This is a genomic window from Pseudomonas sp. NPDC089547 (assembly GCF_050280665.1).
Lineage (GTDB): Bacteria > Pseudomonadota > Gammaproteobacteria > Pseudomonadales > Pseudomonadaceae > Aquipseudomonas.
The window spans coordinates 114,403-229,399 of the sequence record NZ_JBNNVS010000004.1; the positions used below are offsets into that span (position 1 = coordinate 114,403).

General features: G+C 63.6%; 95 protein-coding genes and 1 pseudogene (1 of these 96 cut by a window edge). 63 read left to right on the top strand and 33 right to left on the bottom strand.

Going from position 1 to position 114,997, the window contains the following annotated elements; all coding sequences use genetic code 11:
- On the bottom strand, positions 1-987 hold the 5' portion of the coding sequence (gene glcE, locus ACQKPZ_RS04335; RefSeq protein ID WP_427535761.1) for a glycolate oxidase subunit GlcE. Its footprint begins 66 nt before the window's first position; 987 of the gene's 1,053 nt are visible here — the first part of the coding sequence; its start codon is at positions 985-987; its stop codon lies beyond the left edge, outside the window.
- Entirely contained in the window at positions 987-2,486 is a 1,500-nt protein-coding gene (glcD, locus tag ACQKPZ_RS04340) for a glycolate oxidase subunit GlcD (protein WP_427535763.1), read from the bottom strand. The genes glcE and glcD overlap by 1 nt, the downstream gene beginning before the upstream one ends.
- A 194-nt stretch (positions 2,487-2,680) precedes the next feature.
- On the opposite strand from glcD, the gene glcC reads away from it, so the two are divergent.
- Entirely contained in the window at positions 2,681-3,445 is a 765-nt protein-coding gene (gene glcC, locus ACQKPZ_RS04345) for a transcriptional regulator GlcC (RefSeq protein ID WP_427535764.1), read from the top strand.
- A 121-nt stretch (positions 3,446-3,566) separates the two neighbouring features.
- On the opposite strand, the gene ACQKPZ_RS04350 is transcribed toward glcC, so the two are convergent.
- The 3 genes and pseudogenes from ACQKPZ_RS04350 to ACQKPZ_RS04360 all read right to left on the bottom strand — a co-directional run bounded on the left by ACQKPZ_RS04350 (position 3,567) and on the right by ACQKPZ_RS04360 (position 6,565).
- Entirely contained in the window at positions 3,567-3,884 is a 318-nt protein-coding gene (locus ACQKPZ_RS04350; protein ID WP_391129888.1) for a DUF2388 domain-containing protein, read from the bottom strand.
- A gap of 105 nt (positions 3,885-3,989) precedes the next feature.
- Positions 3,990-5,030, bottom strand: a pseudogene (locus tag ACQKPZ_RS04355) (aldehyde dehydrogenase family protein); the annotation flags it as partial.
- Between the two features lie 164 nt (positions 5,031-5,194).
- Positions 5,195-6,565, bottom strand: coding sequence for an MFS transporter (locus ACQKPZ_RS04360; protein ID WP_427535765.1), 1,371 nt, complete (start codon positions 6,563-6,565; stop codon positions 5,195-5,197).
- A 239-nt stretch (positions 6,566-6,804) separates the two neighbouring features.
- Between ACQKPZ_RS04360 and ACQKPZ_RS04365 the strand changes: the two genes are divergently transcribed.
- Complete coding sequence (locus ACQKPZ_RS04365; protein ID WP_427535766.1) at positions 6,805-8,283, top strand: FAD-dependent oxidoreductase; 1,479 nt, start codon at positions 6,805-6,807, stop codon at positions 8,281-8,283.
- 42 nt (positions 8,284-8,325) lie between these two features.
- On the opposite strand, the gene ACQKPZ_RS04370 is transcribed toward ACQKPZ_RS04365, so the two are convergent.
- The 3 genes from ACQKPZ_RS04370 to ACQKPZ_RS04380 all read right to left on the bottom strand — a co-directional run bounded on the left by ACQKPZ_RS04370 (position 8,326) and on the right by ACQKPZ_RS04380 (position 11,694).
- The gene (locus ACQKPZ_RS04370; protein WP_427535767.1) at positions 8,326-9,108 is read right to left on the bottom strand and encodes an NAD(P)-binding domain-containing protein; all 783 of its coding nucleotides are present in this window, start codon (positions 9,106-9,108) and stop codon (positions 8,326-8,328) included.
- A gap of 12 nt (positions 9,109-9,120) precedes the next feature.
- Positions 9,121-10,440: an NAD(P)/FAD-dependent oxidoreductase gene (locus ACQKPZ_RS04375; protein ID WP_427535768.1), complete on the bottom strand. Its 1,320-nt coding sequence runs from the start codon at positions 10,438-10,440 to the stop codon at positions 9,121-9,123.
- A 225-nt stretch (positions 10,441-10,665) separates the two neighbouring features.
- Complete coding sequence (locus tag ACQKPZ_RS04380) at positions 10,666-11,694, bottom strand: GlxA family transcriptional regulator (protein ID WP_427535770.1); 1,029 nt, start codon at positions 11,692-11,694, stop codon at positions 10,666-10,668.
- 225 nt (positions 11,695-11,919) lie between these two features.
- Here ACQKPZ_RS04380 and ACQKPZ_RS04385 point away from each other — a divergent pair, with 225 nt between their 5' ends.
- The 6 genes from ACQKPZ_RS04385 to ACQKPZ_RS04410 all read left to right on the top strand — a co-directional run bounded on the left by ACQKPZ_RS04385 (position 11,920) and on the right by ACQKPZ_RS04410 (position 16,690).
- The gene (locus ACQKPZ_RS04385) at positions 11,920-12,723 is read left to right on the top strand and encodes an amino acid ABC transporter ATP-binding protein (RefSeq protein ID WP_427535772.1); all 804 of its coding nucleotides are present in this window, start codon (positions 11,920-11,922) and stop codon (positions 12,721-12,723) included.
- An 8-nt stretch (positions 12,724-12,731) separates the two neighbouring features.
- Positions 12,732-13,364, top strand: a complete 633-nt coding sequence (locus tag ACQKPZ_RS04390) for an amino acid ABC transporter permease (RefSeq protein ID WP_427535775.1) — start codon at positions 12,732-12,734, stop codon at positions 13,362-13,364.
- A complete protein-coding gene (locus tag ACQKPZ_RS04395; protein ID WP_427535777.1) occupies positions 13,361-14,017 on the top strand; it encodes an amino acid ABC transporter permease in 657 nt (218 codons plus the stop codon). Before ACQKPZ_RS04390 ends, ACQKPZ_RS04395 begins: the two co-directional genes overlap by 4 nt.
- 25 nt (positions 14,018-14,042) lie before the next feature.
- Positions 14,043-14,867 carry a substrate-binding periplasmic protein gene (locus ACQKPZ_RS04400; RefSeq protein ID WP_427535779.1) on the top strand — a complete coding sequence of 275 codons (825 nt, stop codon included), beginning with the start codon at positions 14,043-14,045 and terminating at the stop codon, positions 14,865-14,867.
- A 37-nt stretch (positions 14,868-14,904) separates the two neighbouring features.
- Entirely contained in the window at positions 14,905-15,906 is a 1,002-nt protein-coding gene (locus ACQKPZ_RS04405; protein ID WP_427535780.1) for a 4-hydroxyproline epimerase, read from the top strand.
- A 157-nt stretch (positions 15,907-16,063) separates the two neighbouring features.
- Positions 16,064-16,690 (top strand): glutathione S-transferase family protein, encoded by a 627-nt coding sequence (locus tag ACQKPZ_RS04410; RefSeq protein WP_427535781.1) that lies wholly within the window; start codon positions 16,064-16,066, stop codon positions 16,688-16,690.
- Positions 16,691-16,801: 111 nt separating this feature from the next.
- Here the strand turns inward: ACQKPZ_RS04410 and sfnR are convergent, their stop codons facing one another.
- The 4 genes from sfnR to ACQKPZ_RS04430 all read right to left on the bottom strand — a co-directional run bounded on the left by sfnR (position 16,802) and on the right by ACQKPZ_RS04430 (position 20,512).
- Entirely contained in the window at positions 16,802-17,902 is a 1,101-nt protein-coding gene (sfnR, locus tag ACQKPZ_RS04415) for a sigma54-dependent transcriptional activator SfnR (RefSeq protein WP_427535783.1), read from the bottom strand.
- Between the two features lie 9 nt (positions 17,903-17,911).
- Positions 17,912-19,099: an acyl-CoA dehydrogenase family protein gene (locus ACQKPZ_RS04420; RefSeq protein WP_427535785.1), complete on the bottom strand. Its 1,188-nt coding sequence runs from the start codon at positions 19,097-19,099 to the stop codon at positions 17,912-17,914.
- 9 nt (positions 19,100-19,108) lie between these two features.
- Positions 19,109-19,669, bottom strand: a complete 561-nt coding sequence (gene msuE, locus ACQKPZ_RS04425; RefSeq protein WP_016711107.1) for an FMN reductase — start codon at positions 19,667-19,669, stop codon at positions 19,109-19,111.
- Between the two features lie 252 nt (positions 19,670-19,921).
- A complete protein-coding gene (locus ACQKPZ_RS04430; protein ID WP_427535786.1) occupies positions 19,922-20,512 on the bottom strand; it encodes a TetR/AcrR family transcriptional regulator in 591 nt (196 codons plus the stop codon).
- A gap of 84 nt (positions 20,513-20,596) precedes the next feature.
- Between ACQKPZ_RS04430 and ACQKPZ_RS04435 the strand changes: the two genes are divergently transcribed.
- From ACQKPZ_RS04435 to ACQKPZ_RS04475, 9 genes are all read left to right on the top strand, one after another.
- Positions 20,597-21,346 carry an SDR family NAD(P)-dependent oxidoreductase gene (locus ACQKPZ_RS04435; RefSeq protein WP_427535788.1) on the top strand — a complete coding sequence of 250 codons (750 nt, stop codon included), beginning with the start codon at positions 20,597-20,599 and terminating at the stop codon, positions 21,344-21,346.
- Positions 21,339-22,091: an SDR family oxidoreductase gene (locus ACQKPZ_RS04440; protein ID WP_427535790.1), complete on the top strand. Its 753-nt coding sequence runs from the start codon at positions 21,339-21,341 to the stop codon at positions 22,089-22,091. The genes ACQKPZ_RS04435 and ACQKPZ_RS04440 overlap by 8 nt, the downstream gene beginning before the upstream one ends.
- A gap of 261 nt (positions 22,092-22,352) precedes the next feature.
- On the top strand, positions 22,353-24,428 hold the full coding sequence (locus ACQKPZ_RS04445; protein WP_427535792.1) for a hydantoinase/oxoprolinase family protein: 2,076 nt from the start codon (positions 22,353-22,355) through the stop codon (positions 24,426-24,428).
- Between the two features lie 24 nt (positions 24,429-24,452).
- Positions 24,453-26,117, top strand: a complete 1,665-nt coding sequence (locus ACQKPZ_RS04450) for a hydantoinase B/oxoprolinase family protein (protein WP_427535794.1) — start codon at positions 24,453-24,455, stop codon at positions 26,115-26,117.
- A 3-nt stretch (positions 26,118-26,120) separates the two neighbouring features.
- On the top strand, positions 26,121-27,323 hold the full coding sequence (locus ACQKPZ_RS04455) for a pyridoxal phosphate-dependent aminotransferase (RefSeq protein ID WP_427535795.1): 1,203 nt from the start codon (positions 26,121-26,123) through the stop codon (positions 27,321-27,323).
- A 26-nt stretch (positions 27,324-27,349) separates the two neighbouring features.
- Positions 27,350-28,162 carry an NAD-dependent epimerase/dehydratase family protein gene (locus tag ACQKPZ_RS04460; protein WP_427535796.1) on the top strand — a complete coding sequence of 271 codons (813 nt, stop codon included), beginning with the start codon at positions 27,350-27,352 and terminating at the stop codon, positions 28,160-28,162.
- Between the two features lie 158 nt (positions 28,163-28,320).
- Positions 28,321-29,517 (top strand): NAD(P)/FAD-dependent oxidoreductase, encoded by a 1,197-nt coding sequence (locus ACQKPZ_RS04465; RefSeq protein WP_427535797.1) that lies wholly within the window; start codon positions 28,321-28,323, stop codon positions 29,515-29,517.
- A gap of 24 nt (positions 29,518-29,541) precedes the next feature.
- Positions 29,542-31,227 carry a thiamine pyrophosphate-binding protein gene (locus ACQKPZ_RS04470; protein ID WP_427535798.1) on the top strand — a complete coding sequence of 562 codons (1,686 nt, stop codon included), beginning with the start codon at positions 29,542-29,544 and terminating at the stop codon, positions 31,225-31,227.
- Positions 31,228-31,292: 65 nt separating this feature from the next.
- The gene (locus ACQKPZ_RS04475; protein WP_427535799.1) at positions 31,293-32,741 is read left to right on the top strand and encodes an NAD-dependent succinate-semialdehyde dehydrogenase; all 1,449 of its coding nucleotides are present in this window, start codon (positions 31,293-31,295) and stop codon (positions 32,739-32,741) included.
- 124 nt (positions 32,742-32,865) lie between these two features.
- Here ACQKPZ_RS04475 and ACQKPZ_RS04480 read toward each other — a convergent pair whose 3' ends face one another.
- Positions 32,866-33,591, bottom strand: a complete 726-nt coding sequence (locus ACQKPZ_RS04480) for a FadR/GntR family transcriptional regulator (RefSeq protein ID WP_391129847.1) — start codon at positions 33,589-33,591, stop codon at positions 32,866-32,868.
- A 324-nt stretch (positions 33,592-33,915) separates the two neighbouring features.
- Between ACQKPZ_RS04480 and ACQKPZ_RS04485 the strand changes: the two genes are divergently transcribed.
- The 7 genes from ACQKPZ_RS04485 (at position 33,916) to ACQKPZ_RS04515 (ending at position 40,786) form a co-directional block, all read left to right on the top strand.
- Positions 33,916-35,064 (top strand): branched-chain amino acid ABC transporter substrate-binding protein, encoded by a 1,149-nt coding sequence (locus tag ACQKPZ_RS04485; RefSeq protein WP_391129844.1) that lies wholly within the window; start codon positions 33,916-33,918, stop codon positions 35,062-35,064.
- A gap of 130 nt (positions 35,065-35,194) precedes the next feature.
- The gene (locus ACQKPZ_RS04490) at positions 35,195-36,133 is read left to right on the top strand and encodes a branched-chain amino acid ABC transporter permease (RefSeq protein WP_201205212.1); all 939 of its coding nucleotides are present in this window, start codon (positions 35,195-35,197) and stop codon (positions 36,131-36,133) included.
- 10 nt (positions 36,134-36,143) lie between these two features.
- A complete protein-coding gene (locus tag ACQKPZ_RS04495) occupies positions 36,144-37,391 on the top strand; it encodes an ABC transporter permease subunit (protein ID WP_427535800.1) in 1,248 nt (415 codons plus the stop codon).
- A complete protein-coding gene (locus tag ACQKPZ_RS04500; RefSeq protein WP_391129837.1) occupies positions 37,388-38,161 on the top strand; it encodes an ABC transporter ATP-binding protein in 774 nt (257 codons plus the stop codon). Before ACQKPZ_RS04495 ends, ACQKPZ_RS04500 begins: the two co-directional genes overlap by 4 nt.
- On the top strand, positions 38,158-38,874 hold the full coding sequence (locus tag ACQKPZ_RS04505; protein WP_427535801.1) for an ABC transporter ATP-binding protein: 717 nt from the start codon (positions 38,158-38,160) through the stop codon (positions 38,872-38,874). Before ACQKPZ_RS04500 ends, ACQKPZ_RS04505 begins: the two co-directional genes overlap by 4 nt.
- Positions 38,875-38,924: 50 nt before the next feature.
- Positions 38,925-39,272: a RidA family protein gene (locus tag ACQKPZ_RS04510; RefSeq protein WP_300022126.1), complete on the top strand. Its 348-nt coding sequence runs from the start codon at positions 38,925-38,927 to the stop codon at positions 39,270-39,272.
- 122 nt (positions 39,273-39,394) lie between these two features.
- On the top strand, positions 39,395-40,786 hold the full coding sequence (locus ACQKPZ_RS04515; protein WP_427535802.1) for an amino acid permease: 1,392 nt from the start codon (positions 39,395-39,397) through the stop codon (positions 40,784-40,786).
- 114 nt (positions 40,787-40,900) lie between these two features.
- Here the strand turns inward: ACQKPZ_RS04515 and mrdA are convergent, their stop codons facing one another.
- The gene (mrdA, locus tag ACQKPZ_RS04520) at positions 40,901-42,796 is read right to left on the bottom strand and encodes a penicillin-binding protein 2 (RefSeq protein ID WP_427535803.1); all 1,896 of its coding nucleotides are present in this window, start codon (positions 42,794-42,796) and stop codon (positions 40,901-40,903) included.
- Positions 42,797-43,367: 571 nt separating this feature from the next.
- On the opposite strand from mrdA, the gene ACQKPZ_RS04525 reads away from it, so the two are divergent.
- From ACQKPZ_RS04525 to ACQKPZ_RS04535, 3 genes are all read left to right on the top strand, one after another.
- On the top strand, positions 43,368-44,708 hold the full coding sequence (locus ACQKPZ_RS04525; RefSeq protein ID WP_427535804.1) for an MFS transporter: 1,341 nt from the start codon (positions 43,368-43,370) through the stop codon (positions 44,706-44,708).
- A 103-nt stretch (positions 44,709-44,811) separates the two neighbouring features.
- On the top strand, positions 44,812-46,065 hold the full coding sequence (locus ACQKPZ_RS04530; protein ID WP_427535805.1) for an OprD family porin: 1,254 nt from the start codon (positions 44,812-44,814) through the stop codon (positions 46,063-46,065).
- Between the two features lie 190 nt (positions 46,066-46,255).
- Positions 46,256-46,969: a GntR family transcriptional regulator gene (locus ACQKPZ_RS04535; RefSeq protein ID WP_427535806.1), complete on the top strand. Its 714-nt coding sequence runs from the start codon at positions 46,256-46,258 to the stop codon at positions 46,967-46,969.
- 6 nt (positions 46,970-46,975) lie between these two features.
- On the opposite strand, the gene ACQKPZ_RS04540 is transcribed toward ACQKPZ_RS04535, so the two are convergent.
- Both ACQKPZ_RS04540 and ACQKPZ_RS04545 read right to left on the bottom strand, forming a co-directional pair.
- Positions 46,976-47,926, bottom strand: a complete 951-nt coding sequence (locus ACQKPZ_RS04540) for a PDR/VanB family oxidoreductase (RefSeq protein WP_427535807.1) — start codon at positions 47,924-47,926, stop codon at positions 46,976-46,978.
- A 12-nt stretch (positions 47,927-47,938) separates the two neighbouring features.
- Complete coding sequence (locus ACQKPZ_RS04545) at positions 47,939-49,006, bottom strand: Rieske 2Fe-2S domain-containing protein (RefSeq protein ID WP_391129815.1); 1,068 nt, start codon at positions 49,004-49,006, stop codon at positions 47,939-47,941.
- A 227-nt stretch (positions 49,007-49,233) separates the two neighbouring features.
- Here ACQKPZ_RS04545 and ACQKPZ_RS04550 point away from each other — a divergent pair, with 227 nt between their 5' ends.
- The 3 genes from ACQKPZ_RS04550 to ACQKPZ_RS04560 are packed head-to-tail and all read left to right on the top strand — an operon-like array spanning position 49,234 to position 53,388.
- Positions 49,234-49,899 (top strand): ABC transporter ATP-binding protein, encoded by a 666-nt coding sequence (locus tag ACQKPZ_RS04550; RefSeq protein ID WP_427535808.1) that lies wholly within the window; start codon positions 49,234-49,236, stop codon positions 49,897-49,899.
- Positions 49,899-52,343, top strand: coding sequence for an FtsX-like permease family protein (locus tag ACQKPZ_RS04555; protein ID WP_427535809.1), 2,445 nt, complete (start codon positions 49,899-49,901; stop codon positions 52,341-52,343). Before ACQKPZ_RS04550 ends, ACQKPZ_RS04555 begins: the two co-directional genes overlap by 1 nt.
- On the top strand, positions 52,333-53,388 hold the full coding sequence (locus ACQKPZ_RS04560) for a lipocalin-like domain-containing protein (RefSeq protein WP_427535810.1): 1,056 nt from the start codon (positions 52,333-52,335) through the stop codon (positions 53,386-53,388). The genes ACQKPZ_RS04555 and ACQKPZ_RS04560 overlap by 11 nt, the downstream gene beginning before the upstream one ends.
- 454 nt (positions 53,389-53,842) lie before the next feature.
- On the opposite strand, the gene ACQKPZ_RS04565 is transcribed toward ACQKPZ_RS04560, so the two are convergent.
- A complete protein-coding gene (locus ACQKPZ_RS04565; RefSeq protein WP_427535811.1) occupies positions 53,843-54,589 on the bottom strand; it encodes an enoyl-CoA hydratase-related protein in 747 nt (248 codons plus the stop codon).
- Positions 54,590-54,686: 97 nt separating this feature from the next.
- Between ACQKPZ_RS04565 and ACQKPZ_RS04570 the strand changes: the two genes are divergently transcribed.
- The 15 genes from ACQKPZ_RS04570 (at position 54,687) to ACQKPZ_RS04640 (ending at position 73,810) form a co-directional block, all read left to right on the top strand.
- Positions 54,687-55,331 (top strand): TetR family transcriptional regulator C-terminal domain-containing protein, encoded by a 645-nt coding sequence (locus tag ACQKPZ_RS04570; protein WP_391129797.1) that lies wholly within the window; start codon positions 54,687-54,689, stop codon positions 55,329-55,331.
- A 73-nt stretch (positions 55,332-55,404) separates the two neighbouring features.
- The gene (locus tag ACQKPZ_RS04575; RefSeq protein WP_391129794.1) at positions 55,405-56,121 is read left to right on the top strand and encodes a response regulator; all 717 of its coding nucleotides are present in this window, start codon (positions 55,405-55,407) and stop codon (positions 56,119-56,121) included.
- The gene (locus tag ACQKPZ_RS04580) at positions 56,118-56,894 is read left to right on the top strand and encodes a substrate-binding periplasmic protein (protein ID WP_427535812.1); all 777 of its coding nucleotides are present in this window, start codon (positions 56,118-56,120) and stop codon (positions 56,892-56,894) included. Before ACQKPZ_RS04575 ends, ACQKPZ_RS04580 begins: the two co-directional genes overlap by 4 nt.
- Positions 56,891-59,143 (top strand): ATP-binding protein, encoded by a 2,253-nt coding sequence (locus ACQKPZ_RS04585; protein ID WP_427535813.1) that lies wholly within the window; start codon positions 56,891-56,893, stop codon positions 59,141-59,143. The genes ACQKPZ_RS04580 and ACQKPZ_RS04585 overlap by 4 nt, the downstream gene beginning before the upstream one ends.
- A 196-nt stretch (positions 59,144-59,339) precedes the next feature.
- Positions 59,340-60,746: an amino acid permease gene (locus ACQKPZ_RS04590; RefSeq protein ID WP_427535814.1), complete on the top strand. Its 1,407-nt coding sequence runs from the start codon at positions 59,340-59,342 to the stop codon at positions 60,744-60,746.
- 342 nt (positions 60,747-61,088) lie between these two features.
- Positions 61,089-61,883, top strand: a complete 795-nt coding sequence (locus ACQKPZ_RS04595; RefSeq protein ID WP_427535815.1) for an enoyl-CoA hydratase/isomerase family protein — start codon at positions 61,089-61,091, stop codon at positions 61,881-61,883.
- 32 nt (positions 61,884-61,915) lie between these two features.
- Positions 61,916-63,076, top strand: a complete 1,161-nt coding sequence (locus ACQKPZ_RS04600) for an acyl-CoA dehydrogenase family protein (protein ID WP_427535816.1) — start codon at positions 61,916-61,918, stop codon at positions 63,074-63,076.
- 26 nt (positions 63,077-63,102) lie between these two features.
- Positions 63,103-65,211 carry an acetate--CoA ligase family protein gene (locus ACQKPZ_RS04605; protein WP_427535864.1) on the top strand — a complete coding sequence of 703 codons (2,109 nt, stop codon included), beginning with the start codon at positions 63,103-63,105 and terminating at the stop codon, positions 65,209-65,211.
- Positions 65,204-66,811: a 5-guanidino-2-oxopentanoate decarboxylase gene (locus ACQKPZ_RS04610; protein ID WP_427535817.1), complete on the top strand. Its 1,608-nt coding sequence runs from the start codon at positions 65,204-65,206 to the stop codon at positions 66,809-66,811. The genes ACQKPZ_RS04605 and ACQKPZ_RS04610 overlap by 8 nt, the downstream gene beginning before the upstream one ends.
- Before the next feature lie 33 nt (positions 66,812-66,844).
- Positions 66,845-68,074, top strand: coding sequence for an alanine racemase (gene alr / locus ACQKPZ_RS04615; protein WP_427535818.1), 1,230 nt, complete (start codon positions 66,845-66,847; stop codon positions 68,072-68,074).
- A 24-nt stretch (positions 68,075-68,098) separates the two neighbouring features.
- Complete coding sequence (locus ACQKPZ_RS04620) at positions 68,099-69,277, top strand: pyridoxal phosphate-dependent aminotransferase (RefSeq protein WP_427535819.1); 1,179 nt, start codon at positions 68,099-68,101, stop codon at positions 69,275-69,277.
- A 43-nt stretch (positions 69,278-69,320) separates the two neighbouring features.
- A complete protein-coding gene (locus tag ACQKPZ_RS04625; protein WP_427535820.1) occupies positions 69,321-70,022 on the top strand; it encodes an NAD(P)H-dependent oxidoreductase in 702 nt (233 codons plus the stop codon).
- 344 nt (positions 70,023-70,366) lie between these two features.
- Entirely contained in the window at positions 70,367-71,470 is a 1,104-nt protein-coding gene (locus tag ACQKPZ_RS04630) for a polyamine ABC transporter substrate-binding protein (protein ID WP_427535821.1), read from the top strand.
- A 34-nt stretch (positions 71,471-71,504) separates the two neighbouring features.
- Positions 71,505-72,917 carry an aminotransferase gene (locus tag ACQKPZ_RS04635; protein ID WP_427535822.1) on the top strand — a complete coding sequence of 471 codons (1,413 nt, stop codon included), beginning with the start codon at positions 71,505-71,507 and terminating at the stop codon, positions 72,915-72,917.
- 53 nt (positions 72,918-72,970) lie between these two features.
- On the top strand, positions 72,971-73,810 hold the full coding sequence (locus ACQKPZ_RS04640; protein ID WP_427535823.1) for a helix-turn-helix transcriptional regulator: 840 nt from the start codon (positions 72,971-72,973) through the stop codon (positions 73,808-73,810).
- Between the two features lie 139 nt (positions 73,811-73,949).
- On the opposite strand, the gene ACQKPZ_RS04645 is transcribed toward ACQKPZ_RS04640, so the two are convergent.
- The 5 genes from ACQKPZ_RS04645 to ACQKPZ_RS04665 all read right to left on the bottom strand — a co-directional run bounded on the left by ACQKPZ_RS04645 (position 73,950) and on the right by ACQKPZ_RS04665 (position 80,420).
- Positions 73,950-75,029 carry a PAS domain-containing protein gene (locus ACQKPZ_RS04645; protein WP_427535824.1) on the bottom strand — a complete coding sequence of 360 codons (1,080 nt, stop codon included), beginning with the start codon at positions 75,027-75,029 and terminating at the stop codon, positions 73,950-73,952.
- 215 nt (positions 75,030-75,244) lie between these two features.
- Positions 75,245-76,216 (bottom strand): PDR/VanB family oxidoreductase, encoded by a 972-nt coding sequence (locus tag ACQKPZ_RS04650; protein ID WP_427535825.1) that lies wholly within the window; start codon positions 76,214-76,216, stop codon positions 75,245-75,247.
- Between the two features lie 78 nt (positions 76,217-76,294).
- Entirely contained in the window at positions 76,295-77,416 is a 1,122-nt protein-coding gene (locus ACQKPZ_RS04655; protein ID WP_427535826.1) for an aromatic ring-hydroxylating oxygenase subunit alpha, read from the bottom strand.
- A gap of 120 nt (positions 77,417-77,536) precedes the next feature.
- Positions 77,537-79,135, bottom strand: a complete 1,599-nt coding sequence (locus ACQKPZ_RS04660; protein ID WP_427535827.1) for a BCCT family transporter — start codon at positions 79,133-79,135, stop codon at positions 77,537-77,539.
- A 193-nt stretch (positions 79,136-79,328) separates the two neighbouring features.
- A complete protein-coding gene (locus ACQKPZ_RS04665; RefSeq protein WP_427535828.1) occupies positions 79,329-80,420 on the bottom strand; it encodes a tartrate dehydrogenase in 1,092 nt (363 codons plus the stop codon).
- 98 nt (positions 80,421-80,518) lie between these two features.
- On the opposite strand from ACQKPZ_RS04665, the gene ACQKPZ_RS04670 reads away from it, so the two are divergent.
- Complete coding sequence (locus ACQKPZ_RS04670) at positions 80,519-81,427, top strand: LysR substrate-binding domain-containing protein (RefSeq protein ID WP_427535829.1); 909 nt, start codon at positions 80,519-80,521, stop codon at positions 81,425-81,427.
- Positions 81,428-81,588: 161 nt separating this feature from the next.
- On the opposite strand, the gene ACQKPZ_RS04675 is transcribed toward ACQKPZ_RS04670, so the two are convergent.
- Positions 81,589-82,071 (bottom strand): Lrp/AsnC family transcriptional regulator, encoded by a 483-nt coding sequence (locus ACQKPZ_RS04675; RefSeq protein WP_427535830.1) that lies wholly within the window; start codon positions 82,069-82,071, stop codon positions 81,589-81,591.
- Positions 82,072-82,194: 123 nt separating this feature from the next.
- Between ACQKPZ_RS04675 and ACQKPZ_RS04680 the strand changes: the two genes are divergently transcribed.
- The 4 genes from ACQKPZ_RS04680 to ACQKPZ_RS04695 all read left to right on the top strand — a co-directional run bounded on the left by ACQKPZ_RS04680 (position 82,195) and on the right by ACQKPZ_RS04695 (position 87,140).
- Entirely contained in the window at positions 82,195-83,226 is a 1,032-nt protein-coding gene (locus tag ACQKPZ_RS04680) for a histone deacetylase family protein (RefSeq protein ID WP_427535831.1), read from the top strand.
- An 87-nt stretch (positions 83,227-83,313) separates the two neighbouring features.
- On the top strand, positions 83,314-84,720 hold the full coding sequence (locus ACQKPZ_RS04685) for an amino acid permease (RefSeq protein WP_427535832.1): 1,407 nt from the start codon (positions 83,314-83,316) through the stop codon (positions 84,718-84,720).
- Positions 84,721-84,993: 273 nt separating this feature from the next.
- Positions 84,994-86,226: an ethanolamine utilization protein EutH gene (eutH, locus tag ACQKPZ_RS04690; RefSeq protein WP_427535833.1), complete on the top strand. Its 1,233-nt coding sequence runs from the start codon at positions 84,994-84,996 to the stop codon at positions 86,224-86,226.
- Between the two features lie 116 nt (positions 86,227-86,342).
- A complete protein-coding gene (locus ACQKPZ_RS04695) occupies positions 86,343-87,140 on the top strand; it encodes a helix-turn-helix domain-containing protein (protein WP_427535834.1) in 798 nt (265 codons plus the stop codon).
- Between the two features lie 159 nt (positions 87,141-87,299).
- On the opposite strand, the gene ACQKPZ_RS04700 is transcribed toward ACQKPZ_RS04695, so the two are convergent.
- From ACQKPZ_RS04700 to ACQKPZ_RS04710, 3 genes are all read right to left on the bottom strand, one after another.
- Entirely contained in the window at positions 87,300-88,571 is a 1,272-nt protein-coding gene (locus ACQKPZ_RS04700; protein ID WP_427535835.1) for a D-arabinono-1,4-lactone oxidase, read from the bottom strand.
- A 30-nt stretch (positions 88,572-88,601) separates the two neighbouring features.
- Positions 88,602-89,369: an SDR family NAD(P)-dependent oxidoreductase gene (locus ACQKPZ_RS04705; protein WP_427535836.1), complete on the bottom strand. Its 768-nt coding sequence runs from the start codon at positions 89,367-89,369 to the stop codon at positions 88,602-88,604.
- A gap of 121 nt (positions 89,370-89,490) precedes the next feature.
- Complete coding sequence (locus ACQKPZ_RS04710; RefSeq protein WP_427535837.1) at positions 89,491-90,363, bottom strand: LysR family transcriptional regulator; 873 nt, start codon at positions 90,361-90,363, stop codon at positions 89,491-89,493.
- A gap of 135 nt (positions 90,364-90,498) precedes the next feature.
- On the opposite strand from ACQKPZ_RS04710, the gene ACQKPZ_RS04715 reads away from it, so the two are divergent.
- The 5 genes from ACQKPZ_RS04715 (at position 90,499) to ACQKPZ_RS04735 (ending at position 95,779) form a co-directional block, all read left to right on the top strand.
- The gene (locus ACQKPZ_RS04715) at positions 90,499-91,620 is read left to right on the top strand and encodes a muconate cycloisomerase family protein (protein ID WP_060497110.1); all 1,122 of its coding nucleotides are present in this window, start codon (positions 90,499-90,501) and stop codon (positions 91,618-91,620) included.
- Between the two features lie 21 nt (positions 91,621-91,641).
- Positions 91,642-91,932 (top strand): muconolactone Delta-isomerase, encoded by a 291-nt coding sequence (gene catC / locus ACQKPZ_RS04720; protein WP_403196763.1) that lies wholly within the window; start codon positions 91,642-91,644, stop codon positions 91,930-91,932.
- A gap of 43 nt (positions 91,933-91,975) precedes the next feature.
- The gene (gene catA, locus ACQKPZ_RS04725; protein WP_427535838.1) at positions 91,976-92,911 is read left to right on the top strand and encodes a catechol 1,2-dioxygenase; all 936 of its coding nucleotides are present in this window, start codon (positions 91,976-91,978) and stop codon (positions 92,909-92,911) included.
- Positions 92,912-93,026: 115 nt separating this feature from the next.
- Positions 93,027-93,521 carry a GNAT family N-acetyltransferase gene (locus ACQKPZ_RS04730; RefSeq protein ID WP_427535839.1) on the top strand — a complete coding sequence of 165 codons (495 nt, stop codon included), beginning with the start codon at positions 93,027-93,029 and terminating at the stop codon, positions 93,519-93,521.
- Positions 93,522-93,682: 161 nt separating this feature from the next.
- Positions 93,683-95,779 carry a putative bifunctional diguanylate cyclase/phosphodiesterase gene (locus ACQKPZ_RS04735; protein WP_427535840.1) on the top strand — a complete coding sequence of 699 codons (2,097 nt, stop codon included), beginning with the start codon at positions 93,683-93,685 and terminating at the stop codon, positions 95,777-95,779.
- 154 nt (positions 95,780-95,933) lie between these two features.
- Here the strand turns inward: ACQKPZ_RS04735 and ACQKPZ_RS04740 are convergent, their stop codons facing one another.
- Positions 95,934-96,758 carry an aldo/keto reductase gene (locus tag ACQKPZ_RS04740; RefSeq protein ID WP_427535841.1) on the bottom strand — a complete coding sequence of 275 codons (825 nt, stop codon included), beginning with the start codon at positions 96,756-96,758 and terminating at the stop codon, positions 95,934-95,936.
- A 247-nt stretch (positions 96,759-97,005) separates the two neighbouring features.
- Here ACQKPZ_RS04740 and ACQKPZ_RS04745 point away from each other — a divergent pair, with 247 nt between their 5' ends.
- Positions 97,006-97,884, top strand: a complete 879-nt coding sequence (locus ACQKPZ_RS04745; protein WP_427535842.1) for a DMT family transporter — start codon at positions 97,006-97,008, stop codon at positions 97,882-97,884.
- Between the two features lie 41 nt (positions 97,885-97,925).
- On the opposite strand, the gene ACQKPZ_RS04750 is transcribed toward ACQKPZ_RS04745, so the two are convergent.
- Entirely contained in the window at positions 97,926-98,525 is a 600-nt protein-coding gene (locus tag ACQKPZ_RS04750) for a hypothetical protein (protein ID WP_427535843.1), read from the bottom strand.
- A 102-nt stretch (positions 98,526-98,627) separates the two neighbouring features.
- Complete coding sequence (locus ACQKPZ_RS04755; protein ID WP_427535844.1) at positions 98,628-99,533, bottom strand: LysR substrate-binding domain-containing protein; 906 nt, start codon at positions 99,531-99,533, stop codon at positions 98,628-98,630.
- A gap of 448 nt (positions 99,534-99,981) precedes the next feature.
- Here ACQKPZ_RS04755 and katG point away from each other — a divergent pair, with 448 nt between their 5' ends.
- From katG to ACQKPZ_RS04770, 3 genes are all read left to right on the top strand, one after another.
- Positions 99,982-102,237, top strand: coding sequence for a catalase/peroxidase HPI (katG, locus tag ACQKPZ_RS04760; protein ID WP_427535845.1), 2,256 nt, complete (start codon positions 99,982-99,984; stop codon positions 102,235-102,237).
- 261 nt (positions 102,238-102,498) lie between these two features.
- Positions 102,499-103,710: a M24 family metallopeptidase gene (locus tag ACQKPZ_RS04765; RefSeq protein WP_427535846.1), complete on the top strand. Its 1,212-nt coding sequence runs from the start codon at positions 102,499-102,501 to the stop codon at positions 103,708-103,710.
- 162 nt (positions 103,711-103,872) lie between these two features.
- Positions 103,873-105,207 carry an MFS transporter gene (locus tag ACQKPZ_RS04770; protein ID WP_427535847.1) on the top strand — a complete coding sequence of 445 codons (1,335 nt, stop codon included), beginning with the start codon at positions 103,873-103,875 and terminating at the stop codon, positions 105,205-105,207.
- A gap of 130 nt (positions 105,208-105,337) precedes the next feature.
- Here ACQKPZ_RS04770 and ACQKPZ_RS04775 read toward each other — a convergent pair whose 3' ends face one another.
- A complete protein-coding gene (locus tag ACQKPZ_RS04775) occupies positions 105,338-106,345 on the bottom strand; it encodes a GlxA family transcriptional regulator (protein WP_391129679.1) in 1,008 nt (335 codons plus the stop codon).
- A gap of 180 nt (positions 106,346-106,525) precedes the next feature.
- On the opposite strand from ACQKPZ_RS04775, the gene pssA reads away from it, so the two are divergent.
- Complete coding sequence (gene pssA, locus ACQKPZ_RS04780) at positions 106,526-107,854, top strand: CDP-diacylglycerol--serine O-phosphatidyltransferase (protein WP_427535848.1); 1,329 nt, start codon at positions 106,526-106,528, stop codon at positions 107,852-107,854.
- Between the two features lie 83 nt (positions 107,855-107,937).
- Here pssA and ACQKPZ_RS04785 read toward each other — a convergent pair whose 3' ends face one another.
- Entirely contained in the window at positions 107,938-108,924 is a 987-nt protein-coding gene (locus ACQKPZ_RS04785; protein ID WP_427535849.1) for a DMT family transporter, read from the bottom strand.
- A gap of 101 nt (positions 108,925-109,025) precedes the next feature.
- Between ACQKPZ_RS04785 and ACQKPZ_RS04790 the strand changes: the two genes are divergently transcribed.
- The gene (locus ACQKPZ_RS04790) at positions 109,026-109,949 is read left to right on the top strand and encodes a LysR substrate-binding domain-containing protein (protein ID WP_391129670.1); all 924 of its coding nucleotides are present in this window, start codon (positions 109,026-109,028) and stop codon (positions 109,947-109,949) included.
- A 198-nt stretch (positions 109,950-110,147) separates the two neighbouring features.
- On the top strand, positions 110,148-111,293 hold the full coding sequence (locus ACQKPZ_RS04795) for a GGDEF domain-containing protein (RefSeq protein WP_427535850.1): 1,146 nt from the start codon (positions 110,148-110,150) through the stop codon (positions 111,291-111,293).
- Between the two features lie 45 nt (positions 111,294-111,338).
- Here the strand turns inward: ACQKPZ_RS04795 and ppnN are convergent, their stop codons facing one another.
- Positions 111,339-112,712: a nucleotide 5'-monophosphate nucleosidase PpnN gene (ppnN, locus tag ACQKPZ_RS04800; protein ID WP_427535851.1), complete on the bottom strand. Its 1,374-nt coding sequence runs from the start codon at positions 112,710-112,712 to the stop codon at positions 111,339-111,341.
- Between the two features lie 210 nt (positions 112,713-112,922).
- The gene (locus tag ACQKPZ_RS04805; RefSeq protein ID WP_427535852.1) at positions 112,923-113,984 is read right to left on the bottom strand and encodes a YeiH family protein; all 1,062 of its coding nucleotides are present in this window, start codon (positions 113,982-113,984) and stop codon (positions 112,923-112,925) included.
- 111 nt (positions 113,985-114,095) lie between these two features.
- Here ACQKPZ_RS04805 and ACQKPZ_RS04810 point away from each other — a divergent pair, with 111 nt between their 5' ends.
- On the top strand, positions 114,096-114,983 hold the full coding sequence (locus ACQKPZ_RS04810; protein ID WP_427535853.1) for a LysR family transcriptional regulator: 888 nt from the start codon (positions 114,096-114,098) through the stop codon (positions 114,981-114,983).
- Positions 114,984-114,997 lie beyond the last annotated feature (14 nt).

The window sequence follows — 114,997 nt, forward strand, 5'->3', positions numbered from 1 at the left end:
GCGGTGGTAGCGCATCAGTGCTTCCGCCAGCGGCGGGCGACTGGCCGAACCAGGGGCGTAGCAGGTGGCGTGGCCCCCCACCTTGGCGACCTGGTCACGAATGGCCTGTGCCGGTGCTTCTGACTTGAGCCAGCGCTGCGCACCGCCCCAGTCGATCAGTTGCTGGCCGGGCAGGTCCAGCTCGCCGGTGGCGTTGGGCAGTGACAGGCGCCACAGCGGTGCAGGGGCGTCGAAGAACGCCAGGCGCTGCTCGCGCAGGTCGCTCCAGAAGCCGCTGTCGAGGGTTTCACCCCCCAGGCGCTGGCGTGCAGACTGCACCGAGCCTTCGCCGCCTTCCAGGCGCAGGTACAGCGCGTCGTCGCCATGGCAGGCTGCGCTGATTGGCAGGGGCTGCTGGCCCCATTCGGCCAGCTCGGCCAGCGCTTGGTGACGGCCCATCGGCAGGCACAGGCTCAGGCATTGACGTGGCCGCGGCAGCACTTTCAATGACACCTCGGTCAGCACCCCAAGGCATCCGAAACTGCCCGTCATCAGGCGTGATACGTCGTAACCGGCCACGTTCTTCATCACCTCGCCACCAAAACGCAGCAGCTTGCCGTGGCCAGTGATTACCCGCGTGCCCAGCACGTAGTCACGCACCGATCCGGCCCATGGTCGCCGTGGGCCCGACAACCCGGCGGCAACCATGCCGCCCAGGGTGGCTTCGGGGCCCAGGTGCGGTGGCTCGCAGGGCAGCATCTGGCCAGCTTCGTGCAGGGCCGCTTCGATCTCGCGCAGTGGCGTGCCTGCGCGGGCGGTAAGCACCAGTTCGGTCGGGTCGTAGCTGACGATGCCGCGGTGGCTGCGGGTGTCGAGCACTTCGCCGGCAACCGGGTTGCCGAGCATGGCCTTGCTGTTGCTGCCCTGGATACGCAGCGGCGTGCCTTGCTCCAGCGCCTGGCTGACCTGCTCCAGCAGGGCCTGGCTGTTGTCGCGGTCCATGCTCATCAGAAGCGCTCCAGCTCGGGGAAGGGCAGTTGCCCATGGTGCACATGCAGCGCGCCGAACTCGGCGCAGCGGTGCAGGGTGGGGATGTTCTTGCCGGGGTTGAGCAGGCCCTGCGGATCGAAGGCAGCCTTGACCGCGTGGAACAGGGTGATTTCGTCGCTGTTGAACTGTGCGCACATCTGGTTGATCTTCTCGCGGCCTACGCCGTGTTCGCCGGTGATGCTGCCGCCCACCGCCACGCACAGTTCGAGGATCTTGCCGCCGATGGCTTCGGCACGTTCCAGTTCGCCAGGCAGGTTGGCGTCGAACAGGATCAGGGGGTGCATGTTGCCGTCGCCGGCATGGAACACATTGGCCACGCGCAGTCCATATTCCGTAGACAGGTCACTGATGCCTTTGAGTACCCGTGGCAGTTCGCGACGCGGGATGGTGCCGTCCATGCAGTAGTAGTCCGGGGAGATGCGCCCTACGGCCGGGAAGGCGTTCTTGCGCCCGGCCCAGAAACGCACGCGCTCGGCTTCGTCGCAGGCCAACCGCACTTCGCGTGCGCCGGCTTGTGTCAGCACGGCGGCTACCCGTTCGCAGTCGTCATGCACATCGGCCTCCACGCCGTCCAGCTCGCATAACAGAATGGCCGCTGCGTCCACCGGGTAGCCGGCGTGGATGAAGTCTTCGGCGGCGCGGATGGCCAGGTTGTCCATCATCTCCAGGCCACCGGGAATGATGCCGGCGGCGATGATCTCGGCTACCGCACGGCCGGCGTCCTCGACGCTGGCGAAACTGGCCAGCAGCACCCGCGCCACCTGAGGCTTGGGCAACAGTTTCACGGTGACTTCGGTAACGATGCCGAGCATGCCTTCGGAGCCGGTGAACAGCGCCAGCAGGTCGAAGCCGGGGCTGTCCAGGGCATCGCTGCCCAAGGTCAGGTGCTCACCTTCGACGGTGAGGATGTCGACCTTGAGCAGGTTGTGCACGGTCAGGCCGTACTTGAGGCAGTGCACCCCCCCTGCGTTTTCGGCAACGTTGCCACCGATGGAACAGGCAATTTGCGACGACGGGTCGGGCGCGTAGTACAACCCATGCGGAGCGGCGGCCTGGGAAATGGCCAGGTTGCGCACGCCGGGTTGCACACGGGCGTAGCGACCCTGCGGGTTCACCTCCAGGATGCGGTTGAAGCGCGCCATCACCAGCAGGATGCCCTTGGCCAGCGGCAGGGCCCCGCCCGACAGGCCGGTGCCGGCACCCCGCGCCACCACCGGCACCCCGCGCTGGTGGCAGAGCTTGAGCAAGGCCTGTACCTGTTCCAGGCGCTCGGGCAGTACCACCAGCAACGGAACTGTGCGGTAGGCCGACAGGCCATCGCATTCGTAGGGTTTGAGGTCTTCTTCGCGGTGCAGGATTTCGAGGTCTGGCAGGGCACTGTGCAGCGCCTGCAGCAGGGCTGCCTTGTCTATGGCGGGCAGCGCACCATCGACGCGTTCGTCGTACAGGATATTCATCGGCTCACTCGGCAACGGTTTTTGTTGTTGTTGGCAAAGCGGTCACCGTTGCAGCCTGCGCCCGCTGGCGGCTGTGGTCGAGTGCGGCTGGCACTGGTCCTACCAGTTTTTGTGCCGGGTACTGGTTATTGATGGCTTTACCCGGCTAGATTGGAGCCAGTGGTCGAAGTGGTCCTACCAGTGATGGAGGCATGATGGGTGCTGAAGGCAAGGCCAAGGTTGCCGACCAGGTGGCCGAGCGGGTCGAGCGGCTGATCGTCGACGGTGTGCTCAAGGTGGGGCAGGCGCTGCCGTCGGAGCGGCGGCTGGTGGAGAAACTTGGGTGTTCACGCTCGGCCCTGCGCGAAGGGCTACGCGTGTTGCGCGGGCGCGGGATCATCGACACCGAGCAGGGGCGGGGTTCGTTCGTCGCCGACCTGACAGGGCAGGCGGGCGGCACACCGTTGATGCACCTGTTCAGTTCGCAGCCGCGCACGCTGTTCGACTTGCTGGAGGTACGGGCGTTGCTGGAGGCCGAGTCGGCGCGGCTGGCAGCGCTGCGCGCCACCGAGGTTGACCGCCTGCTGATTCGCCGGCGCTACGAAGAGATGCTGGCCGCGCATGACGCGCCTGAAGCGCTTGATGCCCGCGAGCATGCACGCCGCGACCATGCCTTTCATCGGGCAATCAGCGAGGCGTCGCACAACCCGGTGCTGGTGCATACCTTGCAATCGCTCAGTGACCTGACCCTGAGCACGGTGTTTGCCTCGGTCAACAACCTGTATTGCCGGCCAGCGCAGAAGCGCCAGATCGACCGGCAGCATGCGCGGTTGTATCAGGCGGTGATGGAGCAGCTGCCGGAGCAGGCGCAGCGGGCGGCGCGGGAGCATATCAACGGCATACGCGACAGTTTGCGGGAGATCGAGCAGGAAGAGCAGCGGTTGGTCAGGGCGACCATGCGCATGGACGGGTGGGGGTGAAGTTGCCTGTGCCGGCCCTTTCGCGGGCTTGCGCGCTCCCACAGGGGCTGCACCGCCCTTGAAAGCGGTGCAGTACTTGTGGGAGCGGGCAAGCCCGCGAAGAGGCCGGTACAGAACTGCCTCAATGATCGGCTATACGGTCATCCTGGGACAGAATGGCCTGCGCCAGTTCTTCATCACTGGCCTGCAACCCAGGGTGATCCTTGCGGGCCTGTTCCAGCGCAGACTCCACATAGGCGCCACGGATTGCACCGCCGCTGGCGACGAACGCAGAAAGCTCGTCACGGGCCGGGATGATCCGTTTATCGTCCTTGAAGGTCGAGTAAAGCGAAGCGGAAACACCGGCCGAGGTGGCGACGTCGCCCGCATCGACGCGGGCCAGGGCAGCACCGGCAGGCAGCAGGAGCAGCAGCGCAGGGGCGATGAGTAGGTGGCGCATGTCGTGTTCTCCAGTAGCGTGAAGCCCAAGGGAATAAACCACTCAGTGGTTAAGAAAGCACGCAGGTGCTGGTAGTTCCCTTGGGGGTTTCACGAAAAGGAAAGATCAAGCCAGCTGGTAAGTGGTTTTGACCCGGGTAAAGAACTGCCGCGCATGCGTGCCTTGCTCGCGCGAACCCAGGCTCGATGCCCCATTCCCGCCAAATGGCACGTGGTAATCCACGCCGGCTGTCGGCAGGTTGACCATCACCATCCCCGCCGAACTGTTGCGCTTGAAATGCTCGGCCTGGCGCAACGAGGTAGTGACGATGCCAGCGGACAGGCCGAACGGCGTGTCCTCGGCCGCGGCGAACGCCTCGGCGTAGTCACGCACCTTGAGCACGCACAGCACCGGCCCGAATATTTCTTCCCGGTAGATGCGCATCTGCGGCGTTACCCCGGTAGACAGCGCCGGGGTAAAGAAATACGCCCCCGCCTGGTTGTCGATACGCTCGCCACCGCATACCAGCTTCGCACCCTGTTCAACACCTGCGGCTACATAAGACAGGTTCTGCTCCAGTTGCCGGCTGTCGACCACCGGGCCGATGTCGGTACTGGCCTGCAGCGCATCGCCCACCTTCAAGGCACAGGTACGTTCGGCCAGGCGTGCGACGAAGGCGTCGTGAATACCTTGTGTCACGATCACCCGCGAGCTGGCAGTGCAGCGCTGGCCGGTACTGTAGAACGAGCCGTTCAGGGCCACTTCCACCGCCTGTTCCAGGTCGGCATCGTCCAGCACGATCAGTGGGTTCTTGCCGCCCATCTCCAGTTGCACTTTCTTCATGCCTTCGGCGGCCAGCCGGGCAATTTGCCGGCCGGTGTACTCGGAGCCGGTGAAGCTGATGCCATCGACCAGCGGCGAGCGGATGAGTGTATCGCCGACGCTGCGCCCCGGGCCGATCAGCATGTTGAAAACGCCCGCAGGCAAACCTGAGCGGGAGATGATTTCGGCCAGCGCCCAGGCCGAGGACGGCACCAGCTCGGCTGGCTTGAACACCACGCAGTTGCCAAAGCACAGCGCCGGGGCGATCTTCCACGCCGGGATGGCGATAGGGAAGTTCCACGGGGCGATGATGCCGACCACACCCAGCGGCTGGGTGAACACATCCCGATGCTGGCGCCAACAGCTTCGGCGGTCTGGTCCTGGGCGCTGGCGGCCAGGGCGATGGGTTCACCGATCGGCAGGCGGGCCGGGGCAGGGGTACCCAGCGGCGAGGCGGGGGCATTGCGCACAACGGTCAGTACTTGGCTCACGAACAGGCTCCTTCAGGCTTAACGAACAATAGGTTTGGCTGTGGCGGTGGTGCTGGTATGGGCACCCAGCGCGGCTGCCTGCTGCAGGTCGAGCTTGCTGGTTTCAGGGGCCAGCCACCAGGAAATCAGGGCGCCGAACAGCGAGACCAGGGCGGCAGCGAACATGGTGTTGGCAATGCCGTAGCTGGCCAGGGAAATCGGCACCAGGTACGTGCCCACGGCTGCGCCGATGCGCGACAACGAGGTGGCCAGGCCTACGGCCGACGCACGGATTTCGGTGGGGAACAGCTCATTGGGGTAGACGTATTCAAGCACCTGGGCGCCGCCAATCAGCACGGCATAGGCACCGAACAGCACCAGAATGGTCGTGGGCGAGGCATCCGGGAACACGCCCAGCATGACCAACGACAGGCCCGACCACAGGAAGCTGTGGATCAGCATGTTGCGCCGGCCCAGGCGGTTGATCAGCTTGGTGGCCAGCAGGCAGCCCAGGGTAAACAGCAAGGTGATGGCGATGGAGCCGAAGGCCGCCCAGTCACCGGTCAGTTGCAGTGCCTGCAACACTTTGGGGGCAAACGAGTAGATGGCGAACAGCGGGACGATGGCGCAGGTCCAGAACAGGGTGACAAAGGCCATGCGCTTGCCGTAACCGGAGTGGAACAGCGACCACACGGAAACCGGCTTGTCGGTGGCCTGCTCCGGTAGGTCGGCAATGGAGTAGTCGGGCCCATAGACTTTCTTGATGACGGCGTCGGCTTCGGCGGTGCGGCCTTTGCTCAGCAGCCAGCGGGGCGATTCCGGTGTGCCACTGCGGGCGACCAGGAACAGCGCACCTGGTATCAGGGCGCTGGCCAACACATACCGCCAGCCGTCTTCACCGCCCACGCGCAGCAGCAGTTCGCCGACCATGTAGGCCACGGCGGCACCGGCAAACCACATCAGTACCATGGCGGCCAGCAGTGGGCCGCGTTGCTTGCGTGGCAGGAACTCGGCCAGCAGCGACGTGGCAATCGGGTAGTCGGCGCCTACCGCGATACCGATCAGCAGCCGCCAGGCAAACAGTGCCCAGGCCGACTCCACCCAGAACTGCGCCACCGAGAAACCGACGATGGCGATCAGGTCGACCAGGTACAGCACCTTGCGCCCGTACTTGTCGGTGAACCAGCCACCGAGAAAACCACCCAGAAAAACCCCGATCAAGGCCGATGCGGCGATCAGGCCTTCCCAGAAGGCTGACAGCTGCAGGGCGTTGGTGATTTGCAGCATGGCGACGCCGATGATGCTCAGTACATAGCCATCGAGAAAAGGCCCGCCAGCGGAGTAGACCGTCAATTTGCGGTGGAATGCGTTGAGCGGCGCATCTTCGACGGAGCGTTTGGATACGGACATGCGACTTACCTCTTGTTGTTATTCGCTGCACTAACGTGGCCGCACTATCGCACCGGCCTGTGAGGGCGCCCTATAACGGCTCGGACGAGTCATGGGATGTGCTGACCGGGTGTGCCGAGGCTTTATGCAAGTTGTCATGGATGTTCTAGGGTCGGTGCCGGAGGCTTTTCTAATGTGTGGGGACCGGCTTGCCGGTACTGAGGCTTTCAGCACAATTACAACTCTCTGGAATTCGAACCATGACCCGCCCTTCACTCGACTCCCTCGATGGCGACCATTACGACGTGGTGGTCATCGGCGCCGGTGCGGTCGGCTGTGCCGCTGCCCGGCAACTGGCTGCCCGCAACTTCCGCACCTTGCTGGTGGACCGTGGCGATATCGGCGCCGGTACGTCCTCACGCTCCAGCCGCATGCTCTATTCGGGGCTGGGTTACCTGGCAGCGCGCTACCCGCTGTGGCAGATCCCGTTCCGGCCATTGGACATGTGGCAGCGGCTGCGCTACACCCGCCAGGTGATGCGCTGCCGTGCCGAGCTGGTCAAGGACATGCCCGGCCACCTCACCCGGCACCGCTTTCATTACCCGTTCCGTCGGGGCGACCGCTACCCGCCATGGTTGGTGGACATGGGCTTTCGCCTGGTAGAGGCACTGGGCGGCTGGAAGGTGCCATTGGCCTACCGGCGCCAGTCCCGGCAACAGGCGGCAGGCGACAGCGCCATGGCGGCGGGGTTGGGTGGGGCGCTGCGCGGGGTGGGTGTGTTCGAGGAGTACATGTATGCATGGCCCGAGCGCATTTGCGTCGACACGGCGCTGGACGCGCAATGGCGTGGTGCTACGGTGCGGACCTACACCCGCGTCAGCCAGTTGCAACGCCATGATGCCCAGTGGCGGCTGACCCTGGACGAGCAGGCGCCTGAACGCCAGGGCCAGGCCCGAGTAACTGCCAAGGTGGTGATCAATGCCGCAGGCCCCTGGGTGGACCGCGTGCCGGGTGCGGCTGACGCTGGCCCCAGGGTGCTGGGAATCAAGGGCGTGAACGTGATGGTACGCCTGCCCGAGGCGTATCGCGGCCAGGGCCTGGAGGCGTTCTCCAGCAAGGGTGAGCCTTACTACGTGTTCCCTTGGCGCGAGTTCCACTTCATAGGGCCGACCGAATCGGAATTCCATGACGACCCGGACAACGTACGGGTAGAGGACAGCGAAATCGACTACATCCTCAGCGAAGCCAACCAGCTGTTCCCCGACCTGCAACTGACCCGCAACGATGTACAGCATTGCTGGTGTGGCGTGCGCCCCACCTCGACGCTGGATGGCCGCAGCACGCATTTGCCGGTACGCCTGAGCGAGGCAGCAGGCAAGCCGGGCCTGCTTACCCTGACCGGTTCGACCATCATGCTGCACCGGCACGCCGCACGGGTGATTGCCCGTGGCGTGGAGGCGCGGCTGGGTAAGCGCGGCAAGGCGCCTGAAGGCATGCTCGAACGCGGGCGGGTCGACAGTGACGACATCGCCGCGGTGGTGCGGCGCGAGCATGTGGTGCGCTTGGTCGATGTGGTACGCAGGCGCCTGCCCTGGGGGCTGGACCCGGACCTAGGGCGGGAGCGGGTAGAGCAATTGTCCCATAAGGTGGCGGCGGCGCTGGATTGGTCGGAGGCCCGGCGGCAGGTGGAGCTGCAGCATTTTGAAGAGGATACAGCGCGGGTGTATCGGCAGCTCTAGCGGTAGGCGGGGCCGACGATGCGTTCGTCGGCCTTGGGGTGCTTATCGCTCGGTCAGCCCGGAGCGCGTCAACAATCCGTCCAGTACCACCTCGCACGCTGCCCCCCAGGTGGCACTGACCGGCTGATGCATCAGTACTTCCAGCCCGTCTGCGGTAAAAGTGCCCGGCGTGGCAATGGCCTGGCCCAGAGCCTTGAGCGTGTACTCAGGCTGTTGGCCCGCGCTGGCCACGCAGTCTTGCAAGTTACCCAGCACCAGCGCACGCGCCTCTGCGGCGGGCAGGCCTTTGTCCATCAGCCACTGTTGCAAGTCGTGCAGCAGGAAGTAGAACCAGCCATTCATGCAGGCTGCCACGGTGGCCAGCTCGAATTCCGCCTCGCCCTGCAGCACCACCAGTTTGCCCAATGGCCCCAAGTACTGCGTGGTGAGCGCATCGGGTGGGCACACCACCACCGTGGACTGGTTGTACTGTGCCGCATACGACAGCATCGCCCGTACACAGAGGGCGTCGGGGAAGGCGCTAGCCAGTTGCGCAAGGCCGACCCCGGCAGCCAGTGAAACCAGGCGTTGGCCGGGGCGCAGCCGTACCTCATCCGCAAGGTCCGCCAGCGAGTGCGGGCGTACGCCGAGTACCAGCAGTTCTGCCTGGTCGACTACCGCCTGGTTGCTGGCCAGCACCTGGCAAGCGTGATCGCGGGCCAGCAGGGCGGCCCGTTGCGCATTGCGCGGTGAAAGCAGGATGGGGCCGTCAAAACCGCTGCGACGCAGGCCGATGACCACTTTTTCGGTGAGTTCGCCCACCCCGAGAATACCCAGGCTATGCATGTTGCCTCCTCGTCAGCTTTCCAGGCCGGCGCGGCGCTGGCCCCAGTGCAGGTTCAGGTTGACGCCCACGCTTAACAGCGGTTCCGGCGGGTTGCGGTTAGGGCCTGCGCTGCCGAGCAAAAAGTCGATCAGCTCGTCGCGTTCGCCGCTCAGCCAGTCAGCCAGCAGGGTGCCGGTCGCCGTGCCACGGGTGATGCCCAGGCCGTTGCAGCACAACGCCGCGTGTACGTTGGGCGCGAGGGTGCCGAAGTGCGACAGGTGGTTGCGCGACAGGCACATAGACCCCCCCCAGGTGTATTCGAACGGCATGCCCGACAACATCGGGAAACGCCGCTCGAAAGAATCGCGGTGCTGGCGCCCGGCGCGGGCGATATGGCGGGGGTTGGCGCGGCCGTCGGCATTGAAGCTGAAGCTGTTGCGCACCAGCAGGCGCTGGTCCGGGGTGCGCCGCAGGGTGCTGCCAAACGGGTCGGCCGGGATGATGCCCCAGCTGGCCTTGCCGCCCAGGCGGGCCTGTTCGTCCTCAGTCAGCGGGCGGGTCATGCTGGCGTAGGTGAAAATCGGCAGCAGGCGGCCAGGCAGGAAGCCGAAGTATGAGGCGAAGGCGTTGTTGGTCAGCAGCAGCTGGTCGGCGACGATTTCACCGTTGGCGTGCTTGAGGGTGATGCGCCGGCCCTGCTCGATGTGGGTGATGGTGGTGCGCTCGTGCAGGGTCACATTGGCCGGCAGGCTCTCGGCCAGGCCCTTGGCCAGGGCCGCCGGTTGCAGCAGCTGGGTGCCGGGGGTGTACAGCGCCTTGCGGTAGAAGGCGGTGCCGAAGTGCTCGGGCAGGTCGCGGGCGTCGATCATCTGGTAGGGCTGGCCGAGTTTTTCCAGGCCGCTGCGGTAGGCTTCGAGCACGGCCAGGCCCTTGTCTTCGACGGCGGCCTGGTACTTGCCGTCCGGGCGGATCTGGCAGTCGATACCGTGCTGGTTGATAAGCCCGCGAAGGGTCGCCTGCGCGCGCAGGTTGAGCTTGAGGTTCATGCGCGCCGTGGGCAGGTCGCCGATGTAGTCGGCGGCACCAATATCGTGAGGCAGGTCGATGGCAAAACCGGAGTTGCGCCCCGAGGCGCCGAAACCGACTTCCTGGGCGTCGACCAGAATGACCTCGTCGTGCGGGTGGTGCAGGGCCAGTTGCCGCGCAGCCGCCAGGCCGGTAAAGCCCGCGCCGAGCACCACCCAGCGCGCCTCGCTCCGCCCCCGGTGCGCGGCGCGTGGCTGGCGCGCAGGGCTGAGGTGGAACCAGCCGCACCCGTTGTCGTCCGCGGGGGTAGAGGTGTTTCTGTACATGGGCTTTTATCCGTGTTGTTTTCTCCACTATGGCATTGGGGGTTGCGCGGGGGCTATGACGGGAGGGACGGGGAATGGGATGTTCTGGCTGCGGCCGGTAGTTCGGCTTTGCCTGTACTGGCCTCTTCGCGGGTAAACCCGCTCCCACAGGAGCAGTGCTTACCACAAGACATGCGCAGTACTTGTGGGAGCGGGTTCACCCGCGAAGAGGCCGGTGCAGGCGAGTCACAACAAGCCAATCTGGACATGCACCTCACGCAACCGTGCCGGTGTCACATCGAACTCGCGCTTGAACCAGTGGATCATGTGCGAGCTGTCGGTAAACCCGCATTCATAGGCGATCTGCGTCAGCGAGCGGCTGCTGTTCAGCACCATCCAGTGGGCGGCCTTCAGCCGCATGCGTCGCCAGTAGCTGGCCGGGGTGGCCCGCAGGTGTTTCTTGAACAGGCGGGTCAGTTCACGCTCACTGGTGCCCACCTCGTCGGCCAATGCGGCAATGGTGCAGGTCTCGATCAGCCGCTGGCGCATCAGCCCGACCGCGTTGACTACCCGCGCGTCCAGGCAGCGCAATCCGCTTTCCGGGCCCTCGCGCAGGGCCTGCATTTCATCGAAGCCGCGCTCGGACAGCACGTAGTGCAGGGTCTTGTCCGCACGTGACTTGCCGCAGTGCTCGGCCACCAGGTGCATGGCGAGGTTGATCGAGGCCAGGCCGCCGGGGCAGGTGATGAACTGCCCGTCGGCGACCACCGGCACGTCGGCCACCGGAATCACCTTGGGGTGTACCTGGCGCATGGCGGCAGCCATCGAGAACTGCACCGCACAACGGCGGCCATCGAGCAGGCCGAGTTCGGCGAGCACGAAGGTGCCGGTGCACAGGCCGATGACCGGGACGTTGGCCGCAACCGCACGCCGCACGAAGGCGTAGAGCGCCTCGGGGTAGGGCAGCTTGCTCTGCAACAGGCCGCTGTGCACGACGATGTAGTCGTATTCGCTGGGGTCGTCGTAGTGGCGGGTGGGCAGGACCGGAAAGCCACAGCTGGACAAGATCGGCGCGTCGTCGTGGGACAGCAGCTCCCACGCGCAGTAGATCTGCCGGCTGAAGTCGCGCTCGTCAGCGGCCAGGCGCAGGCAGTCGACGAAGCAGGCCAGGGAAATAAGGGTGAAGTCGGGCGTGGCGACGATGCCGAAGCGCACCGGGGTAACGGCGCCTGGCGGTGGCTTGAGGGGTTCGAGGAAGGAATAGTCGGCACGCATGGTCGGGTTTGGTCCTGGAAAAAAGCAGAAAACACCCTGTTTACGACATTTGTATTTCCGTACCGCAGATTGACGTAATCCTACAATCGCGAAACGTTGCTTGCTACTAGATTGAACCCACGGAAAACAACCAAACGGAGCCATACAACACCGCTTAACTCAATAAAAACAACGCGTTGCGATCACTAACACCTGCCTTCAAAAACATAAAGGGTGTACAGCACGATGCAAACCGTATTGAAAAGCGTTACCTCCGGCATTCACCCCGAGCACCTGCGCCAGCACGTACTGGTCGATGTGCAGGGCCTGGGCAAGGACTATGGCGACACCACCGTCCTCAACGACATCAACCTGAGCGTCAACAAAGGCGAAGTCATCGCCATCATCGGCCCCAGCGGCTCGGGCAAAAGTACCTTGCTGCGCTGCATGAACCTGCTCGACCCACCCACCCGCGGTATCCTGCGTGTCGGCGACACCACCATCGATGCCAGCCAGCCGCTGTCCAAGCGCCAGGTGCTCGCGCTGCGCCAGCCGGTCGGCATGGTGTTTCAGTCATTCAACCTGTTCCCGCACCTGTCGGTGCTGCGCAATGTCAGCATCGCCCAGGAGCGTGTGCTCAAGCGCGACCGCAAGCAGGCAGACGAAGTGTCGCGGCAGTTGCTTGACCGGGTCGGCCTGCTGAACAAGGCCGACCAGTACCCTTCGCGCTGCTCGGGCGGCCAGCAGCAACGCATCGCCATTGCCCGCGCGCTGGCCTTGGAACCGAGCCTGATGTTGTTCGATGAACCGACCTCGGCGCTGGACCCGGAGCTGGGCCTGGAAGTGCTCAATGTGATGCAGGAGCTGGCCACCCAGGGCATGACCATGATTGTGGTGACCCATGAAATGCACTTTGCCGAAAGCGTGTCGGACCGGGTGCTGATCATGGCCGACGGCCGGGTGATCGAAGAGGGCAAAAGTGCCGAAGTGATGCGCAGGCCAAAAAGCGAACGGGCGCAACGCTTCCTCAGCGCGGTGATGAACCGATGAGCGGCGCAATGCTCTACACCATCCTCGGTGGTATCCAGTGGACCGTGCTGCTCACCCTCACCGCGCTGCTCGTGGGTGTTTTGCTGGGGGCCCTGCTGTGTGCCATGCGGGTCTCGGGTATTCGCCTGCTGGACGGGTTGGCCGCTACGTTGATCCTGCTGTTGCGGGCAGTGCCGCCGATTGTCTGGCTGTTCCTGATCTTCTTCGGTATCGGCACCGGCCTCATGCAGGTCAGCCCGTTCCAGGCGGCTGCCATCGGCCTGGGGCTGATTACCGCAGCCAACATGGCCGAAATCTTTCGTGGCGCGCTGGCGGCGGTGCACAAGGGGCAGTGGGAGGCAGCCCAGGCCTTGAGCATGCCTGCCCGCTGGCGACTCTGGGATGTGATCGCGCCGCAGTTGCTGCGGGTGTCGCTGCCATCGATTGCCAGTTATGCCATCGGGTTGCTGAAAGACACGGCCATCGCCTCGACCATCGGTGTACCGGAGATTGCCTTCCAGGCCACCCATGTGTCGCAGGTGACGTTCCAGGGCCTGGCCACCTTTGCCTTCGCCGGCTGCCTCTACATCGCCCTGAGCATCCCGGTGGCCTGGGCCAGCCGCTGGGCCGACCAACGCATGCGCCTGAGGGTAGCCCGATGAACGAAACCTTGGCTTTCTGGCAACAGACGCTGCCTTCGCTGCTGGACGGGTTCAGGCTGTCGTTACAGGTAACCGGTGCGTCGCTGCTGCTGGGCATTCCCCTGGGGCTGTTGCTGGCGCTGGGCCTGCGTTCACGCTACCTGGTATTACGGGCGCCACTGCTGGCGGTGATCGAAATCGGGCGCGGCGCCTCGGTGCTGGTGCTGTTGCAGTTCGTGTACTTCGGCCTGCCCGGCACCGGCCTTACCCTCAGTGCGTTCGCCTCGGTGACCCTGGCGTTTACCTGGTGCACGGCAGCCTATACCAGCGAGATTCTGCGGGCTGGCATGGAAGCGGTACCACAAGGGCAGCGTGAGGCGGCACAGGCCTTGCGCTTCAGTGCCCTGGACACACTGCGCCTGATCATCCTGCCACAGGGCCTGCCCATCTCGATCCCGGCGTTGCTCGGCTTCGCCATCCTCATGTTGCAGGCTTCGTCGCTGGCCTTCGTGGTGGCCCTGCCGGAGCTGATGAGCAAGGCGCAGCTGATCGGCTCCAACACGTTCCAGTACATGCCCGTTTTCATCCTTGTCGCGTTGCTGTTCGCGGTCATCTGCATACCGGCCACGGTGGTGGTCGGCTACCTGGAGCGGCGCCTCGGCCGCCACCTCTGACAACACCCTACGGAGTGACATCACCATGCGTACTTTCAAACTCGCACTGCTCGCCGCTGCCTGCGTGTTGGCAGGACAGGCCATGGCCGCTGAAAGCTGCACCCCCAGCGAACACTTCAAGACCATCAAGCCCGGCAGCCTGACCGTGGCGGTGTACAACTACCCGCCGTTTACCACGGTGGCCGGCCCTAACGATATTGGCGGCGTGGATACCGAGGTGGTGCGCGAGATCGCCAAGCGCAACTGCCTGACCCTGGTCCCGGTGATCGTCGACCCGTCGGCCGTGATCCAGAACGTGCTCAGCCAAAAGGTCGACCTGGGGATCGGTGACTGGTTCCGCACTGCCGAGCGCGCCAAGGTGCTGGGCATGACCTGGCCATTGTATGTCGACCAGATGGCGTTCTATTCCCGCGAAGGCTTCAGCGAAGTCAGCCAGCTGAACGGCAAGCGGGTGGGCGCGGTGTCGGGCTTCCTGTACGCCGGGCAGATCCAGGCCAGCCTGGATAACCCGGTGGTGCTGTACCCCAACCCGGTAGGCCTGGCCCAGGACCTTGCCGCCGGGCGCCTGGACGTGGCCGTGGACAGTTACGGCACTGGCAAATATGCCCAGGGCAAAGGCGCGTACCAGGGCATCCAGATCGAGATCGCCAAGCCGGACAGCCGCGTGCCGGTGTCGGTGGAGCCGGCGCAGATCGCCTTGCTGTACCACATGAACAAGACCGACCTGGGCGCCGCTCTGGACAAGGAAATCAAGCAGCTGCATGCCGAAGGCCGTATCGCGCAGATCCTTGAGGCCAATGGCCTGGCCGCCAGCGGCGCCGATACCGGCGAACCGCGGTTGATCAAGTAACCCATTCCGACACAACACCAAGAAGGACGAATGACCCATGGCTCGCAACGTATTCTTCTGCATCGATTCCCATGCTTGTGCCAACCCGGTACGTGTCGTCGCGGGTGGTGGCCCACTGCTGCCCAATGTGCCGATGGCCGAGAAACGCATGTTGTTCCTGGAAAAGCACGACTGGGTGCGGCATGCCCTGATGTTCGAACCGCGTGGGCATGACGCCATGTCCGGCTCCATCCTCTACCCCTCGACCCGTGACGACTGCGACGTGGGCGTACTGTTCATCGAAGTCAGCGGCTGCTTGCCGATGTGCGGTGCCGGCACCGTGGGCACGGTGACCGTGGCCATCGAGGAAGGGCTGGTGGTGCCACGTGAGGAGGGGCGGCTGGCGCTGGAGACGCCGGCTGGCCGCGTGGATATCGAATACAAGCGCAACGGTGCCTTTGTCGAAGAGGTGCGGCTGTTCAACGTCAACAGCTACCTGCATGCGCGCGACATCGTGCTGGAAGTGCCGCAGATCGGTACGTTGACCGTGGACCTGTCCTACGGCGGCAACTACTACATCATTGTCGAACCGCAAGAGAACTACCCAGGCCTGGACGGCCTCAAGGCTGACGACCTGGTGCGCATGAGCCACCTGGTGCGTGAGGCCGCGCAGAAGGTGCTGCACCCGGTGCACCCGGAGGATGAACGCATCCGCGGGGTGAAGCATGTGATGTGGTGCGACAAGCCCAAGGCCCCGGGGGCATCGGCGCGCAATGCCGTGTTCTACGGCGACAAGGCTATCGACCGCTCGCCGTGTGGTACCGGTTCGTCGGCACGGGTAGCACAGTTGGTGGCGCGTGGGCGGTTGCAGGTGGGCGAGACGTTTGTGCACGAAAGCATCACCGGCACCACGTTCAATTGCCGGGCCGAGGAACTGACGCGCGTGGGGGACTACCCGGCGGTGCGGCCGAGCGTGGCGGGGTGGGCGCGGGTGATCGGGTATAACACGATTATCGTCGATGACCGTGACCCGTTGGCGCATGGGTTCCAGATTGCCTGAGGGCATGGATTGACCGCGTCGGGCCGGGCGTGATTTGCTCGGCTCTACGGCCTCTTCGCGGGCAAGCCCGCTCCCACAGGTTTAGCGTCGCCTGTAGGCGCGGGTTGGCCTGCGAATGGCCCGACACGATCATTCAAAGGAAAATGAAGGTTCGCCCATGTCCGACTACACGCTGCATTGCTTCGCCGAATCCGGCAACGCCTACAAGGCCGCGCTCATGCTTGAGCTCACCGGCCAGGACTGGCAGCCGGTATTCGTCGACTTTTTCCATGGCCAGACCCGTGAGCAAACCTGGCGTGACGAGGTGAACGAGCAGGGCGAGGTGCCGGTGCTGGAGCATGCGGGCAAAACCTTCACCCAGTCTGCGTTGATCCTGGAATACCTTGCCGAACAGACCGGCCAGTTCGGCCCGCGTGATGATGATGAAAAGCGCGAAATCTGGCGCTGGATGCTGTTCGACAACCACAAGTTCACCAGCTATTACGCTGCGCTGCGCTTCCTGTTCTGCTTGAAGAACACCGGCGAAACGGACGTGACCCGGTTTTTGCGTGAGCGTGCCACGGCGGCCTACCGCATTGTCGATGCTCACCTGGCGAAGACGCCGTTCATGGTCGGTGGCCGTTTGACCATCGCCGACCTGTCGTTGGCGGGGTATGTGTTCATGCCGGAGGACACCGGTATTGCGTTGGCGGAGTTCATCCATATCGAGGCATGGAAGGCGCGGATAAAGGCGCTGCCCGGGTGGAAGCATCCTTATGACCTGATGCCGCGCACGGCATCCTGACCCATTCGCGGCTAAAGCCGCTCCCACAGGTACTGCGCGTGCCTTGAAGTAAGCACTGACCCTGTGGGAGCGGTTTTAGCCGCGAATAGGCCAGTGCAGGCACTGCAAGGCTCAGATCGACAACCGCACCACCCGGTTATCCAGTACCTGCTGTTCCTGCCCGCGCCGCTTGTTCACCACCAGCTCGCCAATGGCAATCAGCCGCGTGCGTGTGATGTTGCGCGACAACCCCAGCAACTGCGCGGTATGCACCTGGTTGTAGTGGCAGAACCGGTAGGCCGAGCGCAGCAGGGCATTTTCCACCTTCTCGTACAGGTCGCCCGGCTGCTCCTCGTACAGCCGGCTGAACGCCCGCTGCAACAAGTCGTCCACACCATTGCCCGCCGGTTCTTCCTCTGGTCGCTCGATGCGCAGGTTGGACAAGCGCAGGTCCTGCGCCTGCACCGTGCCGTCGCCGCAGGTGAGCAAGCTGTGGTGAATCACGTTCTCCAGTTCGCGGATATTGCCCGGCCAGCTGTACTCCACCAGTTTGGCCTGGGCCTTGGGGCTCAGCTCCACCGGCCCATAGCCCAGCCGGTCGCTGTAGCTGCGGATGAAGTGCCGGGCCAGCGGCAGGATATCGCCCGGGCGGTCACGCAGCGGGTGCAACTGCAACGTCACCACGTTCAGCCGGTAGTACAGGTCTTCACGGAAATGCCCGGCGTTGATGGCCTTTTCCAGCTGTACGTTGGTTGCCGCCAGTACCCGCACGTTGATCGGGATGCTCTTGCGCGAGCCCAGCCGCACCACTTCGCGCTCTTGCAGCACGCGCAGCAGCTTGACCTGGATCGGCAGGGGCAGGTCGCCGATTTCGTCGAGGAACAGCGTGCCGCCGTTGGCCTCCTCGAACCAGCCGGCCTTGGCCGCCAGGGCGCCGGTGAAGGCGCCTTTTTCATGGCCGAACAGCTCGGCTTCTACCAACGACTCGGAAAACGCCCCGCAGTTGACCGCCACGAACGGGCCGTTGCGCCGGCCGCTGAGGTTGTGGATGTGGCGTGCGACCAGCTCCTTGCCCGTGCCGGTTTCGCCAATGATCAGGACGCTGGCCTCGCTGGGGGCGACCTGTTGCAAGTGGGCGAGCAGCGCCTGCGACCTGGGGTCTTCGAAGACCTGTGCGGTCGCCCTGATCGAGGTAGCCAGTGTCGGTGACGGGGGGAGGGTCAGCAGTTGCATGGGCAATCCTCAGGAATAGAAGGATGGGGCAGGGCGCTTGTCGTTGAGGGCCCACTCGCCAAGTTCGTGGATGCGGTAGTCCACCGGGTCGTGCAGGGTTTGCGTGCGCAGGTTGCGCCAATGGCGGTCGAAGCGCAGCGAGGCATGGGTGGCGCGAGCGCCGGTGACCTCGAACAGGCGGTTGCAGATGTCCAGGCCGTGGCGGCTGGCGGCGACCTTGGCGGTGCCGATGGCCAGGGCCAGGTCGCCACGTTCCTCGGCGGTGAGGGCGTGTTCCTTGGCCCAGGCGGCATCCAGCTGACGCGCGGCACGTTCGATCAGCAGGCGCACGCTTTCCAGGCCGACCCAGAATTCGCCGTAATGGCGCAGCACGTAAGGGTCTTCGGCACTGCTGGCGGCGCTGGAGCGGAACCACGGCCGGCTTTCCTTCAGCGTGTACTGGCGGGCTTCGTCGAAGGCACCCTCGGCAATGCCGAGGAACAGGTTGGCGAAGTGCAACTGGGCAATCAGCGGGCGCAGCGCGGCAAACGGTGTGCTCAGAGGGCCCGGGTCGAGCAGCAGTTCATTGTGCTCTACCCGTACCCGTTCGAAGGTGGCGCTGCCACTGTCGGTCTGGCGTTGGCCGATGTTGTTCCAGTCGCGGTGCAGGCTGATGCCGGTGCGGCCACTGGGGATGGCGGCAATCAGCAGCTTGCCGCCGGCACGTTCGTCCACCGCCGAGGCGATGAGCATTTCCGAGTCGCTGGCGCCGGAGCAGAAGCTTTTCTTGCCCGAAAACTCGCACCAGCCGTCAAAGTGCTTGACCACGGTGCGGGTGTCCAGCGGGTTCAGGGCATTGCCCCAGAACCACTGTTTGCGGGCGGTCTGTTCGAACCACGGTTGCCACTGGTCCGGGCGCGAGAACAGGCGCACGGTGGCCAGCATCAGGTGGTGGAAGCCGAAGACATGGGCAATGGAACTGTCGACCCGGGCGAATTCGCGCACCACTGCGAAGGTGTCGTGCCAGTTGGCGCCCTGGCCGCCGAAGGCCTGCGGGATCACCAGCGACAGCAGACCGCTGTCACGCAGGGCATCACGCTCGGCTTTCGGCGTGCCGCCGCGTTCATCGCGCTCGACGGCGGTGTGGGCAAACTGCCCGGCCAGTTCACGGGCAATGGCCAGGGCCGGGCGCAGGGGGGTATTCACAGGTGCATTCATGGCCGCTCCTCAGGCGCTTTTACGCAGCGCGTGGTGGGCGCCGAACAGTGGCACGGCACGTTCTGCGGCCAGGCGGATACGGGCAGCGAGCGCATCGCTGGACACGCGGTAGTCGGCCAACTCTGCCTGGCTGGCGAACACGCCGATGGGCAGGGTCAGGGCTTGCAGGAAGCTGAACAGCGGGCGCAGTTGGTGGTCGAGGACCAGTGCATGGCGTTCGCTGCCACCGGTGGCGGCGAGCAATACCGGGGTGTCGACCAGCGCGTCCTGGCCGATCAGGTCGAACAGGTGCTTGAAGTGGCCGGTAAAGCTGCCGCGGTATACGGGGGTGGTGACCACCAGCAGGTCGGCCTTTTCCACCAGGCGCAGTTGCTGTTCGACGGTGTCGGGCAGTTCGCTGCGCCACAGGGCGCTACCCAGTGGGCGGGCGATGTCGCCCAGTTCGATCAGGTGCGGCTTGATGTGCAGGTGCTCGGCCAGTTCGGCGAGGATCGCTTCGGTCAGGGCCAGGGTGCGCGATGGGCGGGAGGTGCCGCCAGACAGGGCTACGACGTTCAGTGGGGTGCTCATGGGCAAGGTCTCCGGTTCGGGTGAGCGGGGGACTTTGCTTGAGCAATCGTCGTGCCGGGTTTTAATGTTCTTATAAATCAACAGGTTGGCAATTTGGCGAAGATTCGCTGCTGTTGCCGGTTGGGCGTTTTGTGTTGATTGGGTGTTGCGCTGCAAACAGTTGGCCAGGTGTTGGCGGCTGTGCAGTGGGGAGAGTTATAGAGGATTTATTCCCATGTAAAAAAGAATAAGAATTCATATTGTTATTCCATTTTATTGATGTGCAACCGTTTTGCCGGTGCCGACAATGCCCTGTACGAAGGTCACCAGTTGCTCCCTGGCAGTCATGACTGTTCCCCATTGGGCCTGGCCGCACAGCAAGCCCAGCACCGCGTGGGCAATCGAACGTGCACGCGGTGCCGTCAGGCCGCACTCGGCGGCGACGATGTCGCTGAGCAAGCCGCTGTATTCCGCTTTCAACTGTTCAACCTGCAACAGTTGGTCTTCGTTCAGGTTCATGGCCTCGCGTGTCAGCAACACCAGTTTGTCCGGGTTGGCCTGGCTATAAGTCACAAAGGCCTGCACAAAACAGGGTAGGCGTTCACTGGTGGCTCGGGCGCCTTTGAGGCATTGTCGGGTTTCATACAGCAGGTCGGTCAGGCTCGACTCGATCAGCTCGAACAGCAGCCCCTGTTTGCTCTCGATGTGGTGATACAGCGAGCCGGCGCGCAGGCCCAGGTGGTTGGCCAGGTCGCGCAACCCGATAGCCTGGTAGCCATGGCTGGCAAACAACGCACTGGCCGCATCCAGCAAGCGGTCCCGGGCATGCGGGGTGGGTACGGGCGAAAGGCTGGAGGCGGGCATGGAAGCACCTGTCGGCGAATTGATATTTGACCAAATGTAAGACAACAGGCATCTTACGTAAAGACTCAATCGCGGAGGTGTTTTGTGGATAATCAAACGGTGGTGATCGTAGGTGGTGCCTCGGGCCTGGGCCTGGAAACAGCCCGGCTGATGGTGAAGCGTGGCGCCGGCAAGATCGGCCTGATCGACCGTAACGAGCAATTGTTGGTACAAGCGGCAGAAGAACTGCGCGGGCAGGGCGTCGAGGTGGCGATCGCGGTGGGTGACATTGCCCGCAGGGATACCGCTCACGCAGCCTTCGCCCAGATCGTCGAAGGCCTGGGCCGGGTGCATTGCCTGGTCAACAGCGCGGCCATCTACCCGCGCCAGGACATCTTCGAGATCAGCGACGAAGAGTGGGACCTGGAAAACGCCGTCAACATCAAGGGCACTTACCACATGATGGTTGCTGCGGTGCGCCACATGCAGCAGTACGTGGCCGCCCCTGCGGTAACCGGGCGTATCGTGAACGTCACGTCGGTGGATGCATTCAAGGCCCACCCGCAAAACGCCCACTATGCAGCGACCAAGGCGGCGGTGGTCAGCCTGACCAAATCCTTCGCCCAGGCCTGCGCCAAGGACCAGATCCTGGTCAACTCGGTGGCACCGGCCGGTTTCGCCACCGAGCGCGCCAAGCAGCTTGGCTTCCTGGGCGAGCTGGCAGCGGCCAACCCACTGGGCCGCGCGGCAGAGCCTGCGGAAATTGCCGAGTGGATCGTGATGATGGGCAGCAGCCGCAACAGCTACGCCACGGGTGAAAACGTGATTGTCAGCGGGGGTTACATCTATGCCTGAAGTCGCATTCCCCGAGGGCTACCAGCGCGCGCTGGTGACCGGGGCTACCAGCGGTATCGGCAAGGCCATCGTGCTGGCGCTGCGCAATGCCGGCCTGCAGGTGGTTGCCGTGGGGCGCAGCCCCGAAGCCCTGGCCGAGCTTGCCAGTGAGCCGGGCGTGACCACCTTGCAGACGGATGTGCGTGACTACCGGTCGTTGAGCGCCGCGCTGGAAGGGCAGACGATTGATGTGCTGGTCAACAACGCGGGCATCCTTTCGACCCGTGCTGCGTTCCAGGACATCGACGAGGCCGAGATCGACAACATGCTCGACATCAACCTCAAGGCGCCGCTGCACCTGGCGCGGCAAGTATTGCCGGGCATGGTCGGGCGGGGCAGGGGGCACTTGTTTTTCATCGGCTCCAGTGCCGGCCGCGCGCCGCACCCTGGGGCTGCGGTGTATGGGGCTTCCAAGGCTGGTGTGAGCCTGTTCTGTGATGCATTGCGCTGTGACCTGCTGGGCAGCGGCGTGCGGGTAACCGAAATTGCCCCTGGTCGGGTGCAGACCCAGCTCTACAAGAGTGCGATGGGCATGCAGGCGGCGGGTAGCGAACTGTATGACGGCTATGAGTCCATCCAGCCCGAGGATATTGCCGAGCTGTTGCTGGCGGCCTTGAAGATGCCGCGGCAGGTGGATGTGTCGCGACTGGAAGTGTTCCCCACGGCGCAGGCGGTAGGTGGCGGGCGGATGGTCAAGACTGGCTAATCCAGGCTGACGCCGTATTTGTAGGAGCGGCCTTGTGTCGCGAACGGGCTGCACAGCAGCCCCGGCAATCTTTGCCGTACTGTAGGTAGCCGGGGGCCGCTGTGCGGCCCTTTCGCGACACAAGGCCGCTCCTACACAGGTTGTGACCACTTCAGATTTTCACAGAATCAGTGCTTGACCACATGTAAGACAACATATAACTTACATGAAGACCGTTTCCGTAGGTCGAAACAACTACAAAGCATTGCAGGGGATATGACGATGACTGCGACATCATGCCGGGTCGGCGTGGACATAGGCGGCACTTTCACCGATATCGCGCTGGACGTGGACGGCGTGCTGCACTCCACCAAAATCCTGACCGACTACGAGCTGCCTGAGCGGGCCATCCTCACCGGCGTACGCCAGGTGGTAGAGCAGGCCGGCCTGGCGCTTTCCGACATCGATCAGTTGATCCACGGCACCACCCTGGCCACCAACGCCCTGATCGAGCGCCGTGGCGCACGCACCGCCTTCATTACTACCGAGGGTTTCCGTGACACCCTCGAAATGCGCACCGAGAACCGTTTCGAGCAGTACGACATCAATATCGTCCTGCCTCCGCCGCTGATCGACCGAGAAAACCGCTTCACCCTGCGTGAGCGCCTGGACGTCAAAGGCCGTGTACTGATCGCCCCTGCGCAGGCCGAGATCGATGCCCTGGTCGAGCGCATCGCCGAAGGTAACTACGAGAGCGTCGCCATCGGCTTCATTCACAGCTACGTCAACGGTGCCCATGAGCGCCAGTTGCGTGATGCCCTGCAGGCACGCCTGCCAAACCTGTCGATCTCGATTTCCAGCGAAGTCTCGCCGCAGATGCGCGAGTTCGAGCGCTTCAACACCGTATGCGCCAACGCCTACGTCAAGCCGCTGATCAAGTCCTATCTGGACCGCCTGGTGGTGACCTTGAAGCAAGAAGGCGCCGATTGCCCGGTGTTCATGATCCACTCCGGCGGCGGCATCATCTCGGTGCAGAGCGCTGCCGAGTTCCCGGTGCGCCTGGTTGAGTCCGGCCCGGCCGGTGGCGCGATCTTCGCCGCCGACATCGCCCGCCGTTACCAGCTGGAAAACGTGCTGTCGTTCGACATGGGCGGCACCACGGCAAAAATCTGCCTGATCGAAGACCAGGTGCCGAAAACCGCGAAAACCTTCGAAGTGGCCCGTACCTACCGCTTCAAGAAGGGCAGCGGCATGCCGATTTCCATCCCGGTGGTGGAAATGGTCGAAATCGGCGCCGGTGGCGGTTCGATTGCCAGCATCGACAGCATGCGCCAGATTCGTGTCGGCCCGCACAGTGCCGCCTCCGAGCCAGGCCCTGCGTGCTACGGCCGTGGCGGCCTGGAGCCGACCATCACCGACGCCAACCTGCTGCTCGGCCGCCTCGATGCCGACAATTTCGCCGGTGGTGCGCTGCGCCTGTCCACGGAAAATGGTGCCAGCGCCATGGCCCGGGTCATTGGCCAGCCGCTAGGCATGCAAGCGGATACCGCCGCCTTCGGCGTATGCGAAGTGGTCGACGAGAACATGGCCAATGCCGGCCGCGTGCACGCAGTGGAAAGCGGCAAGGACATCGCCGACTACACCATGATCACCTTCGGGGGTGGTGGCCCGCTGCATGCTGCACGGCTGTGCGAAAAGATGGGGGTTTCGCGGTTCATCGTTCCGGCCGGTGCCGGTGTGGGTTCGGCCATCGGCTTCCTGCGTGCACCGTTTGGTTACGAAGCCGTGCGCAGCGCCTTTGTGCGCCTGTCGGAGTTCGATGCCGCGGCGGTGAACGCGCTGATCGAAGAGATGAAAGCAGAGTCGCTGGGCTTCCTGCGCCAGGGCATGCCTGAAGGTGAGCCAGAAATGGACTGCACCGCATTCATGCGTTATGTCGGCCAGGGTTGGGAAATCCCCGTGGCGCTGCCGTTCAAGGCCTTCACCGCTGCCGATACCGTGCAGTTCAAGGCATTGTTCGAAGAGGCCTACACCCGCTTCTTTGGCCGCCCGATCGAAGGCCCGGACATCGAGATCGTCAGCTGGTCGGTGCGCGCCAGTTCGCCGCTGCCGCCCGTGGAGCACATCGAAACTGTCGGCGCTGTGTACCGCTCGCAGGAAGTTGCCCGCCGCCAGGTGTTCGACGTGGCTGCCGGCGGTTTCGTCGACGCCGGTATCCATCCGCGCGAAGAGCTGCAGGTCGGTGCCCGTGTCGACGGCCCGGCGATCATCGTCGAGCGCGAAACCTCGACCTTCGTCACCTCCAACTTCACCGCCACGGTCCAGCCAGACGGCTGCCTGCTGGTTGTGCGCCGCTAACGCCTGAATTCGGAAGAGCTGAACATGAGCGATACGTTGATCGACATTCAAATGCAGGTGATGTGGAACCGCCTGGTCTCGGTGGTCGAAGAACAGGCCCTGACCCTGATCCGCACTGCCTTCTCCACCAGCGTGCGCGAGGCCGGCGACCTGTCGGCCGGCGTCTTCGACCGCGCCGGCAACATGCTGGCCCAAGCGGTCACCGGCACCCCGGGCCACGTCAACACCATGGCCGAGGCGGTGGTGCACTTCATCAAGGACATCGGCGAAGACAACATCTTCGAAGGTGACGTGTACGTGACCAACGACCCGTGGAAGGGTACCGGCCACTTGCACGACATCACCATCGTTTCGCCGTCTTTCTACAAGGGCAAGCTGATCGGCTACTTCGCCAGTACCGCCCACGTGGTCGACATCGGCGGCCGGGGCTTTGGCCCGGATGCCCGTGAGGTCTACGAAGAAGGCCTGTTCATCCCGATCATGAAGCTGTTCGAGCGTGGCAACGTCAACCGCGACCTGATCAACATCCTGCGCAACAACGTGCGTGAGAATGACCGGGTAGTGGGTGACTTCTATGCCCTGTCGGCCTGTAACGAAACCGGCCACAAGCGCCTGCTGGACATGCTTGAAGAGTTCCAGCTGGACGACCTGGAGCACATCGGCGGGTTCATCCTCGAACACAGCCGCCGTGCCACCCTGGAATGCTTCAAGTCGCTGCCGCACGGCACCTACAGCAACAGCATGACCCTCGACGGCTATGACGTGCCGGTTACCTTGGCGGTGACCATCACCGTTGGCCCGGATGGTATCCAGAGCGACTTCACCGGTACGTCGGGCATGAGCCAGTTCGGCATCAACGTGCCACTGGGTTACGCCAAGGCCTATGCCTGCTACGGCCTCAAGTGCATCGTTGCGCCAGAGATTCCGAACAACACTGCATCCTTGGCACCGTTCGAGGTGACTGCACCCGAAGGCTGCATCCTCAATGCCAAGCACCCGGCACCGGTGTCTGTGCGCCATGTGCTCGGTCACTTCGTGCCTGACCTGGTGCTCGGTGCGCTGCACAAGTGCCTGCCAGGCAAGGTGCCAGCCGAGGGCGCCAGCGCCCTGTGGAACCTGCACCTGAGCGTGCGCCCGCTGGAAAGCAACCCCAATGGCCGCAACGCCGAAATGCTGATGTTCAACAGCGGCGGCATGGGTGCGCGTTCGGCGATGGACGGCCTGAGCGCCACTGCGTTCCCGAGCGGTGTGCACACCATGCCGGTGGAAGCGACCGAGCACGCCGGCCCCGTGGTGGTCTGGCGCAAGGAGCTGCGTGAAGGTTCCGGTGGTGCCGGCCAGCTGCGCGGTGGCTTGGGCCAGGAAATCGAAGTGTCGGCCAGCGAAGGCTACAGCTTCCGCTTCAGCGCGATGTTCGACCGTATCCAGTACCCGGCCCGTGGCCTGGAAGGCGGCCAGCAGGGTGCCGAAGGCTTTGTCGGCCTGGACGACGGCAGCGTGCTGCGCGGCAAGGGCCAGCAGTTCGTGCCGGCGGAGCGCCGCCTGGTGCTGCGCCTGCCGGGTGGCGGTGGTTACGGCGACCCGCGTCAGCGTGACCGCCAGTTGGTCGAGCGCGACCTGCGCTACGGCTACATCAGCGCCGAGCAGGCGCGTGCCGACTACGGCTTCGAAGCCGCCAAGGAGCGTTGAGCGATGGACGTGCAAAGCAGCCGCGTCAAAGCGGTAAAAAGCTCGCCGAGCATGGCCGTGTCGGTGCTGGCCAAGCAAATGCTGGCCAAGGGTGAGCCAGTCATCAACCTGGCGCTGGGCGAGCCGGACTACAACGTTCCGGCCCACGTGATCGAGGCTGCGTACCAGGCCATGCTGGCGGGCAACAACCACTACACCGCGCCCAACGGCATGGAGAGCCTGCGCCAGGCGATCGTCGACAAGTTCGCCCGGGAAAACGACCTGGCCTATGGCTTGGACGAAATCTGCGTAGGCAACGGCGCCAAGCAACTGTTGTTCAACGCCTTCCTGGCCACCCTGGAAGAAGGTGATGAGGTCGTCACCCCGGCGCCGTACTGGGTGTCGTACACCGACATGGCGATGCTCAACGGCGGTGTGCCGGTGGTTATCCCGTGCGGTGCCGAGCAGGGTTTCAAGGTTGCCCCGGAGCAACTGGAGGCCGCCATCACCCCGCGTACGCGCTGGGTGATGCTGAACTCGCCGAACAACCCGAGCGGGGCGATCTTCACCCGTGAAGAGTTTGCAGCGCTGGGCAAGGTGCTGGAGCGCCACCCCAACGTGCTGGTGATCTCGGACGAGATCTACGAGCACATCGTGCTTGGCGACCAGCCGTTCGTGTCGTTCGTCACGGCGTGCCCGCAATTGCGCGAGCGCACGCTGCTGATCAACGGGGTGTCCAAGGCCTACGCCATGACCGGCTACCGCCTGGGTTACGCAGCAGGGCCTAAAGACCTGATCGTGGCCATGAACAAGACCCAGTCGCAGACCACCACTTGCCCGTCGAGCATCTCGCAGTTGGCGGCGGTGGCGGCACTGAACGGCCCGCAGGACTTCGTGCGCGATGCCAATCGTGAGTACCAGGCGCGTGGCGCGCTGGTGGTGGACGGCCTGGCGCAGATCCCGGGCCTGAAGCTGCAGATGCCGCAGGGTGCGTTCTACGCCTTCCCTGAGGTCAGTGCCTTCATTGGCAAGCGCACGCCAGACGGGCAGGTGATCAGCAATGACACCGAGCTGTCGGCCTACCTGTTGCGGGTGGGCAAGGTAGCCACCGTGCCAGGTTCGGCGTTCGGTGTGGAGCCTTACGTGCGCCTGTCCTTCGCCACTTCGCGTCAGGAACTGGAACAGGCACTGGGCCAGCTGCGCGAAGCCTTCGCAGCGCTGGTCTGATCAAACGAATTGAATAGAGGTAGACCATGAGCAAGCCATTCAAACGCCTGCTGATCACCGGCGCCGCCGGGCGCCTGGGCAGCGTGCTGCGCAAGCACCTGGCGCAGTTCGCCGACGAACTGCGCCTGACCGACATCGCCGACCTGGGCCACGCTGCGCCGCACGAAGAATTGATCCGTTGCGACCTGGGCAACTTCGCCGACGTACTGCCGCTGACCGAAGGCGTGGATGCCATCGTGCATGCCGGTGGCGTGCCGGTTGAAGACACCTTCGAGAAGATCCTCAACGGCAACATCGTCGGCACCTACAACATCTACGAAGCGGCCCGCCGCAACGGTGTGAAGCGGGTGGTGTACACCAGCTCCAACCACGCCATCGGCTTTTACGACCGCACCGAAACCATCGATGCCACCGCTGCGCATCGGCCAGACAGCCTGTACGGCGTCAGCAAGTGCTTTGCCGAGGACCTGGGCCGTTACTACTGGGACAAGTTCGCCATCGAGTCGGTGAACCTGCGCATCGGTTCGTCGTTCCCCGAGCCGCTGGACCGCCGCATGCTCGCCACCTGGCTGTCGTTCGACGACTTCGCCCAGCTTACCGAACGCTCGTTGCTGGCGCCTCGCGTCGGCCACATGGTGGTGTATGGCATGTCCGATAACCGCGAAAGCCTGTGGGACAACCGCCTGGCTTCGTCGATTGGCTATGTGCCCAAGGACAGTGCCGACGACTACCGCGAGAAAGTGCTGGCCGAACATCCGCCGCTTGACCCGAATGAGCCGGCGGCCCGCTACCACGGCGGCAACTTCGCCGGCGCCGGCCACTTCGAAGACCCGAAATGACCTGTACCGGCCCTATCGCCGGCAAGCCAGCTCCCACAGGTACGGCGCGGAGCCTGAGCTGTGTGCAATACCTGTGGGAGCTGGCTTGCCGGCGATGAGGCCGGTGCAGGCAGATCTGCATTTTGTGATCAGCGCAACATCAGAAGAGAGCTAACTCCATGGCTTCCACCGCAAAACAACAGAACTACGATGTGGTGATCGTCGGCGGCGCCGTCAATGGCAGCGCCACCGCCTACTTCCTGGCCAACAACCCGGACTTCAAAGGCTCGCTGTTGGTCATCGAGCGCGACTGGACCTACAACAAGTCGGCCACCGCGCTTTCAAGCAGCTCGATCCGCCAGCAGTTCTCCAACCCGATCAACATCGAAATCTCGAAGTTCGGCGCCGAATTCGTGCGCAACTTCCCCGACCTCATGGAAGTGGAAGGTGACCGCCCGGACCTGGCCTTCCACGAGAACGGCTACCTGTTCCTGGGCGACAACAAGGGTTACGAAGTGCTGCGCCGCCTGCACGACACCCAGGTGTCGCATGGCGCCGATGTGCACCTGCTGGACCCCGAGCAGCTCAAGCGCAAGTTCCCTTGGGTGAACATCGACACGTTGGCTGGCGCCAGCTACGGCCAGACCGGCGAAGGCTGGTTCGACAGCCTCGGCATGCTCAACGGCTTCCGCCGCAAGGCGCGTTCGATGGGCGTCGAGTACATCGAAAACGAAGTGGTCGCCATCCAGCGTGAAGGCGACCGCATCACTGGCGTGCAACTGGCCAGTGGCGAACGCATCGGCTGCGGCATGCTGGTGAACTGCGCCGGCACCCGTGGCACCAAGGTCGCGCGCATGGCTGGCCTGGATATCCCGGTCGAGCCGCGCCGCCGTTCGCTGTTCGTGTTCGACTGCCGTACCCCGCTGGAAGGCACCGTGCCGCTGACCATCGACCCGACCGGCGTGTTCTTCCGCCCTGAGGGCAAGTTCTACCTGGGTGGCACCTATCCCAAGCATGACCCGGAAGTGGACTTCGAGGACTTCGACGTGATGCACGACGAGTTCGACGAAGAAGTCTGGCCGATCCTGGCCGAGCGCGTACCGGCGTTCGAAGGCATCAAGGTGGTCAACTTCTGGGCCGGGCATTACGACTTCTGCGTGCTGGACCACAACGCCATCGTCGGCCCGCACAACGAAGTCGGCAACTTCCTGTTCTGCAACGGCTTCAGTGGCCATGGCCTGCAGCAGGCGCCGGCCATCGGCCGTGGCCTGTCCGAGCTGATCACCTACGGTGGCTACCGTTCGCTGGACCTGGGTGCGCTGTCCTATCAGCGAGTCATCGACAACAAGCCGTTCCTGGAAGACTCGGTCATCTGACCGCGCGCCTGAAGGAGAATAACAATGAGCAACAACACAGCGGTACGCAGCGGCGGGCAGGTCCTGGTCGATGCTTTGCGGGTCAACGGTGTAGAGCGTGCCTTCTGCGTGCCGGGCGAAAGCTACCTGGCGGTGCTCGATGCGCTGCACGACGTGCAGGATGAGATCGACCTGATCGTCTGCCGCCAGGAAGGTGGTGCAGCCTACATGGCCGAGGCCTACGGCAAGCTGACCGGCAAGCCGGGTATCTGCATGGTCACCCGCGGCCCGGGTGCGACCAACGCCTCGGTGGGCGTGCACACGGCGTTCCAGGACTCCACGCCGATGATCCTGTTCATCGGCCAGGTGGCCCGCGACCAGATCGAGCGCGAAGCCTTCCAGGAGGTGGACTACCGCCGCATGTTCGGCCAGATGGCCAAATGGGTGGTGCAGATCGACGATGCCGCGCGCATTCCAGAGCTGGTCAACCAGGCCTTCCAGCGTGCCATCAGTGGCCGCCCGGGCCCGGTGGTGGTGGCGCTGCCTGAAGACATGCTGACCGACCTGGTGCAGGTACCTGATGCCCGCCCGGCCAAGCGCGTCGAGGCGGCCCCGGCGCCCGAAGCCCTGGGCGAGCTGCAGCAATTGCTGGCCAAGGCCGAGCGGCCGCTGGTGGTTGCCGGTGGTGGCGGCTGGACGGCCGAGGCCGTGGCCGACCTGAAGGCGTTCGTGCACACCCAGAACCTGCCGCTGGCCGCCTCGTTCCGCTGCCAGGACCTGTTCGACAACACCGACCCGCACTACGCCGGCGACCTGGGCCTGGCGGCTGGCCCGGTACTGGTGGAGGCAGTGAAGCAGTCCGACCTGCTGATCGTGGTTGGTGCACGCCTTGGCGAGATGACCACCGGTGGTTACGCCCTGGTCGACATCCCGACGCCGAAGCAGGCGCTGGTGCATGTGCATGCCAGTGCCGAAGAAATCGGCCGGGTCTATCAGCCGACCCTGGGCATCAACGCAGGCCCTGGTAGCTTCCTGCGCCAGGCCAACATCCTCGGCCCGGTGCGCCCGCAGGCTTTCGAGGACTGGACTGCCAGCCTGAACAGCGGCTACCGCGGCAACTTCGACACCCCGCGCTCGCCGGGTGGTGTGCAGATGAGCGAAGTGATCGCCTGGCTGAACAGCAACCTGCCGGCCGACAGTATCCTCACCTGCGGTGCGGGCAACTACACCGGTTGGGTACACCGTGGCTACCAGCACCGCGTGTTCCGCACGCTGCTTGGGCCTACCAACGGCTCGATGGGGTATGGCGTGCCGGCGGCAGTGGCAGCCAAGCTCACCTACCCGCAGCGAACCGTACTGGCCTTTGCGGGTGATGGTTGCTTCCTGATGAATGGCCAGGAATTGGCTACTGCCGCGCACTACGATGCGCGGGTCATCACCATCGTGGTCAACAACGGTATGTACGGCACCATCCGTATGCACCAGGAGAAGACCTACCCAGGCCGTGTTTCGGGTACCGAACTGCACAACCCGGACTTCGCTGCCCTGGCGCGGGCCTACGGGTTGCATGGTGAAACGGTGACCCGTACCGAAGATTTCGTCGCCGCCTTCGAACGCTGCCAGACGTCCGGCAAGCCGGCGCTGATCGAAATCCAGGTTGACCCCGAGGCCCTGACCCCACGCATGACCCTCAGCCAGATCCGCGACAAGGCCCTGCAGGCCAAGCGCTGATTTCACCTCAGGTGGGGCGCGGTCTGGCCCCACCTTTTTTACTGTCTTCGAACGAGCCAATCGACATGAATCTTGCCGATCACGATCTGCTGCGTGAAGTTTGCTACATCGACGGAAAATGGCAGCCGGCCGACAGTGGTCAGCGCATTGCCGTGACCAACCCGGCCACGGGCGTTGTGCTGGGCCACGTGCCACGCATGGGCGCTGAAGAAACCCGCCGCGCCATCGCCGCTGCCGAGCGTGCCTTGCCGGCCTGGCGTGCGCTGACGGCCAAGGAACGCGCTGCAAGGTTGCAGGCCTGGTTCCGCGAAATCCTTGCCCACCAGGAAGACCTGGCGCGCATCATGACCGCCGAGCAGGGCAAGCCGCTGGCCGAGTCCCGCGGTGAAATCGCCTTTGCTGCTGCCTACGTGGAGTTCTATGCCGAGGAGGGCAAGCGTATCTACGGCGATGTGATTCCATCGCCCAATGCCGACCGCCGGCTGATCGTCACCAAAGAGCCGATAGGCGTGTGTGCGGCGATCACGCCGTGGAACTTCCCGGCGGCGATGATTACCCGCAAGGCTGCGCCGGCACTGGCCGCTGGCTGCACGCTGGTACTCAAACCGGCATCGCAAACGCCGTTCAGCGCCCTGGCTTTGTGTGTGCTGGCTGAGCGCGCTGGCATTCCGCCGGGCGTGCTCAGCGTGGTCACCGGCGATTCTGCGGCCATTGGTGGCGAACTGACCGCCAGCCCGGTGGTGCGCAAGCTGTCGTTCACGGGCTCCACGCCTATCGGCATCCAGCTGCTGCAGCAATCGGCGGCGACGGTGAAGAAGGTCACCATGGAGCTGGGTGGCAATGCCCCGTTTATCGTGTTCGACGATGCCGACCTGGAAAAGGCCGTGGAAGGCGCGCTGATCGCCAAGTTCCGCAACAGCGGGCAGACCTGTGTATGTGCCAACCGTTTCTATATCCAGGACGGTATCTACGAGCGCTTTGTGGCGCGGTTTGCCGAGCGTGTCGGTGAACTGGTGGTAGGGCAGGGCGATGCTGCGGGGACGCAGGTAGGGCCGATGATCGACGGGCGTGCGGCCAGTGGTGTGGAGCAGCTGGTGGGTGAGGCGGTCGAGGCGGGTGCGCGGATAGTGACGGGTGGGCGTCGGCATGCGCTGGGTGAGGCGTTCTTCGAGCCCACCTTGCTGGCCGATGTTACCCCGGGCATGCGCGTGGCCCGTGAGGAAATCTTCGGGCCGGTGGCGCCGATCTTCCGCTTTAGCACCGAACAGGAAGTGATCGCCCAGGCCAACGATACCGAGTTCGGCCTGGCCTGCTATGCGTATACCCAGGATGTCGGGCGCGTGTGGCGGGTGTCCGAGGCGCTGGAGTACGGGATGGTGGGTATCAACGTCGGGGTGGTTGCTACCGAGGTTGCGCCGTTTGGTGGCGTGAAGGCATCCGGGCTGGGCAGGGAAGGGTCGCGTTACGGGATCGAGGATTACCTGGAGATCAAGTACGTGTGCGTGGGGCTTTGATGTTCATCTGAACCACTGATGTTGGCTCGGCAGGCCTCTTCGCGGGCGCGCCCGCTCCCACAGGGTATGCATGACACCTGTGGGAGCGGGCGTGCCCGCGAAGGGGCCAGTGCAGGCATAACGATCAGGCCTTGCTGTCGAGCAACCGCTGGTAACGCGACAGGCTTTCTTCCAGGTGCTTGCGCAGCGCCGTGCGTGCACTGTTCACATCACCCATGCTGATCGCCGACAGGATCGCCCCGTGCTCACGGCCGATCTTCTTGATGTGCGCCTGGCGGTTCTTGCCGGTCACCTGGCCATGCTTGAGGTTGAGGTCGAGGATGATGTCCGGCCCCAGTGCTTCCAGCAGTTGGGTGAAGTGCGGGTTGTTGGTGGCGCGGGCAATGGCCAGGTGGAACTCGAAGTCGGCCTTGGCTTCTTCCTCTTGCGAAGCGCCGTCCAGCGAGTTGAACCGGTCGAACGCCTCGGTGATCGCCGCCATGCTGGCCGGGCTGCGCCGCTCGGCGGCGCGCGCCACCGACTCGGCCTCGATACCCAGGCGCAGCTCCAGGATCTGCGCAGCGGCGCGCACGTCATCCACCACGCTGTCGATGGCAAAGCCGATGCGTTTGACGTCTTGCTCGACCACGAATACACCCACGCCCTGGCGGGCGATCAGGCGCCCGCCCAGGCGCAGCGAGGCAACGGCCTCGCGGATGACGGGGCGGCTGACGTTGAATTCCTTGCACAGCTCTTGTTCGGACGGCAGCTTGTCGCCCGGGCCGTAGGTGCCGTTGTCGATGCGGCTGGAAAGCTCCTGGATCACGGTTTCCGCCAGGTTGGCGCGACGCGTGCCTAACGACGCATTCATAGAAAAGTTGCTCCTGAAACTGATTGGCTCATCACGGTTGATTCTCCGGCAGGTTGCGCGCAGCCCTCGTGCCCCTTGCGGCGGGATCCGTAGCCAACCAGCGGTGATGTTGTCGGCATATGTTATCAAACATCTGACCTGTGGGAGCGGGCTTGCCCACGAACGGGCCTCCACGCGTGCTTACAGAAAATTTAACAACGCCTTCAGCATACACCCATTGACAGTTGCCTGCTGACTGTTATCTTACAAGTGCGATGGCGTTCCGGCCAATTCGCATGCGGTAAGCGATGTCGAGGTTCGTCCAATTACTACTGGGAGCTGAGCATGAATAACAATAAGGGAGGGCGTGCAGCCCTCGCGACCGCGGTAGGTTTGCTGATAGCCATGGGGGCGGCGCACGCAGCGGACAGTGAAATTGTCAGGATCGGCTTTGCCGGGCCCCTGACCGGCCCATCGGCACACCAGGGACAGGACGTCGAGCATGGCATTCAGATTGCCGTCGAAGAGGCTAACCAGCAGCAACTGAAAATCGGTGACAAGGTGGCCCAGTTCAAGCTGGTGTCCGAGGACGATGTCGCCGACCCGCGCACCGGCACTGCGGTTGCGCAACGGCTGGTGGACTCGAAAGTGGCGGTGGTGATCGGCCATTACAACTCCGGTACCAGCATCCCCGCCTCGAAGATCTACGCCGCCGCCGGCATCCCGCAGATCTCGCCATCGGCCACTAACCCGACGCTGACTCGCCAGGGCATCACTTCGGTGTTCCGTACCGTCAACGACGATGCCACCCTTGGCCGCTATGCCGGCAACTACCTGGTCAGCCAGCTCAAGGCCCAGCGCATTGCCATCTTCGACGACCGTACCGCTTACGGCCAGGGCCTGGCCGATGAAGTGACCAAGGCGGTCAAGGCGGCAGGCGGCAACGTCGTGGTGCGCGAATACACCAACGACAAGTCCACCGACTTCAACGCCATCCTCACCACTGCCAAGGCGCAAAAGGCCGACGCGGTGTTCTTCGCTGCGCTCGACTACCAGGCCGCGCCAATGGCCAAGCAGATGAAGAACCTGGGCCTCAAGGCGCGCTTCATGAACATCGGCAACCTGCCCAACGACTCGTTCAAGCAAATGGCCGGCAGTGCCGCCGAAGGCACCTACGCCTGGAACTACGGCACGCCGTTGCAGGACATGCCCAAGGGCGCTGCGTTCGAGCAGAAGCTCAAGGACAAGTTCGGCGTAGGCGTGGTGCAGTCTTCACCGGCTGCCTATGACGCCACCTGGGCGGCGATCAACGCCATGGTCAAGGCCGGCTCCGACGACCCCAAAGTCTACCTGCCGGTGCTCAAGGGCCAGAGCTACGACGGTGTTACCGGCACCATTGCCTTTGATGACCAGGGCAACCTGAAAAACCCGGCGGCGACCGTGTTCCAGTTTGCCGACGGTGGCTGGAAAACCCTGTCGGTCGAGCGCGACTGAGTTCTACCCATAACAAGCGGGCGCAAGCCCGCAACATAACAAGAAGACTTTTCCCACCTGCCAGGCCTGTCGGTCGCGTGGCGCTGCAACGCCGCGCGTCGACGACAACGCAGTTTCGAGGATTCAGCGCGTGGACGGTAATTTCGATATCTTGTTGCAACAGGTCCTCAACGGCCTGGTGCTGGGCAGTATCTATGCCCTGGTAGCCCTGGGCTACACCATGGTCTACGGCATCATCGGCCTGATCAACTTCGCCCATGGCGAGGTGGTGATGGTCGGCGCCATGGTGACCATTTCGGTACTGACGATGCTCGCCGGTGCAGGCTTTGCGCCCGGCATCATCACCTTGCTGCTGGCGATCATGGCTGCCGTGGTGGTGTGCATGCTGCTGGCTCAGGGCATGGAAAAGTACGCCTACCGGCCCTTGCGCAAAGCCCCGCGGCTGACCCCGCTGATTCTTGCCATCGGCATTTCCATTGCCCTGCAGAACCTGGCGATGATGATCTGGGGGCGCGGCTACAAAACCTTCCCCGAGGTGGTCGAAACCCAGCCGGTGGATGTGTTCGGCGCCACCATCACCAATGTGCAGCTGTCGATCATGCTGATTGCCGTGGTGATCATGCTTGGCCTGTGGCTGCTGGTGGACAAGACCCGCCTGGGCAAGGCCATGCGCGCCACCGCGCAAAACCAGGAAGTGGCCGGGTTGATGGGTATCAACATCAACCGGGTGATCAGCGCCACCTTCCTCATCGGCGCCAGCCTGGGCGCCATTGCCGGCGTCATGCGCGCCGTCAACTACGGCCAGGCGGACGCCTACATGGGCCTGTTGCTGGGCCTGAAGGCGTTCTCGGCCGCGGTGCTGGGTGGCATTGGCAACCTGTTCGGCGCCATGGCCGGTGGCCTGCTGCTGGGGCTGATCGAATCGCTGGCGGCGGGGTATACCGGGCAGCTCACCGGTGGCTTCCTGGGTGCCAACTACCAGGACATCTTTGCCTTTGCGGTGTTGATCCTGGTCTTGCTGTTCCGGCCAAACGGCCTGCTTGGCGAACGCCAGGCCGACCGTGCCTGAGGAGCCCGCGATGAAAAACCTCAAGACCCAATACCTGCTGTTGATCCTCGGCTTCATTGCCTTGCCGTTCATCATCGAGGCCATCCCGATGCTGGGCCCCACCTGGGTGCGCATTCTTGGCTTTGCCATGCTTTACGTGCTGTTGGCGCTAGGCCTGAACATCGTCATTGGTTATGCCGGCCTGCTCGACATGGGCTACATCGGCTTCTATGCCATTGGTGCCTACCTGTATGCGTTGCTGGCCTCGCCGCACCTGCAACTGGCGGGGCTGACGCAAATGGTGATGGACTGGCCGCTGTGGGTGATCATTCCGCTGGCGGCGATTGCGGCTGCCATCTGCGGGGTGTTGATCGGGGCGCCGGTGCTCAAGCTGCGCGGTGACTACCTGGCCATCGTCACCCTGGGCTTCGGCGAAATCATCCGCATTTTCATGAACAACCTGGACCAGCCGGTGAACATCACCAATGGCCCCCAGGGCATCAGCAGCATCGCACCGCTGCATGTGGACGGCGGGGCATGGATGCATCTGCCGGGCGAGGGCGCGGCGCCGCTGTTGTCTTTGCAGCAAAGCTGGAGCCTGTTTGGCCTGCAAGTATCGCCGGTGATCAGCTACTACCTGTTCTTCCTGTTCATCGTCATCCTTTGCATCGTTTTGTCCAAACGCCTGGAAGTGTCGCGCATCGGCCGCGCCTGGATGGCCCTGCGCGAGGATGAAGTGGCGGCCGAGGCCATGGGCCTGAACAAGCGCAACCTCAAGCTGCTGGCGTTTGCCATGGGCGCAACCTTTGGTGGCGTATCCGGTGTGCTGTTCTCCAGCTACCAGGGCTTTGTCAGCCCTGAGTCGTTCACCCTGATGGAATCGATCATGGTCCTGGCCATGGTGGTGCTCGGCGGCATGGGCTCGATCCGCGGCGTGGTGCTGGGGGCGCTGATCCTGTCGGTGATGCCAGAGCTGTTCCGCGACCTGGTCAACTGGATTCAGCCTTGGGTGATGGACAACGTCACCTTCATCAGCCGCGACATCCTGCGCAACGTGCTAGATGCCTCGACCCTGCGCATGCTGGTGTTCGGCCTGGCGCTGATCCTGGTCATGCGTTTTCGCCCTGAAGGCCTGTGGCCGTCAGACCGCCGCCGTGCCGAACTGCACGACAGCGACCCGGAGCTTGCGCCGGTGCCGGCAGCACTCAGCACTACAGTGCAGGCGCCGGCCACCGAGGCCTCCTTCGAATACCCGGCCAAACAGGCGGACAAAGCATGAGCGACGTACTTCTCGAACTGCATCAGGTGAGCAAGTTCTTTGGTGGCCTGCAGGCGCTGCACGGCATCGACCTGAGCATTCGTCGCGGTGAGATCCGCGGCCTGCTCGGCCCTAACGGCGCGGGCAAGACCACCTTGTTCAACGTGCTCACAGGCTTGTACAAGGCCGAGCAGGGGCGGGTGATGTTCGACGGCAAACCGCTGCGCATCAGCAAACCGCACAAGGTGGTGGAGGCCGGTATTTCGCGCACCTTCCAGAACATCCGCCTGTTCCACAACATGACCGCCCTGGAGAACGTGATGATCGGCCGCCACGTGCGCACCCGCAGTGGTGTGTTCGGCGCCATCCTGCGCACCCCGGCTTGTGTGCGTGAAGAGCGCGAGATCCGCCAGGCCGCCCGTTACTGGCTGAATTACGTTGGTATCGGCCACCTGGCCGGTGAGCTGGCCAAGAGCCTGTCCTACGGTGACCAGCGCCGCCTGGAAATCGCCAGGGCCCTGGCAACCGAGCCCAAGCTGATTGCCCTGGACGAGCCGGCAGCGGGCATGAATGCCTCGGAAACCGAAGGCCTGCGCCAACTGATGTGCAAAATGCAGGCTGATGGCAAGACGGTGCTGTTGATCGAGCACGACGTGAAGCTGGTTATGGGCCTTTGCGACCACATCACGGTGCTCGAATTCGGCCGCAAGATCGCCGACGGCTTGCCGGCGGATGTGCGCAAGGACCCCAAAGTGATCGAGGCGTACCTGGGCGCGGAGGCTGTGGCATGAGCAACATTCTGGAAGTGAATGATCTGAAGGTGTCCTATGGCGCGATCCAGGCGATCAAGGGCATCGACCTCAAAGTGGGCCAGGGCGAGATGGTGGCGCTGATCGGTGCCAACGGTGCCGGCAAGACTACCACCCTGAAGACCCTGGCCGGGCTGCTGAAGCCCAGCGACGGCAACATCACCTTCGATGGCAAGGCCCACGCGGTGATCAAAAGCCATGACCTGATTCGCGAAGGCCTGGCACTGGTGCCAGAAGGGCGGGGCATTTTCCCCAAGCTGACCGTGCACGAAAACCTTGAGATGGGCGCCTTTACCCGGCGTGACGGCAAGGACGCCATTGGCGCCGACATCGAGCGCATGTACGGCATCTTCCCGCGGTTGAAGGAGCGTGCATATCAGCTGGCCGGGACCATGTCGGGCGGGGAGCAGCAGATGCTGGCCATTTCCCGTGCGCTGATGGGCCGCCCCAAGCTGTTGCTGCTCGATGAGCCGTCCATGGGCTTGGCGCCGATCATCGTGCAGAAAATCTTCGAGACCATCGTCGAGGTGGTCAAGGGTGGCGTGACCCTGTTGCTGGTGGAGCAGAACGCCCGGCTTGCGCTGCAGACCTGCCAGCGCGCCTACGTCATCGATGGTGGGCGCATCACCCTGGAAGGGTGTGCAAAGACGCTGCTGCACGACGATCAAGTGAAAAAGGCCTACCTCGGCGAATAACCCCCGAGGCCCCAGCAAGCACATTTGAAGTATTTATCTGGAGATATGCAGTGAGCGATATCGAGCGTTATGGGTTCGACACCCGTATTCACCATGCCGTCAAACACAATGGTGTTGTGTACCTGACCGGCCAGGTTGCCACACCCGGCGAGTCCGCTGCGGCGCAAACCCGTGAAGTGCTGGCCAAGATTGACCGCCTGCTGGCCGAGGCGGGCAGCGACAAGACCCGCATCCTGAATGCCATTTTGCTGTTGGACGATTTCCGTGACTTCGATGAGGTGAACAAGGTGTGGGACGCCTGGCTGGTGAAAGAGCACGCACCTGCACGCTCCAGTGCCCAGGCGCGCCTGGCCAAGCCCGGCATGCTGGTTGAAATCATCATCACCGCCGCAGCTTGAAGCGCGCCTGACAATGCGCCCCGCACGTTTACAGTCACTGCGATCCACCGGGTTTCGCCGAACACAATGATAAGAAGGCTCGCCGCAGCCCGTGCTGCGGCGAAGCTGATCGAAGGTTTCAGATGACGTCGTCCCAACCGAAAAAACAACGTTCCCTCCAGCATGGCCTGACTTCTCGCCAGGTCTCGATGATTTCCATCGCCGGCATCATTGGTGCCGGTTTGTTCATTGGCTCTTCCAACGCCATTGCCTCCGCTGGCCCCGCCATCCTCATCTCCTACGCCATGACCGGGCTGCTGGTGCTGCTGGTGATGCGCATGCTGGGCGAGATGGCCGTGGCCAACCCCAACAGCGGGTCCTTTTCCACCTATGCCGGCGAGGCCATCGGGCCGTGGGCCGGGTTTACCATCGGCTGGCTGTACTGGTGGTTCTGGGTGCTGATCATCCCCGTCGAGGCCATTGCCGGCGCGGATATCCTGCACGCCTGGTTCCCGTCGATCCCTTCCTGGCTGTTCGCGTTCCTGATCATGGCGGTGCTGGCATGCAGCAACCTGGTCAGCGTGAAAAACTTCGGTGAGTTCGAGTTCTGGTTCGCCCTGGTCAAGGTGCTGGCGATCATCGGTTTCATCGTGGTGGGTGGCATGGCTGTGTTCGGTGCCTGGCCGCTGGCCAAGGTGTCCGGCGTCAGCCAGCTGTGGGCCAATGGCGGCTTTGTGCCCAACGGTTGGGGGGCGGTACTGGGTGGCGTGCTGATTACCATCTTCTGCTTCTTCGGCGCAGAGGTGGTCACCATCGCAGCCGGCGAAACGTCCAACCCGAAGGAGAAGATCCGCCGCGCCACCAACCTGGTGGTGTACCGCATTGCCATTTTCTACCTGGCGTCGATCTTCCTGGTGGTGTCGCTGGTTGCCTGGAATGACCCGGCGTTGAAAACGGTGGGGTCGTTCCAGCGGGTGCTGGAAGTGCTCAACGTGCCCGGCGCCAAACTGATGGTCGACCTGGTGGTGCTGGTGGCGGTAACCAGTTGCATGAACTCCGGGCTGTATACCGCTTCACGCATGCTGTATTCGCTGGGCGCGCGCGGTGAAGCGTTGCCGATTACCCGGCGTGTATCGGGCAGCGGTGTGCCGGTGGCGGCGGTGCTGTTGTCGACGCTGGCGGGGTTCGCGGGTTGCCTGGTGAACTATGTGTTCCCGGGGAAGGTGTTCAGCTTCTTGCTGTCGACCACAGGCTCCATTGCCTTGCTGGTTTACCTGGTGATTGCCGTGTCCCAGCTGCGCATGCGCGCACGGGCCGAGCGTGAAGGTACTGAGTTGGCGTTCAAGATGTGGTTGTTCCCATGGCTGACCTGGCTGGTCATTGGTGCCATCTTGCTGGTGCTGGGGTATATGCTGGTCAGTGATGCCTACCGTTATGAGGCCTTGATGACGGCGGGGGTGACCGGGTTCATCCTGCTGGTGTGTGTGACCCGGCGGCAGCTGGGCATGGCGGGCAGGGTGGTGTACGGGGATTGAGACCCTGGGGCCGCTCTGCGGCCCATCGCGACACAAGGCCGCTCCTACAGGGGTACGCGATCCCTGTAGGAGCGGCCTTGTGTCGCGATGGGGCGCGAAGCGGCCCCAAAAAACCTAAGTGTGCGGCACGCTCCGGGCATTTGCACCGCCCGCATACTCAGGCTTCAAATGCCCTTGCTCATCCAGCAGGTAAGCATCCATCACCTCCCGCACCACCGGCCCCGCCACGCGTCCCCCAGCCTCACCGTTCTCGATCATTACCGCCACCACCACACTCGGGTGGTCAGCCGGGGCAAAGCCCACAAACAGGGCATTATCGCGGTGCCGTTCCAGGGTCTTGTTGCGGTTGTAACGCTCACCCTGCTTGATCGCCACGACCTGCGCGGTGCCACTCTTGCCGGCAATCCGGTACTGCGCACCCGCCGCCGCCGCACGGGCGATACCGCGCGGGTCGTGCATGACCATCTGCATGCCCTGGCTGACCTGGTCCCAGGCGTGTTTGTCGTGCAGCACGATGTTGGGCATCGGGTTGGGGTCGACCGGCGCAGCGCCGCCCACGGTCATGGCCAGGTGCGGGCGGTGCCACACACCTTTGCTTGCCAGCAGGCTGGTGGCCTGGGCCAGTTGCAGCGGGGTGACCTGCATGTAGCCCTGGCCGATGCCCAGGATCAGTGTCTCCCCCGGGAACCAGGCCTGGCGCCGGGTGGCGCGCTTCCACTGGGCTGACGGCATCAGCCCGGACGCTTCTTCGAACATGTCCAGCGACACCTTCTGGCCCAGGCCGAATTCGGCCATGTAGTCGTGCAGGCGGTCGATGCCCAGCTTGTGTGCCAGGTCGTAGAAATAGGTGTCGTTGGAACGCATGATGGCGGTGTACATGTCCACCCAACCATCGCCGCTGCGGTTCCAGTTGCGGTACTTGTGGTCATAGTTGGGCAGCTCGTAATAGCCCGGGTCGAACACCCGGCTCCCCGGGGTAATCACGCCGCTGTCGAGGCCGGCAATGGCCACTTCCGGCTTTACCGTCGAGCCTGGGGCATACAGGCCGCGCAGTACGCGGTTGAACAGCGGGCGGTCGATGGAGTCGCGCAGCTCGGCGTATTGCTTGAAGCTGATGCCCTTGACGAACAGGTTGGGGTCGAAGCTGGGGTTGCTGACCATCGCCAGCACATCGCCATTGGCCGGGTCCAGCACCACCACCGAGCCACGGCGGTCGCCCAGCGCCTTTTCCGCGGCCACCTGCAAGTGCGCGTCCAGGGTCAGGACAATGTCTTGCCCGGGTGTCGGGTCTTTGTGGTTGAGCACGCGCATCACCCGGCCCTGGGCGTTGGTCTCGACCTCCTCATAGCCTACGTGGCCGTGCAGCTGGCTTTCGTAGAAGTGCTCGATACCGGTCTTGCCGATGGACTGGGTGCCGCGGTACTCGGTGCTGTCGAGGGCCTTGGCTTCTTTCTCGTTGATACGCCCCACATAGCCCACCGAGTGGGCGAAATGCCCGGCCAGCGGGTACTCACGGATGAACTGCGGCTCCACCTCCAGGCCCGGCAGGCGGAACTGGTTCACCGCCACCAGGGCAATCTGCTCTTCGCTCAGGCCCACCATCAGGGTTACCGGTTCGAAGGGCTTGCGGCCACGGCGCAGGTCTTTGTCGAACTGCTTGCGGTCGTCCTCGGTCAGGCCCAGTACCTGGGTCAGGGTGTCGAGTACCTTGGCCGAATCACCGCCGGCCCGCTCGCGGGTCATGGTCAGGTCGAAGCTGGGTTTGTTGTCGGCCAGCACCACACCGTTGCGGTCGTAGATCAGCCCGCGTTCGGGGGCGATGGGCAGCACGTGTACGCGGTTGTTTTCCGATACCGCGGTTTGCTGGTCATGCTGCAGCACCTGCAATACATACAGCCGCCCCACCAGCACGGCACACAGGCTGAACACCAGGGCGGCGCAGGCCAGGAGCCGGCGGTTGACCAGGTGCTTTTCCTTTTCGTGGTCCTTGAGGGGGATGGGTTGTGGCATTGGTAGCTCTTTTCTGCAGCTATCGCGGTGGCTGTACGGGCGCGCGATCGGGCCGGGGATGCTACGCAACACCTACCGCAGCCTCAAGGCGGGTGATGGTTGCCGGTGGGGCGGCAGTGGCTGTCTGCCGCGTATTCAGGGCGCTGGCGGCGAACATGAAGATTTGTTCATGGCGGCGCTGTCATGGAGGGAAAGGCCTGATGCATTGTATTTTTTGTGGATCCATGAAATGTAAGTGTTCGATAAACGAACAGAAGTTGAATGAGATGCTAATTTTGTAACTGGCTGAATATTATCAATAAATACTTATTATCTTTGATTTATCACATCTTGGATGCGTGTTACCTACCGCTTGGATAAGCGTCCCTTGTTGTTTGTGGATCCATTATCTGGTTGATTAGCGCCTGACAACGGCCGGAGCCCTCCAGCCGTATGCGATAACAATTACAAAAAGGGTCCAAGTCATGAATGGCTATCCAGGGGCACGGAACCGTCGACGTTCCCTCCGCTTTGCCTGCGCGTGCGCATCTGTCCTTCCACCTTTGGCCAGCCTGGGCCAGCAGGTGACGCCATGAATACCGATCTCAAGCAACGCCTGGACAACGACCCGATGGGCCGTTTCCAGTGCCTGGCCATTGGTATTTGCATTGTCCTCAACATGATCGATGGCTTCGACGTGCTGGTAATGGCCTTCACCGCCGCCTCGGTGTCTGCCGAGTGGGGCCTGAACGGCGCGCAGGTGGGGCTGCTGCTTAGCGCCGGCCTGTTCGGCATGGCGGCCGGGTCGTTGTTCATTGCTCCGTGGGCCGACCGCTTTGGTCGGCGCCCGCTGATCCTGTTGTGCCTGGCGCTTTCCGGCATCGGCATGCTGCTCTCGGCCATGAGCCAGACCCCGTTGCAACTGGCGCTGCTGCGTGGCCTGACCGGGCTGGGCATCGGCGGCATCCTGGCCAGCAGCAACGTGATTGCCAGTGAATATGCCAGCAAGCGCTGGCGTGGCCTGGCGGTGAGCCTGCAATCAACCGGTTATGCCCTGGGCGCGACGCTGGGCGGTTTGCTGGCGGTGTGGTTGCTGGGGCATTGGGGCTGGCGCTCGGTGTTCCTGTTTGGCGGCGTTGTCACTGTGCTGGTGATCCCGCTGGTGCTGCTGTGGTTGCCTGAGTCGCTGGACTTCCTGCTGGCGCGCCGCCCGGCCAATGCACTGGCGCGGGTCAACCGCCTGGCTATGCGCCTCGGTCAGCCGGCCCTCGCGCAGCTGCCGACAGCCACTGCCAGGGCGCAGGGCGCTGCCAGCGGCTTCCGGCAACTGCTGGCACCGGCCATGCGCCGTACCACGCTGGTGATCTGGCTGCTGTTCTTCCTGGTCATGTTCGGCTTCTACTTTGTCATGAGCTGGACGCCCAAGCTGCTGGTGGCCGCCGGCCTGTCGGCCCAGCAGGGCATCACCGGCGGGGTGCTGTTGAGTGTCGGCGGCATCCTTGGCGCGGCGTTGATCGGTGGCCTGTCCTCGCGCTGGCCACTCACGCGTGTGCTGGCGTTGTTCATGCTGATCACGGCGGCGTTGCTGGTGCTGTTCGTGGCCAATGGCGCTTCGGTCAGTGCCGCCCTGGCACTGGGGCTGCTGATCGGGTTGTTCTCCAACGGTTGCGTGGCCGGCCTGTATGCACTGTCGCCTGTGGTCTATGACGCCTCGGTACGCGCCACCGGCGTGGGCTGGGGCATTGGCATCGGCCGCATGGGCGCCATCCTTTCGCCGACCGTGGCCGGTGTGTTGCTGGATGGCGGCTGGCAACCCCTGCACCTGTACGGGGTGTTCGCCAGTGTCTTCGTGCTGGCCGCAGGCTGCTTGCTGCTGCTTCGGCCAATGGCCAGGCCAACACCCGTTGCACCTGCCGAAGCACTGAGCCAGTAAGTGCCGCCCGGCCTGGCCGGGTACCTGAATGCAGTTTGCCGCCGCAGGCCCATGTTGGCCTGCGGCGGCCGGCTGCGCCTATGAAAAGCGGAGAACAATAATAATGCTGCACACAACCTGCACACCGGCCCGTTCGGCCCTGGCGGTATCGCTGGCGCTTGGCCTGGGCTTGCCTGCCTGGGCCGGGGAGGGCGGCTTCCTGGAGGATGCCAAGGCCGGGCTGACCCTGCGCAACTACTACTTCAACCGCGATTTCCGTGACCCGGGGGCGGCCAAGGGCAAGGTCGAAGAGTGGGCCCAGGGTTTCATTTTCAAGTTCAGTTCTGGCTACACCCCTGGGCTGATCGGTGTTGGCCTGGACGGCATCGCCATGTTCGGTGTGAAGCTGGACAGCGGCCGTGGCGCCAGCGGTTCCGAACTGCTGCCGGTGCACGATGACGGGCGTGCGGCCGACGATTATGGGCGCGCCGGGCTGGCGGCGAAGGTACGCATTTCGGCCACTGAGCTGAAGGTGGGTGAACTGCTGCCGGACATTCCATTGCTGCGTTACGACGATGGCCGCCTGTTGCCGCAGACATTCCGTGGCGCGATGCTGGACTCGCGGGAGATCGAAGGCCTGAGCCTGCAAGCCGGCCAATACCGCGAGGTAAGCTTGCGCAACTCGTCCGACATGCAGGACCTTTCTGCCTGGGCTGCGCCCGGTGTGACCTCGGACGGTTTCACCTATGCCGGCGCCGAATACCGCTTCAACCAGCAGCGCACGCTGATCGGCGCCTGGCATTCGCAGCTTGAAGATATCTACCAGCAAAGCTACTTCAACCTTCTGCATAGCCAGCGGGTAGGTGGGTGGACGCTAGGCGCCAACCTGGGCTATTTCATCGACCGGGACGACGGCCAGGCCCGCATCGGCCATATCCAGAGCCGCACCGGCTATGCATTGCTCTCGGCCTCGCACAGTGGCCACACGCTGTACCTGGGGTTGCAGAAGGTGAGTGGCGACAGCCAGTGGATGTCGGTGTACGGCAGCAGCGGCCGGACATTGGGCAACGACATGTTCAACGGCAATTTCAGCAACGCTGACGAGCGCTCGTGGCAAGCCCGATACGACTACAACTTTGCTGCGCTGGGTATACCAGGGCTGCTGGCCATGGTGCGTTATGGGCATGGGGAGAATGCCACCACCGCGGCAGGCCGCAATGGCAAGGAATGGGAGCGCGATACCGAGGTGAACTACACCTTCCAGAGTGGGGTGTTGAAGGACCTTAACATCCGCCTGAACAACGCGACCAACCGGCGCAGTTTCAACAGCGATTTTGATCAGACCCGGTTGATTGTGAGCTACCCGCTGTCTCTATAAAAGCTTGCACCGCGTCGCCTTCTTCGCGGGCGCGCCCGCTCCCACAGGGTCCAGGCTTACCCTGGGTTACCCGCGATCCTGTGGGAGCGGGCTTGTCGAGGCGTCGAACCGCCGCGAACACCGGCGCAGCCGGTGCCATGCACCCCGCCATACGCTAAGATGCCCGCTCATGTCCCTGGAAGTAGCCCGGATGAGCAAGCCTGGTCAAATGGTGCTGGTCGCGTTGCGCAAGATGATCGCCTCGGGCGAGCTGGCGGCCGGCGAGCGCTTGATGGAAGTCCCCACTGCTGAACTGTTCGGTGTGTCACGCATGCCCGTGCGCATGGCGTTTCGCACCCTTGAGCAGGAAGGCCTGCTGGTACGCTTTGGTGGCCGGGGCTTCCAGGTGCGCTCGGTCAGTGCCGATGACATCGCCGGTGCAGTCGAGGTGCGCGGCGTACTGGAAGGCCTGGCTGCCCGCCAGGCCGCAGAGCGTGGCCTGTCAGCCCAAGCCCGCGAGGCGCTGCAACGCTGCCTGGTCGAAGGCGACCAGCTGTTCGACAAAGGCTTTGTCACCGAAGAAGACCTGCAGGCCTACCACGACCTCAACATGCGCTTTCACCAGGTCATCATCGAGGCCAGCCGCAACCCGGCCATTGCAGACGCCTTGGCGCGTAACGACCACCTGCCATTCGCTTCGGTCACCGCCCTGGCAGTGGACCGCCACAACCTGGCCCGCGAATATCGGCGTTTCAACTTTGCGCACATGCAGCATCACGCGGCATTCGATGCCCTGGTCAACCGCCAGGGCGCCCGTGCCGAAGCCATCATGCGCGAGCACGCCAACGCCACCCTGCGCTATGCCGAAACCTTTGGTGGGGCAACGGTGGAAGAGGGCATGAAGGTCATCCTGCCCTCGTCGTAGGCCGGTTCAGATATCCAGCACCAACAGCGGCGTTCTGGAGCGCGAGCAGCAGGGCGTGAACTGATCGTTCAGCGCTTGTTCCTCTTCGGTCAGGAACATGTCGCGATGATCCGGCGTGCCTTGCAGCACGCGCGTCAGGCAAGTGCCGCAAATGCCCTGTTCGCATGACATGGCGATCTCGATACCGTTCTGTTCCAGCACCTGCACCACCGTCTGGTCGGCTGGCACCTCGAACACCTGGCCGGTGCTGCCGACCTGTACCGAAAAGCTGCCATCGTTGCTGGCATCCACGGGTGCTGCGGCAAAGTACTCCCGGTGCAGGCAAGCCTCCTGCCAGCCCAGGCCTCTGGCACTGTCCAGCACATGCTGCATGAAGCCACCCGGCCCGCACACGTACAGGTGTACATCCTGCTGTGGGTCAGCCAGTACCCGTGCAATGTCCAGGGCCGTTTCCGGTTGCTCGTCAAAATGCACGAACAGGCGGTCGGCGAAAGGTGCCTTGCGAATGCGCTCGACAAAGGCAGCACGCTCACTTGAGCGGGCGCAGTAGTGCAGTTCGAAATCCCCACCGCGTTGTGCCAGGTGTTCGGCCATGCACAGGATCGGGGTAATCCCGATACCTCCGGCAAACAGCACACTGCGCCGCGCCCCTTCCGCCAGCGGGAACAGGTTGCGTGGCGCGCTGATACGCAGGCGCGCGCCGGCCTGCACCTGCTCGTGCAAGCTGCGTGAGCCACCCCGCGAGGCCGGGTCGTTGAGCACGCCGATCAGGTAGCGGTGGCGCTCTTCGGGGTGGTTGCACAAGGAATACTGGCGCACCAGCCCGTCAGGCAGGTGCACATCGATATGCGCCCCCGCGCTGAACGCCGGCAGCAGGCTGCCATCCGCTGCTGCCAGTTCGAAGCTGCAAATGCCCTGCGCCTCATCGTTACGGGAAACCACTACGGCATCGATCATGTCGGTTTCTCCTCAGGCAGGGGTGGCGCTGGTGGCGATCAGTTGCGGCTGCGGCGCACGCTCTTTGGCGATGATCCGCTCCAGGATCTTGCGCGACTGCACGCCACCGGCATCGATGTTCAGCTTCAGCAGGTTGCGCTCGGGGTAGGCCAGCAGGTTCTTTTGTTGAAGCTCCAGCATCTCCAGGTCTTCGCTGAAAATCTTGCCCTGGCCTTCACGGATGTTGTCGGTCAACGCCTGGTCTTGCGCCGCGAAGTTGCGCGCCATGCCCCAGAAGTACCAGATCGAGGTGTCGCTTTCCGGCGTGATGAAGTCCACCACGATGCTCGACGCCTTGTGCTGCGCATCCGCGTGGTAGCCACCCTTGCCGGCATGCGCCACGCCTACCTCGATCAGCACGTGGCTGGGCGGGGTGAAGCGGCAGATCTGCCAGCGGTCCACCGGCACATCGTCGGCCAGCCCGTTGCCACGCAAGGCCATGCGCCAGAAGGGCGGGGCCATGATGTTTTCCATGTGCCGGGCAGTCACCACCTCGTCGCCGGTAACGGTGGTGACTGGTGGCGCTTCGTCGATTTCCTTCTGGCCGATGCTGGAGGCGTGCACGTAGGTTTCGTGGGTCAGGTCCATCAGGTTGTCGATCATCAGGCGGTAGTCGCAGCCGATATGGAACAGCCCACCGCCGTAGGCCCACTCATCGTTGACTGCCCATTCCAGATGCGGGATCAGCGCCGGGTCGGCCTGCGCCTGGTCGCCGGGCCAGACCCAGATGAAGCCATAGCGCTCGACGGCGGCAAAGGTTTTGTTGCAGGGGAAACCCCGTACCCGCTGGCCCGGCATCGACACAGTCTTGCCATCGCAGCCCATCACCAGGCCGTGGTAGCCGCATACCAAGTTGCCGTCCTCGACATAGCCCAGCGACAACGGTGCGCCGCGGTGTGGGCAGAAGTCCTCTACGGCGGCTACGCGGTTCTCGTGGCTGCGGTAGAACACGATCTTCTCGCCGCATATCTGCCGGCCCAGGGGCTTGGTGGCGATTTCGTCGGGGGTGCAGGCTACGTACCAGGTGTTTTTGGGGTACATGGGGGGAGGCTCTCCGGGGTTTTGTTTTTATTTAATGGATCCATTAGAGCCGTCGCCAATGTACTTGGTCAATCGTAAAATCCAACCTACCTGATGTTGTGGGCGATTATCGGATCATCTATGGATCCATTGTTGGGGCGTTACCATGGTCTTCCTTACCGCCTTTGACCCGTACCTTCCCGAACCTGCTATTCCTAAACAGACCCACCACCCACCAAGGCCCATCGATGCTCGCCATCGAAAACCTCCACAAATCTTTCCCCACCCCCCAAGGCCCGCTCCCGGTACTACAGGGCGTCAACCTGCACCTGGCCCGCGGCAGCAGCCTGGCGCTGATGGGCGAGTCGGGCAGCGGCAAGAGCACCTTGCTGCACCTGGTCGCCGGCCTGGACCGTGCCGACAGTGGCCGCATCCTGATCGATGGCACGCCGTTCGACAGCCGCTCGGAAGCCGCGTTGGCGCAGTGGCGGCGAGAGGGCATTGGCCTGGTGTTCCAGCAATACAACCTGATCAGCAGCCTGGACGTGGCGGCAAACCTCGCATTCCAGGCAAGGCTGGCCGGCCGGCATGACCGGCGTTGGTTGGCCTACCTGGCAGAGCGCCTGGGCCTGGCGGATTTGCTGGGGCGCTATCCGGAACAGTTGTCCGGCGGCCAGCAGCAGCGGGTCGCCATCGGCCGTGCGTTGGCCGGGCGCCCGGCGTGGCTACTGGCTGATGAGCCTACCGGCAGCCTTGACGAAGCCAGCAGTGATGAGGTGCTGAGCCTGCTGCTGCAACTGGTCGCCGAGGCCGGCAGTGGTGTGCTGATGGTGACCCATAGCCCACGGCTGGCGGCACGCTTGCAGCAGCGTTGCTACCTGCAAGCCGGCCGCATTCAGCCAGGGCAGGGCTGATGAGGCTTTTATCGCTGGCCGTGTTGGCGTTGCTCAGCCATTGGCGGCGCCATCGGGTGCAGTTTGTCAGCATATTTACCGGGCTGTGGCTGGCCACGGCGCTGTGGACGGGCGTACAGGCGCTGAACAGCCAGGCACGCAGTGACTATGCCCGGGCCAGTGCCGTACTCGCAGGGCCGATGCAGGCGCAACTGCTGCCGCGCAATGGCGAGCGCTTCGACCAGGGGTTGTATGTGCAGTTGCGCAGGCAGGGGTGGGCTGTGACACCGGTACTGGAGGGGCGCCTGCGCTTGCCGGGTGAACCGGCACGTAGCATGCGGCTGATCGGCATCGAACCCTTGAGCCTGCCGCCGGCCAGCAGCATTGCGGGCGTGCAGCCGCAAGCATTCGATTTGCAGGCATTCATCGGCTCACCCGGGCAAGCCTGGGTAGGGCCGGATACCTGGCGCCAATTGGGCGCAGGTCCACTGCGCGACAGCGAAGGGCAACAGCTTCCCCCCTTGGTGCTTCAACCTGCGCTGGCGCCCGGTGTAATGATTGTCGACATCGGCCATGCCCAGCGCTTGCTGCACGCGCCAGGGCAGTTGTCGCGGTTGCTGCTGGCCGGCGCGCCGGGGCCGCTGCCCGCTGCGATCGCGCCCTTGCTCGAATTACAGCCGCCGCAGGACGAGGGTGGCTTGCAGCGGCTGACCGACAGTTTTCACCTCAACCTGACCGCCCTTGGCCTGCTGGCGTTCGTTGTTGGCCTGTTCATCGCTCATGCCGCCATCGGCCTGGCACTGGAGCAGCGCCGTGGCCTGATCCGCAACCTGCGTGCCTGTGGGGTGAGCTTGAAAACCCTGCTGTGTGCCTTGATGCTGGAGCTGGGCCTGTTCGCCGTGCTGGGTGGGTTGGCCGGTGTGGTCAGTGGGTATGGGCTGGCCGCGTGGTTGTTGCCTGATGTGGCCGCCAGCTTGCGTGGCCTCTATGGCGCCCAGGTTGCCGGCACGCTGAACTTGCCCGCAGGCTGGTGGCTGACGGGTGTACTGGTGAGCGTGCTGGGTGCATTGCTGGCAGGGTTTGGCAGCGTGTTGCGTGCAGCCCGGCTGCCATTAATGGCATTGGCACAACCTCAGGCCTGGCGGTTGGCGCAGGGGCCGTGGTTGAGGCGCCAGGCCTGCGTAGCGGGTTTTCTATTGCTGCTGGCGTTGGCCTGTGGCGCGCTGGGTAACAGCCTGACCAGCGCGTTTGCCATGCTGGCTGGGCTATTGCTGGCGGCGGCGCTGTTGTTGCCGGCGTTGCTCGACCGGGTGCTGGGTGTTTTGACGCGGTATTGCCAGCGTCCCTTGGCACAATGGTTTGTCGCCGATTGCCGCCAGCAACTGCCGGCCCTGAGCCTTGCGCTTATGGCCCTGTTACTGGCACTGGCGGCCAGTGTTGGCGTGGGCAGCATGACCGAGGGCTTTCGCAAGACGTTTATTGGCTGGCTGGACATGCGCCTGTCTGCCGACCTGTATGTCACCCCCCGGGATACTGCCCAAGGTTTGCAGATTGCCGAATGGCTCGGCCAGCAACCTACCGTGAGCACGGTGTTGCCTGGCTGGCGTGTTGAAACCCGATTACAGGGTTGGCCGGTGCAGGTCCAGGGCATCGTCGATCACCCCATCTACCTGAAACGTTGGCCGTTGCTTGAGCAGCAGCCTCACGCCTGGGCGCAACTGGCCAGCGGGCAGGCCGTGATGCTCAGTGAGCAATTGGCCAGGCGCTTGAAGCTGCATCTGGGCGACCGCCTGGCGCTGCCTTCGCAGGCCATGACGGTGGTCGGGATCTATGCCGACTACGGCAACCCGAAGGGCCATGTGCTGGTGAATGCCGGTTGGTTGCGTGCTCATTGGCCACAGGCGATGCTGAACGGGTTGAGCGTTGATCTGCCCGCCGACCAGGTGGCCGTCACCAAGGCTGCATTGCAACAGCACTTCGGCCTGGACGACAGCCGCGTGGTAGAGCAGGCACGCCTGAAAGGCTGGTCTACCGACGTGTTCAACCGTACCTTCGCCGCCACAGCCGCGCTGAACAGCCTCACGCTTGGCGTGGCCGGCGTGGCGCTGTTCATCAACCTGCTGACGTTGGGCCAGACCCGGCTGCACCAGCTGGCACCACTGTGGGCGCTGGGCGTGCCGCGCAGGCGGCTGGTGTGGCTGAGCCTGGGGCAAACGCTGATGCTAAGCAGCTTCACGGTATTGCTGGCCATCCCGTTGGGGGTGTTGCTGGCCTGGTGCCTGGTGGCGGTGGTCAATGTGCAGGCGTTCGGCTGGCGCTTGCCGCTCTACGTGTTCCCTGCGCAACTGGTGCAGCTGGCTGTGCTGGGCCTGTTTACCAGCCTGCTGGCCAGCGCCTGGCCGTTGTGGCAACTGGCGCGCGGCCAGCCCCGCGAACTGTTGAGGCCGTTTGCCGATGAAGCGTAGTGCGTGGTGGTTACTGTGCGGCCTGCTCAGTGCCTGTGACCAACCGGCACCACAAGGCTATGCCGGGCTTGGGCAGCAGGCAGGCGGGTTCAACCAGGTCACCCGCGAGCATCGCCTGGCGTTCCCGCGTGACCACGGCCCGCACGAGGGTTTTCGCATCGAGTGGTGGTACGTCACCGCCAACCTCAAGGATGCCCAAGGCCGTGACTGGGGGGCGCAGTGGACGCTGTTCCGCTCGGCACTGCGCACCGGCCCGGAAACCGCCGACTGGAACAGCCCGAACGTGTGGATGGGGCACGCGGCTTTGACCGGCCCGGGTGGGCACCAGTCTGGCGAAACCCTGGCGCGCGGTGGTATCGGCCAGGCCGGTGTGCAGACCCAGCCGTTCCGGGCGTGGATCAATGACTGGGCGTTGCAGGGCGGGGCTGGCATCGAGCGTTTGCACATGGTCGCCGGGGGCGCAGGTTTTCGCTACGACTTGCGGCTGGGCAGTGATCGGCCCTTGGTGCTGCATGGCGATCAGGGCTACAGCGAGAAGTCCGGCAAGGGGCAGGCCTCTTACTATTACAGCCAGCCGTTTTACCGTGTGCGCGGGGAAGTGGAGCGTGATGGCATGTGCATCGCGGTCACGGGCCAGGCCTGGCTCGATCGTGAATGGAGCAGTCAGCCGCTGGCCGCCGGGCAAACGGGTTGGGACTGGTTTTCGCTTCATCTGGACAGTGGTGCCAAGCTGATGCTGTTCCAGGTGCGAGAGGCGCAGGGTGAGGCGTATCGGGCGGGTACCTGGATGGGGCCGCAGGGTGAGGTTGTAGCGCTTGAAGCGGTGCAGATCCAGATGCACGCACTGGCCTGGGTAACTCAAAAAAATGGCAAGCGGGTGCCGACACGTTGGCGGGTACAGGTACCGGAGCATGGTGTGGATTTGCAAGTTGACGCAGTGCAACCCCAGGCATGGATGGATACGCGATTTCCGTACTGGGAAGGGCCGGTGCGGTTGACAGGGAGTACGGGTGGGCGCGGGTATCTGGAGATGACGGGGTATTAACCTTCGCCCCTGTCTGCTGCTGGAGACACATCTCTCCAGCGAGTCGTACATTCTGTGGGAGCGGGTTTACCCGCGAAGCAAGCAACGCGGTGCATGGCATGGGCTGCGGCGGTGTTCGTGGGTGAACATACACAGAGATCGCATCAGGGCTGACAGGGGTTGGCCTCGGCATGTTCAGCGTCTGTGAGACCGAGCGCCGCCCGCGCGGCGCATCGCGAGCAAGCTCGCTCCTACATTTGTTTCGGGCCAATCATTCCTGTGGGATTTGCGCGCGAACGCTTTGGCGCATGGCTCGATATCGCGTCGTACGAACAAGGCGGTCGCGCGCACCTGGCACAGGTGTTACTGGCCCGAAACAAATGTAGGAGCGAGCTTGCTCGCGATGCGCCGCGCGGGCGGCGCTCGATCTCACAGGCGCTGAAGATGCCATGGCGAGCACCCGGCAACCCACAGTTCAGTCCTTGACCAGCCCTCGCAGCACCGTCCGAGCCTCTTCTGTGCGCAAGCACTCGATAAACAACCGGCTTTCCCGCGCCACCGTCGCCTCCAGCTCGGCCCGCTGGCTGTCCTTGAGCAACTGTTTGCTGATGCGCAGTGCCGCCTGCGGGTAACTTTGCAGCTGCCGTGCCACCCGCTGTGCAGCAGCCAGGCACTGTTCGCCATCCTCATGCAGTTCATTGGCCAACCCCCAGGCCACCATCTGTTCGCCATTCAGCAGCTCGTTGCCCAGTAGCAGGCGGGCCGCACGGGCCTGGCCGAGCATGCGCGGCAGCAGCAGGCTGGAGCCGAACTCCGGGCACACACCCAGCGGTGCGAAAGGCATGCGCAACCTGGTTGAGCGGCTGACCAGCACCTGGTCGCAATGCAACAACAAGGTGGCACCAATGCCGATGGCCGCGCCACTGACCGCCGCGATCAGCGGCTTGTCCAGCCCCATGACCACCCGCATCAGGCGAAACACCGGGCTGTCCAGGTCGTTGGGCGGGTTGTCGAGAAAGTCGCGCAGGTCGTTGCCAGCGGTGAAGCATTGCGGCCCACCGGTGATGATGATGGCCTCTACGTTCGGGTCTTCACTGGCCGCCAACAGCAGGTCGCCCAGTTGCTGGTACATGGCCGTGTTCAGGGCATTGAGCTTGTCGGGGCGGTTGAAAGCCAGGGTCAGCAGGCCTTGGTCCAGTTCGCGTGTGATCGGGTCGTTCATGGCAGCCGCTTTTATTGTTGTGGGCAGGGCATGGGTTTATCACGCAGTCCTGCTTGTTGTACAGTCGTTCAGTCCAGCCTTGAACCGAGAGCCGTCGATGAACCAGGAAGCCCGCTACCACCGCATGCTGCCGCAATTGCGCAAAGCCAACCTGGTCGAAGCGACCCTGGTGTGCCTCAAGCGCCATGGCTTTCAGGGCGCTTCGATTCGCAAGATCTCGGCCGAGGCGGGGGTTTCGGTCGGGCTGATCAGCCACCACTACGCCGGCAAGGACGAACTGGTGGCCGAGGCCTACCTGGCCGTTACCGGCCGGGTGATGGGCCTGTTGCGCGAAGCCATGGCCCAGGCTGCGCCCAATGCCCGCGAGCGGTTGTCGGCGTTTTTTCGCGCGTCCTTCTGCGCAGAATTGCTCGACCCGCAACTGCTTGACGCCTGGCTGGCGTTCTGGGGGGCTGTGAAAACCGCTGATGCCATCAACCAGGTGCATGACCATTCCTATGGCGAGTACCGCAAGGAACTCAGCCAGCTGCTGGCCGAACTGGCCACGGATGAGGGCTGGCAGGGCTTCGACGCCGACCTCGCCGCCATCAGCCTCAGCGCCTTGCTCGACGGCCTGTGGCTGGAGTCGGGGCTCAACCCCGGCACCTTCACCCCCGAGCAGGGCGTGATTATCTGCGAGGCCTGGGTCGATGGCCTGCAAGCCGGCGGTCGGCGCCGCTTCAGCCTGCCCGAGGGCTGTTGATCGCCTGTTCAGTAACGAGTACGCTGCTGGCGCGAGTGTGTAAACAACACCAATAATAAAGAGACAACACGCAATGACGCCTCGGGTATTGATCGTTGATGACGATCCGCTTATTCGTGACTTGCTGCAGGCCTATCTGTCCCAGGAAGGCTATGACGTGCACTGCGCCGACACGGCAGAAAAGGCCGAAGCCCTGCTCGGCAGCCAGCCAGTCGACCTGGTGCTGCTGGATATCCGCCTGCCGGGGAAGGACGGCCTCACCCTGACCCGCGAACTGCGGGTGCGCTCGGAGGTGGGCATCATCCTCATCACCGGCCGCAACGACGACATCGACCGCATCGTCGGCCTGGAATGCGGCGCCGACGATTACGTGATCAAGCCGCTCAACCCCCGTGAACTGGTGTCCCGTGCCAAGAACCTGATCCGCCGCGTGCGCCATGCCCGCGAGCAGCACCCGGCACCGGCCTGTGCACAGTCGCTGAAGCAGTTTGCCGACTGGGCGCTGGACACCGACCGCCGCCGCCTGATCGACGCGCGCGGCGGGCAAACCCTGCTGACCCATGGCGAGTTCCAGTTACTCAGCGTATTCCTGCGCAACAGCGGCCATACCCTGAGCCGCGACCAACTGATGGACCAGATTCGCAACCGCGAGTGGGTGCCCAACGACCGCTCCATCGACGTGCTGGTTGGCCGCCTGCGGCGCAAACTGCACGACGACCCGGCCGAACCGCAGTTGATCATCACCATTCACGGCACCGGTTACCTGTTCACTGCCAGCGTGGCGGCATGACCCACCGCGCCTGGGGGCTGGCGCTGGCGTTGCTCAGCGTGCAGGCCGGCGCGGCGCAGACGGTGCGCTATTGCGATTACCCGGTGTATCCGCCGATTTCCTGGAGCGACGGCCACCAGGTGCGTGGCCTGGCGCCGACCGTGGTGCGCGAGCTGTTCGCACGCATGGGCTACCAGGTACAGACCGTGGTGCTGGGCAACTGGAAGCGCTGCCTGATGGATGCCGCCGCCGGCCGGGTGGACGTGGTGCTGGCCTACAACAGCGACCAGCGTGACCAGCGCATGCGCTTTTCCACCGAGCCGGTGGTACGCGAAGAGGTGGCCGTTTTCTACAACCGCCTTCGGCCGGTTCGGTTCGCACGCCTGGAAGACCTGGCTGGCTACCGCGGTGGGTTGCTGTACGGTGAAAGCTATGGCGCAGAGTTCGACCAGTTCGTCGCCCGCCACCAGAACATCGAGCGGGTGTCTGCCAGCCAGCAGAATTTTGGCAAGCTGATCCGCGGGCGCATCGACTACGTGATTCAGGAGCGGCGTACCGGCCAGCTGTTCATCGAGAACCTGCCCGGGGCGCAGGACATCCGCGTATTGCCCACGGCACTTAGCGTGGACTACCTGCGCGTTGCGGTTTCGCGGCAATCACCCCTGAGCCAGCATATGGACGAGATCGACGAGCAACTGCGGCGCATGAACCAGGCCGGTGAGATCGAGCGCTGGCTGGAGCAGAGCGAAGTGACTTACCGCGACATGGTCAAGCTGCCGGCGGACGCCCGATGATCCGCCTGCACACCGATGGCCTGCTGCGCCGCCTGCTGGTGTTCATCCTGCTGTTCAGCTTGTGTTTCACCGTGTTGGCCAGCGGTGTGCAGCTGTACTTCGAATACCGCCGTGAGATGCGCGACATCGAGGCGCGCATGGCGTTGATCCGCGCTGGCTACCTGGCCAGCCTGGAGCGCAGCCTGTGGGACCTGGACGAGGCGCAGCTGGATACCCAACTGCGTGGCCTGGTGGATTTTTCCGACGTGGCCCGGGTGCGCCTGGTCAGCGAAGACTTCCAGCTATTACGGGGTGAAGCCGAGCCCAAAGGGCCGCTGCGCATCGAGCGCTTCCCCCTTGATTATCAGCCCCCCTCAGGGCCACCCAGGCACCTGGGTGAGCTGGAAGTCAGTATCGACCTTGGCGCCGTGCACCGTCGGCTGTACGCCACGGGCCTGGCCAGCCTGCTGTGGATGGGCGTGTTCCTGTGCGGCCTGGCGGTAGCATTGTCGGGACTGTTCTATCGCCTGGTCACCCGCCATCTGCAAGTGATGGCCGAGTTTGCCCGGCGGATCGGTGCCGGGCAGTGGCAAGAGCCGTTGCGCCTGGGCCGCCGTCGCTCGGCGCGCCCGGATGAAATCGACACCGTCGCCCACGCCCTGGACGACATGCGCCGCGCCATCCTCAGCGATATCGAGCGGCGCGAGCGCGATCGCCTGGCGTTGCAGGACAAGCGCGACGAACTGCAAGCCATGGTCGAACGCCGCACAGCAAGCCTGGCCCGGGCCAAGGATGACGCCGAGGCCGCCAACCTGGCCAAGTCGCGCTTCCTGGCGACCATGAGCCATGAGCTGCGCACCCCGCTCAACGGCATCCTGGGCATGGCCGAACTGCTGCGCGGTGGCCGCCTGGAAGCGCCCGACCGCCAGCGCGTCGAGGCGTTGTACAAAGCTGGCGAGGGCCTGTTGGCGATCCTCAACGAAGTGCTGTACTTCGCCCGGCTGGAGGAGGGGGAAAGCCGGGCCGAGCTGGTCGGTTTCTCGCTGCGCCAGTTGTGCCGGGAAGTGCTGGCGCTGCTCGAACCCATGGCCGTGGCGAACGGCGACACGCTGCAACTGGACATCGATGAACAACTGGCCGGCTATCAGCACGGCGCCGAGCAATACCTGCGCCAGGTGCTCAGCAACCTTTTGGCCAATGCCATCAAGTTCACCGAACACGGTCAGGTGCGGCTCAAGGTGCAGGTGCTGGCCAGCGACGGGGCTGCGCAGCGTGTGCGGCTGTCGGTGAGTGACAACGGGATTGGCATCGAGCCGGCCGTCCAGGCGAAAATCTTCGACCGCTTCGTCCAGGCCAGCGAGGCCGTGGCCAGGCGCTATGGCGGCACGGGCCTGGGCCTGGCGATCTGCAAGCACCTGGTGGAAAAACTGGGCGGCTGCATTGGCCTGGACAGCGTGCAAGGGCAGGGCAGCAACTTTTGGTTCGAACTCGACATCGCCCATGGGCAGCAGGCTGTAAGCAGTGCTTCAGCCCCGACGGCCACGGCCAGCCTGGATATCCTGGTGGTCGAGGATGTGGCGCTGAACCGTGAGGTGGCGGGTGGCTTGCTGCTGTCTGATGGCCACCGGGTGAGCTTTGCCGACGATGCCGCGCAGGCCTTGCAGGTGTGTGCACAGCGGCGTTTCGACCTGATCCTGCTCGATGTTCACCTGCCCGGCATGAGCGGGGTGGAACTGTGCTGGCAGCTTCGCGCCAACCCTGGGCCAAACCGCCATAGCCGGATAGTGGCGCTGACCGCTGGCGTGCAACCGGGGCAGGTGTCGGGTTATCTGGAGGCCGGTATGCAGGGTGTGCTGGCCAAGCCGCTACGGTTGGTCAACCTTCGCCAGGCACTGGCCGAAGCGGCGCCCGCTGAACAGGCCCCTGTAGACCCGAACATGGACTGGTCGCTGTTGGCCACGCACCGCTCACTGCTGGGCGAAGAAAAGCTGCAAGGCCTTTTGAATGTGCTGCGCCAATCGCTGGAACAACACACCGCAACGTTGGCCGAGGCGCTGTCGGCCCAGGACCACACCGATGTGCAGCATTTGGCCCACCGGCTGGCCGGCAGCTGCGACTCCCTTGGGTTCTCCGGCCTTGCCGTGCTGTTGCGACGCCTGGAAGACGCGGCGCGCGAGCATGACCAACAGGCCCTGGACGCCCTCGCCGAGCCACTGGCAAGCCAGTTCGGCCAGGCCCGTGCCACCCTGGAACAGTTGATCCAGAGCTGACGTACAAAAAACTTACGACTTTTTACATCTTCGATCCGTTCGTACAACAGCACCTTACATCTGCTTCCAATAATCCATGGCAACCGCGTTGCACGCGGTCCATGAGGCTTATTGGAGACAAGAATAATGACATGCTCTGGCACTCAGCCCCTACCTCGCACCACCCCGCGCACTTGCCACGATGGCGAGGTGTGCCATGACTGATACCCACGAGAAAATCCAGCTCACCCGTGCACTGAAAAGCCGGCACATCTTCATGCTGTCGCTGGGCGGGGTGATTGGCACCGGCCTGTTCATGGGGTCGGGCGTCACCATCAACCAGGGCGGCCCGGTGGGCGCGATCCTGGCCTACCTGGTGGCGGGTTTGCTGATGTACCTGGTGATGGTCTGCCTGGGTGAACTGTCGGTGCAGATGCCGGTGTCCGGCTCGTTCCAGGCCCATGCCACCAAATTCATCGGCCCGGCCACCGGCTTCATGATCGGCTGGGTGTACTGGATGAGCTGGGCGACCACGGTGGGCCTGGAGTTCACCGCCGCCGGCATGTTGATGACCCGCTGGTTCCCCGAGGTGCCGATCTGGTACTGGTCGGCGCTGTTCGTGGTCGTGCTGTTCGGCCTCAATGCCTTGGCCACCCGTGCTTTTGGCGAGGCAGAGTACTGGTTCTCGGGCATCAAGGTGGCAACCATCCTCGGGTTCATCGTCATCGGCCTGATGGTTATTTTCGGCGCCATCCCGCTGAGCAGCGGGGCCCCGGCACCGATGCTGGACAACCTGGTGGGCGAGTCGCTGTTCCCTCACGGCCTGTCGGCGGTGTTCGCGGTGATGATGACGGTGGTCTATGCCTTCCAGGGCTGCGAAATCATGGGGGTGGCGGCCGGTGAGACCGAGCACCCGGAAAAGAGCATCCCGCGGGCGGTACGTAACGTGGTGTTCCGTGTGCTGATCTTCTACGTGCTGGCCATTGCCGTGTTGTCGGCCATCGTGCCGTACGAGCAGGCCGGTTTGATGGAAAGCCCGTTCGTGCAGGTGTTCGACATGGTCGGCATCCCTTACGCCGCCGACCTGATGAACTTCGTCATCCTTACCGCCATCCTGTCGGTGGGCAACTCCGGGCTGTATGCGTCCACGCGTATCCTGTGGGCCATGTCCAAGAGCGGCATGGCACCCAAGAGCCTGTCGCCGCTGAGCAAACGCGGCGTGCCGCTGCGGGCGCTGAGCATCACCCTGTGCTTTGCCTTGATCTCGTTGATGACCAGCTTCATTGCCGCCGACACCCTGTTCATGGTGCTGATGGCGGTAAGCGGCATGTCCGGCACCGTGACCTGGATCGTCATTGCCCTTGCGCAGTATCGCTTTCGCAAGGTGTACCTGCGTGAGGGCGGGCAATTGCGGGACTTGAAGTACAAGGCACCGCTGTACCCGCTGGTACCGCTGCTGTGCATCACCCTGTGCAGCTCGCTGTTCGTGTTCCTGGCGCTGGATGAAACCCAGCGGCCGTCGCTGTATTGGGGCTTTGGCTTCATTGCCCTGTGCTACGCGGCGTATTTCTTCGTCAATCGCCGTCGCCAGGGGGCCTTTGCGCCGAGTGCGCCGGGGGTTTGATTCACGATCGTCGGGGGCGCTTTGCGCCCCTTTCGCGACACAAGGCCGCTCCTACAGAAGGATCGCGTACGCCCGGCCAGACGCGATCTGTTGTAGGAGCGGCCTTGTGTCGCGAAAGGGCCGCAAAGCGGCCCCGGCGATTTCACAGTTGTACAAAGTTGTAACAGTTACCTCGAAATCCCCACGCATAAAAACCAATAAATCATCTTAAAACAATAATTTAGGTCGTTTTAAAGGCCGTTACAGGTCAATTTTTCGGCAATTGCCGCCTTACTGAACACTCGTTTAGTATCTCCCTCGTCAAGCCCTCTCAAAACCATCACAACAACACCGAGGCCCCCCATGACCACCCCGTCATCGTCACTGTTGAGCAAGGTCGAAGCCGGCGTTGCCTGGATCACCCTCAACCGCCCCGAGCAGCGCAACGCGCTGGACATTCCCACCCTGAGGCAGTTGCACGCTTTACTCGACAGCCACAACGGCGACCCTGCCGTACGCGTGGTGGTGCTGACCGGCAGCGGCCGCAGCTTTTGCGCCGGTGCCGACCTGGCCGAGTGGGCCGCCGCCGAAGCCGCGGGCACCCTGGAAACCTACGGCTGGACCGAAACCGCCCACGCCCTGATGCTGCGCCTGCACAGCCTGGACAAACCGACCATCGCCGCCATCAACGGCACCGCCGTGGGCGGTGGCATGGACCTCAGCTTGTGCTGCGATTTGCGCATCGCCGCCGCCTCGGCGCGCTTCAAGGCTGGCTACACCAGCATGGGCTACAGCCCCGATGCCGGCGCCAGCTGGCACTTGCCGCGGCTGATCGGCAGCGAACAGGCCAAGCGCCTGTTGTTCCTCGATGAACTGTGGGGCGCCGAACGCGCCCTGGCAGCCGGGCTGGTCAGCGAAGTGTGCCCTGACGAACAACTGCCGGCAGTAACCGCCGAACTGGCCGGGCGCCTCGCCAACGGCCCGACCTTCGCCTACGCGCAAACCAAGCGGCTGATCCGCGACGGCGCCCGGCGCGAGCTGGCCGAACAGCTGGAGGCCGAACGCCACGCCGGCCTGCTGTGCGGCCGCAGCCAGGATGGCGCCGAGGCGCTGCAAGCCTCGGTTGAGCGCCGCGCCCCCCGTTTCACCGGCCAGTAACCCGATACCGACCCTGACCAGGACCTTCGCAGATGAATTTCCAACTGACCCAAGAACAAGAAATGTTGGTGGAAGCGGTACGCAGCTTTGTTGCCAGGGAGCTGCTGCCCCATGAAGAAGCGGTGGACCGCGCTGATGCCGTGTCGCCCGAGCTTGCCGCGCAGATTCGCGGCAAGGCCATCGCCGCCGGGTTCTACGCCTTCAACATGCCCGAGGAAGTCGGCGGCGGTGGCCTGGACTACCTGTCCCAGGCGCTGATCGAACGCGAGCTGTCCAAGGTGTCCTGGGCGCTGCACGTGTTCGTTGCCCGGCCTTCGAAAATTCTCATGGCCTGCAAGGATGAGCAGATCAACGACTACCTGCTGCCCTGCGTGCAGGGTGAGAAAACCGACTGCTTCGCCCTGACCGAACCGGGCGCCGGCTCTGATGCCAATGCCATCAAGACACGCGCCGTGCGCCAGGGCGATGAGTTTGTCATCAACGGCAGCAAGCACTTCATCAGCCACGCCGGGCATGCCGACTTCGCCATCGTCTTCGCTGTCACCGACACCTACGAGCACAACGGGCGCAAGCGCAACGCGGTCACGGCCTTCCTGGTGGACCGTGGCACGCCGGGCATGACCATCCGCCGTGGCCCCAAGTGCGTGAGCAACCGCGGCTACCACACCTACGAACTGTTCTTCGACGACTGCCGGGTGCCGGCCTGCAAGGTGCTAGGTGAAGTCGACAAGGGTTGGGAGGTGGCCAACGCCTGGCTCACCGCCGGCCGGGTGATGGTCGCCGCCAACTGCGTGGGCCAGGCCCAGCGCGCCCTCGACCTGTCGCTGCAATGGGCCGCTGACCGCAAGCAGTTTGGCCAGGCCATCGGCAGCTACCAGGGCGTGTCGTTCAAGCTGGCCGACATGGCCACGCAGATTCGTGCCGCTGAAATGCTCACCCTGCACACCGCCTGGAAGATGGACCAGGGCAGCATGACCGATGGCGAGGCCGGCATGGCCAAGCTCTTTGCCAGCGAAATGCTGGGCAAGGTCGCTGACGAAGCCGTACAGATTTTCGGCGGCATGGGCCTGATGGACGAAGGCCCGGTGGAACGCATCTGGCGTAACGCGCGCATTGAGCGCATCTGGGAAGGCACCTCGGAGATCCAGCGGCACATCATCGCCCGCGAACTGCTGCGCCCGCTGCTGCGTTGAGCGCCAGGAGAACACCCATGTCGCATTTGATTCGTGACAACCTCAAGCGCCTGCTGGCGCCCCGGCACTTGGCCTTCGTTGGCGGGCGCAGCATGGCGCGGGCCCTCAAGCGCTGCGCCGAAGGGGGCTTTGGCGGCGAGCTGTGGCTGGTCAACCCGCAGCATGAAAGCCTCGAAGGCATCCCCTGTGTGGCGCAGGTGGCAGACTTGCCTTATGCACCGGACGCGGTGTTCATCACCACCAACCGTGAACTGACCTTGCAATGTGTGGCCGAGTTGGCCGCACGGGGTGCCGGTGGTGCCATCTGCTATGCCTCGGGCTTTGCCGAAACTGGCGATGAGGGGCGCCAGTTGCAACAGCGCCTGCTTGATGCTGCTGGCGACATGGCTTTGCTCGGCCCCAACTGCTACGGCCTGCTCGACTACCTGCATGGCGCCGCCCTGTGGCCGGTGGCCCATGGCGGTAAACAGGTGGAGAAGGGCGTGGCGATCCTTACCCAGAGCGGCAACTTCGCCTACAACCTGTCCATGAGTGACCGCTCGCTGCCGGTGGCCTACATGGCCTCTGTCGGCAACCAGGCGCAACTGGGCGTGGCCGAGCTGATGGACGTTCTGCTCGACGACCCACGGGTGACGGCCATCGGCCTGCACCTGGAAGGCCTGAAGAACGTGCCGGGCTTTGCCCGCGCCGCCTACAAGGCGCTGCAGCAGGGCACGCCGATCATTGCCCTGAAGACAGGCGTGTCGCAGATCGGTGCGGAACTGGCGCTTAGCCACACCAGCTCGTTGTCCGGTTCCGATGCCTTGTACGACAGCCTGTTCCAGCGCCTGGGGGTAATCCGCGTCAGTGGCCCGGTGAGCTTTGTCGAAACGCTCAAGGCCGCCGCTTGCGGGCACTTGCCGGCCGACGGCGAGCTGATTGCATTGGCTTGTTCGGGCGGTGATGCCGGCCTGATTGCCGACTATGCCGAGCGCAACCAGTTGAACCTGCCCAAGCTGGAACACACGCAGGTGGCCCAATTGGCCGACGTGTTGCCGGCCTATGCCAACCTGGTCAACCCGCTGGATTTCACCACGGCCATCTGGGGCGATGCAGCCGCCCTGCAACGCATGCTCGACAGCACGCTGAGCGGCGCTGCCGACGCGGCCATGCTGGTGCTCGACTACCCGGCGGAATTTACGGGCGAACGCAAGGAATGCGACCTGCTGCTGGCGCTGTACTGCGATGCGCTGGAGCGCCACGGCAAAATCGGCTTCGTGACCTCGGCCTTCCCGGAACTGCTACCCGCCAGCGCACGTGAGCGGCTGCATTCACGCGGCATTGCTGCTTTGCAGGGCGTCGAGGACGGCCTGGCGGCCTGGGGCCGAATCGTCGCCTACCAGCGTAATCGCCAAAGGCTGTTGGGGCAGGGCGAGGCAGCAAGGGTGCCGCTGTGCCCGCAGGCCCTTACGGGCGAGAGCCGGCTGCTGGACGAATGGCAATCCAAACAGGCCCTGCGCGCTTTTGGCCTGCCAGTACCAGCAGGGGTGCTGAGCACGCCTGAGCGCGCCGTGGCAGACGCCGCTCGCGTGGGTTACCCGCTGGTGCTCAAGGCCGTCAGCGCACAGCTGCCGCACAAGACCGAAGCGGGCGCGGTGGCGCTGAACCTGCGCGATGCCGCAGCCCTGGAGGTTGCACTGGTGCAGATGCGCCAACGCATCGCGGCCTACGCCCCGCAAGCAGCGTTCGACCAGGTGCTGCTCGAACCCATGGCTGAGCCGCCGCTGGCCGAACTGATCGTCGGCATCAAGCGCGAACAGGACTTCGCCCTGGCCCTGGTGATTGGCGCCGGTGGCGTGCTGGTGGAGCTGCTCAAGGACAGCGTCAGCCTGTTGCTGCCCACCACCGACAGCGCCATCCGTGCCGCATTGCTGAACCTGCGCAGTGCCAGCCTGCTGCAAGGCTTCCGCGGCCGCCCGGCCGCCGACCTCGACGCCTTGGTCGCAGCCATCCGTGCAGTGGCCGACTATGCCTGTGAAAACGCCGGGCAACTGCTGGAACTGGATGTGAACCCATTGATGGTCGGTGCCCACGGCACCACTGCGGTCGATGCGCTGATCCGCCTCGGCCAGGCGCAAGGAGAACGACATGAATGACCTGACCCTGACTGCCGGCCAGGCGCTGGTGCGCCTGTTGGCCAACTATGGCGTAGAGACGGTGTTCGGCATCCCCGGGGTGCACACCCTGGAGCTGTACCGCGGCCTGCCGGGCAGTGGTATTCGCCATGTGCTGACCCGGCACGAGCAGGGCGCCGGCTTCATGGCCGATGGCTACGCCCGGGTCAGCGGCAAGCCGGGGGTCTGCTTTGTCATCACCGGCCCCGGGGTGACCAACGCCGCCACCGCCATCGGTCAGGCCTATGCCGACTCGGTGCCGATGCTGGTGATTTCCAGCGTCAACCACACCGCCAGCCTGGGCAAGGGCTGGGGTTGCCTGCACGAAACCCAGGACCAACGCGCCATGACTGCGCCGATCACGGCATTTTCTGCCGTGGCCCTGCGCGGCGAAGACCTGCCCGAGCTGGTTGCCCGCGCCTGGGCCGTGTTCGACAGCGAACGGCCGCGCCCGGTGCATATCTCGGTACCACTGGACGTGCTGGCCGCGCCGGTGAGCCGCGACTGGAGCGATGACGTGGCGCGCCGCCCCGGGCGTGGCCAGCCGTGCCGCGAAACCCTCGACCAGGCTGCCCTCAAGCTGGTAGCGGCCAAGCGGCCGATGATCATTGCCGGAGGCGGTGCGCTGCATGCGGCCGAGCAACTGGCCCGGTTGAGCACCCGGCTGGCGGCACCGCTGTTCACCAGCGTGGCTGGCAAGGGCCTGCTGCCGCCTGACGCACCACTGAATGCCGGTTCAAGCCTGTGCGTGGAACCTGGCTGGCAACTGATCAGCCAGGCCGATGTGGTGCTGGCCGTGGGCACCGAAATGGCCGACACCGACTTCTGGCGCGAGCGCCTGCCAATCACTGGCGAGCTGTTGCGCGTGGACATCGACCCACGCAAGTTCAACGACTTCTACCCTTGCGCCATTGCCCTGCACGGCGATGCCCGGCAAACCTTGGCCGGCTTGCTTGATCATTTGCCGGAGTTCGACCGCGACCCGGCCCAGGCCAGTGAAGCGGTGGCCAACCTGCGTCAGGCCATCCGTAATGGGCATGCGCCTTTGCAGGCTACGCACCAGGCCATTCTTGACCGCATTGCCGCCGTGCTGCCCGACGACGCATTCATCAGCAGCGACATGACCCAGTTGGCCTACACCGGCAACTACGCCTTCGCCAGCCGGGCACCGCGCAGCTGGCTGCATCCCACCGGCTACGGCACCCTCGGCTACGGCTTGCCGGCCGGAATCGGTGGCATGCTTGCCACCGATCACCGCCCGGGGCTGGTGTTGGTGGGTGATGGCGGCTTTCTCTACACCGCCCAGGAGCTGGCCACTGCGGTCGAGGAGCTGGACCGCCCACTGGTCGTGCTGCTGTGGAACAACGACGCCCTCGGCCAGATCCGTGACGACATGCTCGGCCTGGACATCGAGCCGGTCGGCGTGCTGCCGCGTAACCCGGACTTCATCGGCCTGGCCCGTGCCTTTGGTTGCGCAGTGCGCCAGCCGCGTGATCTGGACGCGTTGCAGGCCGACCTGGCCAGCGGTTTTGCCACACCCGGCGTGACCTTTATCGAACTCAAACACACCTGCGTCTGTTAAAGCGCGCACAACAACCAGAACAAGAGAAACCACATGCCATTTCGCCGCACCCTTCTGGCCGCATCCCTGGCCCTGCTGATCACCGGTCAAGCCCCGCTGTATGCCGCGCCGCCACTGTCGATGGACAACGGCACCAACGCCCTGACCGTGCAGAACAGCAACGCCTGGGTCGAAGTCAGCGCCAGCGCGCTGCAACACAACATCCGTACGCTGCAGGCCGAACTGGCCGGCAAGTCCAAGCTGTGCGCGGTGCTCAAGGCCGATGCCTATGGCCACGGTATTGGCCTGGTGATGCCGTCGATCATTGCCCAAGGCGTGCCCTGCGTGGCAGTGGCCAGCAACGAGGAGGCTAGAGTTGTTCGCGCCAGCGGCTTCACCGGGCAACTCGTGCGGGTACGCCTGGCCAGCCTGAACGAGCTGGAAGATGCCTTGCAGTACGACATGGAAGAGCTGGTCGGCAGCGCCGACTTCGCACGCCAGGTCGATGCCATTGCCGCACGCCATGGCAAGACCTTGCGGATCCATATGGCGCTCAACTCCAGCGGCATGAGCCGCAACGGGGTTGAAATGGCCACCTGGTCCGGCCGTGGTGAAGCATTGCAGATCACCGACCAGAAGCACCTCAAGCTGGTCGCGCTGATGACCCACTTCGCCGTGGAAGACAAGGACGATGTACGCAAGGGCCTGGCGGCTTTCAACGAACAGACCGACTGGCTGATCAAGCACGCCAAACTCGACCGCAGCAAGCTCACCCTGCATGCCGCCAACTCGTTCGCTACGCTGGAGGTGCCGGAAGCGCGCCTGGACATGGTGCGCACCGGTGGCGCGCTGTTTGGTGACACTGTGCCGGAGCGCACCGAATACAAACGCGCCATGCAGTTCAAATCGCACGTGGCGGCGGTGCACAGCTACCCGGCCGGCAACACCGTCGGCTATGACCGCACCTTCACCCTGGCACGTGATTCGCGCCTGGCCAATATCACGGTCGGCTATTCCGACGGCTATCGCCGGGTGTTCACCAACAAGGGCCACGTGTTGATCAACGGCCACCGCGTGCCGGTGGTGGGCAAGGTGTCGATGAACACGCTGATGGTGGATGTTACCGACTTCCCTGACGTGAAGGGTGGCAACGAAGTGGTGCTGTTCGGCAAGCAGGCCGGGGCTGAAATCACCCAGGCCGAGATGGAAGAAATCAACGGCGCGCTACTGGCCGATCTGTACACCGTGTGGGGCAGTTCCAACCCGAAGATCCTCGTCGACTGAAACCGCCATTGAAGGGAGATTGCCATGCGCTACGCCAAGCTCACCCAACGCATCGCCGGCGACGGGGCTGCGGCCTGGGACATCCACTACCGCGCCCTGGCGTTGCAGGCTGCGGGCAAGGACATTCTGTTGCTGTCGGTAGGTGATCCGGATTTCGACACGCCTGCGCCGATCGTCGAGGCGGCCATCGACAGCCTGCGTGCGGGCCATACCCATTACGCCGATGTGCGCGGCAAGCTGGCCCTACGCCAGGCCATTGCCAACCGCCACCGCCAGCGCAGTGGCCAAGCCGTCAACGCCGACCAGGTGACGGTGCTGGCTGGCGCCCAGTGTGCGCTGTACTGCGTCGCCCAGTGTGTGCTGGACCCAGGTGACGAGGTGCTCGTTGCAGAGCCCATGTACGTCACTTATGAGGCGGTGTTCGGTGCCTGTGGTGCCAAGGTGGTGCCGGTGCCGGTCAAGCCGGAGAACGGCTTCCGTGTGTGCCCGCGTGATGTGGCGGCGTGCATTACCCCGCGTACCCGCGCCCTGGCCTTGAACAGCCCGCACAACCCCTCGGGGGCGAGCCTGCCCCGTGCCACCTGGGAGGCCTTGGCCGAACTGTGCATCGCCCATGACCTGTGGTTGATCTCTGATGAGGTGTACAGCGAGTTGCTGTACGAAGGCGAACATGTAAGCCCCGCCAGCCTGCCGGGCATGGCCGAGCGCACGGCCACCCTCAACAGCCTGTCGAAGTCGCACGCCATGACCGGCTGGCGGATGGGCTGGGTGGTCGGCTCGACGGACCTGGCCGCGCACCTGGAAAACCTTGCCCTGTGCATGCTGTACGGCTCGCCGGACTTCATCCAGGACGCTGCTGTGGTGGCGCTGGAGCAGCAGTTGCCTGAACTGGACGCCATGCGCGAGGCCTACCGCCAGCGCCGTGACCTGGTGTGCGAGCAGTTGGCCGGCTGCCCGGGCCTCAAAGCGCTGAAGCCCGATGGTGGCATGTTCGTGATGGTGGATATCCGCGAAACCGGCCTCAGCGCCCAGGCTTTCGCTGACCGCCTGCTGGACAGCCAGGGGGTATCGGTACTTGCCGGCGAAGCCTTTGGCCCCAGCGCCGCCGGGCATATCCGCCTGGGCCTGGTGCTGGGCCACGAGGCGCTGGTCGATGCCTGCCAGCGCATCGCCTGCTGTGCCGGCGAATTGATGCAAGGCTAAGCCACAGCGGCTAAACAACCTGTTTTGTGCAAGGAGAACACGAGTGAATGTACTGATCGTCCACGCTCACCCCGAGCCACAATCGTTTACCGCTGCATTGCGCGACCAGGCCGTGGAAACCTTCCGCGCCCAGGGCCACCAGGTGCAGGTGAGCGACCTTTACGCCATGGGCTGGAACCCGGTGGCCAGTGCTGAAGACTTTACCCAGCGTGAGAACCCGCAGTACCTGGTGTATGCGCTGGAGCAACGCCAGGGGGTAAAGCGCGGTGCCATTGCCGAGGACATCCAGCAGGAGCTGGACAAGCTGCTGTGGGCTGACCTTCTGGTGTTGAACTTCCCGATCTTCTGGTTCTCGGCACCGGCCATGCTCAAGGGCTGGATCGACCGGGTGCTGGTGTCGGGGGTGTGCTATGGCGGCAAGCGCTTCTACGACCAGGGCGGTCTGGCGGGCAAGAGGGCGCTGGTCACCGTGACCCTGGGCGGGCGCGAGCACATGTTTGGCGAGGGGGCGATCCATGGCCCGCTGGAGGATATGTTGCGGCCGATCTTGCGTGGCACCCTGGCCTATGTCGGCTTTGACGTACTGGCGCCGTTCGTGGCCTGGCATGTGCCGTATATCAGCGATGAGGCGCGGCAGGGCTTCCTGCAGCAGTACCGGCAGCGGCTGGAGCAGCTCAGCGATGACCAGCCGCTGGTGTTTCCGCGTTTGGCGCAGTTCGATGAGGCGCTTTACCCACTCCCCTGAGCCGAACGCAGTTCCTGTGGGAGCCCAGCCCATTGGGCTGCGCTGTCGCGCAGAGAACTGATGCTGGGCGCTCCGCGTACCCTGTGGGAGCGGACGTGCCCGCGAAGAATCCAGCGCGGTGCATGGCACCGGCTGCGCCGGTGTTCGCGGGCATGCCCGCTCCCACAGGGTCCTCGCTAAATCAGTGAGTTATGCGCAGTTCTATGGGACCGCGTGCGCCTTGAAAGCATGCAGACAGTGTCTGAAAACGACCACCCACACATTCGGGGTATGTCCCGCTTCGGCAAATCCCCCGATAGTGAACCCATCGGCTCGAACCGGAGCATTCACACGATGGAGTTGCCATGCGCAAGGTACTGAAGGTGATGGGTGGCCTGCTGCTGGCGTCGGGCGTCAGCCTGGCCCAGGCGGCAGAGGTGGACAGCGGTAACACGCTGCGGTTGTACAACTGGACCGACTACATCGGCGAAACCACCTTGGCCGACTTCGAGAAGGCCACCGGCATCAGGGTCATCTACGACACCTTCGATGGCTACGAAACGGTGCAGACCAAACTGCTCACCGGCCGCTCCGGCTACGACCTGGTCATGCTCAACGCATCCCTGGTGCCGCCGCTGATCAGCGCCGGGGTGTTCCAGGCGCTGGACAAGCAGCAACTGCCCAGCTGGCACAACCTCGACCAGCAAGTCGTCAACAACCTGCAAGGCTACGACCCTGGCCTGAAATACTCGGCGCCCTACACCTGGGGTAGCTCGGGGGTCACCTACAACGTCGACAAGATCACCGCACGCATGCCCGATGCCCCCATCGGTTCGTTGGCCATGCTGTTCGACCCCAAGATCGTCTCGCGCTTTGCCGATTGCGGCGTCACCCTGATGGACGCACCCACCGAGGTCATACCGCTGGCCCTGCAGTACCTGGGCAAAGACCCGCGCAGCGCCTCCGCAGCCGACCTCAAGGCCGCCGAAAAACTGCTGCTAAGCATCCGCCCTTACATTCGCAAGTTCGACTCGGTCAACTACCTCACCAGCCTGCCTAACGGCGATGTCTGCCTGGCCCTGACCTGGTCCGGCGACTACGCCACCGCCCAGGCCCGAGCGGTGGAGGCGAAGAAGGACATCAAGCTGTCGTTCTTCATCCCACAGGAGGGTTCGCTGATCTGGTTCGACAACCTGTACATCCCCAAGGATGCACCGCACGCGGCCAACGCCCACCGCTTCATCGAGTTCCTGCTGCAGCCGCCGACCATGGCCAAGGTCACCGACTACATCCACTACGCCAACAGCAACGCCGCCGCCACTGCACTGGTGAGTGACGACATTCGCCAGGACCCGGCCATCTACCCCGACGCAAAAACCCGTGAGCGCCTGTTCGCGCAGAAGACCCAGAGCCCGAAAGACATGCGCGCCATTACCCGGGTCTGGAGCACGGTCAAGACCGGTTTCTGAACACTGCCCAACGATTCCCGCCAAGGAGCTGCCCATGGCTACCCCAAGCAAAGCATTCGCCACTGCCCACGACCCACTGGTGGAAGCCGACAAGGCCCACTACATGCACGGTTACCACGTGTTCGACGAGCACCGCGAGCAAGGTGCGCTGAACATTGTCGCCGGCGAAGGCGCTTACATCCGTGACACCCACGGCAACCGCTTTCTCGATGCCGTCGGCGGCATGTGGTGCACCAACATCGGCCTGGGCCGCGAGGAGATGGCCCTGGCCATTGCCGACCAGGTCCGGCAGCTGGCCTATTCCAACCCGTTCTCCGACATGGCCAACGACGTGGCCATCGAGCTGTGCCAGAAGCTTGCGCAGCTGGCGCCGGGCGACCTGGACCATGTGTTCCTCACCACCGGCGGCTCGACCGCTGTCGACACCGCCTACCGGCTGATCCAGTACTACCAGAACTGCCGCGGCAAGCCGCACAAGAAACACATCATCGCCCGCTACAACGCCTATCACGGCTCTACCACGTTGACCATGTCGATTGGCAACAAGGCGGCCGACCGGGTGCCGGAGTTCGATTACCACCACGACCTGATCCACCACGTCTCCAACCCCAACCCGTACCGCGCCCCACACGACATGGACGAGGCCGAGTTCCTCGACTTTCTGGTGGCCGAGTTCGAGGACAAGATCCTGTCACTGGGTGCCGACAATGTGGCGGCGTTCTTCGCCGAGCCGATCATGGGCTCGGGCGGGGTGATCATTCCGCCGAAGGGCTATTTCCTGCGCATGTGGCAGCTGTGCCAGACCTACGACATCCTGTTCGTCGCCGATGAAGTGGTGACCTCGTTCGGGCGCCTTGGCACGTTCTTCGCCAGCGAGGAGCTGTTTGGCGTTACCCCCGACATCATCACCACCGCCAAGGGCCTGACCTCGGCCTACCTGCCGCTGGGGGCGTGCATCTTCTCCGAACGTATCTGGAAGGTCATTGCCGAGCCGGGCAAGGGCCGCTGCTTCACCCATGGGTTTACCTACAGCGGTCACCCGGTGTGCTGCACGGCGGCGCTGAAGAACATCGAGATCATCGAGCGCGAGCACTTGCTGGACCATGTGAAGGACGTTGGAGGCTACCTGGAGCAACGCCTGCAAAGCCTGCGCGAGCTGCCGCTGGTGGGTGATGTGCGCTGCATGAAGCTGATGGCTTGTGTGGAGTTTGTGGCCGACAAGGGCAGCAAGGCGCTGTTCCCGGACGAGGTGAACATTGGCGAACGCATCCACAGCAAGGCCCAGGCAAAAGGGCTGCTGGTGCGCCCGATCATGCACCTGAACGTGATGTCGCCGCCGTTGATCGTTACCCATGCGCAGGTGGACGAGATCGTCGAGACCCTGCGCCAGTGCATCATCGAAACCGCACGGGAACTGACCGCGCTTGGCCTGTACCAGGGCCGATGAACCTGCCGCAAAGGGCTGTGCGAGGGGGTACCCGGCAGGCTAGACTGCCGGGCATGACCCAGGCCACTCCCGATACTCCGCTTACCCTCACCATGGGCGCGTTGCAGCAATGGCATGCAGCGTTGCAGCGTGCATTGGCCAATAGCGAAACCCCCGAAGCGCTGGCGTATGTTGCCGCTGCCATCGGCCAGCTGGTGCAGGTGGAATCGATGATGATCAGCCTGGAGTGCCAGGGGCGGGCGCCGCAGCTGTTGTACCAGCAAGGCATTCCGGAACTGCACCGTACTGCTGTGCTGGAGCGATACTTCAGCGCTGGCTACCTGCTCGACCCATTCTGCCTGGCCGTGCAAGGCGGTTTGGCCGAGGGCTTTTACCACCTTCAGGAAATCGCCCCCGACAACTTCTTCGACAGTGACTACTACAAGGCCTATTACCTGGCTACCGGTTGCAGCGAAGACAGCTACTACATCGTCGACCTCAGTGCGGGGCGCAAGTTGTCGCTGAGCCTGTTCCAGGGTTGCAGCGGCACGCCCTTGAGTGCGGGGCAGGTCGATTTGCTGCGGGCGCTGGAGCCGATGGTGCGTGAACTCTTGGGGCGCTATGCCCGGCACAACCTGGAGCCCGGCACTGCACCGGCCGAGCGCGCCGGCCTGCAAGCGGCGTTCGACAGCTTTGGCTGCCAGGTGCTGACCGACCGTGAGCGGGAAGTGGCCCATATGATTCTGCGTGGGCACTCGGTGAAGTCCACTGCGCTGGAGCTGGGTATCTCACCGGAGACGGTGCGCATGCACCGCAAGAACCTGTACCTGAAGCTGGAGATCAACTCGCAATCGGAGTTGTTTGCGCGCTTTATCGATTGGTTGCGGGGTGATCAGCTGGTTTCAGGCTTGTAGTGAGCCTGTAGGAGCGGCCTTGTGTCGCGATGGGCCGCGCAGCGGCCCCGGCAATCTGTGACAAGGCACATATCCTGGGGCCGCTGCGCGGCCCATCGCGACACAAGGCCGCTCCTACAGGGTGCGTGTAGCATTCATGTCACAATGCAGCCAGGCGGGCTTCGAGGGCGGCGATGTGCGCCTGTAGCCGCTCGTGTTCCTGGCGCTCGGCACTGATGTCTTCGAACACGCTGATCAGGTGCTCCGGCTCACCGTTGTCGTGGCGTTGCAGCGAGGTGCGCGCGCGCACCCAGATGTACTGCCCATTCTTGTGGCGCACGCGCTTTTCCACTTCGTAACGTTCGGTTTCTCCAGCCAGCATGCGTTGCAGCAGCTGCATGTTCAGCGGCAGGTCGTCGGGGTGGGTGATGTGCTGGAAGGTCGTGGCGTAGAGCTCTTCGGCGCGGTAGCCCAGCATGTCGCACAGGCTGTTGTTGACCCGTTGCCAGGTGCCGTTCGGGTCGATGTAGGCGAGGGCGCCCCAGGCCAGTTCGAAGATCGCCCGAAAGCGCTCTTCGCTTTGCCTCAGCGCTTGCTGCGCCACCTGGCGTTCGGTGTTGTCCATGCTGATGCCGACCATCTTCACCGAGCGCCCGGCACTGTCGCGTACCACCGTGGCGCGGGACGAAATCCAGCACAACGTACCGTCAGGGCGGGTGAGGCGAAAATCACATTCGCAACTGGTGCCGCTTTGCACCGTCTCGGCATACATCGCCTGCATGCGTGCCACATCTTCGGCCGGCAAGTGCTTCCAGAAGTCTTCGTTGTGGTGCACCGGCCAGCCGTACACCTGCTCGACATTGGGCGAGTAGGTGACTTCGTCGCTGATCAGGTTCCACTCCCAGGTGACGATGCGTGCGCCTTCCTGGGCCAGCTTCATGCGGGTTTCGCTTTCCATGATCTCGGCGGTCAGGCGCCGGCGCAGGTCGGTCATCGGCAGCTCCACCACCTGCGGTTGCTGGATGTTCTGCAACGCCTCGTCGCCATAGCGCAGCCAGATCCAGTTCACCTTGAGAAAGTCGGCCAGCTTGCGCAGGTTGTCGTAGTCGATCTCGCCGCCACGGGTCCACTTGTGCACGGCGGTGCGCGAAATGCCCAGGGCCGTGCCCACGGCTTGCAGGGTCAGCTTGTGATGCTCGAGCAGTTCCTTGAGGCGGAAGGCAAAGCTGTTTTCCAACATCGGCAGGGTGTCCTGATCTGGGCCAAGAACCTGCCAGTATACGCAACTTGTCAACTTTGGGTTGACGGCCTTCAGCGTCACTCGGCCCGTGTAGGAGCGGCCTTGTGTCGCGATGGGCCGCAAAGCGGCCCCAGATTCTGTGTCGCGGCATCAAATTTGGGGGCCGCTGCGCGGCCCATCGCGACACAAGGCCGCTCCTACACGGACCGCGTCAGTCAGAGGTCCAACACCAGGCGGGCCGTGCGGGCGCGGGAGACGCACAGCATGATGCTCTGCTGCGACGCCTTTTCGTCGTCGCTCAGGTACTGGTCGTAATGCTCGGCTTCGCCCTCAAGAATGGCCGTCTCGCACGTACCGCAAACCCCTTCGCGGCACAGGCACTCGACCTTGGCGGCCTTGGACTTCTCGATGGCCTGCAGGATGGTCATGCCTTCTTCCACCTGCAACTCCACACCTGACTGCGCCAGCACCACGGTAAAGGCACTGCCGGTGACCGGCGTGGCGGCAAACTGTTCCCAATGCACGCGGTGCTCGGCAATGCCGGCCTTGGCGGCGCAGGCGATGACCGCGTCGATCAGCGGTTTAGGGCCGCACACGTACAGGTGTGCCTGCTCATCCAGCCCGGCGCACAAGGCGGCGAGGTCGAGCTTGCGGTCGAGGCTGTCGATGTAGAAACGGGTATTGGCGGCATGCGGGCCGTTGGCCAACTGGTCCTGGAACGCGCCGTGCTCCGGTGCGCGGAAGGCATAGTGCAGCTCGTAGTCGGTGCTGCCACCTTCCAGTTCATGCAGCTGCGCCAGGAACGGGGTAATACCGATACCACCGGCAATCAGCACATGGCGGCCGGCCGCAGGGTCCAGGGCAAACAGGTTGTTGGGCGAAGAAATGGTCAGGCGCGTGCCCACTTGCACCTGCTGGTGCATGAATGCCGAGCCGCCCTTGGACTGCTCTTCCAGGCGCACGCCAATCTGGTAGCTGCGGGTGTCGCGCGGGTCGCTCATCAGCGAGTAGGCGTTGCTGTACTGGCTGCCGTCGGCGCTTTGCATCTGCACGATGACGTGGCTGCCACCGGTGAAGGCTGGCATCGCCGCGCCGTCTTCGCGGGCCAGGGTAAAGCGCTTGATCAGCGGCGTGGCGTGTTCCACGTCGGTTACGCGAACGCTGAACATTTCATAAGTGTTGGCCATGGTTCACCTCGACTGCCTGGGCGCGCGGCAGGCCCTGCCGCGCACCTTTACGTGCAAATTAACGTGGAGCGGTTGCCATCAATCGTCGAGGTGGGCCACGGCGATCAGGTTGTGGAAGTGGGCAATGCCGTGCTCGCTCATGCCGCTGCGATCGCGGTCGGCCATGATCCGGCCCTGGCCACGGTAGCCACGGGATTTCAGGCCCTTCTGCACGCTTTCGACCAGGCGCAGGTCTTCTGGGCGGAACACTTCGCGGTACCAGTCGATCAGCTTCTGCTGCTCTTCGGTGATGTCCTTGTTGAGGAAGTAGATGTCGTAGTGCTGCAGGGTGGTTTCGGCATCGACCGGGAACTCGTAGATCACGGTCATGAAGTTGGCCCCTGGCGGCACGTTGAACATGGTGCACGGCCAGGCCCAGAAACCGGCGAACGACGGGTCTTTCACACTTTCATCGAACTTGAACGACTGCTCCGATGGCTTGGCCAGGCCGTATTGCAGGGTCCAGTTGCCGTGCATGCTGTGGCTGTACTGGCCAACGTCCACCGAGTCCGAGAAGCCTGGGTGGGCAGGGGCGCAGTGGTAGCACTCCAGGTAGTTGTCGACGATCGACTTCCAGTTGGCCGGGGTGTCGCTGACGAAGCGGGCCGCCAGGTGCAGGTCGTCGATTACCGCGCAGGCTTCACGCATGCGTGCCTGCATGCCAGGCAGCTGGTCTTCGACGGAGCCGGCGTCCATGTCCATGTTGATGAAGATGAAACCGGCGTATTCCTCGACGCGCAGCTGCACCAGGGTGGAGTTTTCCTTGTCGAAGTTGACCACGTTATCGCAGTTGCGGGCGTGGGCCAGTTCGCCGTCGAGCTTGAAAGTCCAGGCGTGGTACGGGCAGGTGATGACGTTCTTGGCCTTGCCGCTGCCGCTGAGCAGCTGGTGGCCACGGTGCGGGCAGACGTTGTAGAAGGCGCGCAGCACGCTGTCACGGCCGCGCACGACAATGATGCTTTCGCCAATCACTTCGCGGGTGATGTAGGCGTTGTTGTCTGCCACTTCGCTGCGGTGGCCCACGCAGATCCAGCTGCGGGCGAAGATGGCTTCTTTCTCATGTTCGAACACCGAGGCCTGGGTGTAGAAGTTGGCGGGAATGGTGAAGGCCTCTTCGGCATTCGCGCAGAAATCGGCGGGCAGGCGTTTGAAGTCGTTCATGACAGGTCTCTCACAAGCTCGGTTTATAGTTGTTGGTTAACGCGTATCTGTTGGTTAACAGATCAGGCAAAAAAATTTGCAGTCTTCCGAAGGGGCCGCAAAGCGGCCCGTTTGATTTGATCAATGCACGGCAGCGGCGCTGCGAGGTGCATGCTCGGCGGGTTCTTCGCCGGCCATGCGTGCAGCCTCTTCCTCGATGATGTGGGCCGGTACCTGGCCGTAGTCAGCGATCATCCACTTGAAGAAGCCATAGATCTTCACCAGCAGGATCACCATGAACGGGATCGCGGTCAGCACCACGGCCGTTTTCATGGTCGACAGCGAGGCCTTGGCGAACAGCATGGCCAGCGGTACCAGGGTCAGCACCACGCACCAGAACAGGCGGTGGGTGGGCGTGGGGTCGTCGCCTTCACGCAGGTTGCGGGTGCTGGTGGCCGCCACCGCGTAGGCGGCGGCATCCATGTGCGAAGCGCAGAAGATGGCCATGATGAACAGGTACACACCCAGGAACACCTGGCCCCACGGCAACGCCAGCAGCAGGTGTGTCACGGCCGATTCGCCGCCTTGTTCGGCGAGCATTTTCGGCACATCCACTGCACCGGTGATGAACTGGTGCATGCTGTAGCTTTCCAGGGCGCCGAAGAAGAACCAGCAACCGAAGCTGCCACCCAGCAGCAGGGCCAGGACCACTTCCTTGATCTGCCGGCCACGTGAAACGCGGGTCACGAACATGGCCACACCCGGTGCGTACGACACCCACCACAGCCAGTAGAACACCGTCCAGTTGCGGGTGAAGGCACCGTCGCCGGCCGGGTCGGTGAACAGGCTCATGTGCACGTAGTTCTGCATCATCAGGCCAATCGAGTTGGCGGTGTTGTTGATGGTGAACTGGGTAGGGCCGATCAACAGCACCACAGCGGCAAAAACCAGCGCGCCGATGCATACCATCTTGCTCAGGCGCTGCAGGCCGCCATCGATACCAATATACGAGCTGAGCGAGAACATCACGGCCACGCCACCGATCACCATCAGTTGCACGGTGAAGGTGTCCGGGGTGCCGGTCAGGTCATGCAGGCCACGGGTCAGGGTAGAAGCGGTCAGGGCCAGCGACACGGTCAGTGCGCCCATCATGGTCAGCAGGAAGATCAGGTCGACGCTGCGGCCTACCGGGCCGGTGGCCTTGAAACCGGTCACGGCTTCGACGATCGAGGCCAGGTTCAGGCCGCTCTTCTTGCGTACATGGAAGTGATAAGCCATGGCCAGCGAAGCCAGGGCGTAGATCGACCAGGCGCTGATACCCCAGTGGAAGAACGAATAGCCAACGCTGTATTCCAGCGCCTTGGGGGTGGCGGCGGCGATGTTCAGGCCAGGGGTCTGGTAGTAGTAGGCCCACTCCATCACACCCCAGTAGAGGGTCGACGACCCCATGCCGGCGCAGATGAACATGAACACCCAGGTGGCGGTGGCATATTCCGGCTTGCCACTGCCCAGGCGGATATTGCCGTACTTGCTGAAGGCCAGGTACAGCACGGCCAGGGTACTGGCGAACACCAGCACCTGCACGCTGGTACCGAAGGTGCGGGTGGACAGTTCGAACAACTGGTTGGCGGCGCTTTCAGCCTGGGCGGGGAAGGCTGCAAGGCCGATCACGGTGAGCAGTACGGCAATCAGGCTCACGGTAATCAGGAACACATCAATCTTTTTATTCTTGTGCGACATCATCGTCTCCTGGACGTTGGCGTACTTGTTATACCCGGCAGGCATCCGGGGTGTTGCGGTGTTGCTCCTTCCTTGGTTGTTAACCTTTAGTTGACTAGAATCTAACGGTTAACAGATTTTGCATACAATCCACGCCGCTCGCAAGAGGCAAGGGGCCGATTGTCAGACAGTCCTGACAATCGGCCCCAGTGCATCAGGCTTCGACCAACGCAGTGATGGCCTGGCCCACCTGCTGGGTGGACTGCTGCCCGCCCATGTCGCGGGTCACCTCGCCGGTGGCGATGACCTGCTCGATGGCCTTGAGGATGTCGTCGTGGGCGGCGCGGTAACGTGGGTCGGCGCCGTCGTTGCCGAGGAAGTCGAGCATCAGCGCACCCGACCAGATCATCGCGATCGGGTTGGCGATGTTCTTGCCGTAGATGTCTGGCGCCGAGCCGTGTACCGGTTCGAACAGCGACGGGAACTTGCGCTCGGGGTTGAGGTTGGCCGATGGCGCAATGCCGATGGTGCCGGCGCAGGCCGGGCCGAGGTCGGACAGGATGTCGCCGAACAGGTTCGAGGCTACAACCACGTCGAAGCGGTCTGGCTGCAGCACGAAGCGGGCGCAGAGGATATCAATATGCTGCTTGTCCCAGCTGATTTCCGGATAATTGGCAGCCATGGCTGCGGTGCGCTCGTCCCAGTACGGCATGCTCACGGCCATGCCGTTGGACTTGGTGGCCGAGGTGACGTGCTTGCGCTTGCGGGTCTGGGCCACTTCGAAGGCGTACTTGAGAATGCGGTCGACGCCACGGCGGGTGAACACCGATTCCTGCAGCACGAATTCGTTCTCTGTGCCTTCGAACATGCGCCCGCCCAACGACGAGTACTCGCCCTCGGTGTTTTCGCGGATGACCACGAAGTCGATGTCGCCGGGTTCACGGCCAGCCAGCGGGCACGGCACGCCAGGGAACAGGCGCACCGGACGAATGTTCACGTACTGGTCGAAATCGCGGCGGAACTTCAGCAGCGAACCCCACAGCGAGATGTGGTCCGGCACCTTGTCTGGCCAGCCCACGGCACCGAAGTACAGGGCGTCAAAGCCCTTGAGCTGTTCGAACCAGTCGTCCGGCATCATCTTGCCGTGGGCCAGGTAGTAATCGCAGCTGGCCCACTCGAAGAACTCGAAGCTGATGTCCAGGCCATGCTTGCGCGCAGCGGCCTCGACCACGCGAATGCCTTCTGGCAGCACTTCGTTGCCAATGCCGTCGCCTGGGATTGCCGCGATTCTGAACGTCTTGCTCATGGGGGTGCACTCGTTGTCTAGGGAACAGGTGCTGGCCATGCTATAAGGGCTTGGCCTGGAGATAATCTGGCCAATCATGGATTCTTGGAACACGCTACGTGAATAATCTGCCCAACCTCGACGACCTCAATATCTTCCTGCAAGTGGCCAAGCGCGCCAGCTTCGCGGCCGTGGCCGACGAGTTGGGCATGTCGGCGGCGTACATCAGCAAGCGCATTCGCATGCTGGAGCAAACCCTCGAGGTGCGCTTGCTGCACCGCACCACCCGGCGGGTGACGGTGAGCGAGGAGGGCGAGCGGGTGTACCAGTGGGCATTGCAGATTTTCGATGCGGTGCAGCGCATGGGCGATGACATCAGCGCCCAGCACCGGGAACCTGCCGGCCAGCTGCGCATCGCCAGCAGCCTGGGGCTGGGGCGGCGCTTCGTGGCGCCGGCGTTGTCCGAGCTGGCGGAGCGCTACCCGCGGCTGGACATTCGCCTGGATGTGCACGACCGCCTGGTGGACCTGATTGCCGAGGGCGTGGACCTGGACATTCGCGTGGGCAACGCCATCGCCCCCAACCTGATCGCCAAGCCGCTGGCGCGCAACCGCCGTGTGTTGTGCGCGGCGCCGGCGTATCTGGCCCGACGCGGCACGCCCAAGGTGCTGGGTGACCTGGCCAGCCATGATTGCCTGGTGATCAAGGAGCGCGACCACCCGTTTGGTGTGTGGCAACTGATGGGCCCGGACGGTGAAGAGAGTGTGCGGGTGACCGGTGGCCTGTCGACCAACCATGGCGAAGTGGCGCACCAATGGTGCCTGGACGGGCGCGGGATTTTGCTGCGTTCGTGGTGGGATGTGCACGACAGCCTGCAAGACGGGCGCCTGGTGCAGGTGCTGGAGGCCTATCACCAGCCGGCGGATATCTGGGCGGTGTACACCTCGCCGCTGGCCAGTTCGGCCAAGGTGCGGGTGGCGGTGGACTTTTTCCGGCAGTACTTTGCTGAGCGTTACAGCTTGCCGTAGTAAACCTGGCTCTGATGGGTGCCTTTGTAGGGGCGGCCTTGTGTCGCGATGGGCTGCGAAGCAGCCCCAGGATTTCAGCGTTATTGCATCTATTGCCGGGGCTGCTTCGCAGCCCATCGCGACACAAGGCCGCTCCTACACGAAGCAGACCGTGCAACGTTTCAGGATACGGGTATCCGCGAAACCGCCTTCACCTCGCGCAGCGCCAGGCTCGACTGGATCGAGGCAATCCCCGGTTGCCTGCGCAACACCTCTTCGACAAACCGCCCATAGCTCTCCAGGTCAGTCGCCAGCACCGTCAGCACATAGTCAGCCTCACCGGTCACCTTGTGGCAGGACAGCACCTGCGGCAGCTTCAGGATCACCTGCTCGAACTCATCCGGCGCCTCGGCCGAGTGGTTGCCAAAGCGCACCTGGGCAAACGCCATCACGTCGTACCCCAGCTTGCGGCGGTCGAGGTTGGCCTGGTAGTCCTTGATGATGCCCAGCTCTTCCAGCCGTTTGCGCCTGCGCCAGCATGGCGTCACGGTCATCGACAGGCGCTCGCCCAGCGCAGCGCTCGACAGGGTGCCGTCCTCCTGCAAAAGGCGCAGCAGTTCGCGGTCGGTGTCGTCGAGGTCTTCGATAGCAAAAGCTTTGCTCATGGGTGGCCAATCCTGTGATTGTTTTGCTCAAGTTTCCGGTTTGATCGAGCATAAAGCAAAGCATTTTCACCGTTCTCTCGCGAAAATTGGTTATTCGGTAACCCCTTGAAAAAGGACATTCGCGTGCTGACAGTCTTTAGCAACAACCACCGCTTGCACCATGGCTCGGAACTCAAGGATGGCGCTATCACGCCATCGTTCGAAAACCCCCGGCGCGCCGACACCGTGCTGGCCCGTGTACACAGCACCGGCCTGGGCGATGTCATCGCCGAGCAGGCCTTCGACCGTGCCTGCTACGTGGCGGCGCACAGTGAGCGCTATGTCACTTTCCTGGAAAACGCCTGGTCGCAATGGGCCGCCACCGGCAAGACTCACGATGCACTGCCACTGGTGTGGCCAGTGCGCGACCTGGCCATGGACCGGGAACCCGGCTTCATCGACGGCAAGCTGGGTTTCTACGCCATGGACGCCGGTGCGCCGATCACGTCTGGCACCTGGGAGGCCGTGCGCAGCAGCGCCAACGTTGCCCTCACCGGCATGCAGCGCATCATCGACGGCGCCAACAGTGCCTTCGCCCTGTGCCGCCCGCCGGGGCACCATGCCGCCCGCGAATACATGGGCGGCTATTGCTACCTGAACAACGCCGCCATCGCTGCCGAGCGCTGCCTGAGCCAGGGCGCCAGGCGCGTGGCCGTGCTGGATGTGGACTTCCATCACGGCAACGGCACGCAGAACATCTTCTACGACCGGCCCGATGTGTTCTTCGCCTCGCTGCATGGCGACCCTCACGTGTCCTACCCGTACTTTTCCGGCTTTGCCCACGAGCAGGGCGCAGGCGCGGGCGAGGGCTTCAACGCCAACTACCCGATGGGCAAGGGCACACGCTGGGGCGAGTACCAGCTGGCCTTGCAGGACGCGCTCAAGCGCATTGTCGCGCACAAGCCCGAGTTCCTGGTGGTGTCGCTTGGCGTGGACACCTTCGAGGATGACCCGATCAGCCACTTCAAGCTCACCAGCGAAGACTTCCTGCGCATGGGCGCCGAGATCGCCAGCGCCGGCATCCCGACCCTGTTCGTGATGGAAGGTGGCTACATGGTCGATGAAATCGGCATCAATGCGGTGAACACGCTGCAAGGCTTCGAAAGTGCGCGCTGACCCGCGCAACCCGCGGTGGCGGGGCCTGTAGCGGGCCTTGCCACCGCGCTGCAACACGTGACAGACCAACAATAACAAGAGGTCGCCATGCAAGACATGCCCGCAAGCCTTGAACAAGGCAAACCGATAACGCCCGCCCGTGACGGGCACCTGCAACGCACACTGGAAAACCGCCACATCCAGCTGATTTCCATTGGCGGCGCCATCGGCACGGGCCTGTTCATGGGCTCGGGCAAGGTGATCGCGCTGTCCGGCACCTCGATCCTGCTGGTGTACGCCATCCTCGGGTTCTTCGTGTTCATCGTCATGCGCGCCATGGGCGAGCTGTTGTTGTCAGACCTGCGCTTCAAGTCGTTTGCCGACATCGTCGCCCACTACCTGGGCCCGCGTGCAGGTTATGTGCTGAGCTGGTCGTACTGGCTGAGCTGGAGCGTGGCGGTGGTCGGCGACGTGGTCGTGGTGGCCGGGTTCTTCCAGTACTGGTACCCGCACACGCCAGCCTGGGTGCCGGCGTTCTTCACCCTGTTCGTGCTGTTGGGGCTGAACATGCTGGCGGTGCGGATATTTGGTGAAGTGGAGTTCTGGTTCGGCATCATCAAGATCGTGGCCATCGTGATGTTGATCATTACGGCGGCGGTGATGATCGCCACGTCCTATACCTCGCCCAATGGCGTGGTTGCCTCGCTGGCCCACGTGGTCGCGCCGGGTGCGGTGCTGCCCCATGGCATCAGTGGCTTCTTTGCCGGGTTCCAGATTGCCGTGTTCTCGTTTGCCGGTACCGAGCTGATCGGCACCACCGCAGCAGAAGCGAAAAACCCGCATCGCTCGCTGCCCAAGGCAATCAATACCATCCCGCTGCGCATCCTGCTGTTCTACATCCTGGCGCTGGTGTGCATCATCAGCGTGGTGTCTTGGGCCGAGGTGCCGGCCAACCGCAGCCCCTTTGTCGAACTGTTCTTGCTGGCGGGCTTTCCGGCAGCGGCCGGCATGATCAACTTCGTGGTGCTGACGTCGGCTGCATCTTCTGCCAACAGTGGCGTTTATTCGGGTTGCCGGATGCTGTTCGGCCTGGCTGAGCGGCGCAATGCACCGGCGCTTTTTGCCAGGCTTTCGGCACTCAGCGTGCCGGTGTACAGCCTGCTGTTTTCCGGGGTATGCATGGTGGTCGGCCTGAGTCTGCTGTTCATCATTCCCGAGGTGATGACGGTATTCACGCTGATCTCGACGGTGTCGGCGATCCTGGTGATCTTCACCTGGTCGATGATCCTTGCAGCGTACCTTGCCTACCGCAAGCGCAACCCGGCTGCTCACGATGCCTCGGCATTCAAGTTGCCGGGCGGGGTGCCGATGGCCGTCACCACCTTGGGCTTCCTCGGCTTTGTGCTGGTGCTGCTGGCGCTGCAACCGGATACCCGGTTGGCGCTGTGCGTGATGCCGTTGTGGTTCGTGTTCCTGCTGCTGGCCTACCGCCGCCGCACTAAAGCACACTCCTGAGCCGATCACATACCTTGTGGGAGCGGGCACGCCCGCGAACACCGGCGCAGCCGGTGCCATGTACCGAGTCGCCTGCTTCGCGGGCATGCCCGCTCCCACAGGAGCTGTGTCAGGCTGACAACCTTATATACCTCCCGGTATATGGACAGCCCATCACCTGGCCGCATAGCTTAACCCCTCGACGGGGCGCGCCTTGCACACGCCATAACAACAACGATGCCCCCGTGACCTTTCAGTCCTGCCAACCCCACAACTCTAAAAATGAGGCGGCAAATGGAAAGCATCGGTACCTATGTCATCTACGTCATCATGGTGTGCGCGGTACTGGGTGCCGTGGCATCCATCTACAACCCCGAAGGCGAACTGGGCCAGGAGTTCATCGCCGGCCTGCACAGCATCGGCCCCATCTTCATCCCTGTGGCCGGCATCATGGCGGCAATCCCGTATATCTCTGCGGGCATCAGCCACGTGATTGCTCCGCTGTTCCAGGCCATCGGCGCCGACCCAGGCATCGCCGGCCCCATCTTCATCGCTTCGGACATGGGCGGCTACCAGCTGGCCAAGGCCCTGGCGCAAAGCCCCGAAGGCTGGATCCTCGGCCTGATCACCGGCTTTCAATGCGGCGCCACGATCATCTTCGTCATCCCGGTGGGGCTGGCCATGTTGCGCAAGGTCGACCACAAGTACATGGCCCTGGGGATCATGGCCGGGCTGCTGACCATCCCGGTCAGCATCATGATCATCGCCATGGCCATGCAGGCCCTGGGCCTGAACGTGCGCCCCGACATCGCCACCACTGGCGCGGCTACCCAGGCACTGAACTTCACCTGGGCGATGTTGCTGCGCAACCTGATGCCGCTGATCCTGTTCTGCATTGCCCTGGCGGCGGCGTTGCGCTACTTCCCCACGCTGATGGTGTACCTGTTCCTCAAGCTCGGCCAGTTCATGTACATCGCCGTGGTGCTGGTACTGGTGGCGTCGATCGTGCAGTACTTCACCGGCCTGTTCAGCCACCTGTTCGGCAGTTGGGGCTTCGCGCCGATCATTGCCGATGCCGATGACCAGTTCCGCGCCCTGGAAATTGCCGGCTACATCGGGCTGATGCTGTGCGGAGCGTTCCCCATGGTGCACTTGCTCAAGCGCTTCCTGGCGCGGCCCATCGAGCGGGTGGCCTCGCGGTTTGGCATGTCCGGCGTGGGCGCTGCCGGCGTGCTGGCGGCCTCGGCGAATATCCTGGCCATGTTCAGGCTGGTTAGCGAAATGCCGCCCAAGGACAAGGTGCTGGTGATTGCCTTCTCGGTGTGCGCCGCCTTCACCTTTGGCGACCACATGGCCTTCTCGGCCAACTTCCAGCCCTCGCTGATCCTGCCGCTGATGATCGGCAAGCTCAGTGGTGGCCTGATCGCCATGCTGCTGGCCAGTTGGCTGGCGGTGCCCAAGGCGCAGGAAATGGGGCGCCAGGATGACGCCGCTGGCGCCTTCAAGGCAGTGCCCGAACCGTCCTGAGCCAAAAACGTCATGCACATGATCCGGAGCGTCCAGGGCGCCCCGGATTTTGTGTTTTTTGCCAATCAAGCCGGTAAGGTCGCACAAGCCATACCAGCACGAGAGCGTGGTGAACAATGACAAGAGATGAGGCAAATGGGCTGGCGGCGGTGATCGAGGCGATCGGCAGCGAGCAGTTGGGGCCGGCGCTGGATGCGTTGCTGCGCAGCAAGCTGGCGTTCGAGATGAGTTGCGCTTACCTGTTCCGCTTCAACCAGCCGGCGTTGCTGCTGCACAACGGCTACAACCATTCGGTAACCGAGCGCACCCTGAATGCCTACGTGCGGGGCGGGTACCTGCTTGATCCTTTTTACGTTGCCTGCGTCAACGAACACCCGGCCGGGCTATGGCGCATGAGCGAACTGGCACCGGACTGCTTCTTTTCTTCAGGCTTTGCCATTTCCAGGGACATCCACCCCTGCGTGTCGTCCGACTACGGCACGGCGGTGGAGGAGGTGGGCTTCATCATCCCCTTGCAGCCGCAGGTGGCGATCGTTTATTCGCTGATGCGTAAACACAGCAGTGGTGATTTCAGTGCGGCGCAAATGGACCTGCTGGCGGGCATGGCGCCGTTGCTGGCTTCGGTGTTCGGCCAGCATTGCCGGTTGCGCCATGCCGATTGCCTGCGCACGGCGCCGGAGGGGGCGGTGCTGGAGGATGCGTTCGTCGAGATCCTGCAAGGGCAGTTGACCGAGACCCAGCGCCTGATCGCCAAGTTGCTGTTGCAGGGGCACAGCAATGCGTCGATTGCACGGCAGCTGAATATTTCCGACGGGACGGTGAAGGTGCACAAGCACAACATCTACCAGCGCCTGGAAATTTCCACCAACGCCGAGTTGTTTCGCCTGTTTATCGATTACCTGGCCAAAGCATAGATTGGCGGTGATGCTGCGCTTTTGCAGGAGCGGCCTTGTGTCGCGATCGGGCCGCTAAGCGGCCCCTCGATTGTTGCCGTGATGCTGAAACCCTGGGGTCGCTTCGCGACCCGATCGCGACACAAGGCCGCTCCTACAAATACTGCGGCGCCTGGCAGGTTATTTGAACAACGGACTCAGGTGCTCGCTGAGGTAGATCCCCTGCGGATCCAGCTGCCGGCGCAGCTTGCGGAAGTCCTCGGCCCGCGGGTAAATCGCACTCACATCCTCTCCCGTCAGGAAGTGCAACTTGCCCCAGTGCGGCCTGGCGCCATAAGAACGCAATATCTGATCCACCGCCCGCAGGTAGTCCCAGTAATCGGTCCCCGGTTGGCCAGACACTGAAATGGTCACGCTGTCCTGCTCGAAGAACGGGCTCATCCACGCCCCGTCACCGGCAGTGAAGCGGTATTCGATGGGGTAGATCGCCTCGGGGAAGTCTTCCAGCATCAGCTTGCGCACTGCGCGCAGCGCTTCCTTGCTGTGGCGCACCGGCACTGCGTATTCCAGTTCGTGGAAGTTGGGCAGGTACTCGATCGGGTACACATCCGAGCTGTACGCCACCTTCTCGAATTCGCTTTCCCAGGCCGGGCGGTCGGTGATGTCCATGACCTTCACTTCGCACACATCGGTGGTGCGCCCGCTGGTGGAGGTGGCGGCGGTATCGGGCAGGCAGTAGCAATGGCGGCTCTGCTCGTAGGGGCACCAGAAGAAGCTGAAGTGGCGGTGCTTGCGCGCCAGTTCGTCGTGCTTTTCCATCACGCTTTCGAAGTCTTCCCGCCAGATGCGCTCGTGCAGGTTGAAGCTGTCCGTCACCTGCAAGGTCAGTTCGGAAACGATGCCCAGTACACCCAGCGACACTCGGCCGGCCTGCAACAGGTCGGGGGTGCTTTCGTCCACCACCAGGATTTCGCCATTGGGCTGCACCAGCTTCATGCCGACAATCGACGAGGCCAGGTTGCCCAAGGTCAGGCCGGTGCCGTGGGTTCCGGTGGTCAGGGCACCGGCAATCGACTGGCTGTCGATGTCGCCCTGGTTGACCATCGATAAACCGGCCGCACGCAAGGCCTTGCCGAAGGCATTGATGGTGGTGCCGGCGGCGGCGGTGACGCGCTTTTTCTCATGGTCGATATGGCGCACGCCACTCATGTTGGCCAGGGTAAGGTGCAGGCCGTTGGTGAGCGCCACCGGGGTAAAAGAGTGCCCGGAACCGGCCACGCGCACGTTCATGCCATTGCTGCTGGCCTGGTTTACCATCGAGCACAGTTCGTCTTCGCTGGCCGGTGCCCCGCGTGCTGCGCGAATGCAGGACTGGTTGCCGGCCCAGTTGCGCCAGTGCGCGTGGTCCAGGCCGAATTCGTTGATGTGCATGTTGTTGGAAGAGGTGGTCACGTAGATCGCTCCTGCTTGTTGTTCTTTTAGTCAGATGGCCGTGTAGCCGTTGTCGGCAAACAGGTGTGCGCCGTTGACGAAGCTGGCGTCGTCACTGGCCAGGAACAAGGCGGCGCTGGCAACTTCCGAGGGCTCGCACAAGCGCCCTTGGGCAGCAGCGATGGCCGCTTCACTCACGTCCACGCCATGCTTGCGCAGCATGTCGATCTCGCGCAGGCCGTGGGCGGTGGCGATAAAACCCGGGCAAATGGCGTTGGCGCGGATGCCCCGGTCGCGGAATTCCACGGCAATGGCCCGGGCGAACATGTGCGTGGCGCCCTTGCTGGTGCAATACAGCACTTCCATCGGTGTACCCACCACGGCCGAGATGGACGAGGTGCAGACGATGCTGCCGCCACCGGCTGCCAGCATGCCGGGCAGTACGGCGCGGGTGACCAGGAACATACTCTTCACGTTCACCGCCATGACCCGGTCCCACTCTTCTTCGCTGGTGTCCAGGAAGGGCAGGGCTGCCAGGATGCCGGCGTGGTTCATCAGCACGGTAATGTGCCCGAAGGCTTCCTCTACGGCCGCCACCGCGGCCTTTACTTGCTGTGCGTCTGACACATCGGCCGCTGCAAAAATGACCTCGTGGCCTTTATCGCGCAGTTCCCGGGCCACCTCGGCACCCTTGCTGCCAGGCAGGTCGACAATGCCGACCCGTGCCCCTTCTGCTGCGAACAGCTGCGACGCGGCCAGCCCGCAGCCACCCGCGCCGCCAGTAATCAGCGCTACCTTGCCATTGAGACGTCCCGCCATGTTCGACTCCCGATGTCTTTTATTGGATTGTTTGCAGCCCGGGCGTTTCGCGATTCGCGTGGCGGAGCATGAAACAGATCAACGGGAACATCCATATACCGATGGGTATACGGGCGCTGGGCTACTGGTTTTGCTGTTCGATCAGTGCCAGGCAGCGCTGTACGACCGGGCTCATGTCACCCTTGCGGCGGCTGAGGATGATCGGGCTGACCGCGCCGCTATCCAGCAAGCCGACATACTCGATATCGGTACGGTGCTGCTGCTGCACCGACGCCGGCACCAGGGTCACCCCCACGCCAACCGCCACCAGGCCGATGGCCGTCTGCAGTTCGTTGGCCCACTGGCTGACCTGGATGCTCATGCCTTGCTGGGCGAACAGCGCCAGCACGTGGTCGGCATAACTGGGCCGGGGGTTGGCCGGGTAGAGAATGAATGCCTCGCCTGCCAGCTGGGCAAGGCTGAGCGGGCTGCCCGCCAGCGGGTGGCCCTTGGGCAGCACGGCCACCAGCGGGTCTTCGCGCAGTACCTGCTGGTGAATCGCTGAGTCATCGATGCGGATGCGCCCGAAAGCGATGTCGATGCGCCCGCTTTTCAACGCTTCCACCTGCTGCAGCGTGGTCATCTCGCTCAAGCCAAGCTCCAGTTCGCTGTCCTGACGCAGTTCGCGGATCAGCTCTGGCAGCACGTTGTACAAGGTCGAGGGGGCAAAGCCGATGCCCAGCCACTGGCGCTGGCCCTGGCCGATGCGGCGGGTATTGTCGCTGATGTGCTGCAACTGCTGCAGCACGGTGCAGGTCTGCTCGTAAAAGAACCGCCCGGCCTCGGTCAGCCGCAGCGGGCGTTCGCGCACTACCAGCAGGGTGCCGAGCTGGTCCTCCAGCTGGCTGATCTGCCGGCTCAGCGGTGGCTGTGCAATGTGCAGCAACTCGGCGGCACGGGTGAAATTCAGGGTTTCGGCCAGGACCTTGAAGTAACGCAGGTGGCGCAGCTCCACAAGACCTCCAGGGTATGGTGGGAGATTCATTTGATATTGGACGCTTATCAGAGTCTCGCGCAATCTTCGAACAATCAAGTAAATGCACCATTCGGGCCTGCAACTGGCAGCCCGACCTGACGGGACCTGGCAACAATGACAAGCGCGCTGATTGAACGCATAGAAGCAATTATCGTCGACCTGCCGACCATTCGCCCGCACAAGCTGGCGATGCACACCATGCAGCAGCAGACCCTGGTGGTATTGCGCGTGCGCTGCAGCGATGGTGTAGAAGGCATCGGCGAGGCCACCACCATCGGTGGCCTGGCCTATGGCTATGAAAGCCCCGAGGGCATCAAGGCCAATATCGACGCGCACCTGGCGCCTGCGCTGATCGGCCTGGCGGCGGACAACATCAACGCTGCCATGCTCAAGCTGGACAAGCTGGCCAAGGGCAATACCTTTGCCAAATCGGGTATTGAAAGCGCCTTGCTCGACGCCCAGGGCAAGCGCCTGGGCCTGCCGGTCAGCGAGCTGCTGGGCGGCCGTGTGCGCGACAGCCTGGAAGTGGCCTGGACCCTGGCCAGTGGCGACACCGCGCGTGACATCGCCGAAGCCCAGCACATGCTGGAAATCCGTCGTCACCGGGTGTTCAAGCTGAAGATCGGCGCCAACCCGGTGGAGCAGGACCTCAAGCACGTGGTGGCAATCAAGCGCGAGCTGGGCGACAGCGCCAGCGTGCGCGTCGACGTCAACCAGTATTGGGACGAGTCCCAGGCCATTCGCGCCTGCCAGGTACTGGGCGACAACGGCATCGACCTGATCGAACAACCGATTTCGCGCATCAACCGGGGTGGCCAGGTGCGCCTGAACCAGCGCAGCCCGGCACCGATCATGGCCGACGAGTCGATCGAAAGCGTCGAGGACGCCTTCAGCCTGGCCGCCGACGGTGCGGCCAGCATCTTTGCCCTTAAAATTGCCAAGAACGGCGGCCCGCGCGCCGTGCTGCGCACCGCACAAATCGCCGAAGCCGCCGGTATCGCCCTGTACGGTGGCACCATGCTTGAAGGCTCGATTGGCACGTTGGCCTCGGCCCATGCCTTCCTTACGTTGCGCCAACTCACCTGGGGCACCGAGCTGTTCGGCCCGCTGCTACTGACCGAAGAAATCGTCAACGAGCCGCCGCAGTACCGCGACTTCCAGCTGCATATTCCCCGTACCCCAGGCCTGGGCCTGACACTGGACGAACAGCGCCTGGCGCGCTTCGCCCGTCGCTGATCAGCAAGCAAGGAGATAATCATGCTGTTCCACGTGAAGATGACCGTGAAACTGCCGGTCGACATGGACCCGACCAAGGCTGCCAGGCTCAAGGCCGATGAAAAGGAACTGGCTCAGCGCCTGCAGCGCGAGGGCACCTGGCGCCACCTGTGGCGCATTGCCGGCCACTACGCCAACTACAGCGTGTTTGATGTGCCCAGCGTCGAGGCATTGCACGATACCCTGATGCAACTGCCGCTGTTCCCGTACATGGATATCGAGGTGAACGGCCTGTGCCGGCACCCTTCGTCGATCCACAGCGACGACCGCTGATTCGCACACGACTACCCGACAAGAACAATATGAGGTAAGCAAGATGACCGTGAAAATTTCCCACACTGCCGATGTTCAAGCGTTCTTCAAGAAGGTGGCTGGCCTGGACCATGCCGAAGGCAACCCGCGCTTCAAGCAGATCATCCTGCGTGTACTGCAGGACACTGCGCGCTTGGTGGAAGACCTGGAAATCAGCGAAGACGAATTCTGGCACGCCATTGATTACCTCAACCGCCTGGGCGGCCGTAACGAGGCTGGCCTGCTGGCCGCAGGCCTGGGTATCGAGCACTTCCTCGACCTGCTGCAAGACGCCAAGGACGCCGAAGCCGGCCTGGGTGGCGGTACCCCGCGTACCATCGAAGGCCCGCTGTACGTCGCTGGTGCTCCGTTGGCACAAGGTGAAGCGCGCATTGACGACGGCACCGACCCGGGCGTGGTGATGTTCCTTCAGGGCCAGGTGTTCGATGGCGAAGGCAAGCCGCTGGCCGGTGCCACCGTTGACCTCTGGCACGCCAACACTCAGGGTACCTATTCGTACTTCGACTCGACCCAGTCGGAATACAACTTGCGCCGCCGCATCATTACCGATGCCGAGGGCCGCTACCGTGCGCGCTCCATCGTGCCATCGGGGTATGGCTGCGACCCACAGGGCCCCACCCAGGAGTGCCTGGACCTGCTCGGCCGCCATGGCCAGCGCCCGGCGCACGTGCACTTCTTCATCTCTGCCCCCGGGCATCGCCACCTGACCACGCAGATCAACTTCGAGGGTGACAAGTACCTGTGGGACGACTTTGCCTATGCCACCCGGGACGGGCTGATTGGCGAGTTGCGCTTTGTCGAGGATGAAGCGGCGGCGCGTGACCGTGGCGTAGAAGGCGTGCGTTTTGCGGAGCTTGCATTTGACTTCCACCTGCAGGCAGCAGCAGCGCCGGCGGCCGAAGCGCGCAGCCACCGTCCGCGCGCGTTGCAGGCAGGCTGAGTTCGCGCCAGGATTCACAGTGTTTTGGCCTGGGCCTTTCCGTGCGGGGAGGGCCTGGGCTTTTTGCTGTCAGCCGCTTGTCATCTAGAATCGGCTTTTTCCCCGAGCCCGCACCATGCACCCGATCGCACTGTTACCGACTACCGCCGACCAGGCCCCGCTGATTCGCAACCTTTACCAGTTCTATTCCTACGAATCCTCCGACTGGGAGCAGGAAGACGTGGAAGTGGACGGCCGCTTCTATGTCCACGACGAGCACCTGCAACGTTACTGGCAGGATGACGGCTGGGGCGCCTACCTGGTGCTGGCGGATGGCTTCATCGCTGGTTTCGTGCTGGTCGAGCGCAGTGAGCTGCCGGGCATCGACGCGCTGGAACTGGCCGACCTGTTCATTCTTAAAAAATACCGCCGCCAGGGCATTGGCCAGGCGGTAGCGTTGCAGTTGCTGGGCGGCGAGGGCGACTGGTTGCTGCGCTGCTATTCACAGGACCCGCCCGCCGTGGCGTTCTGCAGCGCCGTATTGGCAAACCTGTCGCGCCCGGCGCAGGCCATTGCCCTGCCTGATGAGCCGGATTTGCTCAACTTCCTGGTCGCAGGTGCCCGTCATTGAGGGCAGGCCAGCTCTGGCTCGTTCCTTGAGGGGATGACGGCATTTTTGTGAGGCACTTCACAAAAAATTCATCGAAGGCATAATGCCACTAATCGAGTTCATTACCCGGCCTCGTCGTGCCGGAGCCCTTTTCACGCCCCTCGAAGGTTCAGGTAAAGTTCATGTCGCTAGTCGCAAGCCCCGACATCATGTACCGGCTGTTGATTCAGAGTGTGGTGGACTATGCCATTTACATGCTCACTCCCGAAGGTATCGTCGCCAACTGGAACCCTGGCGCCCAGCGTGCCAAGGGCTACCATGCCGAGGAAATCGTCGGCCAGCATTACTCGTTGTTCTATTCCGAGGCCGAGCGTGCCGCCGGCTTGCCCACATTCAACCTGGAGCAGGCGCGCAGCACCGGGCGCTTCGAAGAGATCGGCTCGCGCTTGCGCAAGGATGGCTCGGCCTTCCACGCCCATGTGGTGATCGATGCGGTGTACGACGATGCTGGCCAACTGGTGGGGTTCGCCAAGGTCACCCGCGACATTTCCGAGCGCCATCGGCAGGAGCAGGAACTGCTGCAGGCCAAGGAACTGGCCGAGCAGTACAGCCAGGAAATGGCCAACCTGTCGCAGTTCCTTGATTCGGTCATTGCCAACATCCCCGCCAGCGTCATCGTCCAGGACCTGGAAAGCCAGCGCATCCTGTTGGCCAACCAGCAGGCCGAGCGCCTGTTCGGCGGGCCGGGGCGCAGCATGATCGGCCAGTTGCCGGGCGAGTGCCTGAGCCCGGCGGCGGCCGACTACCTGGAGCAGCAATTGGCGCGTGGTGCCCGCAGCAGCAAGGGCCATGCTGCCGAAACCTGCGTTGACACCGCTCGCGGGCCGCGCACCCTGCGCAGCCGTACCCTGCTTTGCCAGAACCGCGAGGGCCAGGCCGACTATGTGCTGTTCGTGGCTGAAGATGCCACCGAAGAGCTGGCCGCCCACGCGCAGATCCACCACATGGCACACCATGACGCGCTCACCGGGCTGCCCAACCGAACGCTGTTCAACGAACGGCTGCGTCAGGCGCTTGTGCGTGGCGACGAAAACGCCAAGTTGACCGCCGCCTTGTGCCTGGACCTGGACAACTTCAAGAACATCAACGACTCACTGGGCCATGCCTTTGGCGACAAGCTGCTGCGCGAGTTGGGCAAGCGCCTGCGTCGCGAGCTGCGTGAGCACGACACCCTGGCCCGCCTGGGCGGTGACGAGTTTGCCGTGGTGCTGACGGGGCTGGACGGGCGGGATGCGGCGTGCAACACCGCGCAGCGGCTGATCAATGCCATTTGCCCGCCATTCCAGATCGAGGGCCATCAGTTCACGGTAGGGGTGAGCATCGGTATCGCCATCGCCCCGGATGACAACGACCAGGCCGAGCAGTTGCTCGGTTATGCCGACATGGCGCTGTACGAGGCCAAGCGTAATGGCCGCAACCGCTTCGAGTGCTTTGACGTCGAGCTGGATGTCGCCGCCCGCCAACGCCGCCTGGTGGAGACCGACTTGCGTACCGCGCTGCACCTGGGCCAGCTGCAGTTGCACTACCAGCCAGTGGTCGACCAGCAAACCAGCAGCGTGACCGGGTACGAAGCGCTGCTGCGCTGGGAGCACCCGACCCGTGGCATGGTCATGCCCATGGACTTCATCCCCATTGCAGAAGAAACCGGGCTTATCCACGAACTGGGCACCCGGGCGCTGAACCTGGCCTGCCAGGAGGCGGCCAGCTGGGACAGCGACCAGACGGTGTCGGTCAACCTGTCGGCGGTGCAGTTCAAGAATGCCAACCTGGTGCATACGGTGGCCCTGGCGCTAGCCGATTCGGGCCTGCCGGCGCAGCGGCTGGAACTGGAAATCACCGAATCGGTGCTGCTGGGCAACAGCGAAGAAAACGTGCGCACCTTGCGTGCGCTGAAGGACCTGGGTGTGTCCATCTCGCTGGACGATTTCGGCACGGGGTATTCATCGCTGGGTTACCTGCGGTCGTTCCCGTTCGACCGGATCAAGATCGACAAGTCATTCGTGCATGACATGTGTGACAGCCGCGAGGCGATGTCCATCATCCGCGCCATTACCGACCTGTCCAACAGCCTGATGATCAAGACCACGGCCGAAGGGGTGGAATCGGAAGAGCAGATGCGCCGGCTGGCAGCGGAGGGGTGTTCGCACTTCCAGGGCTATCTGTATGGGCGGCCGGCGCCGGCGAGCGAGCGCTTGAAGCAGGTGATAACACCAGGCTAATTCCTTGCGCGGTCTCGTGTAGGAGCGGCCTTGTGTCGCGATGGGGCGCGCAGCGCCCCCATATTTTCAGCTTCGCCGCAGATATTGCCGGGGCCGCTTTGCGCCCCATCGCGACACAAGGCCGCTCCTACAGGTGCCGCGCAAGCCTTGAAGGTCAGCTATTCCAGTCCGGCGCAAACGCCGGGCTCACCACCCGCTGGTCCTTCGGCAAGCCGGCAATTGCCGCGCGGTCTTCATCATCCAGCTGCACCTGAAGCGCGGCCAGGTTGGCCAACTGGTTCTCGCGGCTGCTGGCCTTGGGTATCGCTGCTACACCGTCCTGTTCCAGCAACCACTTCAATGCCACCTGGCTCGGCAGCACGCCATGTTTGCGGGCAATCGCCTGTATCACCGGCTGCGCTGCCGCCTGGCCACGCGCCAGCGGGGTATAGGCGGTGAGCAACAAGTCATGGCGGCGGGCGTAGTCCAGCAGCGGTTGCTGGCCGAGCAGCACGTGGTATTCCACCTGAATGGCCGACAACGGCGCGCCCAGGGTTTCCACCACCTGGCGCAGCAACCCCAGCGGGAAGTTGGCCACGCCGATGTGGCGTGCCTTGCCTTCGTCACGCAGTGCTACCAGGGTGTCGATACTGCGCGCCATGTCCCAGTCCTTGCCGGGCCAGTGGATGTGGAACAGGTCGACCTGTTCGGTGCCCAGGGCGCGCAGGCTGTCTTCCAGCGACTGGCGCATGGCCTTGGGCTCCAGGCGGTCCCACCACACCTTGGTGGTGAGGTGGATCTGCTCGCGTGGTACGTCGCTGTCGCGCAGGGCCTGGCCAACCGCCGCTTCATTTTCGTAGGCGGTGGCGGTGTCGATGTGCCGGTAACCGACTTCCAGCGCCTGGTGCACGGCCTGGGTGCATTCACTGCCAGTCATTGGCCAGGTGCCCAAGCCGATTGCAGGCAGGTCCAGACCGTTACGGGTGGTGAGCCTTTGCATGTAAATTCCTTGTAGGGTGTGCAGGGTTCGCCGCCGATGGTCGGCGATCAGCGAGGCACGGGCCATGCGCTCAAAGCACAAAGTGGTCGATCAGCGAACAGTAATTGCAGCCGGCATGGGCAAGTGGCAAATGAACTTCCTTATCCTGCGGCATCTCTTCTAGAATTCGAGCTGTTGCATCCGCCAGGCCATGCCTGCGCGGCCTTCCCTGGGCGCTGGCTGCTGCCGTGCCGTCATCGAGAGAGCCATGAGTTCCAGCACACCGCTGTCCGGCGTCAATCAACCCTTGCGCGGTATCGCGCTGGTGGTGGTGGCGACGTTCCTGTTCGCCAGCCACGATGCGTTGTCGAAATTCCTTGGTGGCATTTACCCGATTGTCATGGTGGTGTGGGCGCGCTATGTAGTGCATACGCTGCTGATGGCCGGCATTTTCCTGCCCAAGTCTGGCCTCAACGTCTTGCGCACCCGCCGGCCGCTGCTGCAAACCTTGCGGGCCCTGAGCCTGCTGAGCACCAGCTTGCTGTTCACCACCGGCCTTCAGTATCTGCCGTTGGCCGAGGCGACGGCGGTCAACTTCCTGGCCCCTGTGCTGGTCACCGCGCTGTCGGCGCCGCTGCTGAAAGAGCGGGTGACGGTGGGGCAGTGGGTGGCGGTGGTGCTGGGCTTCATTGGTGTGCTGGTGGTGGTGCACCCGGGCGGGGCGATGTTTACCCCGGCCATTCTGTACCCGTTTGGTTCGGCACTGGGTTTCTGCTTTTATCAACTGCTCACGCGCATTCTGGCGGCCCATGACAGCCCGACCACCAGCAACTTCTATGCGGGGTTGTGCAACACGCTGGCGATGAGTGCGCTGGTGCCGTTCTTCTGGGAGGTACCGCGCTGGGACCATGCGTTGTTGATGCTGGCGCTGGGGGGCTTTGGCATGACGGCGCACCTGCTGCTGACCCAGGCCTTCCGCCATGCGGCGCCGGCGTTACTGGCGCCATTCAGCTATTGCCAGATCGTGTTTGCCGGGTTGCTCGGGTGGGTGATCTACAGCCAGGTGCCGGATACCCTCAGCCTGGTGGGTATTTCGGTGATCTGCCTCAGCGGGCTGGGGGCGGCGTGGATGCAGCGGCGCAAGTAGAAGCCTGTACAGGCCGTTCCTACAAGGATTTGCGCAGGCCTTCAGACGCGGTCCTTCATCAAGGCCTGCAACGAATCATCAAAGTCTCGCAGTGCATCCGCCTGCACCGCCCGCTCATCCTCCATCACCCGCGCCATATCGCCCAGGCGCTTGCTTGCCCGCCCTTCGGCACGGCCGATATAGGTCAGTTGGTCATCGAAAAACCGTGCCACTACCTGGCTCTCGATGCCCGCGCTGGCCAACCGGCTTTCAGTGTCTAGTAGCACGATCACATCCGGGTGGTCGCCCAGCAGCGTATCCAGGTCGTCATAAAAAGTGACTTCAGCGAACTGCTGCGCCAGCGACCGTGCCAGCCAGTCATAGGCTTGGCTTTCACTGTTCAGGGTTGCCACCGGGATGCGCTGGCCTGCTGTGGGTGCGTTAGCCTGGGCGCGGTGGTTGCCGAGGTAGGCAAGGGTCGCTTCGGCATCGCGCCCCAGCAAAACCGCCACCCGCTGGCCGGGGGCCAGGGCAACGCTGGAGATGGCCGTGGCCGGATAGAAGTGCCCGTAGGGCTGGCGGGTGTCGGTAGCGGCCGGGTTGGCACAACCGCCGAGGGCGGCCAGCAAGGCGAGCAGGGCAGCGATCATGCCGGATTTCATGGGTGGTCCCTCGTCGATTCAGTGAATGCCTGCATCTTCCGCCCGGGCCGGCCGCTGCGGAACTTGATGGCATTCATGGTGGCTATCGATGAGGTCGATGTGTTACTGCGCAGCCATGAATTGCAGGATGCGCTCGCGCAGCCAGCGTTCGGACGGGTCGTTGTCCTGGGCGCCGCTCCACACCATCGACAGCTCGGCCTCGGTGATATCGAACGGCGCCGGGTCGGCGCGTAGGCTACCGTCGTCGGCCAAGGCGCAGGCGGCATAGTCGGGTACTGTGGCGATCATCTCGGTGTTGCGCAGCAGGGCGCGCAGGCTGCCGAACTGCGGCACCGCCAGCACCACTTTGCGGCAGCGGCCGATGCGTGCCAGGTCCAGGTCGATGTTGCCGCTCATGTCGCCGGAGAATGACACCATCACATGCGGGCGGGCGCAGTATTCGTCGAGGGTCAACGGGCCTGGGCGGTCGTCGGCACGCAGCACCCGCACGCCAATATTGCGCAGCTTGCGGCGCTTGGCGGTGGCCGGCAAGTCGGTGGTGTAGCTCACGCCTACCGAGATCTCGCCGCTGGCCAGCAAGCCGGGCATCAGCAGGAAGTTGGCCCGGCGTACCACCACACTGATGTCCGGGGCCTCTTCTTGCAGGGCCTGCAGCAGGGCCGGGAACAGGCCGAACTCGGCATCGTCCGACAGGCCCAGGCGGAACACATTGCAACTGCTGGCCGGGTCGAATTCGCGGGCGCGGCTGATGGCGGCGGAAATCACGTCCATGGCCGGGCCCAACTCGGCGAAGATCTGCATGGCCCTTGGGGTGGGCTCCATGGCCCGGCCATTGCGGATCAGCAGCGGGTCGTCGAATAGCTCGCGCAGGCGGGCGAGGGCGGCGCTGACGGTGGACTGGGTGATGAACAGCTTTTCGCCGACCCGGGTCAGGTTGCGTTCGATCATCAGGGCTTCGAACAGCACCAGCAGGTTCATGTCGACGCGGCGCAGGTCGTTGCGGTTCATTGGGCTCAGGTTCCGGGGGTAGAGGGCTTGGCGGTGTATTGAAGCATGTGGGCGGCCTGCTTGCCTTGTATGGATGTGCCGGCCTCTTCGCGGGCACGCCCGCTCCCACAGGTACAGCGCGGTTTTCAAGGCCTGTGCAGATCCTGTGGGAGCGGGCGCGCCCGCGAAGAGGCCAGGACAGGAAAGCGCTGACAGAGCCAGCCTATCACCCCCTAACAGCCACTCTATTAGAAGTCTGCCCAAGCTCGGCTAGTCTTTCCCCTGGCCCCGCGAATTGCGCGAGTGGGCGGCGTGGCAGCACCTGTGTGCAAGACCGCGTCAACCTGCCGTGACAGCTTCGCAAGCCCCGTGTAGACCTGATGAGGGGTAGCACGAGCCCACGCGCTCGGCTGAAAGAACACCTGGCACAGACCGGAAATCTGGATAACCGACCCAAAGGTACCCGCAGATGTCGAACGAATCGAAATGCCCGTTCCATCAAACCGCAGGTGGCGGCACCACCAACCGTGACTGGTGGCCTGACCAGCTCAACCTGAGAATTCTTCACCAACATTCGACCAAGTCCAGCCCCGACCCGGACTTCGACTATGCCAAGGCGTTCAAGAGCCTGGACTTCCAGGCCTTGAAGAAAGACCTGACCGCCTTGATGACCGACTCGCAGGACTGGTGGCCCGCCGACTTCGGCCACTACGGCCCATTGTTCATCCGCATGGCCTGGCACAGCGCCGGTACCTACCGCATCGGCGATGGCCGGGGCGGTGCGGGCTCTGGCCAGCAGCGTTTCGCCCCGCTCAACAGCTGGCCGGACAACGTCAGCCTGGACAAGGCCCGGCGCCTGCTGTGGCCGATCAAGCAGAAGTACGGCAACAAGATTTCCTGGGCCGACCTGATCGTGCTCACCGGCAACGTTGCCCTCGAATCCATGGGCTTCAAGACCTTCGGCTTTTCGGGCGGGCGCGCCGATGTGTGGGAGCCGGACGAAGACGTGTACTGGGGCTCGGAAAAGGTCTGGCTGGGCGGCGATACTCGCTACGGCAAGGACCAGGTCAAGGCCCAGCCGCCAGGCCAGGGTGATCTGGTGGCCGAGCCGGCCAAGCATGGGGAGGAACAGAACCGCGACCTGTCGGCCGAGCGCAACCTGGAGAACCCGCTGGCTGCCGTGCAGATGGGCCTGATCTACGTGAACCCGGAAGGCCCGGAAGGCAACCCGGACCCGGTGGCTTCGGGCAAGGACATCCGTGAAACCTTCGGCCGCATGGCCATGAACGATGAAGAAACCGTAGCGTTGATTGCTGGCGGCCACGCTTTCGGCAAAACCCACGGTGCCGGCCCTGCCGACAACGTCGGCCCCGAACCGGAAGCGGCTGGCCTGGAATTGCAGGGCCTGGGCTGGGCCAGCAAGTTCGGTAGCGGTAAGGGGGGCGACGCCATCACCAGCGGCCTGGAAGTGATCTGGACCTCCACCCCCACCCGATGGAGCAACGAGTACCTCAACAACCTGTTCAACTTTGAGTGGGAGTTGACCAAGAGCCCGGCAGGCGCGCACCAATGGCGGCCGAAAGAGGGCAAAGGCGCCGGAACGGTGCCGGATGCGCACGACCCGGGTAAAAAGCATGCACCTTCCATGTTGACCTCCGACCTGGCGCTGCGCTTCGACCCGATCTACGAGCCGATCGCCCGCCGCTTCAAGGAGAACCCCGACCAGCTGGCGGATGCGTTCGCCCGCGCCTGGTACAAGCTGATCCACCGCGACATGGGCCCGCTGGCACGTTACCTGGGCCCGGAAATGCCAAACGAAGAGCTGCTGTGGCAAGACCCGTTGCCCAAAGCCGATTCATCCACGCTCAGCGAGCAAGACATCGCGGCCCTCAAAACCAAGGTGCTGGGTGCGGGCCTGAGTGTGGGCGAGCTGGTTTCCACCGCCTGGGCATCGGCCTCGACCTTCCGTGGCTCTGACAAGCGCGGTGGTGCCAATGGCGCCCGCTTGCGCCTGGCGCCGCAGAACGGCTGGGCTGCCAACCAGGGTGTCGACAAGGTACTGGCGGCGCTGGAAAAGATTCAGGCCGACTTCAATAACGGCGGCAAGAAGGTCTCGCTGGCCGACCTGATCGTGCTGGCCGGTACCGCAGCCGTGGAAAAGGCCGCCAAGGATGCCGGCTACAGTGGCAACGTGGGCTTCCGACCGGGCCGCGTCGATGCGTCCCAGGCGCAGACCGACGTCGAGTCGTTCGCGGTGCTGGAGCCGTTGGCCGATGGATTCCGCAACTTCACCAAGGCCCGCTATAGCGTCAAGGCCGAGAAGCTGTTGCTGGACAAGGCCCAGTTGCTGACCCTGACTGCGCCGGAGTTGACCGTGCTGATCGGTGGCCTGCGCGTGCTGGGCGCCAACCATGGCGGCAGCAAGCAGGGTGTGTTCACCGACAAGGTCGGCACCTTGAGCAATGACTTCTTCCGCAACCTGCTGGACATGGGCGTGGAGTGGAAGGCGACGTCGGCGGACAACGAAAGCTTCGAAGGCCGTGACCGCAAGACCGGGCAGGTGAAGTGGAGCGGTAGCCGGGTTGACCTGGTGTTTGGTTCACACGCCCAACTGCGGGCGTTGAGCGAGGTGTACGGCAGCAGTGATGGGGGGGACAAGTTTGTTCGGGACTTTGTTGCCGCTTGGCAGAAGGTCATGGAGCTGGACCGCTTTGACCTGAAGTAAAGGTGTTGGACATCGGGGGCGCTTTGCGCCCCTATCGCGACACAAGGCCGCTCCTACAGGTCCTGCATAGCCTCCTGGCTAGCGCGATACCTGTAGGAGCGGCCTTGTGTCGCGATAGGGCTGCAAAGCAGCCCCAAGGGTAGTGGCAATCCCGCCAATTTGAGGTCGGATAGATACAAAAGCGCCCTCGTCGGTTCTGTTGCAATGCTTCTCAGGCGGCAAGCCTGAACAGCGTGCTTATAACGACAAGGAACCCCGACCATGCAAATGCCCAAGACCCTGAATATCCGCAACGGCGACAAGGTGCAGCCAACCTTTTCGGCACAGGAATACGTGGCCCGTCACGCTCGCCTGCGGGCCTACATGGCCGATCAGGACATCGAGGCAGCCATCTTCACGTCGTACCACAACGTCAACTACTACAGCGATTTCCTCTACTGCTCGTTCGGCCGCCCCTATGCGCTGGTGATCACCCAGGACAAGGTTGTCTCGATCAGCGCCAACATCGACGGTGGGCAACCCTGGCGGCGCACGGTCGGCACTGACAACATCGTCTACACCGACTGGCAGCGCGACAACTACTTCGTTGCCATCCAGCAGGCGCTGCCGCTGGCCTCGCGGATTGGCGTGGAGCACGATCACCTCAATCTGCAGAACCACGCCAAGATCGCCGCCTGCTACCCCAAGGCCGAGCTGGTGGACATCGGCGCCCCGTGCATGCGCATGCGCATGATCAAGTCGGCCGAGGAACAGGCGCTGATCCGCCATGGCGCGCAGGTGGCCGACATTGGCGGTGCGGCTGTGGTGGAGGCGCTGCGTGATCAGGTGCCGGAGTATGAAGTGGCACTGCATGCCACCCAGGCGATGGTGCGTGAAATCGCCAGGCGCTTCCCCGATGCGGAGCTGATGGACACCTGGACCTGGTTCCAGTCCGGGCTCAACACCGATGGCGCGCACAACCCGGTCACCAGCCGTCGCGTTGGCAAAGGTGAGATCCTCAGCCTCAATTGCTTCCCGATGATCGCTGGCTACTACACCGCGCTGGAGCGCACACTGTTCCTTGACCACTGCCCGGACGAGTACCTGAGCCTGTGGCAGGCCAACGTCGAAGTGCACGAGGCCGGGTTGAAGCTGGTACGCCCGGGCATGCGCTGCAGCGACATTGCCCGCGAACTGAACGAGATCTTCCTGCGTCACGACCTGCTGCAGTACCGCACCTTTGGCTATGGCCATTCGTTCGGCACCTTGAGCCACTACTACGGGCGTGAAGCGGGGCTGGAGCTGCGCGAAGACATCGACACGGTGCTGGAGCCGGGCATGGTGGTGTCGATTGAACCGATGATCATGCTGCCTGAAGGGCGACCAGGGGCGGGCGGGTACCGCGAGCATGACATCCTGATCGTCAATGACCACGGCGCTGAGAACATCACCAAGTTCCCGTATGGGCCGGAGCACAACATCATTCGCAAGTAAGCATCGGCGTCGCCTGCTTCGCGGGCACGCCCGCTCCCACAGGGGCCTCACACATCCTGAAGGAGCGGGCCTGCCCGCGAAAAGGCCAGCCTGGACAATAAAAAAATCACTGTATGACCACCAGACCCTGCCTCCAATTAAAAGAACCAGAGGGTACCCGTCATGTCCAGCACCACCCTGAATGCACCCACCCTCGACGGCGCCGCGCCCAGCGCCGAACGCCAGGCCCTGCGCAAGGCCGCCCGGGCCAGTTTCATGGGCAACTTCGTCGAGTGGTTCGACTACGCCGCTTACGGCTACCTGGCAACCATCATCGCCGCCACCTTCTTCCCGCAAACTGACAAAACCACCGGCCTGTTGGCAACCTTCGCCGTGTTTGCCCTGTCGTTCCTGGTGCGCCCGCTGGGCGGCATCGTCTGGGGCCACTTTGGCGACCGCCATGGCCGGCGCAATGCGCTGTCGTGGTCCATCCTGATCATGTCGGTGTCCACCTTCTGCATCGGCCTGTTGCCCGGTTATGCGCAAATCGGCCTGTGGGCGCCGGCCCTGTTGCTGTTGATCCGCCTGGTGCAGGGTTTTTCCGCCTCGGGCGAATATGCAGGTGCTGCGGCGTTCCTGGCCGAGTACGCGCCACCCGGCCGGCGTGGCCTGTACACCAGCATCGTGCCGGCCAGCACGGCGGCCGGGTTGCTGTTCGGTGCGGCGTTCGTGGCGTTACTGCACGAGCTGCTCAGCAGCGAAGCCCTGCATGAGTGGGGCTGGCGCCTGCCGTTCCTGCTGGCGGCGCCGTTCGGGCTGGTTGGGCGTTATATCCGCATGAGCCTGCAGGACACGCCCAAGTTCCTGGAGATGGAGCAACGCCTGGAACACAAGGCTGGCATGGCACCGATGCCGCTGCGCGAACTTATGGGCCAGCACCGCCGCAGCCTGGCCATCGGCATTGGCGTTACCTGCCTGAATGCGGTGGCGTTCTACCTGCTGCTCAGCTACATGCCAACCTACCTGTCCACTGAAATGGGCATGAGCGAGCGGGATTCGTTCATTGCCTCGACGGTGTCGCTGGCCACCTACATCGGCTTGATCTTCCTGATGGGGCGGTTGTCCGACCGGTTTGGCCGCAAGACCATGCTGGTGGTGGCTTCGCTGTTGTTCCTGGGGCTGACCGTGCCGTTGTTCGGCCTGCTCGATGGGCAGCCGCTGGTGGTGATCCTGGCTATCCAGATTTGCTTCGGGGCGATACTGGCAATGAACGACGGCACCTTGCCTTGCCTGCTGGCGGAGATTTTCCCGACCCGGGTGCGTTTCAGTGGCTTTGCCCTGAGCTTCAATCTGGCCAACGCGCTGTTTGGCGGGACTGCGCCGTTCATTGCCACCTGGCTGATACAGGTGACGGGTAGCAAGCTGGCACCGGCGGGGTATTTGCTGGCGGCGGCACTGGTGGCGCTGGTGGCCATGCTGATGTGCCGGGAAACTGCGCATTCGGCGCTGGAAGACTGATCAACCTGTACCGGCCTCTTCGCGGGTAAACCCGCTCCCACAGGAACCCCGCAGACCTGAATACTGCGCGGTCCCTGTGGGAGCGGGCGTGCCCGCGAAGAGGCCGGTACAGGCCGGAGCAAATCATGAATCAATGCAAAGAGGCTTGCCGCCGCTCCCCCAGTGGCGACAACCCAAAAAACCGGCTGTAACTCTTGGAAAAATGGGCCGGCGAACTGAACCCACACGCCAACGCCACCTCACGCACCTGCACATCACTGCGCAGCAGCAGCTCCCGCGCCCGCGAAAGGCGCAGCTCCAGGTAATACTGGCTGGGCGTACGCTGCAGGTACTTGTGGAACAGCCGCTCCAGCTGGCGCACGGTCACTTCGTTGAGGCTGGCCAGCTCTTCCAGCCCCAACGGTTCTTCCAGGTTGGCCTCCATGATCGCCACCACCTGGCTCAACTTGGGTTGGCCGCTGCCCAGCAGGGTGCGCAGCGGCACCCGCTGGCGCTCGCGTTCGCCACGCACCCGGTCGCACAGCAGCAGCTCGGCCGCCTTGGCCGCGATGTCCTGGCCACCCGGTTCGCGAGCGACCAGTTGCAGCATCATGTCCATGGCCGCCACACCACCCGAGCAGGTGTAGCGGTCCCGGTCCAGCTCAAACAGCTGGCTGGAGATGACGATGCCGGGAAAATGCGCCTGCAACGTCGGCAGGTCTTCCCAATGGATGGTGCAACGGTAGCCTTTGAGCAGTTCGGCCTTGGCCAACAGGTAGCTGCCTGTGCAGATACCGCCCAATGGCAAGTGCTGGCGTGCCAGCTGGCGCAACCAGTCGATCAGCGGGCGGTTGCCACGGCCACGGTCAATCGGGTTGGCACCGACCACCAGCAGCGCGTCCAGCGCGGGGGCGTTGGCAATGCTGTAGTCGGGCAGTACGCGCATACCGTTGCTGGCGGCCACCGGTGCATCGCCCGCGGCAATCAGTACGCTGCGAAACAGGGGCTTGCGCGCGGCCAGGTTGGCCATGCGCAGGGTCTCCACCGCCGAGGCCAGGCCGATGGTGGTGAAATTGGGCAAGATCAGAAAGCCGAAGGTCTTTACGGAACAACTCTTTACAATAGATGGCGATGGGTTTGCAGAAGCGGGGTGGACCATTGCGCTGTTCCTGTGCAAGCTGAGGCATCGTTCGTCAGGGGCAGTGAGAAAAACAGCCTCGCGTGGTTCTTGTTGTTATGGGTCGTTGCCGGGTCGATAGTACACCCTGGGCGCAGCGGCCAGGAATGGCCCTGCCGGCTGGCAAGGCCGACAGTGATTGCACAAAGAAGGTGATCGTTCGTGAACCCCGAATCCATGCTGGCGGCACTGCCAGGCTACGCCATGTCGCCCGAGTCGATCCAGGTGCTGCCTGATGCCAAGGCTTACCGCGCCTGCCTGCTCGAACGCATCCGCGCCGCGACCCGGCGCATTGTGATTGTTGCGTTGTACCTGCAGGAAGACGAGGCCGGCCAGGAAGTGCTGGATGCCCTGTACCTGGCCAAGGCCGAGCGGCCAGGGCTTGAAATCACCATCGTGGTCGACTGGTTCCGTGCCCGCCGGGGCCTGCTCGGGGCCGGGCGACAGCCAGGTAACGCGGCCTGGTACCAGGCCCAGCGCCAGCTGCGTGGGCTGGACATCGCCATTCACGGGGTGCCGGTGCAAACCCGCGAGCTGTTTGGCGTGCTGCACCTGAAGGGCAGTATCATCGACGATTGCGTGATCTACACCGGCGCGAGCGTGAACAACGTCTACCTGCACCGCTTCGACCGCTATCGCCTGGACCGCTACCACCTGTTCCAGTCGCCAGCCCTGGCCGACGCCATGGTAGGCCTGGTGCAGCGCCTGTTGCACACCACCGCCACGCCGCGCCTCGACTTGCCGGCGCCCCCGACCACCCGCAGCCTGCGCGGTGACATCCGGCGCTTGCGTGCACGCTTGCGGCGCATGGCCTATGAGGCACCGGCCAGTGTGGCGGGGCAGGGGTTGCGGGTGATTCCGCTGTTGGGCGTGGGCCGTGGCAACCCGTTGAACCGGGCGCTGTGCGCCATGCTGGCGGCGGCGCGCACGCAGCTCGTCATCAGCACGCCATATTTCAACCCGCCGCGGGTCGTGATGCGCGAACTCGACCATGCGCTGGAGCGTGGTGTGCAAGTGGAATTGATCGTGGGTGACCGTACGGCCAACGACTTCTATATCGCGCCTGGCGAGCCGTTCAGTGCCAGTGGCGCGTTGCCTTATCTGTACGAAGACAACCTGCGGGCCTTCGCCCGTCGCCGCCATGGCGCAATTGCCAGCGGCCAGTTGCAAGTGCGGATCTGGAACGATCCCGGGCACACCTTCCACGCCAAGGGCGTGTGGGTAGACCAGCGCTATTCGCTGTTGACCGGCAATAACCTGAACCCGCGCGGCTTCAACCTGGACCTGGAGAACGGCCTGCTGATCGATGACCCGCAGGGGCAGTGGCTGGGGCCACGGGAGGCAGAGCTGGCCGAATTGCGCCGGTTTGCGCCGAAAATCGGTTCGGCAGAGGCGTTGGGGGTCAAGTCCGAACACCCCAAGGAAGTGCGCAAGTTCCTGCGCAGGTTGCGTTACAGCCGGCTGGAGCCGTTGATCAAACGGGTGCTGTGACGCCGCCTGGTGCGTTTTTGTAGGAGCGGCCTTGTGTCGCGATCGGGCCGCAAAGCGGCCCCTCGATTTCAGCGTCACCGCCGCTATTGATGGGGCTGCTTTGCAGCCCGATCGCGACACAAGGCCGCTCCTACAGGGACCGCGCCAGGCTGTGTACCCTTCGGCTTGAGCCGCGACACGGCAAGCAGCACCACCGCCAGCCCGATGATCTGATAAAGCGAAATCTCTTCACTCAAGACCGCCCACGACGCCAGCACCGTCAGCACCGGCCCCAGGTTGCCCACCGCCGCCGTGTGGGTAGGCCCCAACCGCTGAATCGCCAGCGCCACCCAGTAGATCGGCAACACCGTGGAAAATACCGCCATCAATCCGGCATTGGCCCATACCGCGCCGGGCAATTGCCACAACTGCCCGACGGGGGCCACCAGCAGGTAATGCGCCAACACCATCAGCGAGGATGCGGTGCCGCACAGGCCGGCCAGGCGCATCGAGCCCATGCGTTTGAGCATCATCCCGGTACCGGCGTAGTAAAGTGCGTAGGTCACCGCACTGGCAAACACCCACAGCGAGCCCAGCACCACTTGCTGGCCTGCCCCGGCGACACTGATGTCATGGACAAAGGCGATGCCCAGCCCCAGGTAGCACAGGCCCATGGCCGACAGCGTGCGCAGGCTTGGCCGTTCACGCAGGGCGATGGCCTGGAACACCAGCACCAGCGTCGGGTAGGTGAACAGAATCAGCCGTTCCAGCCCGGCGCTGATGTACTGCAAGCCATAGAAATCGAACAGGCTGGCCAGGTAATACCCCAGCAGCCCAAGCAAAGCCACACGCAAACCGTCGCCCAGGTTCAGAGGGGCGCTGCCTTGGCTACGGCTAGCCCATACCAGCCAGGCGAACAGCGGCAGCGCCAACCCCATGCGCATGGCCAAAAGGCTGATGGCGTCCACCGGCCCGGCAGCGTAGGCGAGCTTGACGAAAATGGCCTTGAAGCTGAAGCCAAGGGCGGCCAGCACGGCGTACAAGGCGCCGCTCTGCAACTGGCGTTGGATCAGGCTGCGTAGTGCATTCATGGAGTACCTGCGGCAGAAAAGGGCATGGCTTATTCTGAACAGAAGGCTGTCGCGCTAGAATCGCTTTTTAGTGAACAGGGTCTTCTGTTTTGGAGAAGGGCATGCAATTCGACCTGACCGACCTGCGCCTGCTGCTGGCCATTGCCGCCACAGGTAGCCTGAGCAAGGCCGCTGCGACCTTCCCGGTGGCTGTATCGGCTGCCAGTACTCGCCTGAGACTGCTCGAAGAGCGCTGTGGCCTGGTGTTGTTCTTTCGCAAGGCCGATGGCATGCAACTGACACCTTCCGGACGCCTGGTGCTGGAGGGTGCGCGCAATGTGCTCGGCGAAGCGCAAAAACTGCAAGAGACCTTGCAGCAAATGGCTGGCGAGCAGCGCATCACGTTGCGCCTGGCGGCGTCGACGGTGGCCAACAGCACATTGTTGCCGGCGATACTTGGGCCGTTTCTGGCGGACTACCCGGAAGTCGACCTGCAACTGATGGAACACAAGAGCGTGGACGTGCTGCGGGTGGTATTGGCCAACGAATGCGAGATTGGTGTGTACGACGGCATTCTGCCCAGCGGGGGTGTGGTATCGCTGCCGTTTCGCACCGAGCGGCTGGTGATGCTGGTGCCCGCGGACCATCACCTGGCCGGGCGCGAGCAGCTGCGTCTGGTCGATGCCCTGGGCTATGCGTTCATTTGCCTGCCGGCCGGGCGGCCGATGCAGCGCTTTGTCGAGGAACTGGCGATGAACCTGGCCATGCCGCTGAAGGTGCGTGTACGCGCCCCCAGCTTTGAGGCCATCGCGCAACTGGTTGCACAGCGTGCGGGCGTGGCCATGCTGCCTGAAACCGCCGCCGTGCGCGCCGAGCAGGAGCTGCCGGTGCGCCGCGTCGCCCTGGCGGAAAGCTGGGCCACCCTTGAACTGCGCCTGTGTTTCCGTGACTGGGAGCGCCTGAGCTCACACGGGCGGCAGCTGGTGAGCTTCCTGTCGGGGCGGCAGTTGGCTGCCCCAGCTTCGGGTGAGCCCTATGAAGGGTGACTGATCGTCAGGTCAGCTACCCAGCAAGCGATGATATCAATATGATATCTATTCTCCCTGGGGAGCCTTGAAGGTGAGCCATGTTTTACAGGCTCCTGACCAAGGTCTCTCTGAAAAGTCATCACAAGCGCATACAATTGCGCCTTTTCCTCGTTAACCAGATAGGCCAAAGCGTATATGGCGCTAGATCCACCCACGATGCTGACCATTTCGGTCGCCCTGGCAGCCGCGGCTGCCCTGTACCTGGCGATTGAATGGCGCAGTGTCCGCGAGTCCTCGTTGCTGTTCTGGAGCGCAGGTTTCGCCACCATTACTGTTGGTTGCATCCTGGCGTTGTTGCGCGGGATCGGTTTTCTGTTTATCGGCATCTGGTTCGCCAATGGCTTGCTGGTGGTGGCGCACGCGTTCTTCCTGATGGGTGTGCTGCGCTTTACCCAAGAGCGCTTGTCGCGTGCCTGGCTGATGATCGTGGTGGTCTGGTTCGCCTTGCTGCTGTTGCCCGCTGGGCCGCAGTGGTCGAAGGTGATGCTGATGGCCAACTCGTTGCTGGTGGCTGCGCTGACGCTGAAGGCCAGCTTCCTGCTGCGGCCCCACGGCAAGTCGCTAAGTGTTGGCGCGGTGCAGTTGCGCTATGTGTTGCTGATCCATGGCCTGTTCTATGTGCTCAAGGCAATCATCGCAATTACCCCGGGTACGGTGATCGACCTGGCCACTTTTGGCGGGCTGATCATTCAGATTTCCCTGGTCGAGGGGGCGATGGCGATCATGCTGATTGCCTTGTCGATGACGGGCACCGTGCGTTATCGGCGCGAGGAGCGGATTGCCCGGCTGGCCGCGCGTGATCCGTTGACCGCGCTGTACAACCGGCGTGCCCTGGAGGTCAGGGCCGGGCATTTCTTCAAGGAAGTAAACCCGGCGCAGCCTGGGGCCTTGCTGCTGATCGACATCGACAACTTCAAACTGGTCAATGACCTGCACGGGCATATCGCGGGTGACCGCTTGTTGATTGCGTTGAGCGAGATCATTCGCGCGGTGCTGCCCGAGCGCTCGCTGGCGGCGCGGTTAGGCGGCGATGAATTCGTCATCTTGCTGTGCGGGGCCAGCAACGAGCGGGTCATGGAGTTGGGCGAGTTGCTGCGTGAGCAGTTCCAGCAATATGCCAGCAAGACCGTGCCTACGCCGCAGGCGGTCACCTTGAGCATCGGTGCCAACCTGTTCGACCAGCCACCCGCAAGCCTGGCGGCGTTGATCGAGCAGGGGGATGTGGCGTTGTACCAGTCCAAGCGCAGCGGGCGGGACAGTATCCGGTTTGTCGAGCGCCCGATGGCTGATATCAGCCAGTAAGCCATCGGGGCCGCGAAGCGGCCCTGATGGCTTGAAGGCAGGGGGTCAGGTCGCCACCTGGTAGCACGGCACATACGCAGCGCCGCCGGGCAGTTTCATGCGGTGCTGGTCGACGAAGGCCTGCAACAGCCGGCCCAGCGGGTCCAGCACGGCGCTGTCACCGTGGATCTGATACGGCCCGTGTTCTTCGATCAGGCGGATGCCCTTGTCCTTCACGTTGCCCGCAACAATGCCGGAGAACGCCCGGCGCAGGTTGGCCGCCAACTCGTGCGGGGGCAGGTCACGGCGCAGGTCCAGCTCGGCCATGGCCTGGTGGGTCGGGTCGAACGGGCGCTGGAAGCTCTCCTCGATCTTCAGCAGCCAGTTGAAGTGGAAGGCGTCGTTGCGCTCACGGCGGAACTGCTTGACCTCCTTGAGCCCTTCGACCATGTGCCGGGCAACTTCTGCCGGGTCGTCGATGATGATTTCGTACAAGCGGTGCGCCGCCTCGCCCAGGGTGGCGCCAACGAAGGCATGCAACTGTTGCAGGTAAGGCTCGGCGCTGCGCGGGCCGGTGAGCACCACCGGGAATGGCAGGTCGTGGTTGTCCGGGTGCATGAGGATGCCCAGCAGGTACAGGAACTCCTCGGCTGTGCCGGCACCGCCCGGGAAGATGATGATGCCGTGGCCGACACGCACGAAGGCCTCCAGGCGCTTCTCGATGTCTGGCAGGATCACCAGTTCGTTGACGATAGGGTTGGGGGCTTCGGCGGCGATGATGCCTGGCTCGGTCAGGCCCAGGTAACGGCTGCCATGCATGCGTTGCTTGGCGTGGGCAATGGTGGCGCCCTTCATCGGGCCTTTCATCACGCCTGGGCCGCAGCCGGTGCATACATCCAGCTTGCGCAGGCCAAGCTCGTGGCCGACCTTCTTGGTGTACTGGTATTCCTCGCTGCTGATCGAGTGACCGCCCCAGCACACCACCATTTTCGGCTCCACGCCCGGGCGCAGGGTGCGGGCATTGCGCAGCAGGTGGAAGACGTAGTCGGTGATGCCCTGGGAGCTTTCCAGGTCGATACGCTGGCTGGCCAGTTCGCTCTCGGTGTAGACGATGTCACGCAGGGCGCTGAACAGCATTTCACGGGTGCTGGCGATCATCTCGCCATCGACGAAGGCGTCTGCCGGGGCATTCAACAGCTCCAGGCGAACACCGCGGTCCTGTTGGTGGATTTTTACCTCGAAGTCCTTGTAGGCCTCAAGGATGGTCTTGGCATTGTCGACATGGGCGCCGGTGTTGAGGATAGCCAGGGCGCACTGGCGGAACAGGGTGTAAAGGCTACCGGTACCGACTTCACTCAGTTGCTGCACTTCACGTTGTGACAGCGTTTCCAGGCTGCCTTTGGGGCTGACGGATGCATTGATGACATTGCGTTGAGGCATCTAAGTCTTTCCTGTGCGGGTAAAACATCCTTCTTTGACAACACCATACCGAGAAATGTGGGCGGCAACGAGGGGGTGGGTGAAAATCCTTGAGACCGGGTTGGCTTCTTCGCGGGCTTGCCCGCTCCCACAGGTACTGCGCAAGCCCTGAGAGCAGCGCAGACCCTGTGGGAGCGGGCAAGCCCGCGAAGCAGGCGACTCGCTCTCAAGTCAACCCAACAGTTTCTGCACACCCAGGGTAATCGCCAGCCCTCCACCAACCAGCCACAGGTTCAGAATCGCCCCGGTAGCCAGCGCCTTTGGCCCGGCCTGGCGAATCTGGCTGAAGCGCGTTTCCATCCCCAGCGCAGTCATGGCCATGGTCAGGGCAAAAGTGTCCAGGCTGTTGACCGCCTGGGTCACACTGCCAGGCAGCACCTGCAGCGAATTCACCAGCACCAGCGCAAGGAACCCGAAGGCAAACCAGGGCATCGCAATGCGCCCGTTGCCTTGCGCCAGGCCGGCTTTACGCGAACGGCTGATCCAAAGGCCTACCACCAACAATACCGGCACCAGCAGCATTACCCGGGTCATCTTGACGATGGTTGCAATATGGGTGGCTTCAGGGCTTACGTTACTGGCTGCGCCAACCACCTGCGCCACTTCGTGAAGGGTACCGCCGAGGAAAAGCCCGGCGCCCAGGGTGTCCAGGTGCAACCAGCCAGCGTTGATCGCCAGCGGGTACAGGAGCATCGACAAGGTGCCGAACAGCACCACGCTGCCGACTGCCATCGCGCTTTTATGCGGGGCACTGCGCAGCGCCGATTCGAAGGCCAGCACCGCAGCGGCGCCACAGATGGCGCTGCCTGCGGCGGTCAGCAGGGCGGTGTCGCGGTCCAGCTTGAACAGCTTCATGCCGCACCACAGGCCGATCAGCAAGGTGCTGGACACCACCAGTAGCGACACGATCAGCCCCGACCAGCCGACTTCGGCAATTTCCTGCAGGCTGACGCGCAGGCCAAAGAAGGCCACGGCAATGCGCAGCAAGCCGCGGGCCGAGAAGTTGATGCCGGCAGCCCAGCTGGCCGGTACGCCATCACGCAGTGCGTTGCCATACAGCGCCCCGGCGACGATGCCGACGATCAGCGGGCTGATGCCGAGGTTGGCGATGGCGGGCATGGCCGCCAGTTGCGTGACTGCCAGGGCGAATAGCGCGACGAACAGGATGCCATTCAGCCGCCCTTTGGTGGAAAGGGTAGGGGCAAAAGCAGGGTTGGACGGAACCGTGGCCATGTGAGTCCTCCGGAAAAGTGTTTCGACAGGGCCTACGTTAATCTGGTTATAAGCTTATAAAAAATCGTAATTTAGAATGGCAAATATCCGAATGGCTGATATTTTTAAAACATGACCCCAGAACAGCTGATAACGTTTGCAACGGTTGCCGAGCACGGCAACATCAGCCATGCGGCCCAGGCCCTGCATCTGTCGCAGCCCGCAGTGTCCGGCCAGCTCAAGCTGTTGCAGGAGGCCTTTGGCGAGCCTCTTTATCAACGTGCCGGCCGTGGCGTGCGGCTGACGGCGGCTGGCGAGCAGTTGCTGGCCCATGCCGAGCGCCTGCGCGAAACCTTTCGCCAGGCCCAGGCACTGCGTGAGGCCATGCGTGGGCTGGAGCGCGGCACCTTGCGCATCGGTGCCAGCACCACGCCGGCCAGCTACCTGCTGCCTTACCTGATTGCCGATTTTCACGGGCGCTATCCGGATGTGCTGGTAAGCACTTCACATGGCAACACGGCGGAGATCGTCGCCGCACTGGACAGTGTCGATATCGCCCTGATCGAAGGCCCGCCTGGGCAGGAGCTGGCGTTGGGTACGCAAGTGACGGCTTGGCATGAGGACGAGATCGTCGCGATTGTGCCCAGTAGTCACCCACTGGCGGGCAGTGACCAGCAGACCTTGGCGTCGCTGGGCGCCTACCCGCTGGTCCTGCGCGAGAGCGGTTCGGGCGTGCGGCAGATCGTCGAGCGGGCGTTTGCCCGGGATGGCGTGGCGATGCGCGTGGCGCTGGAGATTGCCGGGGTGGAGGGCGTGAAGGAGGCCGTGCGTGCCGGGATGGGGGTTGGCTTTGTGTCGGCGATGTCCATCCGCCATGAAGATGGGGCACTGCACCGGTTGCAGGTGGCGCCTGAGCCTATGGTCAGGCGTTTTTCCATACTGATGCCACATGCGGCCACGCCGTCGCGGGCGGCGGCGCGGTTTTTTGAGTTGTGCACTGGTATGCAAGAGGTGGGTTGACTGTTCGGGCCTCT

Excerpts from the sequence above, each read along its gene's own strand:
- glcD (WP_427535763.1), bottom strand. The coding sequence starts at position 2,486 with ATGAATATCCTGTACGACGAACGCGTCGATGGTGCGCTGCCCGCCATA.
- glcC (WP_427535764.1), top strand. The coding sequence starts at position 2,681 with ATGGGTGCTGAAGGCAAGGCCAAGGTTGCCGACCAGGTGGCCGAGCGG.
- ACQKPZ_RS04350 (WP_391129888.1), bottom strand. The coding sequence starts at position 3,884 with ATGCGCCACCTACTCATCGCCCCTGCGCTGCTGCTCCTGCTGCCTGCC.
- ACQKPZ_RS04360 (WP_427535765.1), bottom strand. The coding sequence starts at position 6,565 with ATGTCCGTATCCAAACGCTCCGTCGAAGATGCGCCGCTCAACGCATTC.
- ACQKPZ_RS04365 (WP_427535766.1), top strand. The coding sequence starts at position 6,805 with ATGACCCGCCCTTCACTCGACTCCCTCGATGGCGACCATTACGACGTG.
- ACQKPZ_RS04370 (WP_427535767.1), bottom strand. The coding sequence starts at position 9,108 with ATGCATAGCCTGGGTATTCTCGGGGTGGGCGAACTCACCGAAAAAGTG.
- ACQKPZ_RS04375 (WP_427535768.1), bottom strand. The coding sequence starts at position 10,440 with ATGTACAGAAACACCTCTACCCCCGCGGACGACAACGGGTGCGGCTGG.
- ACQKPZ_RS04380 (WP_427535770.1), bottom strand. The coding sequence starts at position 11,694 with ATGCGTGCCGACTATTCCTTCCTCGAACCCCTCAAGCCACCGCCAGGC.
- ACQKPZ_RS04385 (WP_427535772.1), top strand. The coding sequence starts at position 11,920 with ATGCAAACCGTATTGAAAAGCGTTACCTCCGGCATTCACCCCGAGCAC.
- ACQKPZ_RS04390 (WP_427535775.1), top strand. The coding sequence starts at position 12,732 with ATGCTCTACACCATCCTCGGTGGTATCCAGTGGACCGTGCTGCTCACC.
- ACQKPZ_RS04395 (WP_427535777.1), top strand. The coding sequence starts at position 13,361 with ATGAACGAAACCTTGGCTTTCTGGCAACAGACGCTGCCTTCGCTGCTG.
- ACQKPZ_RS04400 (WP_427535779.1), top strand. The coding sequence starts at position 14,043 with ATGCGTACTTTCAAACTCGCACTGCTCGCCGCTGCCTGCGTGTTGGCA.
- ACQKPZ_RS04405 (WP_427535780.1), top strand. The coding sequence starts at position 14,905 with ATGGCTCGCAACGTATTCTTCTGCATCGATTCCCATGCTTGTGCCAAC.
- ACQKPZ_RS04410 (WP_427535781.1), top strand. The coding sequence starts at position 16,064 with ATGTCCGACTACACGCTGCATTGCTTCGCCGAATCCGGCAACGCCTAC.
- sfnR (WP_427535783.1), bottom strand. The coding sequence starts at position 17,902 with ATGCAACTGCTGACCCTCCCCCCGTCACCGACACTGGCTACCTCGATC.
- ACQKPZ_RS04420 (WP_427535785.1), bottom strand. The coding sequence starts at position 19,099 with ATGAATGCACCTGTGAATACCCCCCTGCGCCCGGCCCTGGCCATTGCC.
- msuE (WP_016711107.1), bottom strand. The coding sequence starts at position 19,669 with ATGAGCACCCCACTGAACGTCGTAGCCCTGTCTGGCGGCACCTCCCGC.
- ACQKPZ_RS04430 (WP_427535786.1), bottom strand. The coding sequence starts at position 20,512 with ATGCCCGCCTCCAGCCTTTCGCCCGTACCCACCCCGCATGCCCGGGAC.
- ACQKPZ_RS04440 (WP_427535790.1), top strand. The coding sequence starts at position 21,339 with ATGCCTGAAGTCGCATTCCCCGAGGGCTACCAGCGCGCGCTGGTGACC.
- ACQKPZ_RS04445 (WP_427535792.1), top strand. The coding sequence starts at position 22,353 with ATGACTGCGACATCATGCCGGGTCGGCGTGGACATAGGCGGCACTTTC.
- ACQKPZ_RS04450 (WP_427535794.1), top strand. The coding sequence starts at position 24,453 with ATGAGCGATACGTTGATCGACATTCAAATGCAGGTGATGTGGAACCGC.
- ACQKPZ_RS04455 (WP_427535795.1), top strand. The coding sequence starts at position 26,121 with ATGGACGTGCAAAGCAGCCGCGTCAAAGCGGTAAAAAGCTCGCCGAGC.
- ACQKPZ_RS04460 (WP_427535796.1), top strand. The coding sequence starts at position 27,350 with ATGAGCAAGCCATTCAAACGCCTGCTGATCACCGGCGCCGCCGGGCGC.
- ACQKPZ_RS04465 (WP_427535797.1), top strand. The coding sequence starts at position 28,321 with ATGGCTTCCACCGCAAAACAACAGAACTACGATGTGGTGATCGTCGGC.
- ACQKPZ_RS04470 (WP_427535798.1), top strand. The coding sequence starts at position 29,542 with ATGAGCAACAACACAGCGGTACGCAGCGGCGGGCAGGTCCTGGTCGAT.
- ACQKPZ_RS04475 (WP_427535799.1), top strand. The coding sequence starts at position 31,293 with ATGAATCTTGCCGATCACGATCTGCTGCGTGAAGTTTGCTACATCGAC.
- ACQKPZ_RS04480 (WP_391129847.1), bottom strand. The coding sequence starts at position 33,591 with ATGAATGCGTCGTTAGGCACGCGTCGCGCCAACCTGGCGGAAACCGTG.
- ACQKPZ_RS04485 (WP_391129844.1), top strand. The coding sequence starts at position 33,916 with ATGAATAACAATAAGGGAGGGCGTGCAGCCCTCGCGACCGCGGTAGGT.
- ACQKPZ_RS04495 (WP_427535800.1), top strand. The coding sequence starts at position 36,144 with ATGAAAAACCTCAAGACCCAATACCTGCTGTTGATCCTCGGCTTCATT.
- ACQKPZ_RS04500 (WP_391129837.1), top strand. The coding sequence starts at position 37,388 with ATGAGCGACGTACTTCTCGAACTGCATCAGGTGAGCAAGTTCTTTGGT.
- ACQKPZ_RS04505 (WP_427535801.1), top strand. The coding sequence starts at position 38,158 with ATGAGCAACATTCTGGAAGTGAATGATCTGAAGGTGTCCTATGGCGCG.
- ACQKPZ_RS04515 (WP_427535802.1), top strand. The coding sequence starts at position 39,395 with ATGACGTCGTCCCAACCGAAAAAACAACGTTCCCTCCAGCATGGCCTG.
- mrdA (WP_427535803.1), bottom strand. The coding sequence starts at position 42,796 with ATGCCACAACCCATCCCCCTCAAGGACCACGAAAAGGAAAAGCACCTG.
- ACQKPZ_RS04525 (WP_427535804.1), top strand. The coding sequence starts at position 43,368 with ATGAATACCGATCTCAAGCAACGCCTGGACAACGACCCGATGGGCCGT.
- ACQKPZ_RS04530 (WP_427535805.1), top strand. The coding sequence starts at position 44,812 with ATGCTGCACACAACCTGCACACCGGCCCGTTCGGCCCTGGCGGTATCG.
- ACQKPZ_RS04535 (WP_427535806.1), top strand. The coding sequence starts at position 46,256 with ATGAGCAAGCCTGGTCAAATGGTGCTGGTCGCGTTGCGCAAGATGATC.
- ACQKPZ_RS04540 (WP_427535807.1), bottom strand. The coding sequence starts at position 47,926 with ATGATCGATGCCGTAGTGGTTTCCCGTAACGATGAGGCGCAGGGCATT.
- ACQKPZ_RS04545 (WP_391129815.1), bottom strand. The coding sequence starts at position 49,006 with ATGTACCCCAAAAACACCTGGTACGTAGCCTGCACCCCCGACGAAATC.
- ACQKPZ_RS04550 (WP_427535808.1), top strand. The coding sequence starts at position 49,234 with ATGCTCGCCATCGAAAACCTCCACAAATCTTTCCCCACCCCCCAAGGC.
- ACQKPZ_RS04555 (WP_427535809.1), top strand. The coding sequence starts at position 49,899 with ATGAGGCTTTTATCGCTGGCCGTGTTGGCGTTGCTCAGCCATTGGCGG.
- ACQKPZ_RS04560 (WP_427535810.1), top strand. The coding sequence starts at position 52,333 with ATGAAGCGTAGTGCGTGGTGGTTACTGTGCGGCCTGCTCAGTGCCTGT.
- ACQKPZ_RS04565 (WP_427535811.1), bottom strand. The coding sequence starts at position 54,589 with ATGAACGACCCGATCACACGCGAACTGGACCAAGGCCTGCTGACCCTG.
- ACQKPZ_RS04570 (WP_391129797.1), top strand. The coding sequence starts at position 54,687 with ATGAACCAGGAAGCCCGCTACCACCGCATGCTGCCGCAATTGCGCAAA.
- ACQKPZ_RS04575 (WP_391129794.1), top strand. The coding sequence starts at position 55,405 with ATGACGCCTCGGGTATTGATCGTTGATGACGATCCGCTTATTCGTGAC.
- ACQKPZ_RS04580 (WP_427535812.1), top strand. The coding sequence starts at position 56,118 with ATGACCCACCGCGCCTGGGGGCTGGCGCTGGCGTTGCTCAGCGTGCAG.
- ACQKPZ_RS04585 (WP_427535813.1), top strand. The coding sequence starts at position 56,891 with ATGATCCGCCTGCACACCGATGGCCTGCTGCGCCGCCTGCTGGTGTTC.
- ACQKPZ_RS04590 (WP_427535814.1), top strand. The coding sequence starts at position 59,340 with ATGACTGATACCCACGAGAAAATCCAGCTCACCCGTGCACTGAAAAGC.
- ACQKPZ_RS04595 (WP_427535815.1), top strand. The coding sequence starts at position 61,089 with ATGACCACCCCGTCATCGTCACTGTTGAGCAAGGTCGAAGCCGGCGTT.
- ACQKPZ_RS04600 (WP_427535816.1), top strand. The coding sequence starts at position 61,916 with ATGAATTTCCAACTGACCCAAGAACAAGAAATGTTGGTGGAAGCGGTA.
- ACQKPZ_RS04610 (WP_427535817.1), top strand. The coding sequence starts at position 65,204 with ATGAATGACCTGACCCTGACTGCCGGCCAGGCGCTGGTGCGCCTGTTG.
- alr (WP_427535818.1), top strand. The coding sequence starts at position 66,845 with ATGCCATTTCGCCGCACCCTTCTGGCCGCATCCCTGGCCCTGCTGATC.
- ACQKPZ_RS04620 (WP_427535819.1), top strand. The coding sequence starts at position 68,099 with ATGCGCTACGCCAAGCTCACCCAACGCATCGCCGGCGACGGGGCTGCG.
- ACQKPZ_RS04630 (WP_427535821.1), top strand. The coding sequence starts at position 70,367 with ATGCGCAAGGTACTGAAGGTGATGGGTGGCCTGCTGCTGGCGTCGGGC.
- ACQKPZ_RS04635 (WP_427535822.1), top strand. The coding sequence starts at position 71,505 with ATGGCTACCCCAAGCAAAGCATTCGCCACTGCCCACGACCCACTGGTG.
- ACQKPZ_RS04640 (WP_427535823.1), top strand. The coding sequence starts at position 72,971 with ATGACCCAGGCCACTCCCGATACTCCGCTTACCCTCACCATGGGCGCG.
- ACQKPZ_RS04645 (WP_427535824.1), bottom strand. The coding sequence starts at position 75,029 with ATGTTGGAAAACAGCTTTGCCTTCCGCCTCAAGGAACTGCTCGAGCAT.
- ACQKPZ_RS04650 (WP_427535825.1), bottom strand. The coding sequence starts at position 76,216 with ATGGCCAACACTTATGAAATGTTCAGCGTTCGCGTAACCGACGTGGAA.
- ACQKPZ_RS04655 (WP_427535826.1), bottom strand. The coding sequence starts at position 77,416 with ATGAACGACTTCAAACGCCTGCCCGCCGATTTCTGCGCGAATGCCGAA.
- ACQKPZ_RS04660 (WP_427535827.1), bottom strand. The coding sequence starts at position 79,135 with ATGTCGCACAAGAATAAAAAGATTGATGTGTTCCTGATTACCGTGAGC.
- ACQKPZ_RS04665 (WP_427535828.1), bottom strand. The coding sequence starts at position 80,420 with ATGAGCAAGACGTTCAGAATCGCGGCAATCCCAGGCGACGGCATTGGC.
- ACQKPZ_RS04675 (WP_427535830.1), bottom strand. The coding sequence starts at position 82,071 with ATGAGCAAAGCTTTTGCTATCGAAGACCTCGACGACACCGACCGCGAA.
- ACQKPZ_RS04685 (WP_427535832.1), top strand. The coding sequence starts at position 83,314 with ATGCAAGACATGCCCGCAAGCCTTGAACAAGGCAAACCGATAACGCCC.
- eutH (WP_427535833.1), top strand. The coding sequence starts at position 84,994 with ATGGAAAGCATCGGTACCTATGTCATCTACGTCATCATGGTGTGCGCG.
- ACQKPZ_RS04695 (WP_427535834.1), top strand. The coding sequence starts at position 86,343 with ATGACAAGAGATGAGGCAAATGGGCTGGCGGCGGTGATCGAGGCGATC.
- ACQKPZ_RS04705 (WP_427535836.1), bottom strand. The coding sequence starts at position 89,369 with ATGGCGGGACGTCTCAATGGCAAGGTAGCGCTGATTACTGGCGGCGCG.
- ACQKPZ_RS04715 (WP_060497110.1), top strand. The coding sequence starts at position 90,499 with ATGACAAGCGCGCTGATTGAACGCATAGAAGCAATTATCGTCGACCTG.
- catC (WP_403196763.1), top strand. The coding sequence starts at position 91,642 with ATGCTGTTCCACGTGAAGATGACCGTGAAACTGCCGGTCGACATGGAC.
- catA (WP_427535838.1), top strand. The coding sequence starts at position 91,976 with ATGACCGTGAAAATTTCCCACACTGCCGATGTTCAAGCGTTCTTCAAG.
- ACQKPZ_RS04730 (WP_427535839.1), top strand. The coding sequence starts at position 93,027 with ATGCACCCGATCGCACTGTTACCGACTACCGCCGACCAGGCCCCGCTG.
- ACQKPZ_RS04735 (WP_427535840.1), top strand. The coding sequence starts at position 93,683 with ATGTCGCTAGTCGCAAGCCCCGACATCATGTACCGGCTGTTGATTCAG.
- ACQKPZ_RS04740 (WP_427535841.1), bottom strand. The coding sequence starts at position 96,758 with ATGCAAAGGCTCACCACCCGTAACGGTCTGGACCTGCCTGCAATCGGC.
- ACQKPZ_RS04745 (WP_427535842.1), top strand. The coding sequence starts at position 97,006 with ATGAGTTCCAGCACACCGCTGTCCGGCGTCAATCAACCCTTGCGCGGT.
- ACQKPZ_RS04750 (WP_427535843.1), bottom strand. The coding sequence starts at position 98,525 with ATGAAATCCGGCATGATCGCTGCCCTGCTCGCCTTGCTGGCCGCCCTC.
- ACQKPZ_RS04755 (WP_427535844.1), bottom strand. The coding sequence starts at position 99,533 with ATGAACCGCAACGACCTGCGCCGCGTCGACATGAACCTGCTGGTGCTG.
- katG (WP_427535845.1), top strand. The coding sequence starts at position 99,982 with ATGTCGAACGAATCGAAATGCCCGTTCCATCAAACCGCAGGTGGCGGC.
- ACQKPZ_RS04765 (WP_427535846.1), top strand. The coding sequence starts at position 102,499 with ATGCAAATGCCCAAGACCCTGAATATCCGCAACGGCGACAAGGTGCAG.
- ACQKPZ_RS04770 (WP_427535847.1), top strand. The coding sequence starts at position 103,873 with ATGTCCAGCACCACCCTGAATGCACCCACCCTCGACGGCGCCGCGCCC.
- ACQKPZ_RS04775 (WP_391129679.1), bottom strand. The coding sequence starts at position 106,345 with ATGGTCCACCCCGCTTCTGCAAACCCATCGCCATCTATTGTAAAGAGT.
- ACQKPZ_RS04785 (WP_427535849.1), bottom strand. The coding sequence starts at position 108,924 with ATGAATGCACTACGCAGCCTGATCCAACGCCAGTTGCAGAGCGGCGCC.
- ACQKPZ_RS04790 (WP_391129670.1), top strand. The coding sequence starts at position 109,026 with ATGCAATTCGACCTGACCGACCTGCGCCTGCTGCTGGCCATTGCCGCC.
- ACQKPZ_RS04795 (WP_427535850.1), top strand. The coding sequence starts at position 110,148 with ATGCTGACCATTTCGGTCGCCCTGGCAGCCGCGGCTGCCCTGTACCTG.
- ppnN (WP_427535851.1), bottom strand. The coding sequence starts at position 112,712 with ATGCCTCAACGCAATGTCATCAATGCATCCGTCAGCCCCAAAGGCAGC.
- ACQKPZ_RS04805 (WP_427535852.1), bottom strand. The coding sequence starts at position 113,984 with ATGGCCACGGTTCCGTCCAACCCTGCTTTTGCCCCTACCCTTTCCACC.
- ACQKPZ_RS04810 (WP_427535853.1), top strand. The coding sequence starts at position 114,096 with ATGACCCCAGAACAGCTGATAACGTTTGCAACGGTTGCCGAGCACGGC.